This is a genomic window from Mycobacterium sp. (assembly GCF_029961025.1).
In the GTDB taxonomy this organism is placed as follows: Bacteria; Actinomycetota; Actinomycetes; order Mycobacteriales; family Mycobacteriaceae; genus Mycobacterium.
This window is the reverse complement of record NZ_JASBVP010000005.1, coordinates 57,672-172,164: the sequence shown is the minus strand read 5'-3', so window position 1 is coordinate 172,164 and position 114,493 is coordinate 57,672. Positions and strand designations below refer to the sequence as shown.

Genomic DNA, 114,493 nt, shown 5'->3' with positions numbered 1-114,493 from the left:
GCGGGCCACTGTCGTTCCTGCGGCTCTTCGACGCCGCCGCAACCGTGGTCCGCATGGGCGGCCGGCGCCGCAGCGCGTCGATGGCCGTGCTGGACGTGACCCACCCCGACATCTACGACTTCGTCACCGCCAAGGCCGACGCGCCCGAAGCCCTGACGCAGTTCAACCTGTCCGTCGGCGTCACCGACGCCTTCATGCGTGCCGTCGAACGCCACGACACCCACCCGCTGGTCAATCCCCGCACCGGCAGGACCGTCGGCCGGGTGAACGCCGCCGACCTGTTCACCGCGATCTGTGAGGCCGCCCACGCCTGCGGCGATCCCGGTCTGTTGTTCCTGGACACCATCAACCGGGCCAACCCGGTGCCCAACCTTGGCCGCATCGAAGCGACCAACCCGTGCGGGGAGGTTCCGCTCCTGCCCTACGAGTCCTGCAATCTCGGTTCGATCAACTTGGCGCGGATGACCACCGCCGGCAGGATTGACTGGGACCGCCTCGCCGAGGTCGCGGCGCTGGCGACGCGGTTTCTCGACGACGTGATCGACGTCAGCAGGTATCCCTTCCCCCAACTCGCCGAGGCCAGCAAAGCCACCCGCAAGGTCGGTCTCGGGGTGATGGGTTTGGCGGAGCTTCTGGCGAGCCTCGGCATCCCCTACGACAGCCCGCAAGCGGTGCGGCTGGCGGGCCGGATCGCGCGCCACATTCAGCAGGCTGCCCGCGCCACGTCCGCGGAGTTGGCCCGGTCCCGGGGATGCTTTCCGGCCTTCGCCGACAGCAAGCTGGCGCCGACCAGCCCGCGTCGCAACGCACAGCTCACCGCGGTGGCCCCGACCGGAACCATCTCGCTGATCGCCGGCACCACCTCGGGGATCGAGCCGATGTTTGCCGTCGCCTATGTCCGCGCCGTGCTTGGCAGCCACCTGCTGGAGGTCAACTCCTACTTCGAGCGCTTGGCACGCGACCAGGGCTTCTACAGCGATGAGCTCATCACCGAGATCGCCCGCACCGGCACGATCCGCGCCAACCCCCACATTCCCGAGAAGGTTCGCGCCTGCTTCCCCACGGCCCTGGAAGTCACCCCCGAATGGCATTTGCGCATGCAGGCGGCGGTGCAACGCCATGTAGACGCTGCCGTCTCCAAGACCATCAACCTTCCGGCCACCGCAACCCCCGACGATGTCCGGGCCATCTACCTCGGCGCGTGGAAAGCGAAGGTCAAAGGCATCACCGTGTACCGCTACGGCAGCCGTGAAGACCAGGTTCTCACGTTGGCGGCACCCGACTTTGCGCCGCCGCGCGTGGATGCCGCGTTCAGCGGGGGTTGCGCCGCCGGCAGCTGCGAATTTTAAGCCTATTTCAGGCTTTTAGGCTTTTAGGCTTAGGCCGGACGACGGCGCCGGGACGCGATCCCGCCCGGCACTACCGTGGACCGGAAAACTCAACCCGTCGCGCGGGTTTCATGATCAGGGCAGTGGACGCGCAATTCGGTTTCGCCCAAAGGCGTATCCAGCAGGGCGCAGTGATGTCGTCGGCGGGAATCGAGGTGCACATCAGGGCGAAAAAATCGGCAGGTCACGCACATTCGCGCGACGGTGATCACACCCCTGCGCTGCAGCGCGGCGATCAACTCCATCGCCAATCGCAGGGTGTGCTCCTTGTCGGCGGCCGAGAGTTCCGCCAGCGCGCCACGGGTGCGGTCGGCCCAGCCGGCGACCGCCGCGACACACGAGCGGCCCTCGGCGGTGAGCGCCACCGGGGATCTGCGGGTAGCGGTTTCCCGGGTCACAAATCCCTTGCGCTGCAACACCACCACGGCGTCGGAGACCGTCGGATGGGTGACATCGAGCTCGTCGGCCAACGTGCCGACGCGCCGGCGCTCCGGCGCGTCGGCACCGAGCCGCAGCAGCACTTGCAGCTGTGTGGGCGACAGGCCGTGGTGTTTGGCCGTGTCCCACAGCTGCACACGAAGCGCCTGGCCGATACGCTCGAGCGCCGCCAGCAGTTTGTCATCCACAGCGTCCGAATCGGGCATCGGGGCATCGTCATCGTCGGCGGGCGGGCGGGTGATCACCACGCGTCGGCGGCATAGGGCTGCGACCACAAGCACACGTGCAGCACGACGGCCTTGAACCAGGCGGCGTGCATGCCGTCGACGGTGGCCGCGTCGTGGCCCTTGCCGGCCAGGAACGGCCGCATGGTGGCGGTGATGGGAAACACGAACGCCACCAGGTAGCGCAGCGGGATGTGGTCGACCGAGTCGACGTGGTCGGTCTGATTCTTTTTCATCCGGGTGTGCCGCAACCCGATCTCATGCTGGTAGTTGCGCCAATCCCCGTCATAGGGCCGCGTGCACACGTCACGCACCCACTGCGCGAATCGCGCCCGCACCCGCTGCAGGTAGTCCTCGATCGGCCGGCCATCGCGGCCGGTGAAGTAGTGCAGCAGATGGCTGTGTGAGCCGACGAATCCATACCACGCCTCGATCACGTCGTCGACCTGATCGGCGAGGACTTCCCCGGCCATCCGCAGGTAGTTTTCGTCGGCCTCGCTCCAGAGCAGCGTCGCCTTCAAAAGGTCAACGTCCTGTGCGGTGACCGGTGACGGCGTCACGTCCGGCTGGCCGTAGGTGTATCCGGGGATGGTGTGTGCCGGCATCTTCACTCCTTACTCGTAGGACCCGGTCCAGTCGATTATCGTAGGAGTCCTACGATAGGTCCCAAGTCCGACCTGAATGGCGTTTTCGCCGATCATGTTGGCGCAGAACGAGTTCCGTCGACATTACCGATCTGGGCGAGAGCGGCCGCCACGGTGAGCTGCGGTGCCCGCCCGGCGCCCATCGGATGCTGCGGTGCCCGCCCGCCGCCCACGGTGAGCTGCGGTGCCCGCCCGGCGCCCATCGGATACCACCGGAGGGCGGCGCGCGGCCCGCGCGCCCGGGGATCAGGCATGCTTGACCCATGAACGTGGACTCCCTGCTGCAGTCGATCCCCCCGCTGACGGTGTATCTGCTGGTCGGCGTCGTGGTCGGGATCGAAAGCCTGGGTGTTCCGCTTCCGGGCGAGATCGTCCTTGTCAGCGCGGCGCTGCTGTCCTCCAATCACGAACTGGCCGTCCACCCGGTTGCCGTTGGCGCTGCCGGGGTGCTCGGAGCGGCGCTCGGTGACTCGATCGGCTACGGGGTAGGTCGCCGGCTCGGGATGCCGCTATTCGACTGGCTCGCCCGACGATTTCCGAAGCACTTCGGTCCCGGACACGTCGTGTTTGCCGAACGACTGTTCGATCGCTGGGGCGTGCGGGCGGTGTTCTTCGGGCGTTTCATCGCGTTGCTGCGAATATTCGCCGGACCGCTCGCCGGTGCCCTGAAAATGCGCTACCCGCGATTTTTGGCGGCTAATGTCTCGGGTGCCATCTGCTGGGCCGGCGGCACCACCGCCCTCGTCTACTACGCCGGGGTTGCCGCCGAGCGCTGGCTGGAGCGTTTCTCATGGATCGCGCTCATCGTCGCCGTCATCTTTGGTCTCGGCGCCGCTGCTTTGCTGCGGGAACGCACGTCACGCGTCATCGCCGACCTCGAAGCCGAGTACGCTCGCAAACCCGATTGGCCATAACCCGGATCCTGCCAGGCGCATCGCGCCGCACCGCGGGCCCGCATTCCGCCCGTGTGGCTTACCGAATTCTTAAGGCTTTCGGATAGACAGTTCGAGAGTCTTGTTATACAAATGATATATGCGAAGGTGATGTTCTGTCTTCCATCCACGGACAGGTGTCAATCTGTCATCAATGGGTTAGGACAGGCCTTCATCCTGTTTGCAGACGCTTAGGACACTTAGGACGGGCATCCATCGCGGCGCTTCGGCGCCAGTCGATTAGGAGTGCGCCATGGACCTCGCCACAGCAGAATTTTTTCCCGGCCACTTGATGCTAAGCACGCGTCTGACCTCAGAACTGGGCGATGCACACAGCACTCTGAGGGCAACCACGGAGCGTAACGGCTCAGCAGTGATGGTCCACGCCGGCGGTGAGATCGACGCCTGCAACGAGGGCACGTGGCGACGTCTGCTGGACGAAGCAGTCACCGCAGCGGTCCCACCCGGACCCTTTGTCATCGACACGAGCGGTGTGGATTTCATGGGTTGTTGCGCGTTCGCCGTGCTGGCCGACGTGGCGTACCGCTGCCGCCGTCGGGGAGTGGATCTCCGCATGGTGAGCCGCCAGCCGATCGTCGCCCGAGTCGTCAAAGCCTGTGGGCTCAGCGACCTGCTACCCGTGCATGCCACCGTGGATTCCGCCCTCTCGGCGGCCACCGTGCTGCCCCAGAGCTGAAAACAAACGCGTCGGGGTGGGCCGCGACGCTCAGCAGTCCGGCTAGCTCTTCGGTCTATGGGCAGATACGTTGGGCCAGAGCAGTTTTCCCGGGTCCAGAAAGTTGATTGAGAGCGTCTGGGCGCGCGGCCATGCCCATCAACAACGCTTCTCCCGGACCGCTCACCTTGGGGCCGCTGCCATGGGTCCAGTCAAGGTCGGTTGCTACCAGCCGCATGCCGCGGGCGCGTCTGGCGCCACGCACCGCAGGAGCCGTAAGCGCATAGTCCAGCACTACGCGCAGACGCTGCTGCGGAATCGTGCGCGGGATGCCGAGGGGCCGCCGGATGTCCTGCTGGTGGATCATGCCGTCGACCAGGGCGATCATGCCTCCGAAACCTGACGGCAGACCGCGCGGTGGGATACAGGCACGCATCAGCTCGGTGAGCTGCCCTGGGGATCGACCGGCGTACTCTGCGACACCAATCGCGTTGACACGGTTCGGAATAAACCCGCCCTGGGTGAATCGCCACACCAGCCCCAAGGGGCTGAGCTCGTCATAACTCAGCACATGAGCGACGACGTCGCGAACCCGCCAGCCCTCGCACAAGCTGGGCTGGTCCCACTGTTCGGCTGACAGCCCGGTAAGCAGCTCGGCGAAATCTTGTCGCTCCTCGCATGCCAGCTGCATGGTGCTCAACGTGTCGCCCTTGGGTCGGTGGTCCTTCGATCGCATCATAACCGTCACTTTCGGCGCGTGGGTTCGGCAGCACCCGACGACGATGCAGTGGCGAAGTCGACGAAGCGAACCAGCGTGCCCGTCCAGCCATCCTTGTGATCGAAGATCGCCCGCATCTGCTCAGTACTGTCTCCATAACGCTGTAGGTTGCGGTGGCGCAACCGCAGCCGGGTGCGATCGGCTCCGTCTTCGGTGAAGGTCACCTCAACCTCGGTTTCGAAGTCGGGATCGAAGCGCCAGTCAGCGCCAATCTGCCAGAGCAGCACGACTTCTCGTGGCGGGTCCCAGACGACGATCCGACCCTATTGGCATTCGCTACCGTCGACGCCGCGTTCGAACCAGCGCCCGCCGTTACCGGGTTCGAGCACCACTTCGGCGATCTCAGAGCTGCCGATCGAATATTCTTTGGGCCAAAACTCGGTCATGCGCGTGGTGAACAACTCGAAGGTCCTCGCCTGCGACAGCGGAACGTTCATCGATCGGACAACCTCCACGGCTGCCGCTGATTCGGTACCCATTGATGCTCCTCACTCGTCGGACCGCACGCGGTTCGGCTCAAGCGCTTGGATGTCAGCGTCCGCTTCGGCCGCCGCCAGGATGGCGAAGTTGTCCAAAGCCGTTTCCCAGAAACGGTCGAAGTAGTCGCGCACGACTTGTAGCCCCGATCGGTTGAGGCGATACAGCCGACGGGTTCCAGCGATCGATTCGACCACCAGCTCGGCGCCTTTGAGCACCCGCAAGTGCTGCGACACCGCCGGCCGCGAAACCGGCAATTGCTCGGCCAGCACCCCTACGGCCGTTGGCCCGGCTGCCAGCTTTTCCAGGATCGCACGTCGGGTGCGATCCCCAAGGGCATCCAGCACGACATCGACCGAGGCGGGCATATTGGTAAGTCTGCACGAACGGTTAGTCGCTGTCAACGGTTCGTTCCTACTTACGGATAGGGTCGCGAGCATCGGTTACCGGCCTGGGTGGGTAGCGGATGCCCGATGGGCCGGCGCCTCGCTTGCCAGAGTGGCTGGGGATCAATCTGTATCTGTGGATAGCCCGTGCGGATCCTCGTCATTTGACCGGTCGCGTTTCCTTGATGTCAGGCCGACACGCTAGCGTTCGAATATGGGTTCGAGTAGCCGCGAGGAGATCGCCGAGGCCTTCGACGCGCTGCATACGGCGGTGTCGCGGCTTGTCGGGCTCTCGTTCGGTGCGCTGACCACCCCGGAGCGGTTACGGCTGCTGGAACTGCTCGAACAGGAGACTCGCCGGCTGCCGGTCCCGGGACACGAACTGATCAACGAGATTAAAGCCCAGGCCACTCACGACGAATTGGGCGGCAAGCTCTGCCATGCGCTGGCCGACCGGTTGCGCATCACCCGCGGGGAGGCCGCACGGCGTATTCATGAGGCCGCGGACCTGGGTCCGCGGCGCGCGCTGAGCGGCGACCGACTGCAGCCGCTGTTGGCATGCACCGCCCTCGCGCAGCGGTCGGGGACCGTAGGGGCCGGCCACGTGGCTGTGATCCGCGGGTTCTGGCACCGGTTGCCCGCCTGGGTGGATTCCCGGGCCCGGGAGCAAGCCGAGGCCAAACTGGCCGGCTATTCCGCGCAGTTTCGGCCCGAGCAAGTGAGCAAGCTCGCGGATAAGCTCGCCGACTGCGTCAATCCCGATGGGGATTTCACCGATGAGGATCGGGCCCGTCGGCGGGGACTGACGTTGGGCAAGCAAGGCATTGACGGGATGTCACCGCTGCGGGGCTGGCTCACCCCGCAGGCGCGCGCGGGGCTCGAGGCGGTGCTGGCCAAGCTGGCGGCCCCGGGGATGGCCAACCCCGACGAGGAAGCCCCGACGGTGGACGGGTCCCCCGGTCAGGACGCTATTCAACGCGACAGCCGTTCGGCGGCCCAGCGCAACCACGATGGGCTCAATGCCGCCCTGCGTGCCCTGTTGTGCAGCGGAAAGCTGGGTCAGCACAACGGGTTGCCGGCTTCGATCATCGTGACCACCACGCTGAGCGAGCTGGAATCCGGCGCGGGGCGCGCGCTGACCGGCGGCGGGTCGCTGCTGCCGATGTCCGACGTGATCCGCCTGGCCGGCCACGCACATCATTACCTCGCCATCTTCGACAAGGGCCGCGCGATCGGGCTGTATCACAGCAAGCGTCTGGCTTCACCAGGTCAGCGCATTGTGCTCTACGCCAAGGACCGTGGGTGTAGCTTCCCCGGCTGCGACGTGCCTGGCTACCTGTCGGAGGTGCACCACGTCACCGAGTACGCGAAGTGCGGCACAACGAATGTCGACGGCCTGACCTTTGGCTGCGGACAACATCATCCCCTGGTCAAAGAGGGCGGCTGGCAAACCCGCAAACGTGCCGACGGTGAGACCGAATGGCTTCCCCCGGCACACCTCGACTATGGCCAACCGCGAACGAATGCCTACCACCACCCCGAAAAGCTCCTCCACGACGACGAAGACGACCCTTGAGCACGCACTCATGCCAGGACTGAATCACCTTCTGCCTCAACAACTGCTAAGCAGCGAGCACGATCAACTCAATTGTCAACGCAGTGGCGCTCACCGCAGCGACAACCGAAAGTGCCACCCAGTCGGCTAGTTTCGGCCGCGATGGTGCCACTGAGATCTGGCCGGTGCCGCCACGGGCGGTGATGGCATCGCCCATCTCGTCGGCGCGTCGCAGCGTTACGGTAAGGGCGGTGGCGATAAGGTCAATCCGGTCCAACGCCCACCGCTTGCGGCGGGCTCCACGGCTCCGCGGCACCTCTTTGGGTCGCAACCGGCGGGCGGCGTAGAGCACCCGGAATTCGTCGATCAGCATCGGAAAGGCGCGCAGTGCCAACGCTAAAGCCACCGCCCACTCATCGACCGGAATCCGCAATGCCCGCAGCGGACGACCCAAGACTGCTACGGCGGGCGCGATGTCGGCGACGTTGGTGGTCCACGACACCATCGCCCCCAACCCGAGCAGCACGATCGAGAGCGCCGTGACGCGTAGGAAGTTCAATAGCCCACCCAGTCCGACGGACACCGCGCCGAACTCGATCACCGGACTGCCGCCGGCCAGCGCGGCCGTGATTCCGCCGATGGCCAACAGGATCCACAGCCAACGCGGCACCGACGGCAGCGCACCGCGCGGAATACGCGCGATCCGGGCCGCAGCCAAAACCAGCGCCGACACCAGGCCGATCGTCACCCATCCCGGATAGAACGTCAGCAGCACCGAAATACCAAAGACGGCAAGTAGTTTAGTTCCCGCCCACAACTCGTGAACGGGTGACTTTCCAGGCACCGGCCGCAACAACACCACCGGGCGGGAGCTACGGCCCATCGGGTGGCCCGCCGGGGAGCTCGCGGTCATGGCACCCCCCGCGCCGCGGCCGAGGCCGCCTCGAGCGAGCCATCGCGCAAGTGCAAGGTTCGCGGGCACAGCTCCTCCAGCCCCGCGAAATCGTGGGAAATGACCACCAGGGTCAACCCCCGGTCGCGGCGCAGATCGTCAAGCAGCCGCAGCAAACCCCGCGCGGTGGCCGCGTCCAGCCCCGCCAGCGGCTCATCGAGGATCAGTGCCCGCGGCGACCGCGCCAGCAACCCGGCCAGCACGACGCGGCGCATCTGGCCGCCGCTCAGCTGGTCGATGCGCCGGTTCGCCAGCGCCGCATCCAGGCCCACGGCGGCCAGCGCCGCCACCACGCGGGCGTGGTCGTCGGGCGGGAAGCCGGCGGCGGAAGCCACTTCCAGGTCGACGCGGCTGCGGATCAGCTGCAGCCGGGCCGCCTGAAACGACAGCGCGACCGCGCCGACCTGTTCGTGGGTAGGGTGACCGTCGAGCAGACAGCTGCCCGCCGTGGGGATTGTCAGCCCGGCCATGATCCACGCCAGGGTGGACTTACCCGAACCGTTGCCGCCGTGAATCAGCAGACCGTCTCCCTGCTCCACCACGAAGCTGATGTCGCGCAGCGCGGTTTTCGCCCACGGGGTGCCGCTGCTGTATTCGTGGCCGACGCCGGTGAGTTCGAGCAGCGGGGCAGACCGGTGGTGAGTCACCGCCGGGCCGGCCGCCGGCGCGGCCTTTGCCTCGACCATCTCGGTGTTGTCCGCCGAGTTGCTGAGGTTGATCGCGCGGTCGGCCGAAGCGGCCTCGGCGTTGTAGTGCGTGATGTGAACCAGCGCCGTCCGGTGCCGTTTTTTCAGACCGCACAGGATGCCCAGTAAGGCATCCCGACCGGCCTGGTCGATCATGCTGGTGACCTCGTCGGCGATCAGCAGCGCCGGCTCCCGCGCCAGGGCCGCGGCCACCGCAAGCCGCTGCAGCTCGCCACCGGACAGGCTTCCGGTGTCGCGTTCGGCGAGACCATCGAGCCCAACCTCGGCGAGTAGCCGGTCGACGTCGATCCTCGTCTCGGGCGGCAGCCCCCAGACGACGTCGTCGGCGACCCGCGTACCCAAGACCTGACTTTCCGGGTGCTGCATCACGACCGCGGTGCCGCCCGGCCGGCCCAGTCCCACCGCTCCGGCACGCTCGACCCGGCCCGACGTCGGTTCCCGACCGGCCAAGATCAGCATCAATGTGGTCTTCCCGGAGCCGTTGGCCCCGGTGACCGCGACGTGTTCGCCGACCTGCACATCCAGGCTGATTGCGCGAAGCGCGTCCTGGTCGCTTCCCGGGTAACGAAAACCCACCCCGTGCAATCGAACCGGGACCGGCGCGATCGGCCCGCTCTCGGCCGGCGCATCCAGTTTGTGCACGTCGGGGATGCCGTGCATACGCTGCATGACCCGGGACAATGCCCACCAACCGATGACCGACATCACCATGATCGACGCCACGAAAAAACCGAGGATCAGCAGCGGCCAGTGATGCAGCGCAGTCGCGACCGCTCGCGTCAAATCGTCGGCGGCGACCTTCAGCCGGGCCCGGGTGAGCACCGCGGCGATGCCGTTCACGTTGGCGGTGACGGTGTCGAAGATCAGGTGCCGCAGCCGCGCCAGGACGGCCAACGCGCCGACCATCGCAGCGCCGAAAATCACGCCTGCCACCAGGGATACCGCGATCACGGTAGGCGTGCCGCGGCGCCGGCGTTTGACCGCCCCGGTTAGCCCGCCGATATAGGCGCTGTTGATGACCGTCATGAAGCCGCCCATGCCGGAGATCAGGAAAGCGATCACCCCAGCGGCTACCGTTGCCGCGATCAGGACGCGCAGCCGGTAGCGGTAGGCCAGCAACCCCATGGGCACGGTGCCCAGCAGCGCCAGTCCCGCCGCGAACGGCACCACCACCGCGATGATCGCGGTCGCCGCGCACAGCGCCGCCATGACCGATGCCTGCGCCAGCTCACCGGGCCGCAGCGGCCCACCCCGGCGAGGCGGGGACGCTGCGTCGGCGGCAATCATTCCACCGATTCTGCCAGTTATCGGCGCCGGTCTTGCCCGCCCACACGCGATCACAACGGGCAAGGGAGCCAATCTTGATCTACATAGCAAATCTATGAAATCATCGGGGCATGGGTTCGGCTTCCACCACAGAGGCTGCCGGGGGCGGTCACGTCGCGGGCATCGAACCGGGATCCGCTCTGGGGGTGGAGTTGCTGGCCGTGGTCGCCCGGCTCAATCGGTTGGCTAACCAGCGCATCCAACTGCCGTTGCCGGTGGCCCAGGCGCGGTTGCTGGCCACCATCGAGGCACAGGGGGAAGCGCGCATCTGCGAGCTGGCCGCGATCGATCATTGCTCGCAGCCGACGATGACGACGCAAGTGCGTCGGCTGGAGGAAGCCGGTCTGGTCAGCCGGACCCCCGACCCCGGCGATGCCCGGGCGGTCCGGATCCGCATCACCCCGCAGGGGGCGCACACACTCAACCGGGTACGGGTCGACCGTGCGGTCGCGATCGGTCCGCTGTTGGCCCGTCTGCGGCCCGCGGAGCGTCAGTTGCTGGCCGACGCCGTCACGGTGTTGCGACGTCTCGTCGAGGACGCCGCATCCGCGCCAGGACACAACATCACTCGATAAGAACAGACCGCGCGGCGCATACTCGGGATAGGCCGTTTGCCCAGTGGGAGATAAGCATCGATCGGCCCGGCGCGACGGGGTGACGAAAGGTGGCGGCGATGCGGACCGGGGCGTTTGCCTCGACGTTGACCGTGTGGGCAGGGCCCGTGAGGTACGTATTCCCCCCCGGTCGCGACGTTCTGGTGGGTCGGGACGGCCGATGCGACATCCGCCTCGATGAACTGGACAACAGCAAATGGACATCGCGCATCCACCTGGTATTGCGCTTCACCGGCAGCCGCTGGGTGGCCATCGACAGCAGCCTCAACGGCAGCTACCTCGACGGCATCCGAGTGTCCACGGTCGACATTCACGACGGTCTCACCGTCACCCTCGGTGACCCGCGGGACGGGCCGCGGCTGCTTTTCCGGCTCGGCGATCCGGCCGGCGCGCCGGCGCAACCCCCGGCGCGACCACCGGGCGGTGCGGGGCTCACCACCGCGCTACCCCCCGGTGGGGGCCCGGTTCAACCGGACCGGCCCGGGCTTGAGACGCAGGAGCCAACAACCGAGCCGCTTCGTTGGGCTACGCCGCTTCGATTCAGCCGCCCGAAAAACCTGGCGGCCGCGCCGCCGGCCCAGCGCCCGGCTCAGCCACCCCCGCCGGCGGCCCGGCCACGGCGGCCCGAGGAGCCAACCACCAGGCCGATGCGCCGACCCGGGCCGCCCACGACTGAGCCGTTACCACGCCCAGATGCCGTCGCCGACGAGACGGCGACGTCTCGGCCGTGCCCGGCGGTGACCGCCAGCGGCGCTCCCGAGCCGCCGGTCACGGCCGCACCCGGCCCGGCCGGGCTGAACGCGGATCGGCTGGGGCTCGTCGTCGACGGCCATCAGATGCTCGCCGACATTTCGCTCAGGGCCCGCCCGGGCACCCTGACCGCCGTCATTGGGCCGTCCCGCGCACGTAACACGGCCCTGATCAACCTCCTCGCCGGCGCGCAGCCGGCCACCTCCGGCGAGGTCACCCTGGACGGTCACAACGTGCGCGTTCCAAGCGTGCGCTCCCGCATCGGAATGGTGCCGCGCGGCGACCTGGTGCACCGTCAGCTCACCGTCGAACAAGCCCTGGCCTACGCCGCCGAGCTGCGGCTGCCGCCCGACACCTCCGCCGATGATCGCCGGCGCGCGGTGGACCACGTGCTGGGCGAGGTGGAGTTGGGCCCGCACCGGGCTAGCCGGGGGGGCAAGCTGTCCGCCGACCAACGCCGGCGCGCGTCGGTGGCGGTGGAATTACTGACCGCGCCGTCGCTGCTCGTCCTCGACGAGCCGATCACCGGCCCGGACCCCGAGCCGGGCCGAGGCATGATGGCGATGCTGCGGCGGCTCGCCGACACCGGCCGCGTGGTGGTGGCGGTGACGGCAACACCGAGTGACCCGACGCTGTGCGACCAGGTGGTGCTGCTCACCTCCGCCGGCACCCTCGCCTACGCTGGACCGCCCGCTGGGATCCCCGAGGCGATGGGCACGACCAACTGGGCGGACATCATGGCGCGGCTGCGCAGCGACCCCCACGGTACCCATCAAGCGTTCCTGTCCCGCCGGCCTGCGCCGATTCCCGGGGTGCCGTCTCCGGGCAGCCCCCTGCCGCCGCCACCCACGCACCCCGGCCCGGGGCGCCAGATCATCCTGGTGGCCCGTCGCCAGGCCCGTCTGCTTACCGCCGGCCACGTCCGCCTGCTGTTTTTGGCGCTCCTGCCGTTCGTGCTGGGGGCGCTGGCGTTCGCGCTGCCCGGCGGTACCGGCCTGAGCCAGGCGGATCCTTACGGGAGCAACCCCCACGAGGCCAGTGAGATCCTGGTTCTGCTCAACATCGCGGCGGTGATCATCGGCACCGCGCTGACGATCTACGACCCGGTCGGCGAACGCTGGATCTTTCGGCGCGAGGAAGCCGCAGGGCTATCGCCGTTCGCGTACCTGGCGGGCAAGGTCATCGTGTTCGTCGGGGCCGCGGCGGTCGAGGCCGCCGTCGTCACCGCCATCGTGGTCCTCGGCAAAGGCCCACCGAGGCACGGCGCCGTGGTGCTCGGCAACGCCGTCGTCGAGTTGTACGCCGCGGTCGCCGCGACGGCCATCGTGTCGGCGCTCATGGGGCTGGCCCTCTCGGCGCTGGCAGCCTCCACCCAGCACATCCCACCAATGCTCGTGCTGGTGATTCTGGCGTCCCTGGTGTTCGACGGGGGGCTGGTTCCGCTGGTGGGCCAGCCGGGGTTCGACCAGATCTCCTGGTTGGTTCCTGCCCGGTGGGGGTTTGCGGCCTCGGCCGCCACGGTTGATTTGCGCCGGGCCGATCCGCTGGTCCCGCACGACCAGCTGTGGACCCACTACTGGGGCTGGTGGCTGTTCGACATGGCGGTGTTGTTTGCCTGGGGTGTGGTGTGCCTCGGGTTCCTGCTGTGGCGGCTGTTGCCGCCCGATGACCGGCACACCCTCGCGACCGCTGCCCGGCCGGTGAGCGCCGGCGACCGGACGCTGCCACACCCGGAGCCGGCGCAGACCGACGCGACCGGCTGAGCCGCGGCCACCCGCCTTGCCGGGCTTTTAGCTTGGTCGTACCCCGGCTGCGCCGCCTGAGCTACCTGCCGGCGCTTTCCGCCAGCTGTGGACGCATCGGCGGCTCCTGCGATCCCAGCCGCGGGAAGGGCCTGCGCACATACACCGTCCAGGTCAACAGCGCGGCGGCCACATAGCACACCATGAAGATCCAGAACGCCACCGTCCCCGAGCCAGTGCCCAGGTAGGACTGCCGCAGCGCCAGGTTGATGGCGAAGCCGCCCAACGCGCCAAACGCCGCCACCAACCCCATGACCACCCCGGAGAGCGCTCGGGACCAGTCGCGCTCCTCGGCACCGCCGGCTCCCAGCTCGCGCCGGCACTCTTCGAAGACCGTCGGGATCATCTTGTACACCGAGGCATTGCCGATCCCGGACAAGACGAACAGGATGATGAAACTGACGATGTAGCCCGCCAGCAGCGCCCCGCCGGCCGGGCCCGGGGTGTGATCGTCAATGGTGCTGACGCCGACCAGCATTCCGGCGGCCAGAAACATGGCGGCGAAGACCATCAGGGTGACGCGCCCGCCGCCGAGTCGGTCGGCCAGCCGGCCGCCATAGACCCGCGACAGCGACGCGAGCAGCGGTCCGAGGAAGGCGATCTGCGCGGCGTGCAGCGCGGCCTGCCGGTGGCTTTGCCCGCCGGCGATGAAGTTGAGCTGCAACACCTCGCCGAAGGCGAACGCGAAACCGATGAACGAGCCGAACGTGCCGAGGTAAAGCAGCGCAAGCAGCCAGGTGTCGCGCTCCGAGAGGACAGCCGCCAGGATCGCCCGCAGCTGACCCACCTCGACACGGTGCTGCTCGAGGTTGTTCATGAACAGGGTCGCTCCGATGCCGGTGATCGCCAGCAGCACCAGGTAGAGTGCGCACACCCAATACGGCTGCCGGTTGCCGGCAATGGCGATGACCAGCAGCCCGACCAACTGGATCGTCGGCACCCCCAGATTGCCGGCCCCACCGGTGAGCCCCAGCACCGTGCCTTTGAGCCGCTGCGGGTAAAAAGCGTTGGCGACGGTGGTCGACGCCGCAAAATTGCCGCCCCCCAGTCCGGTCAGCGCCGCGCACACCAGATACGGCCACAACGGCAGCCCCGGGTGGGCCAACAGCACCATCGTGCCCAGGGTGGGGATCAGCAGCAGGAATGCCGAGAAGGCGCTCCAGGTGCGCCCGCCGAAGGTCGCCGTCGCCAACGAGTAGGGCAGCCGCAGAAAGGCCCCGACCAGGGTGGCGACGGCGCCCAGCAGGAACTTGTCCGCCACCGAAAACCCGTAGACGCTCTCGGGCATGAACAACACCATCACCGACCAAAGGGACCACACCGAATACCCCAGGTGCACGGTCATCACCGACCAGATCAGGTTGCGCCGGGCGATGATTTTGTTGCCGGCCTCCCAGGCCGGCACGTCCTCCGGATCCCAGTGCGCGATGAGATGCGAGCGCCCCATGCAATCCCTACCCTTCTCGAACGGCCCCCGGGGGCGGCGGCCCTGGCTGCCGGATCACCCCGAAGGGTAGCCGCCGGCGCTGCGCACCCTGCTCCGAGTGGGTGGATCGCCTCGGCGACGTCGTCGGCCCACGAATCCGGCGCCTCCCAGGGTGCCAGACCTTTGCCCTCAAAACGGGTATCCCGCGCCGTCGGGACGCCCGGCGCCGGACACCACGTCACCGCTGGCGCAGGTCGACCTCGCTGAATGAGCTAACCCACCGGTGCGGGGAACGGGGCGAGTTCGGCTCGCCCGGCCGGGCGACCCCCAGGACCGACCACCCCGCGGCCACCGCGGCGTCGAGTTCGTCGGGGTGATCGGACAGGAACAAGATTTTCTCGGCGGGCACACCGATGGCGTGCGCGATCTTTCGGTATGAAGCGCTGTCCCGCTTCCCCCCGGTGGTCAGGTCGAACCACCAGCCGATCAACGAGGCCAGTTCTCCCCCACGGGCAAAAGTGAACCAATCCTGTTGATTGCGAACAGAACCCGACGAGAACACGGACAAGGAGATACCGGCGTCGTGCCATCGGCGCAGTGCGGGCGCTACGTCGCCGAAGAACTCCCCGTGCAGGGCGCCGCTGCGAAAACCCTCCGCACAGATCAGGCCCTGCGCGGTTTTCAGCGGCTCGGCTTTGACATCGGAATCCAGCCAACCGCACAAGATGTCGGCCACCGCCGCCACATCGGCGTCGGGTCGCCCCGCCTGGGCGCGGGTTTGGCTGATCACCGCCGCGGCCGCACCGTCGCGGTTATCGACCAGCCACCGCCGAAGATGTCTCCGGGTATAGCCGTATAGGCTCTCACGCACCGAATCGGTCGGGCTGACCGTGCCCTCGATGTCGAGGACGATCGCGGCGATCATGCGACGAGCTGATCCAGCGTGGGGAACCGTTCGCCGATGGGGTCACCGGTGAAGTCGCCGACCCAGCCGCTTTGCTCCTCGAAGAACCGGATCGCCACGAAATCGGGGCGCTCACCCATGTCGAACCAGTGCCGGGTGCCGGCCGGCACCGACACCAGGTCGCCCCCGGTGCAGACCAGCGCCACCACTTCGGGCGCCAGGTGCAGGTAGAAACAGCCCCGGCCGGCGACGAAAAAGCGCACCTCGCCCTCGGCGTGCCGGTGTTCGGACCGGAACTGCTCGCGGGCGGCTTTGGCCCTGGCCGCCCACCCCGGGTCGCGGTCGTCGGGCTGCAGTCGGGCGACGTCGATGTGGCGGTAACGCCCGTCGGCATTGAGCGCGGCGATGCGGTCACCGTAGTAGGCCAGGATCTCGGGGGCCGGGGTCTTGGGGTTGACCCCGGGCATCGTCTCGGCCAGCGGTCGAAACCGATGCCCCGCCGGGCGAGTTCGCCGGTGATCACCGCGGCGTCCTCGCTGCGCAGCCGCACCTCGGCGGCGTCACTGTCGGCCATCACCACCAGCAGCGTCATCCCGGTTCCTTCCCGCGATGCGGTGAGGCGATCTCGCGACGGCCGGTGAGGGCCGCCAGCTGACACATCGCCTCCAGGCATTCCGCGCGATCGCAGGCCTGCGCGAGGTCGGCGCCCCAGGAGGTGATGCCGTGACCGGCGAGGAACACCACCGGCGCCGCGTCGGGGTGCTTTTGCAGATAGCGCTCGATGTCGGCGCCGATGCGCGCCACGTCGGAGTGGTTGGCGAACACCGGGATGTCGATGGCGTCCGCCGGTCAGTCCGGCCGCAGCCCCTTGATGAGCTCATAGCCGCTGAACCGCAACATCGGTGGCGCGCCGACGGACTGGGCAGTTGCGTACGGCGGGTGGACGTGCACGACGGCGCCGGCGCCGGTGGCCCGGTAGATGGCGGTGTGGATGGCGGTCTCCGCCGACGGGCGTCGGGTACCCGAAACTTGCCGTGAATCGGCGATCTCCACGGTCACCAGGTCCTGCGCGGTGAGCGCGCCCTTCGACAGCCCGCTGCCGGTGATCACCGCGGTCTCGGCGACACGCACCGAGATATTGCCCGCCGTACCCGCCATCCAGCCGCGCGCGTACAGTCTTCGGGCCACCTCGAGGATCTGGGTTCCCGCGGTCAGAGCGGGTGCGCGATCTACATCACGTTGCGCCCCAAGGCCGTTGGTGTCACCCACCACCCCGTTCTCGGTGACGACGGCGGTGATCAGCTCCGGCGGGGTGACATCGAAGGCGGGGTTGAAGACCTCGGTGCCGGGTGGTGCGGTGGTCACGCCACCGACCTGGGTGACCTCGGCCGGGTCTCGTTCCTCGACGAGGATCTGGCGGCCCGTCACGGTGGCCGGGTCGCGCGTCGACTCGGGTGCGACGACGATAAACGGGATGCCATGACGGTGCGCCGCCAGCGCCAGCGGGTAGGTGCCGATCTTGTTGGCGACCGAGCCGTCCGCGGCGATGCGGTCTGCGCCGACGATCACGCAGTCGACCTGCCCGGTGGCCATCGCCCACGGCGCAGCCGAATCGATCATCAGCCGGTGCGGGATGCCGGCCTCGGCCAGCTCCCACGTCGTCAGCCGGGCGCCCTGCAGCAGCGGGCGGGTCTCGCCGACCAGCACGTTTTCGATCTTGCCGCGAGCGTGCAGCACCCGCAGCGCGCCCATGGCGGTGCCGAACTCGGCGGTGGCCAGCCGCCCGGTGTTGCAGTGGGTCAGCATCCGCAACGGCCGATCCGGACACAGTCGCTGCACCAGGTCCGCGGCGTGGGTGGCGGCGGCCCGGTTGACGCGGGCGTCCTCGGCCAACATCTCCAGGGCCTCCTGCAGGACGGCCGGTGCGCCCAGCGGCAGCCGGGCCAGCGCCCGCTGCACCCCCCGGGCCAGATTGACCGCCGTTGGCCGCGCCGCGGCAACCCGCTCGGCCTCCAGCTTCACCTTCGTGCTCTCGTCGGGGTGCGCAAACGCCGCCAACGCCACCGCGAACGCCCCGGACACCCCGAGCGCGGGTGCTCCCCGAACGGCCAGCGTCTTGATCGCCTCGATAACCTCGTCGACACTCGTCAGCCGCAGCAGGCGCACGTCGTGGGGCAGCGCGCGCTGGTCGATGACGACCAACGCGTCCCCTGCCCAGGTGATCGAACTCTCACCCATTCGCCGAGCGCTTTGATTTGTGGAACACATGGGACACAGCCAGCACAATTATCGGGGCTCAACCCGGGGCCCGCCACGGGCCCGGTCGACCGATCGATCTGCCGCTACCGGCGGACTTCGCTCGCTTCCGCGGGAGGCTGGGCGCCCGCGACGGTGACCGCTCGCTCCCCCGGAAGGACTCGAACCTTCAACCCTTCGGTTAACAGCCGAACGCTCTGCCAGTTGAGCTACAGGGGACCGCCCTATCCGACCCGTCCGCACGGACAGGCACGCCGTTCGCGCGACGACTCTAGCGTACCGGCGCCCAGCTGGGGAGATCGGCCCGGTACCGCGTGGGTGCGCGACCGTAAGGCAGGATGGACCAAATCGCACCGTCGGTGAGAGGGGTTGCGTTGATCCGGTATGCGGTCGCGCTGGCGCTCGGCTACGTGCTGGGGGCGAAAGCCGGGCGCCGCCGCTATCAGCAGATCGTCGGCACCTATCGCGCCGTGGTCGGCAGCCCCGCGGCCAAGGCCGCGATCGAGGCGGCGCGGCGCGTCATCGCCAATCGCGTCTCGCCCGACACCCGGATGGTGACCCTGGCCGAGATCGACAGCCAGACCAGCGTCGTCGAACCGCAGAAACCGCGACGCGCCACCTGAGTGCCGCCGGGTTTCACGGGCTGAGATCATCGCCGGTGGCCTGCTCTAACAGGCCGCGGCGGTAGGCTTCCATCGCGACCAGGTCGCCGAACAGCGCGTGGTACTCGTCGGCCTGCTCCACCGGTGACATTCGTTGCAGCTTGGATTTCACCTCAGCGATCTGCCGGCCCACCCAGACCTCCTGCAGGCGAGCCAGCACGCCGGAGATATACCGCGGCAGCTTGTCCTCGTCGTCAACCCGGATCGCCTCCACTCCCAGCTCGCTGACCAGCACCGCGGTCGCGGCCGACGCCGCGTGCCGGCGCACCGCATCGATCCACTGCCCCCCCGCGACGCCGGCCGCGACGCCGCCCGCCGCGGCGATGGCCGCGCGCACGGCGGCATAGCCGGGATGGGTGAAACATTCGACGTCCAGCGAGTCGAATACCGGACCGGTCAGCGCGGGGTATTGCAGCGCCGACTTGAGCGCTTCGCGCTGCGGCCACAGCGTCAGGTCGCCGGGGTCCGGACGACGGGCGGCCGGTTCGGCCGGGCCGGGGCCGCCGGGTGCTGCCGCGTCCCGGCGGGCCCGGCCGCCGCGGCCGGGGCGGTTCGGGCTGCGCGCTTCGGCGCGCACCCGGTCGATCACCTGCGCGACGTCCGCCCAGCCGACCCAGCCGGCCAGCTGGCGGGCGTACTCGTCGCGCAGGGTGGGGTCTTTGATCCGGGCCACCATCGGCACACATCGGCGCAGCGCGACCACCCTGCCCTCCGCGCTGTCCAGATCCATGTCGGCGAGCGTGGTGCGAATCGCGAACTCGAACAACGGGGTTCGCCGTGCCACCAGATCGCGCAAGGCGCCGTCCCCGGACTCCTGCCGCAGATCGCAGGGGTCCCTGCCGCCGGGGACCACCGCGACGAAGGATTGGCCCGCAAGGTTCTGCTCGCCCTCGAACGCTTTGAGCGCGGCGGCCCGACCCGCCGCGTCGCCGTCGAACACGTAGATCAGCTCGCCGCGAAAAAAGTTATCGTCCATCATCAATCGCCGCAGCATCGCCAGGTGCTCACTGCCGAACGCCGTGCCGCAGGCCGCCACCGCGGTCGTGACACCGGCCAGGTGCATCGCCATCACGTCGGTGTAGCCCTCGACGACAACGGCCTGATGGCCCTTGGCGATATCCCGTTTGGCCAGATCGATGCCGAATAACGCCGACGACTTCTTGTACAGGGGCGTCTCGGGGGTGTTGACGTACTTGGCCTCGATGGGGTCGTCGTCGAACAGTCTCCGGGCCCCGAACCCGATCACCTCCCCCGCCGGGCTGCGGATCGGCCACAGCAACCGTCGGTGAAACCGATCCATGGGGCCGCGGCGACCCTCCCGAGACAGCCCCGCAGATTCCAGCTCCTTGAAGTCAAAACCTTTGCGCTGCAGGTGTTTTGTTAGCGAATCCCATCCTGACGGGGCGAACCCGCAGCCGAAATGCCGAGCCGCGTCGGCGTCGAAATTCCGCTGCGCCAGGTATCGGCGGGCCGGCTCCGCCTCTTCGGACTCCAGCGCCCGCATATAGAACTCCGCGGCGGCGGCGTTGGCGGCGACCAGCCTGCTGTGGCTGCCGCGGTCGCGCCGCACCCCGGTGGCCGAGCCGGTGTAGCTGATCCGGTAGCCGATCCGGTCGGCGAGCAGTTCGACCGCCTCGACGAAGCTGACGTGTTCGATCTTCTGAACGAACGCGTACACGTCACCCCCCTCCCCGCAGCCGAAGCAGTGGAAATGGCCGTGATTGGGGCGCACATGAAACGACGGCGATTTCTCGTTGTGGAACGGGCACAAACCCTTCAGCGAATCGGCGCCCGCGCGGCGCAGCTGGACGTAGTCGCCGACGACCTCGTCGATGCGGGCTCGTTCGCGGATGGCGGCGATATCACGATCTGGGATACGACCGGCCACCGGCTCAGTGTAGAGCCCACGGCTACCCGCAATTCGCCTCGATCCGCTCCAGCCGTCCTTCGGTATAGGAGGCGATCTGGTCGACGACGACTCGCAACCTGGCCCCGTCGTCGGCGGCGGTGGTGAACGCCGGGACGAAGATCGGGTCGAGGGTGCGTGGTGCCCCAGCGAGCAGCCAGTGAGCGACCCGGTGGATTCGTTCGCGCTGCGCGGCCTGCATCTCCAGATGACGCGGGTCGGACATGATGAATTGCAGCGCGAGGATCTTCAGCACGGCAACCTCGGCGCGGACCAGGTCGGGCACCTGTAGGTCGGCCTGGTAACGCGCCACCGGCAGCGAACCGGCAGCCGCGCGGGTGGCGGCGATCGCGGCCGAGACGAACCGGCCCACCAGCTCGCTGGTCAAACGTTTGAGGGCCACCGACGCCGCCAGGGTGGCGTCGTACTTGCCGACGGCGGCGACCACCGGCAGCCCGGCGAGCCGCTGCGCGGCCTCGATCAGCTCGTCCGCCCGCACCTGAGCGAATGCCGACTCCCCCAATTTGCCCAGCGCCGCGGCGGCGTCGTCGTCGGCGAGCACCCGCAGATCGATCCGCCCGGAGATGACGCCGTCCTCCACGTCGTGCACCGAATAGGCGACGTCGTCGGCCCAGTCCATCACCTGGGCCTCCAGGCACGCCCGATCCGCGGTCGCGCCCCGGCGAACCCAGCCGGCCGCCTCGGCGTCCTCAGGGTAAAAGCCGAACTTGTCACGCCCGCCGGAACGCGTCCACGGATATTTCGTGGCCGCGTCCAAAGCCGCCCGGGTCAGATTCAGCCCTACACTACGCCCCTGGGCATCAACGACTTTGGGTTCCAGCCTGGTGAGGATCCGAAAGTTCTGCGCGTTGCTCTCGAAGCCGCCGCAGGCGGCGGCGATCCCGTCGAGCGCCTGCTCGCCGTTATGCCCGTACGGCGGATGCCCGATGTCGTGGGCCAGGCCGGCCAGCTCGACCAGGTCGGGATCACAACCCAGCCCGATCGCCATTCCCCGCCCGATCTGGGCGACTTCCAGCGAGTGGGTGAGCCGGGTGCGCGGGGTCTCACTCGCGTGCGGCCCGACGACCTGCGTTTTGTCGGCCAGCCTGCGCAGCGCGGCGCTGTGCAGCACCCGCGCCCGGTCGCGGGCGAAGGCGGAGCGGTGCTGGCCTTCGGTTCCCGGTAGCCCCGCCGTCTTGGGTGCTTCCCGCACCCGCCGCTGACGGTCGAAATCGTCGTAGGGGTCCCGCTGAGTCATTGAGACACAGTCTGCCAGCCGGGAGCGCGATTGCCCGGAAGCGTTTCAGCGTGCCCGTGGCGGCTCGCCGCGGTACCCGGCGCTTCGTTCCCGGGCCGGTCGGGCCGCATCGCCGACGGGTTTAGATTGGCCGCATGCGGGTTGCTCGTCTGCTCGCCGTCCTAGCGGCGCTCGCCGCGACGGCGCTGCTTGTGGCGCCGGCCGCCACCGCACAACCGCCGTTGCGGCTGCCCGGCTACATCACCGACGACGCCAATGCGCTGACCGAGTCCGGCCGCGCCGCCGTGCGATCGGCCATCGACCGGCTCTACACCGACCGGCGGATCCGGCTCTGGGTGGTCTATGTCGACAACTTCTCCGGGCAAGGCGCGGTGAGCTGGGCACGAAGCACCCGCCGGGTGAGCGATCTGGGCGACTTCGACGCCCTGCTCGCGGTGGCCACACTCGACCGGTCGTATGCCTTCCTGGTGCCGTCGAGCGTGCCCGGCATCGGCTCCCGTCAGGTCGACGATCTGCGGCGCAACCGGATCGAACCGGCGCTGCGCCGGGGCGACTGGAGCGGCGCGGCGGTGGCCGCGGCCGACGGGCTCGACGCGCCGCCCGCGTCAGCGGGATGGATGCCGCTATTGGCCGCATTGGGTGTCGTCGCGATCGCGTTGCTGGTTGTGCTGCTAATCGTGCGCTACCGGCGCGGACGGCGTCGGGCGGCGGAGTTGGCGGCGGCCCGGCGAGTCGACCCGACCGACCCGGACGCGCTCGCCGCGCTGCCGTTGCACGCGCTCGACAGCCTGTCGCGAACAATGGTGGTCGCCGTCGACAACGCGTTACGCACCAGCGCCAACGAGCTGGCGCTGGCGATCGAGGAGTTCGGCGAAGACCGGACCGAACCGTTCACCCGCGCGGTCAACAACGCCAAAGCGGCCCTGGCCCAAGCGTTCACCGTGCGTCAACAACTCGACGACGCGCTACCCGAGACGCCGGAGCAGCGGCGCGAACTGCTGACCCGGGTGATCGTCTCGGCGGCGCGCGCCGATCGGGAACTGGAGTCGCAGACCGCGGCGTTCGAGCGGCTTCGGGACCTGGTGACCAACGCCCCCTCGCGGCTTGACGGGTTGACCCAGCAGTTCGTCGAGCTGACCGCCCGCATCGCTCCGGCGGCACAGCGACTCAGCGAGCTGCACCGCGAATTCGACGCTGCCGCCCTGACGTCGATAGCCGGCAACGTCGACGCCGCCAAGGAACGCCTGGCGTTCGCCGAGCAGAACATCGACCGCGCCCGTGAGCTTGCCGCGCGGCCGGTCAGCGGGCAGCAGGGCGGTTTGGTCGACGCCGTCCGTGCCGCCGAGTCGGCGCTGGGGCAAGCCCGTGCGCTTTTGGACGCCGTCGACAGCGCGTCCAGCGATATCCGCCACGCCGTCGCCGAGCTGCCGTCGCTGGTCGCCGACCTCCGGGCGGGCATCGAGCAAGCCGACGCCCGATTGCAGAACTTGCAGAACGCCCGGCCCGCGGCGACCCCGCACACCCGCGAGCTGGCCGCCGCTCGCGATTCGGCGGTTAAGGCCCTCGACACCGCGCACGCCCACGGCTCCGCCGACCCGCTGGCGACGTTTCACCAATTGACCACGGCGGCCGCGGAACTGCACCGGCTGCTGGCCATGGTCGCCGAGGAGCAGGCCACCACCGAGCGGCTCACCCGCACGCTCGAGCAAGCGCTGTTCACCGCCCAATCGCGGGTACGGGCGGTGTCCGATTACATCGACACCCGTCGCGGCAGCGTCGGGCCCGAGGCGCGCACCCGGCTCGCCGAGGCGAACCGGGCGCTGCAAGCCGCACAGGACCAGCGCTCGACCAGCCTGCCCGAAGCGATCGCCCAAGCCAACCAGGCGGCGGAGCTGGCCGCCCAGGCGCAGTCGCTGGCCACCGCCGACGTGGAGTCCGCGCAACGTGCGTATGCGGCGCGCTACCCCGGCTCTGGCGGCGAGATGGGCGCGATGCTCGGCGGGATCATCCTCGGCGACATCCTCGGCGGCGGACTGGGCTGGGGCGGTGGCTGGGGTGCTGGCTGGGGCGGTGGCTGGAGCCCCACCTCCTTCGGCGGATCCCCGGGACCCGGCGACGGCGGTCTCTTGGGCGGCGGTGGGCGGTTCTGAACCCCTCCCCGCGGAATCAGCAGCAGCCCTTGAGCCGCTTCGCCAGGTAGTCCGCGACGTTGTCGATGGCGACCCGATCCTGCATCATGCTGTCGCGCTCGCGCACGGTGACGGCGTGATCCTCGAGCGACTCGAAATCCACCGTCACGCAAAACGGCGTGCCGACCTCGTCCTGGCGGCGGTAGCGCCGCCCGATCGCGCCGGCGTCGTCGAACTCGACGTTCCAGCATCGGCGCAACTCCGCCGCCAGATCGCGGGCTTTCGGGCTCAGATCGGGGTGCCGCGACAGCGGCAGCACCGCCGCTTTGACCGGCGCCAGCCGCGGATCCAGCCGCAGCACGGTGCGCTTGTCCATCCCGCCCTTGGCGTTAGGAGCCTCATCCTGGGCATATGCGTCGATCAGAAACGCCATGAACGAGCGGGTCAGCCCCGCCGCCGGCTCGATCACATAGGGCAGGTAGCGGGTGTCGCTGGCCTGATCGTAGAACGACAGGTCGACCCCGGAATGCTTGGAGTGCGTGGACAAGTCGAAGTCAGTGCGGTTAGCGACACCTTCCAGCTCCCCCCACGGGTTGCCGGCGAAGCCGAACTTGTACTCGATGTCGACGGTGCGTGTCGAGTAGTGCGAGAGCTTGTCTTTGGGGTGCTCCCACAACCGCAGGTTGTCGGGCTTGATCCCCAGGTCGATATACCACTGCAGTCGATTGTCGATCCAATATTGGTGCCAGTCGGCGGCCGTCGACGGTTCGACGAAGAACTCCATCTCCATCTGCTCGAATTCACGCGTTCGGAAAATGAAGTTGCCGGGGGTGATCTCGTTGCGGAAGCTTTTACCCACCTGGGCGATGCCGAAAGGCGGTTTTTTGCGCGCGGTGGTCACCACGTTGGCGAAGTTGATGAAGATGCCCTGCGCGGTTTCCGGCCGCAAATAGTGCAACCCCTCCTCGGATTCGATCGGCCCGAGATAGGTCTTGAGCATCATGTTGAACTCTCGCGGCTCGGTCCACCGGCCGGGCTCCCCGGTGTCCGGGTCGCGAATATCGGCCAGCCCGTTGGGCGGCGGGTGGCCATGCTTGGCCTCATAGGCCTCGATGAGCTCGTCGGCGCGGTAACGCTTATGGGTGATCAGCGATTCCACCAGCGGGTCATGAAACACCTCGAGATGACCGGAGGCCACCCATACCTCGCGGGGCAAGATGATCGACGAGTCGATCCCGACGACATCCTCGCGGCTGGTGACCACCGAATGCCACCACTGCCGCTTGATGTTCTCCTTGAGCTCCACCCCCAGCGGACCGAAATCCCACGCGGATCTGGTGCCGCCGTAAATCTCCCCCGAGGGGTAGACCAGGCCGCGCCGTTTGGCCAAATTGACGACGGTGTCGATGACGGACGCCACGAGGTGGTGCACTCCTGTCTGGGACGCGGGACGGTGATCTCGGGCAGCTTCGCGCAGGAGCGACCGGCCGCTGGCCCCAAGACCACCAGTCATCGTAGCGAGCGGCACCAGGGATCTTTGACATGCATCATTACGCATGTGACAGTGGAGTCAACCGCCAGCGTTTCTCGGTCGCGTCGCATCGGCGTCGCTCGAAGGTGAGGGTCATGTCCCGGTCAACGACCACCGCAGCGGGCGGCGCGCTCGAATCCCGGCCGGGCGCCGGTGTGGCCGCGGATCACCGGGGGGGCACGTCGGCGTTGTCCAGGCTTCCCGCTCCACCGCCGCGGGAAATCCTCGACTCCGCCGGTGAGCTGCTACGCGCGCTGGCCGCGCCGGTGCGGATCGCCATCGTGTTGCAGCTTCGTGAATCCCAGCGTTGCGTGCACGAGCTGGTCGACGCGCTGGGGGTGCCGCAGCCGCTGGTCAGCCAGCACCTGAAGATCCTCAAGGCCGCGGGTGTGGTCACCGGCGAGCGTTCCGGCCGCGAGGTGCTCTACCGGCTGGCCGATCACCACCTTGCCCACATCGTCCTCGACGCGGTCGCTCACGCCGGTGAGGACACCCCGTGACCCGACCCAGCGTGCGCTCCACCCGCCAGCGGGCGGCGATCTCGACGCTGTTGGAGACGCTTGACGACTTCCGCTCGGCTCAGGAGCTGCACGACGAGTTGCGCCGGCGCGGCGAGAACATCGGGCTGACCACCGTGTATCGGACATTGCAGTCGATGGCGGCGGCGGGCCTGCTGGACACCCTGCGCACCGACACCGGCGAAGCGGTCTACCGGCGCTGCTCGGAACATCACCACCACCACCTGGTGTGCCGCAACTGCGGGTGCACCGTGGAGGTCGGTGACCGCGAGGTCGAAACGTGGGCCGCCGCGGTGGCGGCCGAACACGGATTTTCCGATGTCAGCCACACCATCGAGATCTTCGGTACTTGCGCGCAGTGCCAACGGCCGGCCTAACCCGGGGCTAGCCCGGCCCAGCCCGGCCCAGTCCGGCAACGATGCGGGCGGAACGGGCCGAGGAGGAGCCGGCCAACGACCTAACGTGTCAGCGCGCGGCGGATCTCGGCGCCGGTGTCGAGCACTATCAAGATCAGCGTGCGCAGCGCGTCGTCGGTCAGGCCGGCGCCGGGAAAGTTGTAGCGCAGCATCACGTCCGCGGTTTTGCCGCAGTGGCCCTTGGTGGTTGCCTGGCCGGCCTTTTCGACCAGGACCACCGCGCCGAACTGCGCAGTGCGCGCCTGCGCGGCGACACGGTCGCGAACCTTTTTGGTCAGCGGCAGATCCCAGGCCACCATCTGGGTGAGCGACACCAGTTCAAGGCCCTCGACAACGGTCACGACCCGCAACGACGCGAACGTGCCGTCGTGACGCAGTGTCAGCGCGCCATCGGGTTCCTTTGCGACGGGCAAGATTTCGTCCAGTATCAAGACCAGTCGCTCGCGCAGGGAGGACATTATGCGCGCCCAAATCGTCGGTGGCGTGCCGCGTATTCTTCACAGGCCGCCCACAGGTCGCGGCGGTCATAGTCGGGCCATAGTTTGTGCTGGAAGATGTACTCGGCATAGGCCGCCTGCCAGAGCATGAAATTGCTGGACCGCTGCTCCCCCGAGGTGCGCAGCAACAGGTCCACATCGGGTGTGTCGGGCCGGTACAAGTGGCGGGCGACGGTTGCCTCGGTGATCCGATCCGGGTCTAGCCTTCCGGCAGCGGCCTCACGCGCGATTTCCTTTGTCGCTTCGGTAATCTCGGTGCGACCACCATAGTTGACGCAGTAATTGATGGTGATGACGTCGTTATCCGCGGTCATCTTCTCGGCGATTTCGAGTTCTTTGATGACACTGCGCCACAAGCGTGGCCGTGAGCCCACCCACCGGATCCGCACACCGATCGCGTTGAGGTTCTCGCGGCGCCGGCGCACCACGTCACGGTTGAACCCCATCAGAAAACGCACCTCCTCGGCGGAGCGTTTCCAGTTCTCGGTGGAAAACGCATACAGGCTCAGCCACTTGATACCGAGTTCGATAGCACCGCAGGCGACGTCGATCACGACCGCCTCGCCCATCTTGTGTCCCTCGGTACGGGGCAGTCCGCGCTGAGTGGCCCAGCGGCCGTTGCCGTCCATCACGATGGCCACGTGGTTGGGCAGCTGGGCGGCCGGAATCCGTGGGGCCGCCGCCTTCGACGTGTGTTGGGGCGGCCGGCGAGGACCGCCGTGAGGGGCGGGCGGAAGCTCCGGGAACACCACGGGCCACGTCGACGTGTCGGGAAAGGTCGGGTAGTCGGGGGGTGCCGGGTCCAGCTGGGGGTAGCCGCTGGCCGGCCGGTGCTCAACCGCCCGCCGGGAGCTGCCGACCCGGTTCCTCACCATGGGCCACATCCTGCCCGACCAGCGATACCCGACGGCCGGTGAGGCTGCGATCGGCCCGATCTGTGCGCTCTACCAGGGGCAGTGTCCGCAGCTGGCGCTCCAGATGCCACTGCAGATGTGCGGCCACCAATCCGCTGGCCTGGCGCCGGTGGGACGCCGGCGCCCCTTGGGCGGTTTCCCAGTCGCCGTCGCGCAGCGCGGACATCAGTCCCAGCACACCCACCGGGGGCGTGATCGCACCGGCCGGCCGGCAGCGTGAGCAGACGCTGCCCCCGGCCGCGATGTGAAACGCCCGGTGCGGACCGGGAGTGGCGCAGCGGGCACATTCCGTGAGCGCCGGCGCCCATCCGGCGATGCTCATGGCACGTAGCAGATAGGCATCCAACACCAGTTCGCGGGGCCGGTGCCCGTCCGCCACCGCCCGCAACGCGGCCACGGTGAGCCGGTGCAAAGCCGGGACCGGGGCCCGCTCCTCGCCGGCGAGGCGTTCGGCGGTCTCGAGCATTGCGCACGCGCTGGTGTAGCGGCCGTAGTCACCGACGATGCCGGCGGCGAATGCGTCGATCGAGACGACCTGGGTGACGATGTCCAGATTACGGCCGGGATGCAACTGCACGTCGATGTGCGCGAACGGCTCTAAGCGGGCGCCAAACTTGCTGCGGGTGCGCCGCACCCCCTTGGCCACGGCGCGAACCAGCCCGTGATCGTGGGTCAGCAGGGTGACGATCCGGTCGGCTTCGCCGAGTTTATGCTGGCGCAGCACCACCGCGCGATCCCGGTACGGCCGCATCCTCTCAGTCTCGCATCGATGCTGAAATATCCCCGGAATGGTGTCGGCATTGCGCGCCCGAAGTTGGTGGCATCCCCATACGCTCGGTGGTGTGCACCCCGGTACGCTCGGTAACCCCTACGCTCGATAGCGATGACTCGCCCATGCAGTTCCGGCAATCCGCGGTTTCCCACCCTGACGGATCAGCTCTACCAGCTGGCCAACGGTGAGGTGACTTCCGAAGAGCTGGTCCGCCGTTCGCTGCAGGCCATCATCCGCAGCCAGTCCACGCTCAACGCCTTCCGGGTGGTGTTGACCGACTCGGCGCTGGCCGAAGCCGTCGAGGCGGACCGGCGGCGGGCCGCCGGCGACACCGCGCCGCTGCTGGGTGTGCCGATCGCGGTCAAAGACGACGTCGACATCGCCGGAGTGCCAACAGCCTTCGGCACCGTGGGATACGTAGCTCCGGCCACCGCCGACGCGGAGGTGGTGCGTCGGCTGAAGGCGGCGGGCGCGGTGATCGTCGGCAAGACCAACACCTGCGAGCTCGGCCAGTGGCCGTTTACCGGTGGACCCGGATTCGGGCACACCCGCAACCCCTGGTCGCGAATCCACACGCCGGGCGGATCGTCGGGCGGCAGCGCGGCGGCGGTGGCCGCGGGCCTGGTCACCGCCGCGATCGGCTCCGACGGGGCCGGCAGTGTTCGCATCCCCGCGGCATGGACGCACCTGGTGGGCATCAAGCCGCAACGCGGCCGCATCTCCACGTGGCCGTTGCCGGAGGCGTTCCACGGCGTCACCGTCCACGGCGTGCTGGCCCGCACGGTGGCCGATGCGGCGCTGGTGCTCGACGCCGCGTCCGGCAACGTCGAGGGCGACCGGCACAAACCGCCGCCACTGACCGTTTCCGACTACCTTGGCACCGCGCCGGGTCCGCTGAAGATCGCGATGTCGACGCAGTTCCCGTTCACCGGGTTTCGGGCCACACTGCACCCGGAGATCCGTGCCGCGCTGCACAACGTGGCCGGACAGCTGGAGCGGCTGGGCCACACCGTGGTGCCGGCCAACCCGGACTACGGGGTGCGGTTGTCCTGGGATTTCCTGTGCCGGGCCACCTCCGGCCTGCTGGACTGGGCGGAACGGCTGGGTCCGGACGTCACCTGGGATCCGCGCACGGTGGCCAACATCCGCCTGGGCCGGCTGCTCTCGGAGTCCGCGTTGCGCACCGCGCTGGCGCACGAGGCGGCCGACCGGAGCCGGGTGGGTTCGATCTTCCTGTACGTCGACGTCGTGCTGGCCCCGACAACCGCGCAACCACCGCCGCTGGTGCACGCCTTTGACGGGCTGGGCGGCTGGGCCACCGATCGGCTCATGATAAGCACCTGCCCGGTGACATGGCCGTGGAACCTGCTGGGCTGGCCGTCGATCAACATCCCGGCCGGATTCACCTCAACCGGGCTGCCGATCGGTGTCCAGCTGATGGGGCCGGCCAACAGCGAAGGCATGCTGGTGTCGCTGGCCGCCGAGCTAGAGGCTTTCTGCGGCTGGGCGACCAAACAACCGGAAGTGTGGTGGGACACCGACACCGACATGCCACCGGTCCCCAGCGGGCAGCAGCCGGCGCGATGACGGCGGGAGCGGTCAAAATCCCAGCCTGCCCAGCTGTTTGGGATCCCGCTGCCAGTTCTTGGCCACCTTCACGTGCAGGTCGAGATAGACCTTGCTGCCCAGCAGCCTTTCGATCTGGTCGCGCGCTACGGTGCCGATTTTCCGCAGCCGCTCGCCGCCCTTGCCGATAATGATGCCCTTCTGGCTGGGCCGCTCGACGTAGAGCAGGGCGTGCACATCGATCAGGTCATCCCGCCCCGGGCGCGGACTGACCTCGTCGATCACCACCGCCAACGAATGTGGCAGCTCGTCGTGCACGCCCTCTAAGGCGGCTTCGCGGATGAACTCGGCCATGAGAACCTCCTCGGGTTCGTCGGTGAGCTCACCTTCGGGGTAATAGGCCGGGCCGGGCGGCAACGCGGCGGCCAGCACGTCGATCAGCACATCGAGCTGCTCGCCGGTGACCGCCGACACCGGGACAATATCGGAGACCTGCTGACCGCCAACGGACCGCATCAGCTCGTCCACGGCGACCAGCTGCGCGGCGACCCGGTCTTTGGGAACCTTGTCGATCTTGGTGACGACGACAACGAGCGTCGTCCGGGGTGCTCCCGCGCGAAGCTGCTGAACGATCCACCGGTCCCCCCGGCCGATCGCCTCGTCGGCGGGAATGCACAGCCCGATCACGTCGACTTGCGTGTAGGTGTTCCGGACCAGGTCACCCAGCCGCTGGCCTAACAGGGTGCGCGGCCGATGCAGGCCCGGGGTGTCCACCAGGACGATCTGGAAGTTCTCCCGGTGCACGATGCCGCGGATGGTATGCCGAGTGGTCTGTGGCCGGGTCGACGTGATCGCCACCTTCGAGCCGACCAGCGCGTTCATCAGCGTGGACTTCCCGGTGTTGGGCCGCCCGACGAAGCACACGAAGCCCGAATGAAACTCACTCATAGCCGGCGCGCCGAGCGCATTATCGGCACGGTCATTGCAGCACAACGCCGTTGCGATCGGTGATGATGACCGCGGCCGCGGCCGACAGCTCCCGCACCGCGGCGATACCCGGGTCGTCGGCGGAGCCGCCCACCAGCGCTGCGGCCTCGAACCCGGTCGCCCCGCTGGACACCGCCGCCGCCACCGCCGCCTGCAACGCGGTCAGCTGCAGGCTCGACAGCCGCACCGGCACACCGGTGTAGGTGCGACCGTCGCGGTCGCGCACCGCCGCACCGCTGCCGGCCTCCGTACGGACCATGGCAGCCCGCGCCAACGTCACCAGCTTGGCGTCCTCGGCATCCCGCGGCTCAGTCATCACACCGGTCCTCCCGACCGTCCTGACCGTTGGAGTCAACCCGGCTCAACAACACCGTGCCGACCCGGACCCGTCCACGATGATCCGGGCCGCCCTCGGCGTGCAGTCGCAGGCCGTGGGACACCACCTCGGCTCCGGGCAGCGGCACCCGGCCCAGCTCCAGCGCCAACAAACCGCCCACGGTGTCAACGTCAAGATCATCGCCGAACTGCACGCCATAAAGTTCGCCGAGGTCTTCGATCGGCAGCCGCGCCGATACCCGGTAGCGGTTGTCGCCCAAATGCTCTATCGGTGCGACCTCGGCCTGATCGTATTCGTCGGCGATCTCACCGACGATTTCCTCCAGCACATCCTCGATGGTCACCAGCCCGGCGATTGCACCGTACTCATCGACCAGCAACGCCATATGGTTGCGATCCCGTTGCATTTCCCGCAACAGAGCGTCGAGGGGTTTACAGTCCGGAACGAACACCGCCGGGCGCATCACCTGGGCCACCGTTGGCTCCCCACCCCGGTCGGTCGCGTGATATGCGTGCTGCACAAGATCTTTCAGGTAGACCACCCCGAGGATGTCGTCAATGTTCTCCCCGATCACCGGAATACGTGAATGGCCGCTGCGGACCGCCAGGGATATCGCACTGCTTACCGGTTTGTCGCCTTCGATCCAGATCATCTCGGTGCGCGGCACCATCACTTCGCGCGCCGGTGTGTCCGCCAGCTCGAAAACCGACTGGATCATCCGGCGCTCGTCGGCGGCGACCACCCCGCGTTGCTGGGCCAGATCGACGACTTCACGCAGCTCGATCTCGGATGCGAACGGGCCGTTGTGAAATCCCCGTCCCGGGGTAAGGGTGTTGCCCAGCACCACCAACAGTCGGCTGATCGGCATCAACAGCCACGAAATCGCCTGCAGCGGAAGGGCGGCCATTAAAGCGATGGGATACGCGTGCTGGCGCCCGAGGGTGCGCGGACCGACACCGATGACGATGAAGCTGATCACCACCATGATCGCCGCGGCGGCGAACAACCCCCAATCCAGGCTGAGGTACACATAGAAAAACGCCACCAGCAATGCGGTTGCGGTGATCTCACAGATGATCCGCAGCAACACCACCAGGTTGATGTAGCTCGGCCGTTGTTCCATCACCTTGGCCAGCCGCACCGCACCGGGTCGCTCGTCGCGGACCAGCTCGTGCACCCGGGCCATCGACACCGTGCTGATCGCCGCGTCGATCGCCGCAAACAACCCGCCCAGACCGATCAACAGGATCGCTCCGAGCAGCGGGGCCCATCCGGTCAATTCTCGAAATACCTTGACTTGTCCAGCAACCGGCGATCCTTCTCGGCCTGGCGAGCTTGCTCGTAGGCCTCGACCTGGTCGGCGACCCACTCTTCCAGCAACCGATGCTGCAGGGCAAACATCTCTTCTTCTTCGTCCGGCTCGGCATGATCGTAGCCGAGCAGGTGAAGCACCCCATGGATAGTCAGCAGCGCCAGCTCCTGGCCGAGGCTGTGGCCTGCGGCGGCGGCCTGCTCGGCGGCGAATTCCGGGCAGAGCACCACGTCGCCCAGCATGGACGGCCCGGGTTCGGGGGCATCGGGGCGGCCCCCCGGCTCGAGCTCGTCCATGGGGAAGCTCATCACGTCGGTCGGCCCGGGCAGGTCCATCCAGCGCAGATGCAGATCGGCCATGGCCGCGGTGTCCAACAGCAGCAGCGACAGCTCGGCGGCCGGGTTGACGCCCATTCTGTCGAGGACGAAGCGGGCCACACTGATCAGCTCCGTTTCGGAGACGTCGTAGCCCGACTCGTTGGCAACCTCGATGCTCACGCGCTGACCTGCCTTCTGCGCTCCAACTGCGCCCTCACCGGCGATGTCGGACACCGGCCGCGCGCCGCGCGGCCCGATTCATCATCAGCCCGGGCGCTTCGTATTTGGCGTAGGCCTCGACGATCTCCGAAACCAGCCGATGGCGCACCACGTCAACGCTGGTCAGCTCCACGATGTGGATGTCGTCGACGTCCTCGAGGATGTCGACCGCGGCCCGCAGACCCGACGTGGCGCCGCCGGGCAGGTCGATCTGGGTGACGTCACCGGTGACCACGACCTTGGAGCCGAATCCCAGCCGGGTGAGAAACATCTTCATCTGCTCGGCGGTGGTGTTCTGCGCCTCGTCGAGGATGATGAATGCGTCATTGAGGGTCCGCCCCCGCATATACGCCAACGGCGCGACTTCGATCACCCCGGCGGCCATCAGCTTGGGGATCAGCTCCGGCTCCATCATGTCGTAGAGCGCGTCGTAGAGCGGCCGCAGATACGGGTCGATCTTTTCGCTCAACGTGCCAGGCAAAAAGCCAAGGCGCTCACCGGCTTCCACCGCAGGGCGGGTCAAGATAATGCGGGTGACCTGCTTGGTTTGCAGCGCGTTGACCGCCTTGGCCATCGCCAAATAGGTCTTGCCGGTGCCGGCCGGACCGATCCCGAAGACGATGGTGTTGGCGTCGATCGCGTCGACGTAGCGTTTCTGGTTGAGGGTCTTCGGCCGGATCGTCTTACCACGGCGCGACAAGATATCGAGGGTGAGCACCTCGGCCGGCGACTCGTTACCGGCGCCGACCAGCATGGCAACGCTGTGACGGACCACCTCGGGTGTCAGCGTCTGCCCGCCGGCCACGATCGCGACCAGTTCGGAGATCACCCGCTCGGCGAGCGCGACATCGGCGGGCTCACCGGACAGGCGGACCGAGTTGCCCCGCACATGCAGGTCGGCGGCCAGGGTACGTTCGAGCGCTCGCAGATTCTCGTCAGCGGAACCCAGCAGGCCCACGACGAGGTCGGACGGAACATCGATGCTGCTGCGCACCTGAGACGACGATGAAGAGGATGAAGAGTCAGCAGCGGTGTCGCGGGGCGTCACGTGGTTTCTGATGCCTGCTTTCCGTGGTTTCGGGTGGTTGCCGCCTCAGTCTACCGCCAGCGACCCGGCCCGGTCAGCGTCCAAAAGCGCCGACGACCCGGGGTCTTTGCCGGGGCAGTCCCAACGCGGAGTCAGCACACCCAGCGCCCCGAGCGCGACCGCGGCCGCGCTTGAGGTCCGCAGCACCATGGGCCCCAGCCGCACCGCGACGGCACCCGCGTCGGACAGCGCGGCCAGCTCGCGGGGGGTGATCCCGCCCTCCGGGCCGACCAGCAGCATCAACGAGTTGGCGGGCTTCAGAGCGAGATCGGCAAGCCTATCGGTCGCCGATTCGTGCAGGGCGAGCACCACGGTCCCCGAGGCGACCCGCTCGCGGATCCGCTGCGTCAACTCCGCCGTGGACAGCGGACCCTCGACCGGCGGAATGTGGGCCCGACGGGCCTGCCGGGCGGCCGAGCGGGCCACCGCGCGCCAGCGCCGCAAACCCTTGATGGCGCGGGCACCATCCCAGCGGGCCACGCACCGCGCCGCCTGCCAGGCCACGAACGCGTCGGCGCCGGCTTCGGTGGCCAATTCGATCGCCAATTCGGACCGCTCGGACTTGGGCAGCGCCTGCACCACCGTCACCGGCGGCTGCCCGGGCGTCACGCGCCAGCGGCCCAGCACCCGGGCGCACAGCTCACCGCGCCCGGCCCGCTCCACCACACAGCGCGCCAACACACCATCGCCGTCGCCGAGCAGGAGTTGCTCGCCCACCCGGATCCTTCGCACGTTGGCGGCATGAAAACCTTCCTCGCCGCCAACAACGGCCAGCGCACCGGCAGCGGGCAGCGCGTCGACGTAAAACAACGGCGCCCCCATCGTGGCGGGAGGGCTAGCGGCCGGTGAAGGTCTCGCGCAGCCGGCTGAACAGTCCGCCACCGCTGCCATGCACCGGCCGCACCTCGGCAACCTCGCGGTTGCGATGCATCTTCAACTCACGCAGCAACTCGGTTTCGCGATGGTCCAGCCGGGTGGGGATCACCACCTCGACGTGGACGTGCAGGTCGCCGCGCGCACTGGAACGCAGCAGCGGCATGCCGCGGCCGCGCAAGGTGATGGTCGAACCCGGCTGGGTCCCCGGGGGGATGGTGACCTCGGTGGCGCCGTCGAGAATGTCGTCGATCACGACGGTGGTGCCCAACGCGGCGTCGATCATCGGCAGCGAGATCGTGCAGTGCAGGTCGTCGCCCTCACGGACAAAGATGTCGTGCGGTTGTTCGTGAACCTCGACGTACAGATCTCCCGCCGGTCCCCCTCCAGGTCCGACTTCACCCTGGGCCGCCAGGCGGATCCGCATCCCATCGCCCACCCCGGGGGGAATCTTCACGCTGATCTCCCGGCGGGCACGCACCCGACCGTCGCCGCCGCACTGGTAGCACGGGTCGAGAATGACCTCACCGACACCGTGACAGGTGGGGCACTGCCGCGACGTCATCACCTGCCCCAGCAGCGAGCGCTGCACCGTTTGCAGCTGGCCGCTCCCGCCGCAGGTGTCGCAGCGCACCGGTGAGGAGTCGCCGTTGGTGCCCGTCCCATGGCAGCGGTCGCACAGCACCGCGGTGTCGACGGTCACCCGTTTGGTGGCACCGGCAGCACACTCTTCGAGGTCCAGCCGCAGCCGCAACAGCGAATCCGAGCCGGGACGCACCCGTCCGGTGGGGCCACGTGAAGCGGTAGCACCGCCGAAACCGCCGCCGAAGAACGCCTCGAACACGTCGCCGAGCCCGCCGAAGCCCGGGAACCCGTTAGCGGACGCGCCGGCGCTCTCCAGCGGATCCCCACCCATGTCGACGATGCGGCGTTTCTCCGGGTCGGACAGTACCTCGTAGGCGAGGCTGACCTCCTTGAACTTCGCCTGCGCTTCCTCATCGGGGTTGACATCGGGATGCAGCTCACGCGCCAGCCTGCGGTAAGCGCGTTTGATCTCCGCCTCACTCGCGTTCCTGCTGACCCCAAGCAGACCGTAGTAGTCGCGTGCCACGCCTGACCTTTCTTGTCCGCGTCTTGTCGCGTCTTGTCCGCGTTACGCCACTGTCCTGAAGCCCGGCGGCGGCTGCGTGCTCATCGAGCGCTCAGCACTTCGCCGATGTACATAGCAACTGCAGCGACACTAGCGATAGTTCCCGGATAGTCCATCCGGGTGGGCCCCAACACCCCCATGCCCCCGTACACGGTATCCGAGGTGCCGTAGGCGGTGGACACCATCGACGTGCTCGCCATCTCCTCGATTTGGGTCTCGTGACCGATCCGCACCGTCACTTTCCCGGCTTGTTGCTGAGCCGTCAGCAGCCGCAGCACCACGACCTGCTCCTCGAGGGCTTCCAGGATGGGTCGCAGTGAACCCCCGAAGTCGGCCGCATTGCGGGTCAGATTGGCGGTCCCGCCCAGCAGCAGCCGTTCCTCGTTATGCTCCACCAACGCCTCCAGCAGCACCGTTGCCGCGCGCCCGACGGCGTTACTCAGCCCGTCGCTGCGGTCGAAATGCCCGGCCAGCTCGGAGACCGCCCTCGACGCCACCGGGAGCTTCTTGCCTTCCAGCGCCTGGCCGAGCAGCTCACGCAGTCGAGAAAGCTGGTGATCGTCGATGACATCACCGAGTTCGACGATGCGCTGATCGACCCGGCCGCTGTCGGTGATGACCACCATCAGCAGCCGCGCCGGTGTCAGCGCGATCACTTCCACGTGGCGGATCGTCGAGGTTGACAACGTCGGGTATTGCACGATGGCCACCTGACGGGTGAGCTGGGCCAGCAGCCGAACCGCCCGGCGCAGCACGTCGTCGAGGTCCACGCCCGACTCCAGGAACTTGTGGATGGCCCGCCGCTCGGCGGCCGACAGCGGCTTGACGTCGTCGAGCCGGTCGACGAACTCGCGGTAGCCCTTCTCCGTCGGCACCCGCCCGGAGCTGGTGTGCGGCTGCGTGATGTAGCCCTCGGCTTCCAACACCGCCATGTCGTTGCGCACGGTCGCGCTGGACACCCCCAGGTTATGCCGCTCCACCAGCGCCTTCGAGCCGATCGGCTCCCTGGTGGCGACGAAGTCGGCGACGATGGCGCGCAGCACTTCAAAACGTCGCTCCTCGGCGCTTCCCATCGACGTCCACCTCCTTGGCGGTGTCCATTTTACGGGCCTCAGCAGCGGACTTGCCGTCGCCGGCAACGGAGCCGCCCGGGAGCGCATCACCGCCGCGCCGGCCCGCGGGGTGGTCACGTTCCGGTCGGGCCGGGTGTCGGGGTAGTAGAGACCACCTACCAGGAGGAGATACCAGGAGGAGATACAATGCCAAGGCTTACCGGAGTCTCTGACCGCGACGCCGGCCTGGGCGCGAGGGTCGCCTTCTTCTTCACCGGGCGGCGCTTGCGGCAGATGGCCGGAGTGCAAACCGCGAGCATGCTCGAACCGCTGCGGATGTATGCCCATATCCCTAAGTTGCTCAACGCCTATGGGCGGCTGGAGCTGGCGGAGTCGAAACTGGACATTCTGAGTCCGCGGCACCGGGCGCTCGCCGAACTCAAAGCGGCGGCGACGGTGCGCTGCGAGTACTGTCTGGATCTCGGTTCGCAGATCGCCCGCGGCTGGGGGGTAACCGACGAGGAATTGCTGGCCCTGTCCGATTACCCGAACGCCTCGTGCTTCTCCGATCTCGACAAGCTGATCCTGGCCTACGCGGCAGCCATCAGCCGCACCCCCGTCGAGGTGAGCGACGAGCTTTTCGGCCGCCTGCGAGCCCACTTCGACACGGCTCAGCTCGTCGGGCTCACCCACGTCATCACGCTGGCTAATCTGCGGGCCCGGTTCAACCTCGCTCTCGGCATCGGTTCGTCGGGCTTCTCCGACGGCAAGGTGTGCGCACTGCCCGACGGCTGCCGTCCGGCGGGCAGCAGGTGAGCGTAAATGCGGCGCTGACGGCGCGTTTCCAGGCGGCCCGGCCACAGCTGGGCGCCCTCGCCTACCGCATGCTGGGCTCGATCGACGACGCCGAGGACGCCGTGCAGGAAGCGTGGCTGCGGTTGAGCCGCATCGACGCCCCGGGAGCCGCGGCCATCGCGAATCTCGACGCCTGGCTGACCACCGTGGTGGCGCGGATCTGCCTGAACACGTTGCGGGCCCGACGTGCTCGACCCCGAGAGGAACTCGTCGCGCAGATGCCCGACCCGGTGGTGGATCCGGTCGGGGAGTTCGACCCCGAGCACCGGGCGATGCTGGCCGATGCGGTGGGGCTGGCGTTGTTCGTGGTGCTGGACACCCTGTCGCCCGCGGAGCGGCTGGCTTTCGTGCTGCACGACGTGTTCGCCGTCCCGTTCGACCAGATCGCGCCGATTCTGGATCGATCGCCGGAAGCGACACGCAAGCTGGCCAGCCGCGCCCGCCGACGGATCCACGACGCCAACGCCGTTCCCGACGTTGACGTCAGGGCCCAGCGTGAGGTCGTGGACGCCTTCTTCGCCGCTGGGCGGGCCGGTGACTTCGACCGGCTGGTGTCGCTGCTGCACCCGGATGTGTTGCTGCGCGGCGACTTCGGCCGCGGGCAGGTCCGCTCGGAGCAGGGCGCGTCCCGGGTGGCCAAGCTGGCCCGCGGTTACGCGGTGCCGGAGCGGCAGGTGCGGGCCGCCACCGTCAACGGTGCCGCAGGCGCGGTCATTTTCGTCGGCGACCGGGCAACCGCGATCATGGGATTCGTTGTGCGCGAAGGACGGATCGCCGCGATCGACGTGCTGGCCGATCCGGTGCGCCTCGCACGAATCGACTTGAGCGCGGTGGGCGGCCGGCCATTTCGATGACCGCTGCGGCCGGTCAGGCCGTGGCAGCCTGCAGCAGCGCCAACGCGGAATCGTGCCTCAGCATCCAGTTGCCGCCTTCGTTGACGAAGGTGAGGTTCTGCGTGATCGGCGCCGCGAGCTTGGGACCCGAGGTGGCCACTTCGGCGGTCACCGCATTCGGACCGGCCGGCTGGATATTGGTCACGGTGAATGACAGCGGGAACTTCCCGTCGCGGTACGCCTTTCTCAGCTCGTGGTCGGCCGCGTGGCCCTCCTCCGGACTGATGCCGCCTTGGACCAGATTGGTCTTGGTGGTGTACGAGACACCGGGATCGCTTACTTCGTTGCACAGACTGGACAACTGTTCCGGGCTCGGCAGGTTGGGCGCCGGCGGCGGGTCCAGTCGAAGCGAGGTGGCAAGCGCGAGGGGCCGCACCTGCGGTATGTCCGGATGAGCGTCGGCGACCCCGGCGGTTACGGCTCCGATCACACCCGCCGCTACTGCGGCAGCAAGCAATTTCACGGTCATGACGGCCTCTTCGATTCGGGTGATGCATCGCTGTCGCCTCAGCAGGTTACCTGTCGGGGCCGTTCACGGGGCCGCTTCGCGCGATCGCCGGGCGGTCGGCTGGGATCGCGCCCGCATCGACATCACCGAAAGCACCCGGATCTGGGTCGTGCTCTCGCCGCATAACCGCAGCCCCCACGCCACCCCCTGCACCCGTACCACCGGCTGACACGGCCGCTATCAAACTTTTTCAGGCCGAAGTGACTGGGGGGTGTGGTCCGGGTACTCGTAGATCTGGATCCGGTGGCGGCCGGAGTCTGCCACCAGCAGCTGACCCTCTGGTCCAATGACCATGCCGACGGGACGAAAGAAGCGCCGTTCCTCCTCGTAGCGGTTGGCTTCTTGGCGTCGCTGGTTGACCTGGGGGTACATCTCCAGCCACTGTTGCGCCCACCGCGAGAGCGAGGCGTCACCGACGAGCGTTCCCCGATGGCGGCCCTGCTCGTCGAACATCTGCACGCAGTCGTGCCCCCAGTCCGACACATACAGCCTTCCGGCAGCGTCCACGGCCACACCGGACGGCCGGCTCAGTAGATCATCCCCGTAGATTCCCCGCAGCTCGCCGTCAGGGCTGAAGCGCTGGACCCGGTCATTGCGCCAGTCCGCAACCCAGATGTCACCCTCGGGACCAATCGCCACACCCCAGGGCATGTTGAGCTGGCCCGGACCGGCACCAAAAGATCCGACGCAGCACAGGGGGATTCCGTCCGCGGTGAACCGCTGGAGGCGGGCGTTCACCGAGTCGCTGACCCACAGGCAGCCGTCAGCGTCCACGCGCAGCCCCGAGGGCCGGTCGAGCTGGCCGGAGCCAGACCCGTGGGTTCCCCAGCGTCTCAGGGAGGTTCCGTCGGGGTCAAACACCGAGATCTGGTGCAGGTCCTCGTCGGCCACGTAGATGCGACCGCCCGGGTCGGTAGCCAGGGCGGTCGGCGCCAGGAAGCACCCCGGCTCGGTGCCGAAGCCCCCGATCTCACTGAAGGCCCGCTCATCGAGCGAAGTCACAGTTATCCGGGGGTTTTTGTCCTTCCAGGCGCTGGATCTGCTCAAGACATACACCGTGTCGCCGTTTCCGAGCGCCACATCCACCGGGTGCGCGAAGCCCTGCCCGCTCATGCGGGCCACCCCGATGGCGCGGCAGCGCGCCCGGGTGACGCGCGCCTCGGCAAACCCGACGGCGCTCATGCCGACGCCTTCAGGGGAAGCCGATCAAAGCCGGCGCCGCTGCCCAGCACAGCTTTGGGGTCGACGTCAAGGAACTGCTCAAGAATCGAGGCATACATGCTGCGAAAGTCCGTGCTGGGCCGCACGTCCCCCTCGTCCTGGGCTTCTGGGGCCAGGTTGGGGTATTCACCGTAAAGCCCCCCGGCAACCAGGTCCCCGATGAGGAAGGCCACCCCACCGGCGCCGTGATCGGTGCCAATGTTGTTTTCGGCTATGCGTCTGCCGAACTCGGAGAAGACCAGCACCACCGTGTTGCGCCGCAGCCCGAGGTGTTCCAAATCGGTGAAAAACGCGTCCAAAGCCGCGGAGACCTTCTCCCACAAGCGCGCGTGCGATACCACCTCGTCGGTGTGGGTGTCGAAGCTGCCCACGCTCGTGTAGAAAATGCGGGTGCCGAGGTGACCCGCCATCACCGTGGCCACACCCTGTAGGTCCGTGGCGAGCTGGTTGAACTCCGGGTACTCAACCGTGGGGCGATACGCCGCGGCGGCGCTGTTCAGCATCTCGATCCCCTGCTGGGCACAGCGGGCGGTCCCGTACAAGCGAGCCGATCCCCACGCTGCGTTGGGCTCTGGCTCGCCAGAGTAAACGTCCTCGACCACCCGAAGCAGGCGGTTGCGGGTGACCCCCGGTCCGATCTCGGGGAACAGACCGTACTTATCGAGGCTGCCCACCGATGCAGCCGGAACACCCGGGAGGGACAACGCCCTGGGCAGACCCCTCCCGAAATTCACCGCGAGCACCGGGTTAGTGTGTGCCGGGTCGAGCAGCGCGGCAACCTTGGCCAGCCAGCCCTCCAGCTTGACCTCCTCAGGCTCGGCGGTATGCCAGATGTCCATGGACCGGAAATGAGAACGGCTGTGGTTGGGGTAGCCGATCCCCATGACGACCGCCACCTTTCCCTGCTCGTAAAGGCGAGCGATCGGCGCCATCGCCGACGTGAAGCCCACCCGCTCGTCGATCGGCAAGACCGCCTCGTCCCGAAGCGCGATATGAGGCCGGAAATCGTAGTAACGCCCGTCAGCGTAGGGCACCACCGTGTTCAGATAGTCGTTACCGCCGGTAAGCTGTACAACCACCAGCCGTATCGAATCATGGTAGACAGTAGCCGGATTCGTCATCTCCGTCCCTTTCACTAAGGGTTTATCCGTCTGGCAGTCAGCCTCAGCAGTACTGGTAGTCGGGGGTCGATACGATTGCCCTTAGCAGCTGCAGCGTGTAGTCCTGAGCTGCTTGAGTGTCGCCGTGGTCGTCGAGCAGTGGTGTGTCGGTGAAGCGTTCGGCTAAAACCTGTCGCGTTTTGGCCGACAGTCGCAGTGACCCCATGGCCTCCAGGCATGCGTCTACCCAGACGAGGGGTGTCAGGTCAGCACGGCCACCGACGCGCGCCACCACGCGCGCTAAGATACGAGCCACCCCTGGGGTGGAGGGCTGGGCGATTTCCGCACTGGCGCAATTGATCCGCTCAATCAAGCCGGCGCTGTCGATCCACTCCTCGCCTTCATGCCAACCCTCCACGGAGGGAGGGTTGAGCAGCGACTGACCCATAAAGTGCGCGTCGCGGGCAAGCTCGGCGACGTCGTTGACCGGAAGCTGCCAGCGGGCGGTGAGCCGAGCGGTGCCGACCATGAGCTCGACGGGGCTTTTGACCTTGCGGTAGCGCACTTGCTCCGAGCGAAAATGACCAGAGGTGAAGATGGTTCGCAGCAGGCCACGCAGATCCCCGGAATTGTCCATGAAAATTTTGCTGAGCCTGGCGATTTCCGCTCGACCCGAGTCATCGGGTTCATCGGCGACAAAAAAGCGATACAGCCGATCGCAGATGAAACGTGCGGTTGCCGGCTGCCGGACGATAATGGCAATCACGTCATCACCGTTGAAGGCGCCGGTGTGACCCAGAAACGTCTTCTCGGTGGCGTCGTGGTCAGTATCGTCATAGCAAAACCAGGCCGGGAAGGTGCCCAGGAAGAACTGCGGCATCATGGGACCCACCCCCCAGCCGGTGAACGCGCGCGCCGCGGCCTTGACGTCGGCCTCGGTGTAGTTGCCCACTCCCATCGTGAACAACTCCAGCAGCTCTCGCGCATAGTTCTCGTTGGGTGCATCCTTGTGATTAGCCTGGTTGTCCAGCCAGAACAGCATGGCGGGATCGCGTGATAGGCAGCGCAGCAGCTCTTCGAAACGGCCCATGCCGCGGCGGCGAAACATCTCAATCTGCGCGAGCTGCGCCGAGCACGGCAGCGGGTATTTGACTCCGGTAGCGAACAATCCGTGCCAAAACAGCGCCATCTTCTCCCGCAGCGGGCTGGTGGTGGTCAAAAGCCGCCACATCCATTGCGGCCACGCATATTCCGGGCTGCGCGGACCTACCGAAGCGGTGAAATACCGGTCCACCAAATCCTGGCCTTCATAGCAACCATAGGACGGTGTCTCCTCGGGCGGGTTCAACAAGGCTTCAACGGTTGCCTCGTAGCCAGCCGCCACATAGGAGTCAAGCTCATCGGCCGAAGCGCCGAAACCCGCCCTGCGCAACAGGTGAGCCATCTCTTCACGGTCACCGGTCGCGTTTGGTGCTGTTAGTGGCGGGTTCGCCAGCGCTGAGGGTGTCATCGGTCTTTGCCTCTCGTCGGTGATCGGCGGTTTCAATGCCGGCCAAAGCCTTTCCCGGTGCGATCAAGCGGATCGGGTGGCAGCCCTAGATAGGTTGCGCGCAGCTTGTCCCACAGCTCCAGCTGCCCCCACGCGGGCTGCTCCCGGATTTTCTGGTCATTGGTGAGAAACGGATTCGGGAGCATCAACGTCATCATTTGCTCATCACGGCCGTTAAACAACCGAATGCCCCATGAGGTAGGAGACCCGTCGGCGCCGAGCCGCCGATACATCTCAGCCCGCGCGCACCGCCGGATCTTGCCCAGCTCCGGGCCGCTCGCGTGGTGCTCGCCGATGCACAAATGGAAATGCCAGCGCCCGAAGTCGACCGTCACATAACCGTCGCGCAACGCGATGCGCTTGGGCGGGTTCGGCGCCGCCACTTCCCACGCCGCGCCCGGTACCATAACGCCAAACCAGATGTCGTCCCAGTATTCCCCGAAGCACAGGCGAATCAGGTTCAGCAAGCTCTCCTCGTCGGTGGGCAGCGCCCAGCGCTGTTCTCGGCCCCCGCCCTCGGTCTCGACGACGGCGGGCGCGGCATCAGGCATGGCTTTCCTTATCGGGCCTTATCGGGCTGCTTGGGCTTAAGGTTGAGCGAAGTTCGTGAACACACCCGTCCCGAATAGTCCGCTGACGGGCATACGGGTAGGGGAATCGACAGCGGGTGAGGCGATGGTCGATGCTCGCTTACCCGCAAAAAACTGCGCCGGAGAGCCTTTCGTTGGTGCGTGAGCTGCGCGCCAGACACCGTGTGTGGATGCCGAATCCGCCAGCACTGGTGACGTCATTGGCCATCGCCTCTTTCGGTGGGCGCGCATCGTGCGTACTTTCCCAACGATTGTGAGTGTAATTCGCGTCACATAAGCGATGCAAGTGGTTTGCAGGACGCTCAAGGCGAATGTGGCGCTATGCCCATCATGGGATTGCCGGGTGGCCGGTGTGGGCCGGTATGTGACGTCGCGGGGAGCGACTATCCGGGTGCGCTGGCAGCTGTATCCCTCCCCGTTTCCTCGACAGCGATGACCGAATTGCGGGAGAAGGCCAGTAACAGCCGTCCGGTGGCCGGGTGGGTCAACCGGTGGGCGTGCACGCCGAACACCTCGCGCACCAGTTCAGGGGTCAAAACCTCCTCCGGGGTGCCGCCGGCGATTATGCGGCCGCCAGCCAACACGTAGATCCGGTCGAAGTAGGCGGCGGCCAAGTTGAGGTCATGCAGCGCGCATAACGAGGAGATCGGCAAGCCTCGCACCAATTCCAACAGCTCTAGCGTTGCCCCCACGTCCAGATGGTTGATGGGCTCGTCCAGCAGCAGCAAAGGGGTGCGCTGGGCCAGGGCACGCGCCACGAGGGTGCGCTGCTTCTCGCCCCCGGACAGCGTGGCAAACTCCCTGGTGCGATGGCCGGCCATGCCCACCCGCTGCAGCGCTTCGGCGACGGCGTCGCGGTCGGTTTGCGACTCGCGGTCTAGCACACCGTGATGGGGGGCTCGGCCCAGAGCCACGAGATCTTCGACAGTGAACTCGAACTCGGTCGGTGATTCCTGGGCCACCACCGCGGCGCGGCGCGCCACCTCGCGCTGGCGCAGGTATGCCAGGTTGTCGCCGCCCAACACGATGGTGCCCGCCACCGGGCGAACCGCGCGATAGATCGCTTTGAGCAGCGTCGTCTTGCCGCTGCCGTTGGGCCCCACCAGAGCTACCTTCTCCCCGGCGGCGACCACGATGGCGCAGTCGCTGACGATCGGCGTGGAATCCACCGCCACGCTGACCCCATCCAACGACAGCTTCATTGGGTCATCCGCCCCGATTGCGCGCGTCGCAGCAACCACAGAAAATACGGGGCGCCCAGCATCGAGGTGGCAATCCCGATCGGCAACTCCGCGGGGCCGGCCACCACCCGACACAGGATGTCGACGACCACCAGATAAATCGCCCCCGCGAGCGCCGCCGTGGGCAGCACGCGCCGGTGATTGGGGCCCACCACCAACCGCACGATGTGCGGGATAATCAACCCCACAAACCCGATCCCGCCGGAGACCGCAACCATCACCCCGGTCAGCAGCGCGGTCACCACCAGCAGCCAAGCCCGCAGCCGACGCACGGCAACCCCCACCGACAGGGCCGTCTCCTCGCCGATTACCAGCGCATCCAGGGAGCGAGCCTGCATCAGCAAACACGTCACGCCCAGCGTCAGTGCGGCCGCGGGTATCTCCAGCGTGGACCACTGTGCGTTGCCCAGCGTGCCTAATGTCCAAAACAGCACGGCCGACGCCGCGTTGGGAACACTGCTGATGAAGATCAGAAAACTCGTGGCCCCCGAAAACAGGTAGGAAAACGTCACCCCGGCCAACACCACCTGGGTAGGAGCGAATCGACCCCCGCCCCGGGCCACACCAAGCACCAGCACCATGGCGAGCAGCGCACCGAGAAACCCCACCGCCGATGTCGACAACCCGGCCAGCTCCGCCGAGCCCAGCGTGATCGTGGCCGCGACCATAAAACCCGCTCCCGAGGACACCCCCAGCACATAGGGATCGGCCAGCGGGTTGCGCACCACGGCCTGCAGCGTGGCGCCTACCGCGGCCAACCCCGCACCCACGAGCGCCCCCAACAGCACCCGGGGCATTCTCAGCTGCCAGACGATCTGATCCGACACCGCGTCAAAATGCGCCGAAACCACCAATCCGGCCAGGTGATGGCCGACCACCCGCGCCGCGCCGAGCACCCCGACACCCCCGGGTCCTACCGAGGCGCCCACCACCATCGCCGCCGCCAACACCCCAAGCAGCACCGGCACCACCAGCGTCATCGGGGGCAGCGGCCGAACCCGCGGGGCAACGGTACCGTCCACACCCACCGGCCCGCGGTGGTGATCCGCGTGGCCGCGCCACCGCCGAGTCGCGGGCGTCGGCGCCGGGGCAGATCTCATCGCGGCCCGAACACCTCGGGGTGCAGCCACTTCGCCCTCGCGGCGATGCCGTCGATGATCCGGGGTGTGCCCGGACTGGTTGCCTCGGCCACGCCGAGAAAATAGATCCGCCCGTTTTGGGCCGCGCCGGTCGTCGGAAAAGCCCGCCTGAGCGCCGCGCCCTCTTTCACCGGATCAACCGGATTCCCCGGCTCGACCAGCTCGATCAAAGCCTGCGGATTGCGGGCGGTGATCGCCTCTTTGCTCGTGAGCTTCATACCGGTCGCATCGGGAAAAACACTCACACCACCTGACTTGTCCAGCGCATCTTCCGCGATTCCCACAGCGGTATTGAAAAACTGTCCGCCCCGCCTCTTATAGAATTCGAACACCGGTACTTTCGGCTGGCCGCCGACCCGGGCTTCAATATCGGCCAGTCGGGCCTGCAAACTACGCACCAGTCGCATCGCCCTATCCCGCCGGCCGAAAATCACGCCATAGTTATCGATGTCGGTGAAAACGTCCGCCACCTGTCCCCTTGTCCCATCACCACAGCCACTGACCGCGATATAGGTTTTGATCCTGGCCTGGTGGAGCTGTTGCGGCGACGCCCCCCCAAACTTCGGATTTAGCCACATCGATTCGTCACTGATCACCAGATCCGGCGCCACGCCCAGCAGCGCCGCGGTGCTGGTCATTCCGTGCGCGCTCAGCACCGGCACCCGATCCATCGCCGCCGCGTTCCGCGGCAGCGGCTTAGCCAGGCCCGCCGTCCCGCTCTGAGCGATGATCCGATCGCCCACACCCAGATCGAGCAAGATGTCGGCAATCGCCGGGTTCAAGATCACCACGCGGCGCGGTGGGGCGCTAAACGTCAGGATCTGATCGCAATCGGCGACCGCCAACCCCATCTGGGACGACCGGGCGGCCCCACGGTCATCACCGGAGGCCCCACCGGGAGAAGAACCCGTGCACCCGCCGAGCAGGGCGAGCACCATCATGATCGAAGCGAGCGCCCCTGACCTGCGAGGCCGGCCGGGCCGCCCCCCGGGCCCACTCCCCGCCGCGCCGCCGCGCCCGGTCACTTCACTAGTCAACCGGGTCGTCCTGCGAGGGGCCGGGCTTCCAGGTGCCGGGCACCATCGGCATCGTCGGGCCGCCGCCGAACTCATCACCGGCCAACGTCGCCAACCCCGCCACCGCACTGGCCGTGTCCTTGCGCGCGGTCCCGGTGAAACCGAAGGTTCCTGCACCGTGATCCGACGCGGCATCCTGATCGCCGGGCGAAGCGTCGGGGCCCGAATCCAGCTCCTGGTCCAGGTCCATGTACTCATAACCGCGACCCAGCATTTCCGCTTTGGCTCGTCGGCGCCGGCGCGCCCGCCCCTTTTCCTGGGCCGCCGCCGCAACGGCGGCCTCCGGCACTGCGGCCTTGTCGGAGACCGGCTTTCGAGCCTTGGCGCGGGCGCTTGACCGAACATCGGCGGGAACGCTTCCCACCAGGTAGGCGAAACTCTCCATGCCCGTGGCCGTCGGTGGCGGTAGGGTGCCCGCCGGTGGCGGCGAGGCGCCGGGCATGGGGGCCGCCGGTGCCGTGGCGGGCGCGGGTGCGGAGGCTGGGACGGGGGCTGGGGCTGGAGGCGGTGGTGGGCTCAAAGCGGGGCCCAGTGCGGCGAAGGGCGGTGCGACCGGCACCGCGGCCGGCGGAGCCAGGCCGGCCAGCTCTGCCAACCCCGCCAAGCCGCTCATCGCGGCCCCTACGGGCACGGCGGCCAAGGGAGCCAAGGAGGCGGTCAGCAGCGGGAGAACGACGGGGATCAGCGACGTGGCTGTTTCGAGCAGCCAGTGCAGCAACTGGATAACATTGGTGACCAGAAACGAAATGAATTCGATAGCGTTGAATATCAAAGCTAACGCCAAAATTGCGGGATTACCCGTCGTCGCCGCTATGCTAACCACCTCAGGTAAACCTGCCAGAGTGCCAGACACAAGGCTGGATACCAAGCCAATAAACGTCCCCGGATCTATGGGCACTCCAAATGCAAACGCTAGGTTCTCAGGGCTAAAGAAAAAAAATGGGTTGCCGATGAAGGCGTATTCGGCAAGGGGAATTCCGTAAAGTGAAAGATTGCCTAGTGGCCCTAGGAAGTTGTTGTAAAAATCGGTATATTGCTGACTGTTAAACAGCTGCGTCAGGAAATTGAAAATCGAGTCCACGGGGGACGTTGGCGGTGGGTCGGCGGACGCGGATGGCGGGTCGGACGTCGCATTGGATTTCACGATCTGCGGCGCAGGGGCGGTGTGCGGTGCCGCCACCACCGCTGAGCCGGCGGCGGCGTGATAGGTGCTCATCACGGTGGCGGCCTGAACCCACATCCGCATGTAGTCGGCCTCGTTCAGCGCAATCGGGATCGTGTTGATGCCAAAGAAATTCGTTGCCACCAGCACCGCGTGGGTGGCGTGGTTGGCAGCCAGCTCGGCCAGCGTCGGCATGGCGGCCAGCGCGGCGGTGTAGGCGGCAGCCGCGGTTTCCTGCTGGGCGGCTGTCGCGGCACTGTCGGCGGCGGCCCGGGTCAGCCACGCCACGTAGGGCACGTTCGCGGCCACATACGACTCGGCCGCCTGCCCCTCCCAGACCCCGGCTTGCACGTCCGCGACGAGCGCACTGAGTTCCTCGGCCACCGAGGCGTATTCCGTGGCCAACGCATTCCACGCCCCGGCAGCGGCCAGCAGCGGTCCGGGGCCCGGACCGCTGCTGAGCAAAGCCGAGTGTATTTCTGGGGGGAACGCCATCCAGATCGGCGCGGTCATCCCCAACTCCCCGCGACCCGATACGTCGGCACCGCGGCCGCGGCGACACGGCCGATGCCCAATGCATCCGCCACCGTCCCGTGAGGCAGATCTCCCCTCGCCTCAGCGTCCTTGATCACCCTCGACCATGCCGGTGCCGGGATCGGCAGCGCTGGCGGCATCATCGGCTTCGCCTTTTACCGGCGGAAGTGGGTCACGCGAAATTCCCGAACCGCATGGATCGACTGTAACCTGCGTCACACATCTGCTGCAAGTGACTTGCAGGACGCGCGTACCAGCCCACTGTTCGAGATTTGACACCCGCCGGAACTTTGGTCTACGGAAACCATTGCCTGCCGACGTCTCTGTGTTTCGATCTCTTGGTGGGCCTCGTTCATGGCGTGGGTCCCGTAAGGTCCCCTCGGGAGGAATCGGAGGCCGTGGAAGCTCGGCAACCCCGACCGGGGGTACCACGCCAAAATCAGGCCCCGTGCGGTGGCCGGTCTATCACCGACCGACCGCGAAAACCGTTGTGCATTCGCGACGTCCAACGAAGTTGGCCGGCCCAAATGCACATAGCACGGCGGAAATACGCGCCATCGGCGACACCCACGTAACCCGGCCTAAAAAGCTCTTCCTAGCCCACACCGTCTAGCCCAGCAGGGCGCGCACCACCGCGTCGGCGAGCAGCCGTCCCCGGTCGGTGAGCACCAGCCGGTCACCCTCGGGGGTCAGCAGACCGTCGGCGACCGCGGTCCCGGCACGCGCGCGTTCCTCGGCGCGGAGCAGGTCAAGCGGCAGGCCGCGGCGCAGCCGAATTCCCAGCAGCACGTCCTCGATGTGCAGCGTGTCGGCGCCGAGCTGCTCGTAGCCGGCGACCGGTAGCCTGGCACCGGCCAGTATCTTCGCATAAACGTTGGGGTGCTTGACATTCCACCACCGAGTGGCGCCAACGTAGCCATGCGCTCCCGGTCCGGCACCCCACCACTGCCCACCGCTCCAGTACCCCAGGTTGTGTCGGCACTCACCGCCGGGACGGCACCAATTGGATACCTCATACCAGCACAACCCGCTAGCCGAGAGCCGCGCGTCCACCAGCTCATAGCGGTGCGCCAGCACATCGTCGTCGGGAACGGCCAGCTCGCCGCGCCGGACCCGGCGGGCTAACGCGGTGCCGTTCTCCACCACCAGGGCATAGGCCGACACGTGGTCGGCACCGGCAGCGATGGCCGCGTCGACGGATCGCCGCAGGTCGTCGTCGCACTCCCCGGGAGTGCCGTAGATCAGGTCGAGGTTGACGTGCTCGAAGCCCGCGGCCCGCGCCTCCCGGGCGGCCGCCACCGCCCGGCCCGGCGAATGCACCCGATCCAACACCGCCAGCAGCCGCGGGACCACCGACTGCATGCCCAGCGACACCCGGGTGTAACCGGCCGCGCGGATCGCCGCGAAGAATTCCGGCCGGGTCGACTCCGGGTTGGCTTCGGTGGTGACCTCGGCGTCCGGGGCCAGCGCGAAGTGTTCTCGCACCATCTCAAGCACCGCGGTCAGGCGCTCGCTGCCCAGCAGCGACGGCGTCCCACCCCCGACGAACACGGTATTCACCGTTGGGTGGCCGAGCAGCGCCGCCGCCAGCCCCAGCTCTACCCGCAAGGCAGCCAGAAAGGCGTCGGGGTGCGCCCCGCGTAAGCCCGCCGCTGTCGGATCGTCGCCGGCAAGCTCTTCCGGTGTGTAGGTGTTGAAGTCGCAGTATCCGCAGCGGGTCGAACAGAACGGCACGTGCACATAGATCCCGAACGGCCTGCCCGGCGTCAGCCGCACCTCGGGCAGGCGGACCGGCGCCCGATGGGGTGTCATGCCACATCATCACACGACGAACCGACAGCCCCGTATCCTCGGGTGCGGTCCGGCCTGCGGTTACGCCGCTCCCTCCTCAACCGCGCGCGACGAGCCCGGGCATCCGCCCGTCTGGCTCCACATGAATGTCAGAAGATGCGTCAGAGAGCCCATCGGGGCTTCATCCTGGCTGCAGGACGCGCATCTCGGCCATGCTCCGGGTCCCTGCGTGGCCATGATCCGCTGCCCAACCAGGATCTGTTCTTGCGGGCTGGCTGACGACGGCAGCGGGGCCAACGCGCTGCCACCGTTGGCATCCCAAGTGGGCAAACTGATCTGCAGACCGCCGTAATCACCGTTGCCGGTGTCGGCGGCCCAGTTGCCGCCGGATTCGCACTGCGCGATGGCCTCCCAGTTGACGCTGTCCGCGCGGGCACTGCTGCCGTAGAGGATGGTTGACACTGCTGCGACTGACCCGGTAATCCCGGCGATCGCGGATGCCCTATGCCACACCCTCATAACAACTCCACCGTGCTGACGAGCCAGCGGCCGTTGACCTTCTGCATGGTCATCTTGATGCGGCTGCGATCGATTTGCGGCTCGGGGACAGCCAGGCTGCTCACCGATTGATCGACCATCAGCAGCACCTGAACCTTGCTGGGGGTAGCGGATTTGACCGCCGATTCGACGACCCTCCCATGCGTCACCACCTTGTTGTCGATGAGGGCCTGACGGTGCTGCCCGCTGGTGGTTTTGGCGTACTTGTCATTGAACTCCCCGGTCGAGCCGTTGAGGACATCGGAGACGTGTTCGTCAATGACGGTGCTGTCGACGCTGGTTAGCGTGACGATGAACTTCTCGGCAGCGGCCAGCGCCTGCTGACCGGCGACGTCGCGCTGGTGCCGCTCGAACAGCAGCCACCCGCCATAACCGCTGCCGGCCAGCACCGCAGCCATCGCGGCACCGGCCAACAGCCGAACCGACCTGCGCCGCCAAACGCTGTGCCCGCCGTCGCCGGATCCATGAGAGTGCAAGCCGATGACCGTGGTGATCGGCTCCGTCCCGTCCGCCTCATCGGAGCCGCCGGGAGACGACCGGCCGGGTGGCCCTCCGGCTGACTTCCGAGGGTCGGCCGATGCGCCGCCTGCCCAAGAGTCCAGTTCCATCACCCAACCTCTCCGCGGTCTGAACAGATTTTCTCGTGTCGGTGCCGTTGCTCCGGTGATCGACACGGCCTGACTTTTTCACCCCAGCTTCGAGTCGTCAGCACGCCCCGGGCTGGATCGGACTGGGCGCTCCGCCCGACCTGCCCACCTTGCTCACCTCGCTCACCTCGCCGCACCAGCGGCCGGGGAAGGTATCCTGTTGCCTCACGTCAAGATGCCCGCGAGGTTTGATTCGTTGCCTCATCCGAGGGTGCCCGCGTGGCGGGGGCTTTCATGGCTGGTCCGGCCTTGCTGGTGGTGATCGCGAGTAGCTCGGCGGTCAGGGCCTGGATCTGGCGCTGGATGGCTGCGGGGTTGAGGCCGTTGTGGGTGTCGGCCAGGATCGCCTTGTCCTGGGCAGAGACCTTCGGGTGGGCTTCGGCGCGGCGGTGCGGTGTGGTTGCTCGGTCGTATTTCTTCGACACTTTCGCACCGGTGCGCACCTTGGAGACGAGTTTTTGCTGCGGGTAGAAGTAGTTGGTCAACAGTGACTGCAATACCCAGATCTTGTTGAGCAGCAACAGTTCTGCCGGTGTATCGTAGCGGTGGTAGCCCACCACGGTGCGCACGATCGCCCAGTTCTTCTGCTCCACGTGGCAGCCGTCGTTTTTGTTGCCGGGCCGCGAGCGGGTGAAGGTGATCTGGCGCTGCTCGCACCACGCGAGCAGGTGGTAATTGATGAACTCCGATCCGCCGTCGCTGTCGACACCCAGGATCGGGAACGGCATGATCTTCGCGATATCGTCGAGGGCTTCCAGGACCCATTTGCGGGCCTTGTTGGGCACGCTGCGGTTCTCGGTCCAGCCGGTGGCGATGTCGGTGACGGTCAGCGTCCAAGCGTGCTCACCAGCGGCGTTGCCGCCGTCGTGGGCGACCAGGTCGATCTCGACGAACCCAGGCACCGCATCATCCCAGTCCGCCCAGGTGCGGATCGGAATCTGCGACTTGAGCAGTGACCCCGGCTTGGTGTGGCCGCGACCCTTCAGTTGGTGTTTTTTGCGCTCGCGGGCCAGGCGACGGTCGATGGTGGCCGCCGACATGCCCGCCAGCAGCGCCGCGGTGTCGTCATCGATGTCCAACTCGCCGAAACCGCGCAGGATCGCGACCAGCTCGCCCAGTATGGGAGCTAACCGCTTGCCGGCCGGCATGCCCAGCACCGCCCAACAGAAGATCAGCGCTGCAATGACTTTCGGCCCATACTTCGGTGGTCGCGGTGCCCGGCGACGAACCACACGTGGCCGCAGAGCACCCCGCAGCGCCTTGCGCGCATGATCACGATGCCACCCAGTGGTGGCGCACAACTCATCGAGGATCTTCGCTTTACCGGCCTTGTCCGCCCGCTTGTAGCGGGTCGCGATCGCCTTGGTCACGGCTTTGCGCTCTGCCATCGTCAATCCCATCCTCCGGCGGTAGCGCAACCCCGATCACACGTTCGAACGACACGCCGCACGCGGGCATCCTCAAATGAGGCAACGAAGGGGGCTACGCGGGCATTTCGGATGAGTCAACGCGGGTATTTGACAAGGCCGGCAATACCGTCGATACAATCGGGTCCATCGGTTGAGGACCGTTAAGCGCGGCTGACGACATCGGCGAGGGGGCGAGTGTGTGCGGGTATGGCGTTAGCCATCTTTGGGGAAAGGCCTTCTTCTCTTATCTACCTCCGGCAGGAGGAGCGTGTTCATAGGGCCGTCACAGGCAACTCTCAGGTATGGCGGATAGCCTCAAGACACTTGATGCTGAATTCAAATACTGTGCGGATTCAACCGAAGGAGATGAAGATCCCAATGAAAAAGCCTGGGAACCTTTACAAGTGGCCACTTGCCGCGGTTATGGCTCTCACACTGAGTGTGACTGGCATCGGCGCCGGGGTGGCCAGTGCTGATCCGGACGCCCCCGGCACCGCCAGCGGCGGTGCCGGCAGCACCACCGGCGGTAACGTCAACCTCGGCCCCCTCGGCGGCAGTGCCAGCGACAACACCAGCGGCGGCGGCAACCTCGGTCCGGGTGCCGCCAGCGGCGGTGCCGGCAGCACCACCGGCGGTAACGTCAACCTCGGCCCCCTCGGCGGCAGTGCCAGCGACAACACCAGCGGCAGTGTCAACTTCGGCCCGTTCGGTTGGTAATCAGCCGCTGACTCTCGTCTAACAACCGGCGCCGGTGCGGGCTGTTGGCAGCCCGCACCGCTTCCGGTTCGGGCTTGCGCCCCAGCAAATTACGGTTATCCGATGGCGCGCATGTAAATCCTGGTGATGCTACCGGTGTTTTTGTCGAACAGTTGCGGCTCGACGGCATCCCAGCCACCCAGCTCGGCGATAGTCCATAGCTTGACCGGTTCCGGAAACCGGGTCCCGACGCCGGCGGCGACCGCCGGATCAACCGGCCGGAAACCGGCGTCTGCCCATAGCTTCTGGGCCCCAGCGGTGTACTGGAAGTTTTTGAAGGCGGTCGCGACCTTCAGGTGCGCGCTGGTAATCACCACCGCCAGCGGATTTTCGATCCTGATCGTCTGTGGCGGATTGATGTGCTCAATCGCCTTGCCCCGGCGCTCAACGTCGATGGCCTCGCTCTCGGAGCTGATCAGGACGTCGCCACCGCCCCGGACAAAGACGTCGGTAGCCTGCTGCGCAGCACCGGGCCGCGGTTTGACGTGCTCGTTCACCATCCTGCTGATGAACTCAAGGCCCGCTTGGATGTCCCGGCCGCCATTGCTCTTGACCGCATACGGGGCGAGCAGGCTCCACTTGGCCGGGCTGGAATTCAGCGGACTGGACGTGACGACTTCCACGCCGGGGCGCAACAGGTCATCCCAGTCATGGATGTTCTTCGGGTTCCCCTTGCGCACCACCAACGTGACCACCGACCAGTAAGGCAGGCCCTCGGTGGCGTCTTTGTCCCAGTCTTTGGAAACCTTGCCGGCCTTGATCAAACGGCTGATGTCCGGTTCCGAAAGATTCACGACGTCGGCCGGCTTACCGTCGGCAACGGCGCGCGACTGGTCCGCGGAGGCTCCGTAGGAAGTGACAACCTGCACGTCCTTGCCCTCTTCGGACGCCTTGAATGCGGGGATCACCGTGCTCCACCCAGGTTCTGCAGCAGGGTAGGTCACCAGCGTGATGCTGACGGGTGCGGTACCCGGGCCGCCGTGGGCAACGTCGCCGGCGCCTGCCTGACACGCCCCGATCATGTTTGCAATCAGGGTCAGGGAGACGGCACGCCGCCAACGCGAGCCCGTGAACAGACGTCGAGCAACTTTGTTCCCGGCCATTTCGCGCGGTGGCACTCACTCCGGCGCGTCAGCGCGTTGCCAGCCAGGTGGCGATCACCAGCACCACCAGCACGACCAGCACCAACGTCACCCGCGAGCGCGGCATCCCGGGCATCAGTGCTCCTCGCCGGCACGGCGGGCCCGCCGCATCAGCCGGATGCCCTTACCCAGCAGGCCGTCCAGCAGGACCGCGGTGACATAGGCCAGCCCCAGCACCACGGGCATCACCACAATGGTCTGCAGCACAAAACCGAGCCCGGATAACCACAACTCGACGCTGTCCCACCAACTCAAAAACCCGTCCACCGGACTCCACCCTATTCTCCCCGGCGCGCGAAACCAACATGCGTCAAAAGCCGCGGATGGCCGCGGCGTGCGATAAGACGCCCTGTGTCGTTGCCGACGGTGGCCGAACGGTTGTCCGGCGGGCTGATCACCCCCGGCTCGACGACATCCTCCGAGGAGGCCAAACTGCTTGACGTGCCCCGCAACTCACCGACGGCCATGGCGCGCCTGGGCTATGAGGGTAGGAGGAATATCGAGGCATCGGGGTGCGGTACCATGCGCCGGTGCCTTTTCTGACACGCCGCTCCCGGCTTTGCAGAGTGGTTATTTTCGTGGCGATCGCAGGCCTGTGCGGGTGTGGTCACAGCGGTAACCCCGGTGCCACATCGGCGACAACGACCACGAAAACCGCGACCTGGTCGCGCCCGGCTTCCCCACCGGATCCGCAGGTGCTGCTGCGCGCCGGTGCCGCCGCGGTCAAGCAGGTTCCCGGCGGCACCCTGATCTCGATCAGATCCGAACAGAGCGGAGCCTGGAAGGTTCAGGTGGCCACCACGGACGGGACGGATGAGTCGATGGACGTCTCGTCTGACGGTGTCACCGTGATGGTCGGGCCCACCCCGAGGAAGGAAAGCGACACCGACAAAGCCAAAATCCGTGCCCGGGTGCAGGCCGCGCGTCTGGACTACCGTGCGGCGGTAGGCAAGATGCTGGCCGCGGTGCACGACGGCTCCATCACCGACTTGAAGCTCGGCCAAAACAACGGGGTCACCGTGTGGGAAGCCGATGTGTGGGACACCTACATCGTCGAGCACAAAGTCACGGTCAACGCGGTGACCGGCGAACTCATCGCCAACAAGCAGGTGTAGCCGATCACTTCTTGCTCGTTTTATCGGTGTCGGCGGACAGCGCGGCGACGAAGGCTTCCTGCGGCACGTCCACCCGACCGATGGTCTTCATGCGTTTCTTGCCTTCCCTCTGCTTTTCCAACAGCTTGCGTTTGCGGGTGATGTCGCCACCGTAACATTTTGACAGCACATCCTTGCGCAACGCCCGGATGTTCTCGCGGGCAATGATCTTCGAGCCGATCGCGGCCTGTACGGCCACCTCGAACTGCTGGCGCGGAATGAGTTCTTTGAGATTGCTGGTCATCTTGCTGCCGTAGGCTTGTGCGGCATCTTTATGCACGATCGCGCTGAACGCGTCGACGGGCTCGCCCTGCAACAAGATGTCCACCTTGACCAGCGCGGCTTCCTGCTCGCCGGCCTCCTCGTAGTCCAGGCTGGCATAACCGCGGGTGCGTGACTTCAGCACGTCGAAGAAGTCGAAGATGATCTCCCCCAACGGCATCGTGTAACGCAGCTCGACGCGTTCGGGGGACAGGTAGTCCATGCCGCTGAGTTCGCCGCGGCGGGACTGGCAAAGTTCCATGATGGTGCCGATGAACTCGCTGGGCGCGATGATGGTGGTCTTGACAATGGGCTCGTATACGGCGCGGATCTTTCTGCCCGACGGCCAGTCCGAGGGATTCGTCACGAGAGTCTCGGTCCCGTCGTCGAGCACCACCCGGTAGACCACGTTGGGTGCGGTGGAGATCAGATCGAGCCCGAATTCACGCTCCAGCCGCTCGCGGGTGATCTCCATGTGCAGCAATCCCAGAAAACCACAGCGAAAGCCGAATCCCAGTGCCACGGAGTTCTCTGGCTCATAGGTCAGTGCCGCGTCGTTGAGCCGCAGCCGGTCCAGCGCGTCGCGCAACGCCGGATAATCCGACCCATCGACCGGGTAAAGCCCCGAATACACCATCGGCTTCGGCTCGCGGTAACCGGTCAACGGCCGGGTGGCGCCATGGCGCGCGGTCGTCACCGTGTCGCCGACCTTGGATTGGCGGACGTCTTTCACCCCGGTGATCAGGTAGCCGACCTCCCCGACGCCCAGGCCGGCGGTGGGCTTCGGTTCCGGCGAGACGACGCCCACCTCCAGCAGCTCATGGGTGGCACCGGTGGACATCATGGCGATCCGCTCCCGGGGGGTGATCCTGCCGTCCACGACGCGCACGTAGGTCACCACCCCCCGATAGGTGTCGTAGACGGAGTCGAAGATCATCGCGCGTGTCGGGGCGTCCGGATCGCCTGTCGGCGCCGGCACCCGCTTGACGACCTCGTCGAGCAGTTCGGCCACGCCCACGCCGGTCTTGCCGGATACCCGCAGCACCTCGTCGGGTTGGCAGCCCATGATGTGGGCGATCTCCGCGGCATAGCGGTCGGGGTCGGCGGCGGGCAGATCGATCTTGTTCAGCACCGGGATGATCACCAGGTCGCGGTCCAGCGCCAGATACAGGTTGGCCAGCGTCTGCGCCTCGATACCCTGCGCCGCGTCCACCAGCAGCACCGCCCCCTCGCAGGCGGCCAGGGCGCGAGAAACCTCGTAGCTGAAGTCAACGTGGCCGGGGGTGTCGATCAGATGCAGCACATACTCTTTTCCGGCGTCGGGGCCGCCGGTCACCCGCCAGGGCAAGCGCACGTTCTGCGCCTTGATGGTGATTCCGCGTTCCCGCTCGATGTCCATCCGGTCCAGGTACTGCTCCCGCATCGACCGCTCGTCCACCACCCCGGTGAGCTGCAGGATCCGGTCCGCCAGGGTGGATTTGCCGTGATCGATGTGGGCGATGATGCAGAAGTTCCTGATCTGCGCCGGCGCGGTGAAGGTCTGGTCGGCGAAACTGTTGATGGGAATCTCCTGGTACGGTGCTCCAGCGACGACACGTCCAGCGTATCCAGGCCCGGTTGCGACGGCACAATCGCGACCGGGGCTGCCGCGAGCGTGCGGCACAACGCCGCGCAATCACGGCAGTCAAACCCGCCCCGGTGTCTAACCCTGGGTGATGTAGGACTGCAACTGGCGCTGCTCGGCCTCGAGCTCTTCCATCCGGGTCTTGACGACATCGCCGATGCTGACGATGCCGGCCAACCGCCCGTTTTCGATCACCGGCACGTGGCGCACCCGGTGTTCGGTCATCAGCACGCTGAGGTTGTCCACCGTGTCGGCCTTGGTGCAGGTGACCAGCACGGGGGTCATGATCTTGGCGACCGGCCGGGCGAGCACCGCGACACCGTCGGTGTGCAGCTTGCGCACCACGTCGCGCTCCGACACGATGCCGACGACGCCCTCGGATCCGACCACCACCATGGCGCCGATATTGTGCTCGGCGAGGCCGGCGAGCAGTTCCCTGACCGTGGCGTCGGGGTTGATCGTGACCACCGCCGCACCCTTGTTCCGCAACACGTCCGCGATCCGCATCGAGGCCTCCCGCCGGTAGTGATCCGCTCAAGACAGGCTACGCCAATTCGGGCAGCGTCCCAGCGGTTTTAGCTTATCCGGCCATCGGGTCGCCGGGATCAGCCTCGGGGCCACCGTTTGCAGCCGCGCTCATTAGCGGCCCGACCGCATCTCCGGACCGGCGCCCCTTCCAAATGTCCGTGCGACGCAGGGGCAATAATGCCCCGGCCACCAGCAACCACAGCAACGCCACAATCCGGGCGATCGGCAGGATCGGCCCCAGTCCCGGCCAGACCAGCACCAGCGTCGTCAATTCGGCGAGGGCGGCAGTCGCCAGCCCGACCCAGGCCAGCGGTCTGGGCAGTAACCCCAGGATCAGGCCGGGCACCGCCATCCCGGCCACCAGCAGACCGAGGGGCACGATGTGACCCGGGCCGCCAACCAGAAAGACCAGCAGGTAGACGGCGCCAACCAGCGCGGTGTCGGCGCTGACTTCGGGGCGCGAGAGCGTCCAGGCCACCAACCCTGCCAGACCCAACGCGCCGGCCGCCAGGGTGCCGCCGACCAGCGCAATCGTCGCCCCGGGCGCGGTCACCCCCAGCCGTCGCAACCGGGAGCTGGCCGTCGCTGCGTAGATCGCCAACGGCACCGACGCCGCAAACACCGCCACCGCGATCACGTGCACCGCCGCCGGCTGGGCGCGGACATAGCCCTGGACCGCGGAAACAGGTCCATAGGGCAAAGGCATCACGCCGCCCAGTCCGACCCCGATGCCCACGCCTCCGAAGAGCAGCGCCAGGCAGATCGCGGCGAGCAGCACCAGCGGCGGTCCTGTTTGCCTGCGGGCGCTTCCATTTCTATCAGTCAGTAAATCGTTCATAAAGTGAACGGTATACCTCGGATCGCGGCGCTTGCAAGAGATGATTCGATTCATAATAGGAATTATTTGTCAGGGCTATGATGTAGGGCGTGTCCTCAGCCCGGACTGCCGACCACAGCGATGGCGTGGCCTTTTTATTGGCTCAGCTCGGTCATCACGCCACGACGCTGTTCGCCGAGCAGATGGCCACGGTTGAGCTGACCCCGGCGCACGCGGGAATCCTGCGTGTCATTGCCGCCGAGCCCGGCAGCAGCCAACAGGCCCTCAGCATGCAGTTGGGCATGCTGCCCAGCCGGATGGTCGCCTATGTCGACGAGCTCGAGGAACGCGGCTACGTCGAGCGACGGCGCAACCCCGACGATCGCCGACTGCACGCCCTATACCTCACCGCGGCCGGGAAAAAGCTGCTGCGCAAGGTTTCCGAGCTTGCCCGCCACCATGAGCGCCGGCTCACCGCGGGACTCGACGCCGAGCAGCGCGACACACTGCGCGACCTGCTCGCCACGGTGGCGGCCCAGCAGGGTCTGAGGCCACATGTTCACCCTGGTTACCGCACTTTGGCCCGATTGCCCGCCTCTCCCTCACAAGCGGCGGCTAAGCCAGCCGAGTGATCTCCACGACCACGTCGAGGTCGCTCGATCCCTCCCCGGAATAGATCCCCTTCAGCGGGGGCACATCAGCGTAGTCTCGGCCGCTGCCCACACTGACGTATTGCTCGTTGATTTCGGCGTCATTGGTGGGGTCGTAGTCCCACCAGGCGCCGGTCCACACTCGGACCCACGCGTGGGTCTGCCCGTCGACGGTCTTCCCGATTGCCGCGTCGCGTTCCGGATGCAGGTACCCCGACACGTACCGCCCGGGAATTCCCATGCTGCGCAACACCATCAGTGACAGGTGGGCGAAGTCCTGGCAGACACCCTTGCCTTCACGCAGTGCATCCAGGCCCGATGAATGCACGCCGGTACAACCCGGATCGTACTCGAGTTCATCACGCACCCACTGCGCCGCGGCGGTGACGGCTTCGGCCGGCTCATGGGATCGGGCGAGGCGCCGGCCCACCGCGGCGATGCGTTTGTTGATCGGGGCGTAAGCCGTTGCGACGAGCACTTCGTAAAAGCGATCGAGTACCGCCTCGTCCTGCAGATCCGTCCAGGTCACCGTCGCCGCCGGCGGCTCCGGCCGGTCGGTCTCGACAACCGATGACGACGTCACCTCCAGTTGGGTGTGCGGGGCGTGCAAGTCGAAAGCGGTAACCGCGGTCCCCCAGTAATCGATGTAACGGTGGGTTCGGGTGGCCGGCAGCGTCTCGACACGGTTGAGAATGACGTTTTGGCGCGAATCCGACTGCGGCGTCAGCCGAGCCTCGTTAAAGGAAGCCGTCACCGCCGATTTGTAGGCATATCCGGTGGAATGCACCACCCGCATCCGCCACATCACGGCTTTTCCGGTTTGACGGCCGACGTGCCGTTGTGACCAGCGCCCGACCACGCCACCCACGGCGCAGCGTGAAAGTACTGTACCGCCAAGGCGTCTCCCACATCACGACAGGCTTTTTGCAAGCCGGCCAACCGGGTTTCCAGGGACTCGAGCAGCGCCCCGGGCTGCAGGAATTCCAGTTCGCTGCGCGCTCGGCCCAGCAGTCGCTGCGCTTCCGCGGTCGCGCCGACCCGGCTGTGCGGGTGATGTTGCAATTCGTCGAGGTTATGCTCGGCCACCTTCAGCGAGTAGAAGATCGAGCGCGGGAACAACCGGTCCAGCAGCATGAACTCCACCACCCGATTGGCGTCCAGCACCCCGCGGTAGGTACGCAGGTAGGTGTCATGCGCGCCGGCGGAACGCAACACCGTCACCCATGCCGGCGAGGACGCGCTGTCGCCGACCCTCGACAACAACAGCCGCACCGTCATATCGACACGCTCGATCGCGCGGCCCAGCACCATGAAACGGTAGCCGTCGTCACGCGATAGCGTCGAGTCCGCCAGGCCGGCGAACATCGCGGCCCGGCCCTCGATGAACGTCAAAAAGTCGTGCGGCCCGAAGCGTTTGGCGGCCCGCTCGCGTTCGGGGAGGGCGTTGTAGGTGGTGTTGAGGCACTCCCAGATCTCAGTAGAGGTCACTTCCCTTGCCGATCTTGCATTTTCACGTGCAGCCGAGATCGCGTCAACGATGGAGCAGCCACCCCGCGCCCCGCGGCTGAAGGCCACCAGCTCGGTCAGCGACCAGACATCCAGCTCGCGCTCGGGCGGCTCGATACCCAGCACGTGCAGCAGGACCCGGGAGGCGTGGTCGGGATCCACGCTGGAGTCTTCGAGCAACTGGTGCACGCCCACGTCGAGAATGCGGGCGGTGTCATCGGCGCGCTCCACGTAACGACCGATCCAATACAGCGCCTCCGCGTTGCGGGCCAACATCAGCGCAGAACCGCCTGTTGCTGCTGCTGTGGTTGCTGCGCGGAACCGTTCCCGGATTCGCCGGCCGGCACCGGTTTAGGCAGCGACCGCACGATCTCGGCGGCGCCCAGCTCCCGGTCGACCGCCGAAGCGCGTGACGCCAGCACCCAGGTGTCCTTGGAGCCGCCACCCTGACTGGAGTTGACGACTCGCGATCCTTCCGCCAGCGCCACCCGGGTCAGGCCGCCCGGCAGCACCCATACCTGCTCGCCGTCGTTGACCGCGAAGGGCCGCAAATCGACGTAGCGCGGCGCCAGGGTGTTTCCAACGCGGGTGGGCACGGTGGATAGCTGCATGATCGGTTGCGCGATCCACCGTCGCGGAGCGTCGCGGATGCGTTTGCTGACGGCGGCGAGTTCTTTTTCGGAGGCATCCGGTCCGAACACGATGCCGTACCCGCCGGATCCCTCAACCGGTTTGATCACCAGTTCGCCGATCCGGTCGAGCACTTCTGCACGTTCGTCGTCCAGCCAGCACCGCAGGGTCTCCACGTTGGCCAGCAGCGGCTTCTCGCCGAGGTAGTACTCGATGATGATCGGCACGTAGGTGTAGACGAGCTTGTCATCCCCGACGCCGTTGCCGACGGCATTGGAGATGACGACGTTTCCCGCGCGGGCGGCGTTGAGCAGGCCGGCCACCCCGAGCACCGACTCCGCACGAAACTGCAGCGGGTCCAGAAAAGCGTCGTCGATGCGCCGGTAGATGACATCGACCTGGCGTTCCCCCTCGGTGGTGCGCATGTACACCTGGTTGTCCCGGCAGAACAGATCACGGCCCTCGACCAACTCCACACCCATCTGGCGGGCCAGCAGCGAATGCTCGAAATACGCCGAATTGGCCACCCCCGGGGTGAGGACCACCACCGTCGGGTCGGCCTCGTTGGTGGCCGCGGAGTTGCGCAACGCCCGCAGCAGGTGCGCCGAGTAGTCGTCGACGGCACGCACCCGATGGGTGGCGAACAGGTTCGGAAAGACCCGGGCCATGGTGCGCCGGTTCTCCATCACATAAGACACCCCCGACGGGGACCGCAGGTTATCCTCCAGCACCCGGAAGTTGCCCCGCTCGTCGCGGATCAGGTCGATGCCGGCGACGTGGATGCGCACCCCGTTGGGTGGAACGATGCCCGCGGCCTGCCGGTAGAAATGTTCGCAGGAGGTCACCAACCGGCGTGGAATCACGCCGTCGCGCAGAATTTCCTGCTCGCCGTAGATGTCGCCGAGGAAGCACTCCAGGGCCCTGACACGCTGGGTGATGCCGCGCTCCAGCCGGCTCCACTCCGCGGCCGAGAGGACCCGGGGCACCAGGTCGAGCGGAAACGGCCGCTCCTGGCCGGAGAGCGAGAACGTGATGCCCTGGTCGATGAAGGCACGGCCCAGCGCCTCGGCCCGGGCCTCCAGTTCGGATACCTCCGACGGCGCAAGCTCGGCGTAAATGCCTTTATACGGGCCGCGGACGTTGCCCTGCGCGTCGAACATCTCATCGAAGGCGGCGGCGTACGGGCCCGGCCGGTGGTACCCGTCGAAGATGCGCTCGTAGCGCCCGGGCCCGGTGCGCGACCGCCCGCCAGTCTCGACGCACAGGGTTCCAGCGGCCACCGTCATATGCTGCCCCATGCGCCATTTCCGCAGGCCAGTACGGTGTGCTTTGAGAAAAAACGTAACGCACTGCTAACCTGGGCAGTCGCCGCTCGGTGTCGCACGCCGAGGGAACCGGCTGTGCACCCGTCGGGGACACCACCCAACCAACACCGGATCGACGAAGGAAACTAAACGCGTGGCCAACGTCAAGTCGCAGATCAAGCGCAACCGGACCAACGAGCGCCGGCGGCTGCGCAACAAGTCGGTGAAGTCGTCGGTTCGTACGGCCATCCGGAAGTTCCGCGAAGCCGCCGGCGCCGGCGAGAAGGAGAAGGCCGCGGAGTTGCTGGTGGCGGCCAGCCGCAAACTGGACAAGGCGGCCAGCAAGGGTGTGATCCACAAAAACCAAGCGGCCAACAAAAAGTCGGCGCTGGCGCGGGCGTTCAACAAGCTCTGAGACGCCATCGCCCGGTCGCGTGCCCCTTTCGCCCCTTCAGCGCCGGGGACCGGCCGCCAGCTCGGCGACCTTCCGGACCGCGGCTTCCAGCGCGTAGTCGGCGTCGACCGCCGCCCCCTTGACGTCGGCGTTGAGCGTCGCCACCACCCTCATCGCGGTCGCCACCGAGTCGCGCGACCAGCGCCGGGCCTGCCGCTGGACTTTCTGCACCCGCCAGGGCGGCATCCCGAGCTCGGCCGCCAGCCGGTGGGGATCGCCGGACAGCGGGCCCACCCGGCCGATGGCGTGCACCGCCTCGGCGAGCGCGTCGGCCAGGACGACGCGCGGTTCGCCGCGCATCATCGCCCACCGCAGCGCTTCCGTGGCTCCCTCGACGTCACCGACCACCGCCTTGTCGGCGATGTCGAACCCTTTGACCTCCGCCTTGCCGCTGTGATAGCGGCGCACCGCGGTCACGTCGACGTGGCCGGCGGTATCGGCGGCCAATTGGGAGCAGGCCGAGGCCAGTTCACGCACGTCGGAGCCGACGGCGTCCAGCAGCGCCGTCACGGTGTCCTCATCGACCCGCACCCCCAGCGACCGGAACTCCCCGCGGACGAATTCCGCGCGTTCACTGGCCTTGCCGATCCGCGCACACCGATGCACCCGGGCGCCGAGCGCGCGCAACTCGTCGACCAGCGCTTTGGCGCGCCCGCTTCCCGAGTGCAGCACCACCAGCACGGTGCCGGGCGGGATCTCCGCGGCCGCCGAGACGATCAACTTCGCCGCGTCCTTGCCCGCCTCCTCGGCTGCTTCCAGGACGACGACCCGCTCATCGGCAAACAATGACCCGCTCAACAGTTCGGCGAGCTCATAGGTGTCCACCTCGCCGGCCCGCACCCGGCTCACCGGCACGGCGTCGGTGCCGGCGTGTCGCCGCGCGGCCGCCAGCACGCCCGTCACGGCGCGCTCCACCAGCAATTCCTCCTCGCCGAGGACCACGTGCAGCGGCGAAACCTCGTGGCTCATCTCACGATGGTGTCACGGGCGATCGACCGATCGATTAAAAGGATCCGCTCGTCGGCGCCAGCAGCCCCGACAGCGACCAGGACACCACGCACGCCAGGCCCACCACCACGACCCAGCCCGTCACCGCCCGACACCATCGCCACCGCCACAACGCAACGATCAGCGCGGCGGCCGAGCCCACCCCAAAGACACCGGGCGGGCCCGAGGGAACGGGCACGCTGGCCGCGGGCACGCTTGCCGACCAGTGCGCGACGGCCGACACCCACCACAGTTCGGGACCGGTGAAACGGATCAGCAGATGCGCGCCCACGGGCCAGCATACGCACAGCGCCGCCGCTGCGCTGCCCAACACGGTGATCGGAGCGATCACCGTCGCCGCCGCCAGGTTGGCGGCGGCGGCCACCAGGCTGAGTCGTCCGGAGATCCCGGCGACCAGGGGCGCGGTCACCAGCTGCGCCGCCCACGCGATAGCCAGCGCATCGGCCAGTGGCTTGGGCCAGCCGTGTGCCACCAGCCGCCGAGACCAGATCGGAGCGATGACGACCAGCGCGGCCGTCGCCACCACCGAAAGCGCGAAGCCGACGTCGACGGCCAACTGGGGCGCCACCGCCAGCAGCCCCAACACCGTGGCGGACAGCGCCGGAACAGCCTGCCGGCGCCGCGACGACACCACCCCCAGCAGCGCGATGGCGCCCATCACGGCGGCCCGCAGAACGCTGGCCGTCGGCTGCACGACGACGACGAAAACCGTCAACGCCGCCGCGGCCAGCCCCACGGCCGCGCGCGGTCCGAGCCACCGGGCCGAAAACAGCGCCGCCCCGCACACGATCGTGACGTTGGCCCCCGATACCGCGGTCAAATGCGTAAGACCCGCGACCCGGAATTCGCGCCGGGTCACGGCGGTGACCGCCGAGGTGTCACCGAGGACCAGGGCGGGCAGCAGCGCGGCCCGGTCCGCCGGCAGCGCATCACGGGCGGCCGCGGCAAACCGGCCGCGGACCGCGTGCGCCGCCCGGGACACCGCTCCGGCGCGGCCGAAGGTCGGCTCACCCGTCGCGTTGAGCACCGCGATCGTCAGGTCATGGCGGGCCGGGGGGGTTATCCGGGCCCGGAATTCCGCGGGCCGGCCCGCCATGAGCTCACCGAAATCCAGTGCGCGCGCGAACACCACGACCCGCCCGGAGATCTGCTGCGCGCCGACACGCTGCAGCGTCGCCGGGAACACGACCCGCCCGCCGCCCACCGAGACGGCGTTTTCCCTCGGGGTGACTGTCACCCGGACGACGGTTCCGAACGCCGCGGTGACCGCGTGATCCCGCACCGCGTCGGTGCGCAGCGCGATCGCGACCCCAAAGCCCGCACCCACGGCCCCGATGCCCAGCAGGCCCGCGCCGACGGCCCGCATCCGCGGGCGCCGCCGGTCCGCGCGCCACAGCAGCACGCCGCAGGCGCCGGCCAGCAGCACACCCAGCACCGCGACCGCCCAGCCCACCGGCCACACGGTCCCGGCCGCGGTGACTGCCCAGCCGGTCAGCGCGGCAGGAACCAGCCGCACATCCAGGCGCGCGGGTACCGGAGTGCCGCCCACGGGGTCGGACACGGGTAACGTCCCCGGGGCCAGGTGATTCAGACACGCACGTGCGGACGCAGCTTTTCCAGGCGCCCCGGACCGATGCCGTCCACGTCGGCGAGCTGATCGACACTGGTGAACTTGCCGTGGGCGTCCCGCCACGCCACGATCGCGGCCGCGGTGATCGGACCGACGCCGGGCAGGGTGTCCAGCTGCTGCACCGTGGCCGTGTTGAGGTCGATCACCTCACCGGGCTTCGGTGCGGGCGATCCCGCCGCCCGTCCGGGCGCGGGCGGGGTCCCGGCGGTGGCCGACCCCCCGGTTACCGAGCTGCCCAGCACTTTCGGCTGCCCGGGGGCGGCGGCGAGCCCCACCACGATCTGCTCGCCGTCACCGAGCTGGCGGGCCATGTTCAGCCCGACGGTGTCGGCACCGTCGATGGTGCCGCCGGCTGCGGCGAGCGCGTCGGCGATCCGCGAACCGGGCGCCAACGTGACCAGCCCGGGTTTGCGCACCAGGCCGACCACGCTGACCACCACGGGCTGGTCGGGGCGGGCCGACGGGCTCGCGGCCGGACCGCGGGTCGCCGACGAGACCATGTCCACGGGAGGAAGCTTGGCCGAGGCGACCGGTGCGGGCCGCTGGCGCACCACCGTGAACACGGTGACCAGCACCGCGAGAGCGGCAACCCCCGCCAAGGCGATAACACCCGCGCGGCCGGGATCGGCGCGGACCTTGGCGAGCCAGCCCGGGCTCGAGTCTGCCTCGGGCAGCCACCGCGGCAGCAACGAGTCGGGGTCATCGTCCGCGGCGCTCTCCTGCGGCGGATCCGCAAGCGCACGCATCTCAGCATCCGGCTGGGCGCCGAGCCGTCGGTGTAGCCGCTCGACGGGCAGTTCTGGTCGCATGCGCCAACCGTATAAGCGCCAACCGCCGCACCGGCCAAAAAAGCAGCCCGTCAGCGCCGGGTTGTGGACCAACCCGGCGCTGTGCACAGATCGGCGGCACCCTAGGGTGCGAACTGTTGCGTGTTGAGTGCAGTTGAGTGTGCGTAAGTGTGTTTGGATTGGCGTTGTGAATCTGGCGGTGTGGGCCGAATCGGTTGGAGTGAACCGGCATACGGCTTATCGCTGGTTTTCGGGAGGGAACACTGCCGGTGCCCGCGGAGCGGGTGGGCCGGCTGATTCTGGTGCGCGCGACCCCGCCCGGCGAAAGCGCGCCGGGCGGCGTGGTGATCTATGCCCGGGTGTCCAGCCATGATCAGCGCGCCGATCTGGATCGCCAGGTGGCCCGGCTGACGGCGTGGGCGACCGAGCAGGATCTGACGGTACGGCAGGTCGTTGTCGAGGTCGGGTCGGGCCTGAACGGTAAACGCCCGAAGCTGCGCCGGATCTTATCTTGTCGGACCCGGATGCGAAGGTCATTGTTGTGGAGCATCCTGACCGGTTGGCCCGTTTCGGGGTGGAGCACCTGAAGGCGGTGTTGGCTGCGCAGGGCCGCCGGATCGTGGTGGCCGATCCCGGTGAGACGATCGATGATCTGGTGCGCGACATGATCGAAGTCCTCACGTCGATGTGCGCACGGCTGTATGGGCGGCGCGGGGCGCGAAACCGGGCGATGCGGGCGCTGGCTGCAGCTAAACGTGAACCAGGGAAGACCGCATGATCGTCGGGATGCGCACCAGGGCGCAGGCCGCGAGGGTGGCCGCGGCCACCGGTGGAGCGCATCTGGCGGGTAAGCCCAACCCCGATGGCACGCCGAGGTTGTCGCGGTATGTCGATGTGGGCGCCGATTTCGGGGCGCAGCGCAGCGCGGTGGAGTCGGTGTCGGTGCTGTTCGACCTTTATGACGGCGACGCCGCGGGCTACGCCCAGACGGGTTCACCCGGCGCGCCGTTGCACACCGGGTGGGCGGTGACGGCAGCGAAGTTCGAGGTCGAATGGCCCACAGAGCCGGAGCGGGCGGGGTTGGTGCGCTCGCATTTCGGGGCGCGACGCAAAGCGTTCAACTGGGGCTTGGCGAAAGTGAAAGCCGACCTGGACGCCAAAGCTGTTGATCCCGGCCACGCGTCGATCGGTTGGGATCTGGGTTCGCTGCGGTGGGCGTGGAACCGCGCTAAGGGTGAGGTGGCGCCGTGGTGGGCCGCCAATTCCAAAGAGGCCTACTCCTCGGGGCTGGCTGATCTGGCGCGGGCCCTGGATAACTGGTCGGCCAGCCGCAACGGCACCCGGCGGGGTCGCCGTGTGGGGTTTCCGCGGTTCACATCCGCGCGCCGCGACGCTGGCCGGGTGCGGTTCACCACCGGAGCGATGCGGGTGGAGGCCGATCGGCGCACCATCACCGTGCCCGTGATCGGGCCGCTGCGCTCCAAGGAGAACACCCGCCGGGTGCAGCGGCATGTCGCCTCGGGGCGGGCCCGCATCCTGAACATGACGCTCTCGCAGCGTTGGGGCCGGTTGTTCGTCTCGATCGGCTACGCGCTGCGCACACCGGCCACCGCGCGCACGGTCGCCGCGCCGACCGCGCGCGCCGGGGTTGATCTCGGGGTGCGCACGTTGGCCACCGTCGCCGTCCTCGACACCGCCACCGGTGAAGAGTCGATCGTCGAATACCCGAATCCGGCCCCGCTGAAAGCCACCCTGGCGGCGCGGCGGCGGGCCGGGCGTGAACTTTCCCGCCGCACCCCCGGCTCCCGCGGCCACCGGGCAGCGAAAGCCAAGCTGTCCCGGCTGGATCGCCGGTGCGTGCACCTGCGGCGGGACGCCGCCCACCAGCTCACCACCGAGCTGGCGGGCAGCTATGGCCACATCGTGATCGAAGACCTCGACGTGGCCGCCATGAAACGCAGCATAGGGCGGCGTGCCTACCGGCGCGCCGTCTCCGACGCGGCGATGGGTCCGATACGGCCGATGCTGGCCTACAAGACCGCCCGCTCTGGCGTGGTGCTCACCGTGGCGGATCGCTGGTTCCCGTCCAGCCAGATCCATCACGGCTGCACCACACCGGACGGCTCGCCGTGTCGGCTGATCGGCAAAGGGCGCATCGACAAATCGCTGGTGTGTCCGCGCACCGGCGAAGTCGTCGACCGTGATCGCAACGCCGCGCTTAATCTCCGTGACTGGCCGGAATACGCCAGTTGTGGTCCAGTCGGGACCACGGCCCCATCGGTACCCGGGCCAACCACACCGGTTGGTACAGGCCATGGCGCGGACACCGGAACATCCGGTGCCGGCGGAGCATCCATAAGACCCCGCCCGCGCGGGGCCGGAAGCGGAGAGGCCAAAACCCAAACCCCGCACGGGGACGCCGCATGAGCGTGTGCAACTCAAACACACTCAACGGCAACGGTGCGAACCAGGCGGCCCCCACCGCCCCTACCGCCCCCGCCGCCCAGCCAGGAGACCGGCATGCAACTCGCTCTGACAGCCGAGGAAGCCGCATTCCGCGACGAGCTTCGCGCCTTCTACACCACCAAGATCCCCGCGGACATCCGCGAACGAACCCGCCTGGGCCTGCCGCCGAGCCGCGAAGACATCATCACCAGTCAGAAGATCCTCAACGATCACGGGCTCGCGGTGCCGAATTGGCCCGTGGAGTGGGGCGGCAGGGACTGGACACCCACCCAGCACCAAATCTGGCTTGACGAGATGCAGCTGGCGTCCGTGCCCGAGCCGCTGAACTTCAACACCAAGATGGTCGGTCCGGTGATCGCCGAATTCGGTTCCCCGGAGCTCAAGCAGCGGTTCCTGCCACCGACTGCGAGCCTTGACATCTGGTGGTGCCAAGGGTTTTCCGAGCCCGATGCCGGCTCTGATCTGGCATCGCTGCGCACCACCGCCGTGCGCGACGGCGACAGCTACATCGTCAATGGCCAGAAGACGTGGACAACATTGGCCCAGTATGCGGATTGGATCTTCTGCCTGGTGCGCACCGATCCCGGGGCGCCCAAACGGCAAGCCGGCATTTCGTTTCTGCTGATCGACATGGCCTCGCCGGGCATCACGCTGCGGCCGATCACGTTGATCGACTGCGGCCACGAGGTCAACGAGGTGTTCTTCTCCGACGTCCGGGTGCCCGCGGACCAACGTGTCGGGGAGGAAAACCGCGGCTGGACCTACGCGAAGTTCCTGCTGGGCAACGAGCGCACCGGCATCGCCGGGGTGGGGCGCACCCAGGTGCGCCTCGCGGCGGTGAAACAGCACGCGGCCGAAACCGGCATGCTCGACGATCCGCTGTTTGCGGCCCGGATCGCAGAAGTCGAAAACGAGTTGCTGGCACTGCAACTCACGCAGATGCGGGTAGCATCGAGCTCCGCGCACGGTAAACCCAATCCGGCTTCGTCGGTGCTCAAGCTGCGCGGCAGCCAATTGCAGCAGGCGGCCACCGAACTGCTCGTCGAGCTTGCCGGCCCGGACGCATTGCCGGTCGACGCCGGCGAGGACATCGCGTCGCCGCTATGGGCGCAGCGCAGCGGACCGCAATACCTGAACTACCGCAAGACCTCGATCTACGGCGGCAGCAACGAAGTGCAGCGCGCCATCATCGCGTCCACAATTCTGGGATTGTGAAGGTATGCCATGGACTTTCAGTTGAGCGACGAGCAAATTTTGCTGCAGGACACCACCCGAGATTTGCTGTCGCGCAGCTATAGCCCCGAAACCCGCACCGCGATCGTCGACACCGATCCCGGTTTTAGCCGCGAGGTGTGGCAGCGGCTCGCCGAGGCCGGAATCCTCGGGCTGGGCTTCGAGCCCGGCGAGGCCGGCCAGATCGAGATCATGGTGGTGCTCATCGAGATCGGGCGGCGACTGGCGCCCGAACCCGTCGTGCACGCCGCGCTGGGTCCCGGCGCGCTCATCGCCGAGCGCGGGACCGCCGCCCAGCGGCGGTTACTCGACGACGTCGCCACGGGCCGGCGGCTGCTGGCTTTCGCCCATCTCGAGCCCGGGATGCGGTCCGCGTCCGCTCCGGTCACGACCAGCGCGGTTGTACGGGCGGGTTCTTGGCTTTTGAGCGGGCGAAAAAACCCGGTGCTCGCCGGCGGCTCGGCTGACACCCTGGTGGTCAGCGCCGCTTTGCCCGACGGCGGGACCGGGTTATTTCTGGTCAGCGCCGAGGCCGTTTCCCGGCGCGGATACCGGACGTTCGACGGGCAGCGCGCCGCCCAGATCGACCTCGACCAGACTCCCGCCGAGCCGCTGGGCGCCGGCGACGACGCGTCCGGCGCCATCCGCGACGCGACCATCCGCTTCCACTCCGCCCTATGCGCCGAAGCCGTCGGCGCGATGACGGAAGCGCTGCGGCTCACCACCGATTACCTGAAGACCCGCAAGCAGTTCGGGGTCACGCTGAACAAGTTCCAGACATTGACCCAGCGGGCCGCCGACATGTATGTCTCGCTGGAATTGGCCCGCAGCATGAACCTTTACGCCGCGATGTCGATCGCCGAGGGCAACCTGGATCCGGTGATCGCCGCCCGGGCCAACCTGCAGATCGGCCGGTCCGGACGGCACATCGCCCAGGAAGCGATCCAGTTGCACGGCGGGATCGGCATGACCGCGGAGTATCCGGTCGGCCATTACGCGGCCCGGCTCACCGCGATCGAACGCACCCTCGGGGCCCCCAATGACCAGTTGCGGGTCCTGGCCGACCACGTCGGCGACTACGACGTTGTCAGGCTCTAGCGCCGCCCGGTCCCCTCGGCCCACCGCCATGAACGCTGCCGTTCCGTATGATCTACGATACTTAGTCGCACAAAGGTTCCCTCGGACGTGACAGGCGGCGCAGGAGGGGTTCCCTCGGACGTGAGAGGCGGCGCAGGAGCGCGTTTCCGACAGCATTCGGGCCGGTCCCGCGGAACCCTCGGGCGGGCGTCCTGCGCAGGCGGCTCAATCCAGGGCTTGGCACCCGAATGGCGACCACGTATCGGAAGGCGGTTACGTGAGAGCGATTTCACTGACCACGATGGTCAAACGGGCATGGATACCGCTGGTCCTGGCGGTGGTATTGGCGTTTTCAGGGTTGGTCGTTGAGCGGCTGCACAGGATCTTCGGCTCGCAGGACCTCAACGCCGCCGCCGGCGCCGGCATCGAGATCGTGCAGTTCAACCCGAAAATTGTGACCTACGAGGTGTTCGGCTCCCCGGGAAGCACCGCGAACATCAACTACTGGGACGCCGAGGCCAACACCAACCAAGTCAACGCGGCGGCCCTGCCGTGGTCCTACACGATATCGACGACCCTGCCCGCGGTGGCCGCCAACATCATGGCGCAGGGCACCGGTGATCATATCGGCTGCCGCATCACCGTGGACGGCGTCCTGCGGGAGGAAAAGCACGCCGAGGGCCTTAACGCCCAAACCTTCTGCCTGGTGAAGTCCGCATGACAACCCGCAGCGGCGCGCCCGCCAAGCGGCCCGTCATCGCGCACACGATCCGGCTGTTGGCGGTGCCCGTCATCGTGTTCTGGGTCCTTTTGACCGTCGTCGTGAACACCGTCGTGCCGACGTTGGAGGTCGTGGGCGAGGCGCATTCGGCGCCGATGGCCCCCATGGAGGCGCCGTCCATGCAGGCGATGATGCGCCTCGGCCACAATTTCAAGGAGTTCGACTCCAACAGCACGATCATGATCGTCGTGGAGGGTCAGCAGCCCCTCGGCGACGCCGCCCACCGCTACTACGACGAGATCATTCGCCGACTGCGTCAAGACCCCCAACACATCCAGCACATTCAGGACTTCTGGAGCGACCGGCTGACGGCGGCCGGAGTGCAGAGCCCCGACGGCAAGGGCGCCTACGTGATGCTGAATCTCGCCGGTAACCAAGGCACCACGTTGGCCAACGAATCCGTGGAAGCGGTCCGCAAGGTGGTGGAGCACACCCCCGCGCCGCCGGGAGTGAGGGCCTACGTCACCGGCCCGGCGGCGCTGTCCGATGACATGCACGTGATCGGCAACGCCAGCCTGGCGAAGATCACGCTGTTTACCCTCGCGGCGATCGCGATCATGTTGTTCCTGGTGTACCGCTCGATCATCACCACCGTGGTGCAGCTTTTCATGACCGGGATCGCGTTGGCCTCCTCCCGGGGTGTCGTCGCGGTGCTGGCCTACCACGACGTGTTCGGGCTCACCACGTTTGCGGCCAACATTTTGACGATGCTGGCGATCGCCGCCGGCACCGATTACGGGATATTCCTCATCGGCCGCTACCAGGAGGCGCGGGGGGCCGGGGAAAATCCGGAGGAGGCCTACTACACGACTTTCCGCGGGGTCGCCCCGGTGGTGCTGGGCTCTGGTTTGACCATCGCCGGGGCGACGTACTGCCTCAGCTTTGCCCGGCTGCCCTGGTTCCACACCATGGGAGCCCCGGCGGGGATCGGGATGCTGGTGGTGGTGGCGGCCGGACTCACCCTCGGGCCGGCCGTGGTGGCCGTGGGCGGCCGTCTCGGTCTTTTCGAGTCCAAGCGCGCCGCGCGGCGCCGGCTGTGGCGCCGGGTCGGCACCGCGGTGGTGCGGTGGCCCGCGCCGGTCCTGGCCGTCAGCGCCGCGGTCGTGCTGATCGGCATGCTCGGCCTTCCCGGATACACGACGAGCTACAACGACCGCTACTACCTGCCCGCCAGGGCGCCGGCGAATGTCGGGTACGCGGCCGCGGACCGGCATTTCTCCCAGGCCAGGATGAACCCCGACATGCTGATGGTCGAGGCCGACCACGATATGCGTAATCCGGCCGACATGCTCGTCTTGGACCGGGTGGCCAAAAACCTCATCCGGGTCGTGGGTATCGCTATGGTGCAAGACATTACCCGGCCGCTGGGAATTCCGATCCAGCATAGTTCGATACCGTTCCAGAACAGCATGCAAGGCCAGACGACCATGCAGAATATGGCGTTTCTGAAAGACCGCATGGCCGATATCTTGAAGATGGCGGATGCGCAGCAAGTCACGATCAATTACCTCGAGCGGCTGTATGACGTTACCCGACAGCTGGCCGACAACACCCACGACATGGCCCGTATCACCGAAGAAATGACGGCTATCAACGACGCGTTACGCGACCACATCGCAGATTTCGACGACGTCTGGCGGCCGCTTCGCAGCTACTTCTATTGGGAGAAGCACTGTTTCGACATTCCGCTGTGCTGGTCGTTCAGATCCATCTTCGACGCCCTCGACGGCATCGACCAGCTGGCCGAAAAGCTGCACGCCCTCTCCAAAGACACCAAGATCATGGACGTGCTCACCCACGAGATGGCCTCGCTGCTGCCGCCCCAGATCGAATCGATGAAAACCACCCGGGCGTTGACGCTGACCATGCACAGCACCTTCCAGGCGATGATCAACCAGATGGAGGCCATGAACAACACCGCGATCGTCATGGGGCAAAGTTTCGACACCTCCAAAAACGACGACTTCTTCTACCTGCCGCCGGAGGCCTTCGATAACCACGACTTTCAGATCGGCCTGAAAATGTTCTTGTCGCCCGACGGCAAGTCGGCGCGCTTTTTCATCACCCATCAGGGTGATCCCATGACCCCGGAGGGAATTTCGCGCGTCGACGCGGAGCGAACGGCGGCCCAGGAGGGCCTGAAGCAATCCTCGCTGTCCAATGCCCGGGTCTATCTCGGGGGGACCGCCGCGACGTTCAAGGACATGCACGACGGCGCCAAATACGACCTGATGATCGCGGTGGTGTCCTCGCTGACGCTGATCTTCATGATCATGCTGCTGCTCACCCGCAGCCTGGTCGCCGCGCTGGTGATCGTCGGCACCGCGGCCAGCTCGATCGCGGCCTCCTTCGGGCTGTCCGTGCTCATCTGGCAAGACCTGTTCGGCATCCACGTGCACTGGGTGGTGGCGGCGCTGTCGGTGATCATCCTGCTGGCCGTGGGATCCGACTACAACCTGCTGCTGGTGTCCCGGTTCAAAGAGGAGATCCACGCCGGGCTGAAAACCGGGACCATCCGGTCGATGGCCGGCACCGGCGGGGTGGTGACGGCGGCGGGCTTGGTCTTCGCCTTCACCATGGCGGCCATGCTCGGCAGCGATCTGCGGGTTATCGGTCAGTTCGGCTCCACGGTCTGCATCGGCCTGCTGCTGGACACGCTGGTGGTGCGCACCCTGCTGATGCCCTCCATCGCCACGCTGCTGGGACGCTGGTTCTGGTGGCCGCAAGTGGTCCACCCACGCGGGATCGACAACGTGCGGCGCCGGGAGCGTCTCACCGAAGACACCGCGCCGCTGGCTGTTTCGGCATCGCGATAGCGGCCGAGGGCGGCCACGCACCGCCGGTGGACAGCCCCGCGCGGCGCGGCGGTGCGAGCGTGAGCTACCGCGGCAGCTGCAGGCACACCCCGAGGGCTCCCGCGCCGACGTGCAGCGCGAGCACCGGCCCCAGGTCGGTCAAAATCGCCGGCGCGCATGCCGGTAACCGCTCGGCCAGCGCCGCCGCCAGCGCCGCCGCCCCGCCCGGGTTGGCGACGTGGTGCACCGCGAGGGCGGCGGCGCTGTCGCCGACCAGCTCACACACCCTGTCGGCCATCGCCGCCACCGCCTTACCGGCGGTGCGGATGCGTTGCGCCAGAACAAGTTTGCCATCGTCGATGCACAGCAGCGGTTTGAGCGCCAACGCGGTGCCGAGCCAGGCCGCCGCGCCGCCGATCCGCCCGCTGCGGCGCAGGTTGTCCAGGTGCTGCACGACCAGGTAGGCGTGAGTGCGCCGCACCGCCGCGCCCGCCTCGGCCGCAACGGTGTCCAGGTCCGCCCCCTCGGCGGCCGCGCGGGCGGCGGCCAGCGCGACGAAACCGGTGCCCATCGCCGCCGACTTCGAGTCGATCACCCGCACCCCCGGGCCGATGCCCGCCGCAATCTGCTCGGCGGCACCGACGGTCCCCGACAACGCGCCCGAAATATGCACTGCCACTACCCCGTCGCCGCCGCTGTCGGCCAGCGCCTGCCGGTAGGCCGCGCCCAGCTCGGCCGGGGTGGCCGCGGCGGTGGTGGCCCGGGCGTGCGAAAAAATGCCGGCGGGAATCTGATCCAGGCCGTCACGCAAGTCCTCGCCGTCGACCAGGATGTGCAGCGGGACCTCACGAATTCCCCATCGTCGGCACATCTCGGCCGGTATCCGCGATGCCGAGTCGGTGACCACCGCGACGGACATGATCAGCCGCGGCGCTGCTCTGTCGCGACGCCGGCCCGCGCCAGCGCCTCGAGCATGAGTTCCGCGACGGCCCGGTGCGCCTCGAAGTTCCAGTGGATTCCGTCGGGGTTGCCCCGCCCGCTCAAGACGTGTTCGCCGACCGCGGCCGCCAAGTCCACCAGCGGGATATCGTGGCGCTGCGCCCAGTCGGTGATGGCGGCCGCGGTCGCGGCGCGGCCGTGATGCGCCCGGCCGTAGCTGGCCGCGATGTGCACGGGCGGCAGCGTCGCCACGATCGGGATCCCGGGACGGTTGAAATCGATCGCGCCGCGGGTCTGTTCAAGGTATGCGGCGGTCAGGCGCGGCGGCAGCGCCGACCGGGCCACCGAAGACAGGTGCCGCTGAATGACGCCGTAGCCGTTACGGACCCGGCGCCGCAGCCAGGGCGGCCGGAGGTAGCGGATCAGCTCGCGCAGCGCGGTCGGCAGCGGCGACGGCAGCGAATCCATCCCGCCGGTCGCGAAGATCACCGCGCCCGCCCGGGGCAGCGCCGCCCAGGCCCGCGGGTCCTCGGTGGCCGCCCACCACAGGTCTCGACACGTCCAGCCGATCCGTCCGATCAGCTCCAGATCCCAATCGAGATGGGACGCAACGATGTTGGGCCAGATACGGGGATCGTCGGCGGGCAGCCCGCCGGTGGGCCCGTAGTAGGCCAGCGAGTCGGCGAAGACCAGCAACACCGGACGGGAGGCTAACCCGCCGGGCATCGTGCCACCTGTACCGAGGCGTTCCACACCTCCAGGCGCCAGCGGATGCGGTCCGGCTCGGCGTCGTCGCCGTCGTCGGCGCTGTGCCCGCTCAGCTGGGTCCAGCTGGCGTTGCCCATGCGGGCCAGTGCCGGCCAGTGCGCCACCGGCAGCCGCAGCAGCGCGGCCGACAAACCGGCGATCAGACCGCCGTGGGCGACCAGCACCACCGGCCTGTCCGGGTCCTCTGGCGCCCCCCACGCCGGCTCGCCGGACACCAGTTCCGCGATCACCGGCAGGCTGCGGGCGGCCACGTCGACCCGGCTCTCCCCGCCGGGCGGCGCCCAGGCGGCGTCGGCGCGCCACGCCCGCCGCGCCCCGGGGGCGACGGCGTCGACCTGGGCGTGCGTCAGGCCCTGCCAGGACCCCAGGTGGGTTTCCCGAAGCCGCCGGTCGACGCGGACCGGCAGGCCGGTGCGCTCCCCCAGCATCACCGCCGTGTCGTAGGCGCGACGCAGATCCGAGGACACGATCAGCAGCGGGCGGCGCTCGCCCAGCACCTCGGCCGCGACGGCGGCTTGGGCGCGGCCCAGCGCACTCAGCTCGGTGTCCAGCTGGCCCTGCATCCGGGTGTCGGCGTTGAACACGGTTTGGCCGTGCCGCAGCAGCACCAGCCGCCGCGTCCTCACGGCGCGTTCTCCAAATCGACCGCCACCGTCGGGCAGTCACGCCACAGCCGGTCCAGGGCGTAGTAGTTGCGCTCGTCGCGATGCTGGATGTGCACCACGATGTCGATGTAGTCCAGCAGGGTCCAGCGGCCCTCGCGGGCGCCCTCGCGCCGCGCCGGGCGGTAACCGGCCCGGCGCATCTTCTCCTCGACCTCGTCGACGATGGCGTTGACCTGCCGCTCGTTAGACGCCGAGGCGATGACGAAGCAGTCCGTGATGACCAGCTGCGCGGACACGTCGATGACGACGACGTCCTCGGCGAGCTTCGCGGCAGCCGCCCCGGCGGCCACCCGCGCCATGTCGATGGCCTCTTTGGTGGCCGTCACCTGTCGTCCCCGGCGACCCGGCGGCGGGCCGGTCGGCGCGGCGGTTCTCCGCCGTCGGGTTTGCGGTAAAGCCCGCGCTTGGCGATGTACTGCACCACGCCGTCGGGCAGCAGGTACCACAGCGGCCGGGACCGCTCGGCGCGCCGGCGGCAGTCGGTCGAGGAGATCGCCAGCGCCGGGATCTCGACGAGGGTCAGCGCGTCCTCGGGCAGCTTAGCGAGCGCGTCGGAGAGATGCTCGCGCGCCAGCTCGTAACCGGGGCGGCTAACGCCCACGAAACGCGCCATCGCGAACAGCTCCTCCCAGTTGTGCCACGACAAGATCGAGGCCAGCGCGTCGGCGCCGGTGATGAAGTACAGCTCGGAGTCCGGGTGCAGCCTGCGCAGATCCCCCAACGTGTCCCTAGTGTAGGTGAGCCCGCCGCGGTCGATGTCCACCCGGCTCACCGAGAACCGGGGGTTGGACGCGGTCGCGATCACCGTCATCAGGTAGCGGTCCTCGGCATCGCTCACCCGGCGGTCTTTCTGCCAGGGCTGCCCGGTGGGCACGAACACCACTTCGTCGAGGTCGAACAGGTCGGCCACTTCGCTGGCGGCGAACAGGTGACCGTTGTGGATGGGGTCGAACGTGCCGCCCATCACGCCCAGTCGACACCGCTTATGCACGACTGGCGAGCTTACTGGAACGCCGTGGCACGGCTGAGCCGACGGCAAACGAGCGGCGACTCAGACCGGCAGCAGCCGATCGATCACCGCGGCTAATTGGCCTGCGGAGCGGCACTCGTGCATGGCGATGACCTCGCGGTAGCGTGGCACCGCCGAATCGCCGCTTCCCCACAGGTGTTTGGGCTCCGGGTTGAGCCAGTGCGCGTGCCGGCCGGCGGCGACCATCCGGGCCAACACGGCGACGCCGGGGTCGCGGTAGTTGGTGCGCCCGTCGCCGAGCACCAGCAGCGAGCTGCGCGGCGACAACACGTTCGGGTAGTTCTCGGTGAACGAGCGGAACGCGTTGCCGTAGTCGGAATGCCCGTCACGGGTGTAGACACCGGCCTCCCGGGTGATCCGCCCGATCGCCACCGCCAGGTCGGCGTCGGGCCCGAACAGCTGAGTCACCTCGTCGGCGGTGTCCACGAAGGCAAAAACCCGGACACGCGAAAACTGTTGGCGCAGCGCGTGCACCAGCAGCAGGGTGAAGTGGCTGAACCCGGCGACCGAGCCGGAGACATCGCAGAGCACCACCAGCTCGGGTCGGGCCGGGCGGGGCTTGCGCGCCACCACGTCGATCGGCGCGCCGCCGGTGGACATCGACTTTCGCAGGGTCTTGCGCAGGTCGATGGCTCCCGCGCGGGCCCGGCGCCGCCGCGCCGCCAGCCGGGTGGCCAGGGTGCGCGCCAGCGGCGCCACCACTCGGCGCATCTGGCGCAGCTGCTCGGCCGAGGCGCGCAGGAATTCGATGTTCTCGGACAGTTGCGGGATGCCGTACATCTGCACGTGTTCCCGGCCGAGCTGCTCGGCGGTGCGTCGCCTGGTTTCCGCCTCGACCATCGTGCGCAGCAGTGTGATCTTCTGTGCGGCAAGTGCTTTGGCAATCTGCTCTTGGGTGGGCGTGGGCTGCTCGCCGTAGGGTGCCAGCAGTCCGGCTAGAAGCCGGCCCTCGAGCTCGTCCAGCGCCATCGCCTTGAGCGCCTGATACGACGAGTATGCGGGGCCGCGGCTGGACGGGTATGTGCCGTGCGCCTCCACGATGCGGGCGATCAACGCCACCAGCCGCTCGTGGATCTCGGCCGGGTCGTGGCTGGCGGTCAGCAGCTCCACCAGCAGCCGCCGCAGGGCCTGCAGGTCATCGGGCCGCGGGACTCCCGGTCCGTCGTCGGCGTCGTCCAACACCGCCGCCCGCGCCCCCAGGGCTGCGGGAAACCACAGGTCGAACAGGGCGTCGTAGGTGTCGCGGTGATCGGGCCGGCGCAGCACCGCGCACGCGATGCCCTCGCGCAGCACCTCCCGCTCGCACAGCCCGAGGGCGACCAGCACCCGTCCGGCGTCCACGGTCTCCGACGGTCCTACGGAAATCCCCTGCCCGCGAAGGGCTTCCACGAAGCCGACCAAGTGGCCGGGTATTCCGTGCGGTGCCGGCGGGGCGGCGGCACCACCGCGGCGAACGGCCATCGGCACCCCCTTAATTCAATCGGAGTTCGCCCGCGGCGCGTTGCTGGTCGGATTGATGCTTGAGCACCACGCCCAGGGTGGCGGCGACAACCGCGTCGTCGATGGTGTCCAGGCCCAGCGCCAGCAGGGTGCGGCCCCAGTCGATGGTCTCGGCGATCGACGGCACCTTTTTCAGCTGCATCCCGCGCAGCACACCGACGATGCGCACCAGCTCCTGCGCGAGCTGCTCGGGCAGCTCGGGCACCCGGGACAGCAGGATGCGCCGTTCCCGTTCGGGGCCGGGAAAGTCGATGTGCAAGAACAGGCAGCGACGTTTCAGCGCCTCGGACAGCTCGCGGGTGGCGTTGGAGGTCAGCACCACGAACGGCGCCCGGACCGCCGTGATGGTGCCCAGTTCGGGCACGGTGACCGCAAAGTCGGAGAGCACCTCCAGCAGCAGGCCCTCCATCTCGATATCGGCTTTGTCGGTCTCGTCGATGAGCAGCACCGTCGGCTCGGTGCGCCGGATGGCCGTCAAAAGCGGCCGCGGCAGCAGGAACTCCTCGCTGAACACGTCGGACTTGGTCGCCTCCCAGTCGCCGGAGCCGGCCTGGATGCGCAGGATCTGCTTGGCGTGGTTCCACTCGTAGAGGGCCCGGGCCTCGTCGACACCCTCGTAGCACTGCAGGCGCACCAGGCCCGATCCGGTGGCCTGGGCGACCGCGCGGGCCAGCTCGGTTTTGCCGACCCCGGCGGGGCCCTCCACCAGCAGCGGCTTGCCGAGCCGATCGGCGAGGAAAACCGCTGTCGCGGTGGCGGTGTCGGGAAGATAGCCGGTCTCGGTGAGCCGGCGGGTGACATCGTCGACGTCGGCGAACAGCGGGACCGAACGGGCGGGCACGCTCATCGTGGGGTCTTCGTCGCCGGCGCTCAGGCGGGACGGGTGTGGCCGTCTCCCCAGACGATCCACTTGGTCGAGGTCAATTCCGGCAGTCCCATCGGGCCGCGGGCGTGCAGCTTTTGGGTGGAGATGCCGATCTCGGCGCCGAACCCGAACTGCTCCCCGTCGGTGAACGCGGTGGACGCGTTGACCATCACGGCGGCCGCGTCGACCCCTGCGGTGAACCGTTGGGCCGCCGCCAGATTCGTGGTCACGATGGCCTCGGTGTGCCCGGTGCCGTACTCGTTGATGTGCGCGATGGCGGCATCGACGCCGTCGACCACGGCCACCGCGATGTCCATCGACAGGTATTCGCGGCGCAGCTCGGCCTCGTCCGGGTCGAGGTGCACGGTCACCCCGGCGTCCTGCAGCGCCGCCACCAGCCGCGGCATCGCCTGCCCGGCGATCGCGGCGTCCACCAACAGTGTCTCGGCGGCATTGCACACACTGGGCCGGCGGGTCTTGGAGTTCAGCAGAACCCGTTCGGCGACATCCAAATCGGCCGCCTCGTGCACATACACATGGCAGTTGCCCACCCCGGTTTCGATGGTGGGCACCTGCGCGTCGCGCACCACCGCGTCGATCAGCCCCGCCCCCCCGCGGGGGATCACCACGTCGACCAGGCCGCGGGCCTGGATCAGATGGGTGACGGTGGCGCGATCCGAGCTGTCCAGCAGCTGCACCGCGTCCGCGGGCAGCTCGTCGCCGACCAGCGCGGCCCGCAACACGCCCACCAGCGCCGCGTTGGACCGCGCCGCCGACGAGCTGCCGCGCAGCAGCGCGGCGTTGCCGGATTTCAGCGCCAGCCCGAACGCGTCGACGGTGACGTTGGGACGGCCCTCGTAGACCATGCCGACCACGCCGAGCGGAACGCGTTGCTGGCGCAGCCGCAGCCCGTTGGGCAGGGTGTAGCCGCGCAGCACCTCGCCCACCGGGTCGGGAAGGGCGGCGACCTGCCGCAAGCCGGCGGCCATGGCTTCGACGCGCTGCGGGTTGAGCGCCAGCCGGTCGAGCATCGCCGCCGGGGTGCCGGCATCGCGCGCGGCATCCAGGTCTTCGGCGTTGGCGGCCAGGATCTTCCCGGCGTGGGCCGACAGCGCCTCGGCCGCGGCGTGCAGCGCGCCGTTTTTGACCGCGGTGGGCAGTGAGGCCAAAACCCGGGAGGCGATCCGGGCGCGACGCGCGGCGTCGTGCACCTCTTGGCGGAGGTCGCGCGTTGAGTCCTTGCCCGCCGAGCGCGAGGGTGCGTGCAGAGTCATCACCTCAGGGTACCGGGGGTTCGAAGCGCCCTCGCCCGGCCCTCGCCCGGTGGGTTGACCAGCCTGACTACACCATTCGGGCCCATTCCGGGCTCATAGCCATCGTCGATATCGGCCTGGCGCACCCAGGACCGTACCGATCCCACCCCGTAGCCCAGTTGACGAGCGACCCGGGCCACGGTGCCGTGCTCGGTGCCAACTCGGCTCGCAGCGTGCGCACCATCCGCACCGCGGCCGCGTTCTCCTCCGGGCTGTAGCGACGAACACCCAGGCTTGCCGGCGACTGTTTGTTCGACATGACTCCATCCTCGCTTCCAAGGTCTGGAGCCTCCATCCAACCCAGGGCGATTCAACATCCCCCGTCGAAAGCCCTTGTGTGCCTTTGCGTCCAGCGCGATCCCTAGCAACCCAATTACCCAGGGTGCCCGCATGGATCCCGAGGTCTCGAGCAACTTGGGCAATCGGCTTACCAGTATCCCAGACAATCCGCACCGTCCCCTCGCGAAACTCCCTGGTCGAACTTCCTGCGTGTCTCTGACATGACTACTCCTCATAGTGCATGCCTCACACTTTTGGGGGATTTCCAGAGCCCTAGCCGGCGGAGGCTGCGGCAGGAAACCAATTCAGGGCTCAGCAACCCCCGCAGGAGCTCCATCGTGCCGAACGTGGCTCATACGCTGCTACAGGCTGCAGCGGCAGGCGACGTCGGTGCGTTTGCGGTGGGATCGTTGGGCAACCTACAGATAACGTTTGATGGCGCGGGGTCCCGGTCCGTGAGTTAGCCGTCACGGCGATTGCGACGGGGAAGCGGTTGGTGGATGGGCGGGCAGGCGGCAGCAAGGGCCAGGGCTTGCAGGTCGACGGTGCTGACTTCAACGAGCTCGCCGAAGGTTCGTCGGGTCTCCAGCGGGGCCCGGTTCGGGGGTGTGAAGCCCGGCCATGCGCCGTCGCCTCAATTCCTTGCTATCCGTTCTAGCAGATTCAGCGAGGCCCGCCAGGGGCTGGCGCAGGCGGAGCCACGAACAACGCTGGATCAGCTATGACGACACTGGGCGGTACATCGCCCACCCGTGTCGCAGAAATCGGGGTCTGCCACACGTCTCCTTGATCGCCGCATTCATTTGTTAGAGCAGTGACGGTGAGAACGCCTCGGAGCGTGCCGTCAGGCTGTGGGTCCAATGACGAACTAATCGTATCGGTCTCGGCGACGTTTCCATTTGTTGCTCCGGCACATTGGTGCGGTGGCTGGAGATAGGGCGTGTCTTGCCAGTGACCGTCGGCGAAACGGAGCACCTTTGCTGCACCTGTAGCCTCTTGGTGGTTTTCGTCGGCCAGTGCGGCACCGGCGGCAACGCATCCAGCCGATGTGCACAAGGAACGAAAGGCCCACCAATGGGTTTCGTGGGTTCCGCCACTCACGGGATCGCCGTTTTCCGTCTGCTTCGCAAAGTCGACGTCCAGGCGATAGGTGCCATCAAGCCCCGGCCCCCCAACAACCGGGGCTGCGGTGCTAGTCGTCGAGGGAGCGGTGACCGTCGCCGGATCGGCCACGGTGACACTCGGCGGCACGTCGCCCATCCGCGTCGCCACCAGCGGTACCTGACGCACCAATCCTTGACCGCCGCATTCATTCGTCAGAAAGGTGTCGGTCACAACGCCGCGGAGCGCGCCGTCAGGCTGTGGCTTCAACGACCACGTAACCATTTCGGTGTAGGCGCCCGCGACGATGCTTTTCCCGTCTGCTCCCAGGCATCGCGGAGACTGCACTGGGATCTGATAAGGCACCACCTGCCAGTGACCATCAACAAAATGGGACTCGACTGTGTCACTGGGGTTGGCCGCCACGTCATGGTTGTTGACGTCAAGCTCGGTCCCGGTGGCAACGCAACCGGTAGGTCTGCACGCTGACCGGAATGCCCACCAAGCGGTGTTGCCGGTGTTGGGTGCAGGGGCGGGCGCGCCGTTGAACGTCTGCTTTGCAAGGTCGAACTCCATGCGATAAGTGCCGTCGAGTACGGCAGCAGGTGGGGCTGGGGTTCTGATGGGCGGCGTGGTGGTTGCGTGATTCTCCCGCTCGACCACGTAGAGGGTCGCACCAATGGCGGCCAACACTGCCACCGCTATCGCCGCCCCGACAAGAATTGGCCGCCGCCTCCGCTGCTTTTTCGCCGCCGCCGGCTCGGGTCCCGATGGCAGGCTGTCCTCAGAGCGCGGCGGGGACTTCGTGGTCGTCGACTGTGGTTTCGCGCTGTATCGTTCCGCCTGCACGGATCCCACTGCGCGGGCGGAGACGGTGATGCCAGCCTGGGTGGGGCGATCACTTTCCGCGTCGCCGGCGGTCCGCTCACTGAGCCGCATGGCGAACTCGCGGCACCGGCCGAACCGGTCGGTGGGGTCCTTGGCCAACGCTCTTGACAACACCTGATCGAGGTGCGCCAACTCCGGGCGCCGATCACTTAGCTTTGGCAGTGCTGCGTTGAGGTGTTGGCTGATGACAGCCACCGGGTTGGAATGCTGATACGGCGGGGCGCCCGTGAGCAGGTGAAACGCGGTGGCCGCCAGCGCGTACTGGTCGGCGCGCCCATCCAGCTGCAGCCCCATCAACTGCTCAGGTGCGCAGTAAGCCACCGTGCCCACCGTCATATTGGTCGCCGTCAGGCCGCTGACGTCGGCCAGTTGGCGGGCTACTCCGAAGTCGGCCAACAGGATCCGTCGTTCACCGTCTTCTGGCTCGGTGAGCAAGATGTTGGCCGGCTTGACGTCGCGATGTAACAATCCCCGCTGGTGGGCGTAATCGAGCGCCCTGGCCACCGCGGTGACGATGACGGAGACGTCATGTGGTGGCATTCCGGCCGGGTACTGGGCTTTCATTAGCTGCCCAGCGTCGGTGCCCTCGACGTAGTCCATCGCGATCCACAGTTGACCATCGAATTCGCCGCGATCATGCATCCCGACAATGTTTGGGTGCCACAGTTCGGCGACGAGGTCGGCTTCGCGGTGGAACCTCTCGCGGAATTCACGATCTGCGGTGAGCGCCTCAGGAAGAATCTTCAACGCGTCGCGCCGGCGTAATCGGGGGTGCTGAGCGAGGTAGACCTCGCCCATCCCCCCAGAACCCAGCAGCCGGAGGATGGTGTACCCAGCAAAAACCGTGCCGATCGCCAATGGCATGCGCGGATATTACCGCCGCCATCGCCCCCGCCGTGCGCTTCCCCGACACATAATCCCGGATGGTTTTGCGGTCCCGGCCGGTGTGGCGGGCGATCGCCGAGATCCTCTAACCACATTTACGCAGAGCATGTACTTCCACCTCGTCCCCCCATGTGAGCACGAGAAAGCGGGCCTCCTTCGACTGCAGTTGTTGGCGTTAGACACCAGCAGCATCAAGTGAGGCCCGCCCTTCTCGGCGAAGCCACACGGGTGAGGAATTTCGATGAGCGTCAGTGGGGAATTTCAGTGAGCGCGGTCATGGTCAGATGCGCGGTAATTAGCGCGGGCAGGTCTGTTGCGTTATAGGGCGGGGATCCGGTCAGCCACTCGAAGAGGACGCAGGCAGCATAGATGTCGGCGCGGTGAGTAATCTCGGTATTATTGAGCCGCTCGAGGCCAAATAGGCGAATGTCCCAATGGTGGTGCCGTAACTGGTCAGCTTTGCGTCGGATGTCGCCTGCCAGGGTGATGCGACGGGCGCATGATGAAGATGCTCAACGTGATCGATGAGTTCACCCGTGAAGCCTTGGCGATCCATGGTGATCGGGCCATCGACGCCGACGGCGTCGTCGATGTCCTCGACCGCCTGGCCCTGCAGCACGGGGGCACCGCACTACGTGCGCTTCGACAACGGGCCCGAGTTCGTGGCTCACGCGGTCAACGACTGGTGCCGGTTTTAACGGCGTCGGCTCGCTGGTCATCGACCCCGGATCCCCGTGGCAGAACGCCTGGATCGAGTCCCTCAACGGCCACCTGCGCGACGAGTTGCTCAACTCCTGGCGGTTCGACTCACTTCTGCAGCCTTTTATGCCCAACATTTTAAGTGAATCCCGCGTAGAATTGCAGGCAAATCAATTGTGCTATTAAGCACCATCGATAAACTTAAGGAAATGATGTGACCGCTACGATTTTTGGTACTAGCCACCAGGCCGACGTCCTGGTCAACATGACAGCCGATGGCGTTGACCTGAATCATATGTGGGACGAATTTCGCGATGCGCTGGACGTATGGAACACCGATCGGCGATCCGTGACCGATCTGCTGTGCTTCCATACCCCACTGCGACCGGCGAAGGCGAAGCGGTTCCCCAAAACTCCGAAGTGCCGTCGTTTGAGCAAGCTACCGAATACCGCGTGCCCAAAGGCGCGCTGCCACCCGGCACCGGCTTGCTTATGGGCTACCCCTTCTACGACTACGATCTTGCTGGAAGATTCAGTTGGAAGTTCCTTCGCGATGCGGATTCCCGCCAGGTCCGTTCTGTGATGGATTCGATTATGTCTGCCGACAACAAGTCGGTGACGGGTTCGATTTTGCGTCGGTTGTTCACCAACACGCGCAGCCGCAACGAATTCACCACGCCCGTCTATGACCTCTACCACGGGCTTGACCCCCTCCCGCCCGCGCGGAACTCACCCTAGCATCGATGCGGAGAGGTGATCTGGAAGATGTCGGGAAATAGAGACCTGGCCGTCCTGGTCGGCAACGGCCTGAGCATCGCTTTCAGCGACGACCTGCTGCTGGGCAGCATTAGCAACGAGATGATCGCAAGATTCACTGCGGAGTATCCAGGTAGCGATGCCGTAGCTCAAGCGATGCAGAATGTCGCCAAGCATGACTTGACCGGCGATCCGGCTGCGGACTTTGAGATTTTAATCGGTGCTTTTGGCGGGCAGAGTGACATTCTTGACGACTTGAGCGTGTTCGCTGACCTAATACGAAATTCCGATCCAGACACGGTCAACGCATTTCAGAAGGTTCGAGAGTTCGTCGCAGAAGTCCAGCGGCGTGGGATTGGACATACCTTGGAAATAATTGCCGAGCGATCCTACGCTGACGAAGCACGGCGTCAACCAGTCGACGACTTCGTAGCCAAGGTATTGAGTAAGTTCACTAAAAAGGTGACTATTGCAAACCTAAACTACGACGCGGTACTCCTTTCCTCCCTATTAAGCAACAAACACGACGATGTTTTGTGCGACATGGCTGATGGGCGCTGGCCCGGGACAGTCACGGTTGACGGCATCGAATACGATACCAAACGGCTTCGACAGACCGAAGATGATTTTATGAGCTTCGACCAGCGCCGGGTTCGTTTGCTTCACTTGCATGGCTCGATCACATATTGGGAGTTCGGCAGATACCAAATTAAATTGCCAACTAACGCTATACGTAGCACGATCTGGAAAAAATATCGGAACGAAGAAACGTTCAGTGGTCGCCCCCTAGTGGTATTGGCAAATCAGAATAGCAAAGCACGACACGTCTTAAGGCAGCCGTTCGCTCTAGCGTATGAACTTTCGGAGTCTAGTTTCAGGGATGCGGACTACTGGTTGATAGTCGGATACTCATTCCGCGACGTATGCGTCAATGACCTCTTGCGCCGATGCTGGGAGGTCCGACGTGATAAGCCAATGATATTGGTCAGCACAATGGGCGATGGGCTCACGAATGCAACCATCGAGACTGCTTTGGGTTGGGAGCTTGGAACCGGCGCGACGAATCGACTGCAAGTAGATCGCGGCGGAGCATTCGCCCTCTGTGATTCAGAAGCCTGGAAATCCTTCATATCCAGCTAGACGATCCGCTGGACGATATGGCAAATCGCGCCCGTCATTCGAATCGAAGATCATAGGGGCTCTTCGACTTTAACCGGGCAATCGGTGTGAAGTCTGGGTTGCGGCCCGCTGTTTGCGGGTGCAGTGAAATCGTATCCGGAGGGTAGAGTTGTGCCGATTGCGGAACCCGCAGCCAACGCGTTTGACCTGCCTGAGTAGCCGGTTGTAGCCCTCGGTGCGGACGTTGGTGATCCCAGTGGTCAGGAAGGCGTTGATCTCGGACCACAGGAATCGACGGTGCTCGCTAGGGGGTGAGCAGTTCGGGGATCTGCGAGTCGATGCACCAGGCCAGAAAGCGGTGCAGGCGGTGACGGGCCAGGTGGGGGTCCCCGCCGACGCGCACGGTCAACAGCAGGGTGCGCAGTTCCTCTCCTCTTTGGCGATCCAGGCCGACAGGATCTGCGCGCTGGGATCCTCGGCGCTAATGCGATTCCACATCTTGGCAAAGCTTTCATCCGACAAGCGTTCCCTGGCGGTCAGCAGGCGACGCCGTTTGGCCCACTGCGGGTCGATCTTGCGGCCCGATCATGCAGCTGCCAGGTCACTCGGTGGCGCACCTTGGTCAGGGCGTCGTTGGCCAGCTTGGTCAGGTGGAAGTGGTCGACCACCAGCTGCGCGTTAGCCAGCAGCCCAGGGGTGCGGATCGCCGACGCGTAGGGCGCGGCGGGATCGATGGCCACGTATTTGATTCTTTCCCGGAACCGCGGTGTGCGCGTTAAGCCATCCGATCACATCGGCGCCGCTGCGGCCTTCATGCTGCCCCAATAGGCCCTGATCACCAGCCAGGTCCACAAACCCGGTGTCCCACGGATCGACCCGCAACCACCGGCCGGTCTGGGCGCAACGTTCCCATCTGGGCTTTCCCCGGCGGGTTTCATCGATGCCCAGCACCGGGGTAGGCGCCGGCTCGGTCACCACCGTCGTGGCGTGGGTGGCAAACGCTCGATGCGCGGTCGGCCACGACACGCCATGGGCCTGGGCGACCTCGGCTACCGAGCGCGCCGCGTCCCCGACTGCTTGGCCATCTGCACACGCAGCCGAAGCGTGCTGCGGACGCGGGCCGGCACCTCGGTGATCGCCCCGGTGAACGATCCCCGTTGACAGGAGTCTTCTCGGCATCGCCAGCGAATTTTATGCCAGCGCACCACAATAGGGCCTTCACCATAAGGGATATCCTTCGGCGAGGTGACCACGCAGCCCTTCACCGACGTCGAGACCACCCCACACGACGGGCATGCCGCCGCCGTCGGATCGTCGGTGACCACATCCACTACTCGGGTGCCGTCGGCGCGGCGCTCGACACGCTCAACCCGCACTCCTGGCAGCCCGAACAACACTGTCGTAGCGTCAAACACAGCCCTTGGCTCCTTCCTGGCCTGAATGCGGGGCCACACTCAGACTTCAGAAGGCCAAGGGCCTTCAGTTGTTAGACACGCCGACCAAGATCAACGGGCTACCTGCCCGGCCAAAGTTGAAGAGCCTCCATGGGGGTCAAAGCATTTTCATTTGCTGACGCGCCGGGGATAATCGCCCGAAATTAGCAAACTGTCCGCAGAGAGAGACACGACCCGCTGCGCCGCAGCGCCGCGCTCACACCCAGCGCTGTTTGCCGGCGGATCGGTTCTCGGGGTTGTCGGAGTAGCCCGCGCCCGGCGTGTTCCATTGGCACACGCCGCCGTGGCCCGAGCAGGTGCCACTCCGGTGCTTGGAGTGGGACTCTGAGCCATCGCAACAGATGGCTGTTGCGCTGTTCGTGTTCTGATCAGGCCTTTCGACGCAATCACCATCGGCGTCCCGGTAGGTGCCTGATGGGCATTGGTGGAACTCACTAGGTGGTGTCGGGACTCCACCTTTCCGTGACGCCGCCACTGATCCCATGTCCGCGTCAGCCGTAGCCGGCAAGCCGATTACGGCTGCTGCGACTGCCGCCTCGATGAGTGCTGAGCGAAACATCCGTCCCCCAAAATATACTGCCGTTCCAAACGGACGGTAGTTTATGCACAGCTAGACCGACTGTGTGTGGCATTTCGGAAATTTTTCTGCTAGGGGCTCCTGCGCCCACCACTGCGGGACGGTACAAGACTTTGCCGACGCCCTATCCGTGCGCCTGCTCACACCACGGCGGCGTCTGCCAATGGTGCGCAGCGGCGGGCAGCCCAGGATACTCGGCCAACCCCGGCAACAGCACGGCCGACAACAGCGCCGACTCCCGATTCTTGTCATCGTTGACGGACCCAGACCAGGGTGGCCCCATGGTGATATGGAACTTTCCGCCGTGAAGGCGCAGGGATTAGAGACATATCAGCTGGAAACCAACGGGATCCCGGGCTACAAAGTCGCAGACAAACTCGCCTGCAGCGATGTCCTCTACTGCCCTTGGAACCTGCCCCCTGACGCCCGATAGCTGGCCGGCGGCCAATATTAAGCTGAGGAATCATTGCGGCGCCGTCACCTACGGCCGGAGGTGGCGGAGGGATGCAGTCTTGTTACACGATCCCGCCGGTGTTCGCGTGTGACTGTTGGCGGGACAAACCTACGTGCCAATCGGCGAAATCGCGGTTTTGGGCGAATTGCTTTAGTGTGTCGCAGGATTCGTCTTTCCCGCTCGTGCTCTACATGCGCCCACCGTTGAGGAGGACTCCAGCTCATATTAGCCTTCCTAATGGTTTCGGCCGTCCTAACCGGGATATTCGGAACGTGGGTGCGCGCCGAACAAGAGTTGCGCGCAGTGAGGAAGGAGAAGGAACGAGTGCGCAAGGCCTTTCGCGCCCAGGGCTGGATGGTCCCCGAGGTGAGCCCTTCGTAGTGGTCCAGTCGTTGTGCGACTCTGATGCCCGGTTTCGGGCAGGAAGAATCGGAAACGACATGGCGGTGAACAAGCGTCGGCGGCATACGCCGGATCAGATCATTCGCAAGCTCGCCGAGGGCAACAAGCCCCTCGGGGCCGGACAGGAACTCAGCGAGGTGTGCCGGCACCTGCAGATCGCTGAGTCGACGCGGCATCGCTGGGTCGCCCAGTACGGTGGGATGAAGGCCAGCGACGCCAAACGCCTCAAAGAGCTGAAAGCCGAGAACGCCCGGCTGACGAAGCTGGTCGCCAACCAGGCTCTGGACATCGATATGCTCAAGGAGATCTCGGCGGGAAACTTCTAACCCCGAACCGCAAGCGCAGCGCCGTTGAGATGCTGCGCGAGCGGTTCTGGGTCTGGCAACGTCGAGCGTGCACGGTGGTCGGCATCCACCGCTTCACGATGCGCCTATAAACACCGCCGACCAGCCAGGAGGAAGCCCGGCTGCGGGCCTGGCTACGCGCGTTCTCCACCGACCGATCGCGCTAGGGGGTGGCGGCGAGCTGCGATCGCGGCCCGCAAAGCCGGTTGGCAGGTCAACAACAAACGCATCCGTCGCCTATGGCGCGAAGAAGGCCTTCGGGTTCCGCAGCGCCGCAAGAAAAAGCGGCTGACCGGCATCGGTGTGCCTGTTGGCGCGATGTCACCGATCCGACCGAACGTGATCTGGGCGATGGACTTCGCATTCGACACCACCGCCGACGGGCGCATGGTGAAGATGCTCAACGTGATCGATGAGTTCACCCGTGAAGCCTTGGCGATCCATGGTGATCGGGCCATCGACGCCGACGGCGTCGTCGATGTCCTCGACCGCCTGGCCCTGCAGCACGGGGGCACCGCACTACGTGCGCTTCGACAACGGGCCCGAGTTCGTGGCTCACGCGGTCAACGACTGGTGCCGGTTTTAACGGCGTCGGCTCGCTGGTCATCGACCCCGGATCCCCGTGGCAGAACGCCTGGATCGAGTCCCTCAACGGCCACCTGCGCGACGAGTTGCTCAACTCCTGGCGGTTCGACTCACTTCTGCAGCCTCAAGTGATCATCGAAGACTGGGGGTGCGACTACAACGCCAACAGACCCCACTCCGCGCACCGCGGGCTCACCCCAACCGAGTTCGCTCTACAGTAGACCACGACCCACCAAACCCAAGCCGCATAGCGACTGGACCACCAAACGGGTCCCCCTCGCCATCACTCCGACGCGTCCTTTCGTGTCGGAAGCAGCGGCTCGACGCGTATCGCGCCCATGCCCAGCGACGACTTGATTCCACAGCCAGAGAACTCCCCGAACCGCAGCAGGGCCGTGACATAGCTGACGAAGCAGTCCGCGCCCTTCACCGTGAACATGGCCGATCCGGTGAAGCCGGGGACACCAGCCGTTCCGATCGCAAACCGCTGCGACGCCACCCGAAAGGACGTGAGACGAATGGCCCGGCCGAACTCATCGACAAGTCCTTCGTCGGGTTCCTCGTCGTCGACGATCGCGCTGTACTTCATCGAAAGTCTCTGAAACACCAGCCGCGGATCGGGCCAGAACACGTACTCACCGGCCTGTTTGAACGCCGTCGGTGTCAGAAAACAGACCCGGAACCGATACGCCTCGGGTGGAGCGTAGAACGTCCGCCACAGCTCGCTCAGCTGCAAATGTTCCAGCGTCCGGCCGGTGACCGTGGCCGAAAGCCCGGTGGCTCGGATGCGAAACCCCGAGAAGCTGTCTTGTGTCAACGGCTGCACGATGTGGGTGTTGGCCTCGTCGGTCAGGGTGCTGACTTGCCACTCCAGCAATGTACCGGCCCGGCCCAGGGCCCATTGGCTATATGGGTTTACCCGGGAGCTGTGAAGCGTCTGCGCATAATCGCTGGCGATCGACTCCATCAAAACACCCTGTAGATGCGGCCCGAGCCTTCCGGCTTGCACACGGTCGACAGGCATGTCGAGCTGCAACGCCAGCGTCAGGCGCGACAACTGTTGAGTCACGAGCTACTCCTCGAACAATGCAAAGCCGAACAGACTAACGGTTCCTGCGGATGCGAGTCAAGAGGAGATTTTGGGCGGTCGCCGGGTTGCCCGGAGAGTCGCCGTTCCTAGCACGCGCGTAATCCGACCCGTATCCCAGATACCGGTGTTTCGCGACTTGTGGCCGCTTTAGGCGGCGTGAGCGTCCGGCGTGCGGACATGCTCGGGGCGAAAGCCCCGCCCGATGACAATCGGCGGAATGAACTGCAGCGGGCCCCGGCCGACGATCGCCGGGATCCGGAACGGGGACAGGTCACCGCTCAAATTCGGCTTGATCGCGGCGTTTTGGATAAACACCTGGCCGGCCTGGATGATCCGGGTGGGCAGCTCCCGCCGGCGCTGCACCTTGGCGAGGTGGGCAGCGCGCAGCCGGCCGTCGCGTAGCGGGGCGTACAGCAGGTTGGCTGCGGCCACCGCGTCGGCGACAGCGAGGTTGATGCCGACCCCGCCCACCGGCGACATGGCATGCGCGGCATCGCCGATGCACAGCAGGCCCGGGCGCCACCACCTCTTGAGCCGGTCCACCCGCACGTCGAGCCGGCTGACGTCGTTCCAGGAGCGCAGATCCTCGACCCGCTCACGAAACTGCGGCCGCACCGACACCAGGCGCTGCTTGAACGCCTCCAGCGAGCCGTCTTGAGGGTTCGCCCCTTTCGGGACCAGATAACCGACCTGCCAGTAGTCACCCCGATAGATCATGGCCATGACAAAGCCCTTTCGGATCACCCCGAACAGCTCCCGGGGATCACCCGGGCACCACCTCAGCCGAAACCACAAGACATCCATCGGTGAATACGCCCGCACGACCTCCAGGCCCGCAGCGGCCCGCACCGCCGACGTGCGCCCGTCCGCGGCGATCACCAACTCGGCATGCACCTCCAGCTCGGGCGTGCGCACTCCGGCCACCCGTTCCCCGTCGACGATCAAGCCTGTCACCTCGGCGTTACGGAACAGGGTGAATTCCGGGTAGGCGGAGGCTTTTTCGGCGAGAAAGTCGAGGAAGTCCCACTGCGGCATCAACGCGACATAGGGCTGTTTGAAGCCAAGCCATTTAAGCGCACTGAAGTTGCCGAAGGTGCGCAGTGTGCCGTCGGTGTCAAAGGCAACGCGGCCGATCTTGGTGTGCGGTAGCCGTAAGAACTCGTCGATCAGCCCCAGCTCGTCCATGATTCGCAGCGTCGTCGGATGTACGGTGTCGCCGCGGAAATCACGCAGGAAGTCGTTGTGCTTTTCCAAGACAACAACCGAAATCCCGGCACGAGCCAGCAGCAACGCGTGCACCAGGCCGGCGGGACCGCCACCGGCAACACAGACCTGGGCCTGAACAACTCGGGTCATGGCCTGACCCTACTCGCGGGCAGCACCCCACCTCGCTCAGCCGGTCCCGTGTAAGGTTCGGACACGTTTTCACGTGTTGTCGTGCGACACGTCAGGCAGCACCGCGGTTTTTGCCGTCGCGTGGTTGACAATGCCGGACATGGCGCGATCACGGGTGCGCGGCGTTGGCGCGTGAGCTCTCCCGACGGGCGTTTCTGCGGGGTGCCGCCGGAGCGTTAGCCGCCGGCGTGATTTTCGGGGCACCCCGGGCGACCGCCGCTCCGAACGCCCCCGGCTGGGAGGATCTTTCCACCGCCCTCGGCGGGAAAGTGCTGCTTCCGGCCGACGGTGGCCAATTCGCCGCGGCCAAGCAAGTTTTCAACACCAACTACAACGGCTCCGTGCCGGCCGCGGTGGTCACGCCGACATCGGTAGCCGAGGTGCAAAAGGCGATGGCATTCGCCGCCGCCCACAACCTCAAGGTTGCCCCGCGCGGTGGTGGGCATTCCTACGTGGGAGCGTCCACGGCACCCGGCACCATGGTGCTCGACCTGCGCCAACTGCCCGGCGGAATCCAATACGACGCCGCCACCGGGCAGGTTACCGTGACACCGGCCACCGGTTTGTATGCGATGCACGAGGCGCTGGCCGGGGTGGGGCGGGGTGTCCCCACGGGGACCTGTCCCACGGTCGGCGCGGCGGGACACGCCCTGGGCGGGGGACTGGGCGCCGATTCCCGGCACGCGGGCCTGCTCTGTGACCGGTTGACCTCGGCGTCGGTGGTGCTGCCCGGGGGCCGGGCGGTCACTGCGTCGGCCACCAGCAACCCCGACCTGTACTGGGGATTACGCGGAGGTGGCGGCGGAAACTTCGGGGTGACCACCTCGCTGACTTTTGCGACGTTTCCCACCGGGGACGTCGACGTCGTCAATCTGCATTTCCCGCCGCAGGCGTTCGCCCAGGTTCTGCTCGGTTGGCAAAATTGGCTGCGCAGCGCGGACCAACGCAACTGGGCGCTGGCGGACGCCACCGTTGATTCCCTGGGTACGCAGTGCCGGATCCTTGCGACCTGCCCGGTCGGGTCGGGCGACCGGGTGCAGCGGGCCCTCGTGTCGGATGTCGGCATGCCGCCGACCGGGACCGAGAGCCATACGTTCAACCGGCTGGACCTGGTGAGGTACCTGGCCGTCGGCAACCTCAACCCGTCACCGCTGGGGTATGTCGGCGGATCCGATGTTCTGCCGGCGATCAACCCCGGAGCCGCCCAACAGATCGCCGCGGCGGTCGACACCTTCCCGCGGGCGGCGGGACGTCTGCTGGTGATCATGCACGCGCTCGACGGCGCCCTGGCCGCCGTGGCACCGTCGGCCACCGCCTTTCCGTGGCGCCGGCAGTCGGCCCTGATTCAGTGGTATGTCGAAACATCCGGAGACCCGGCGGTGGCGACCAACTGGCTGGCCACGGCACACCAGCTGGTGCGCCCGTATTCGGTGGGCGGCTACGTGAACTATCTCGAGGCGGCCCAGCCGCCGGCGCGCTACTTCGGCCCGAACCTCTCCCGGCTCGCCGCCGTGCGCCAAAAGTATGATCCCGGCCGAATCATGTTCTCCGGGTTGAGCTACTAACCGCCAGTCACAGGCCGTATTCTCGGCCGAGCGGCCATCGGGCTGCGCCGGACCCCAGGCATCGGCGGCGCGGACTGAGGCGGGCTCGTTGTGGGGAGCGGACGGAAGGCGGGCGGCGCAATGCCGAAGAAGCCCCGGGTGTGCGTGGTGGGCAGCGTGAACATGGACACGGTTCTTCGCGTCGGGTCCCTGCCGCGCCCCGGTGAGACGGTGCTGGCGACCTCGGCGCGGTCGGCACCGGGCGGCAAAGGCGCCAATCAAGCGGTGGCGGCGGCCCGCGCCGGGGCACAGGTCGACTTCGTCGGCGCGGTGGGTGACGACCCGGCGGCCGCGCGGCTGCGGGCGCATCTGCGCGCGAACGGGGTCGGCACCGAGGGGCTGATCACCGTGCCCGGCCCCAGCGGTCAGGCGATCGTGATGGTCGATACCGCCGGCGAGAACGCGATCGTCGTCGCCCCGGGCGCCAACGCTCACCTGGCGCTGGACTCGGGGCACTGGCGTGCTGTGCTCGCCGATTGCGATGTGCTGTTGCTGCAGTTGGAGATTCCGATCACCTCGGCGATCGCCGCCGCGCACTCGGGACGGTCGGCCGGGGCGACCGTCATCGTCAACGCCTCACCGGCCGGGGGCGACCCGGATCGGCTGGCCGAGCTGGCCCGCCTGGCCGACGTCGTCGTCGTCAACGAGGCCGAAGCCGGTCACTGGGCGTGGCCCGTCAAGCATCTGGTGATCACCCGCGGGGCCGCCGGCGCCACCTACCGCAGCGACGGCGAGGACCTGGCCGTCCCCGCGCCGCGGGTGCCGGTGGTGGACACCTCCGGCGCCGGGGACGTGTTCGCCGGCGTGCTGGCCGCCGGCTGGACCGCGGGCCACGTCCGGGCGGTGCGCCGCGCCTGCGTGGCGGGCGCGCTGGCGACACTGGTGCCCGGAGCCGGCGACTGCGCCCCGTCGAGCCGGGCGATCGACGATGCGGTTGCCGGTTTCACAGCATCCTCCACCGAACCATCGTGACGCCGGCCGCTCCCCGCGGCTACCCCCCGGCCGCTCCCCGCGGCCTACGCCTCCGGGATTTCGCGTTCGATCTCCTCGAGCCAGGTTCGGGCCGACATGTCCGACGGGGCGCGCCAATCCCCGCGGGGTGAGAGTGCTCCGCCGTGAGACACTTTGGGGCCGTTGGGCAGCGCCGAGCGTTTGAATTGGCTAAACGAGTAGAACCGCTGCACGAAGACCCGAAGCCAATACCGAATCTCCTTGAGCGAGTATGCTGATCGCTTGTCTTCGGGAAAGCCCGGCGGCCAATTTCCGCGGCCCGGGTCACTCCATGCGTGCCAGGCCAAAAACGCGATCTTCGAGGGCCGAAACCCGTAGCGCAGCACCTGAAACAGCGAGAAGTCCTGCAGGGCGAACGGCCCGACTTTCGCCTCGCTGCTCTGCAGTTCCTGCTGCTCACCGGCCGGGACCAACTCCGGGGTGATCTCGGTGTCCAGCACCGACTGCAGCACCTCGCACACCTGGGTGTCGAACTGCCCGGAGGAGATGACCCAGCGGATCAGGTGCTGGATCAGCGTCTTGGGCACGCCGGCGTTGACGTTGTAGTGCGACATCTGGTCGCCCACACCGTAGGTCGACCAGCCCAGCGCGATCTCCGACAGGTCGCCGGTGCCCAGCACGATGCCGCCACGCTGGTTGGCGATGCGAAACAGGTAATCGGTGCGCAGGCCGGCCTGGACGTTCTCGAAGGTGACGTCGTAGACCTGCTCGCCGCGTGAAAACGGGTGACCGATCGTCGACAGCATCAGCTCGGCGGTCTCGCGGATATCGATTTCCTCGAAGCTGACGCCCAGCGCCTGCGCCAGCCTGACCGCATTGGCTTTGGTGTGTCCGCCGGTGGCGAACCCCGGCAAAGTGAATGCCAGAATGTCACTGCGGGGCCGGTTTTCGCGATCCATCGCGCGGGCGGCGACGATCAGCGCGTGCGTTGAGTCCAGCCCCCCGGAGATGCCGATGACGACCTTGGGGTAGTTCAGCGCGCGCAGCCGCTGCTTGAGCCCGGCGACCTGGATATTGTAGGCCTCATAGCAGTCCTGTTGCAGGCGCGCGGGGTCAGGCGGTACGAACGGAAACCGCTCGACGACCCGGCGCAGCCCGATGTCGCCCAGCGGCGGGTCCAGCCGAAACTCGATGCGCCGGAACGACTCTGCCCAGTCCCGGTGGTGTTGCCGGTTGTCGTCGAAGGTGCCCATCCGCAGTCGTTCCGCGCGCAGCAGCTCGGTGTCGATGTCGGCGACCGAACGGCGCTCCCCTTTGGGGAAGCGTTCGGATTGCGCGAGCAGCACCCCGTTTTCCCAGACCATGGTCTGCCCGTCCCAGGCCAGATCCGTCGTCGATTCCCCCGCCCCCGCGGCGGCGTAGACGTAGCCGGCCAGACAGCGTGCCGACGCCGAGCGGGCCAGCAGCGCGCGGTCCCCGGCGCGGCCGATGGTGATCGGGCTGCCCGACAGGTTGGCCAGCACCGTCGCCCCGGCCAGCGCGGCCCCGGCGCTGGGCGGCACCGGAACGAACATGTCCTCACAGATTTCGACGTGCAGCACGAAACCGGGCAGATCCGACGCGGCGAACAGCAGGTCGGGGCCGAACGGGGCGGGGGCGCCGCCGATTCGGATTGTGCCGTGCTCGTCGTCGCCGGCCGCGAGCTGGCGGCGCTCGTAAAACTCCCGGTAAGTAGGCAGATACGACTTGGGTACTACGCCGAGCACGACGCCGCGATGGATGACCGCCGCGGTGTTGTAGATGCGGTGCCGATAGCGCAGCGGTGCGCCCACCACCAGCACCGGCAGCAGATCGGCGGTGCCCGCGACAATGTCGAGCAGGGCGCCTTCGACGGCGTCGAGCAGCGCGTCCTGCAGCAGGATGTCCTCGATGGAGTAGCCCGACAGCGTCAGCTCGGGGAACACCGCCAGCGCGACGCCCTCGTCGTGGCACTCCCGGGCGATACGCAATACCGACTCGGCATTGGCCGCCGGGTCACCGATCGTGGTGTGGTGCGTGCACGCCGCGACACGCACGAACCCGTGGCTGTAGGCGCTAAAGAAATTCATCGTGTGCCATTGTCCACCGCCCCCCGCCACACCCGGGTGAAAGGGCGGTGTCGAGCCGAGCCGGCCGCCGTCTGCGCCTACGATCGGACACGTGTGGGCCGCCGAACTGATCGCGCTGCTGGCCGGTCGGCGGATCGCGGCGCTGACCGGCGCCGGGATCTCCACCGACTCGGGCATTCCGGACTATCGGGGTCCCGATTCGCCGCCGAGCAACCCGATGACGATCGGCCAGTTCATCTCCGATCCGGCGTTCCGGCAACGCTATTGGGCACGCAACCACGTCGGCTGGCGGCACATGGACGACGCCCGGCCCAATGCCGGGCACTTGGCGTTGGCGGCGCTGGAGCGGGCCGGGGCGGTGACCGGGGTGATCACCCAGAACGTCGACCTGTTACACACCAAGGCGGGCAGCACAACCGTGGTGAATCTGCACGGGAGCTACGCGCGGGTGGTGTGCCTGGCGTGTGGACACACGATGAGCCGCGCCGCGCTGGCCGAGAAGCTGCAGGAACTCAACCCGGGATTTCTGGAGCGGGCCGGGGCGGTCGACGGCCTGGCGGTGGCTCCCGACGCCGACGCCGTGGTCGCCGACACCACCTCGTTCCGTTACCTCGATTGCCCGTGTTGCGGCGGGATTCTCAAACCCGACATCGTTTACTTCGGCGAGAGTGTTCCGAAAGACCGTGTGGCACAGTCTTATTCACTGATCGACCGGTCGGATGCGCTGCTGGTTGCGGGCACATCGCTGGCGGTGTTCTCCGGCTACCGGTTCGTGCGGCACGCGGTGGCGCTGGGTATCCCGATCGCCATCGTCAACCGCGGCCGCACCCGTGGTGACCACCTCGCGACCGTCAAAATCGACGCCGGCTGCTCGCAGACGCTGTCGCTGCTGGCCCGCGGGCTCGTCGGCGATCTCGGCGCACCGGGGCCGGCGCCCGCGCGTCGGGACAGCTCCGGGTGAGGTCCACCGGGAGCCGCCGGCGGCGACCACCGCCACGGCGACGGTGCTACGAGCGCGGGTCGGTATTGCCAACCTGGTCTGTGGTGCGGTGGCGAGGGGTGATCATCGGGTGTGACGCGAGAGTGCCGGTGGCGACGGTGTCTCTCGGGAAACGTGTCGCTGGCTGCACTTTCGCGCCTACACATACACGTGATGCGCCTACACATACATCGGGCTTTGGGCGTGGGCTTGGGTTAGTGAATCACGACGCTGGCGACCGGTGGCAGCGTTTTCGCGCATATTTGACCACTAACACAACCGGTCATCCCATCCGGCGTGTTAGCAAGCCAGGTCCAAACATTTCCAGGTCCGTCGCCACACCCGCGCGACACCTGACCTGTTACCGACCCACGCTCCTTAGATCACCACCAGGTCGTCGGCGTGCACGGCGGGCCGGCGCAGCTCGGCGGGCAATTCGGGCGTCGAGCGGCCCATCATGGTGGCTAATTCGGTGGCGTCGTAGGCGACCACGCCGCGAGCGACCAGGGCCGCGTCCGGTCCGCGTAATTCGACGACGTCACCGCCGTAAAACCGGCCGGATACCGCGGTGATCCCGGCGGGCAGCAACGAGCGACGGTGCCGCGCCACCGCGCGCACCGCGCCTTCGTCGAGGGTCAGCGAGCCGGTGCACTCCGCGGCGTAGCGCACCCAGAAACGGCGCGCCGACATCCGGGCGGGCCGGGCCGCGAAGACCGTGCCCACCGAGGCGTCCGCCAGCGCGATCGCCGCATCGTCGGCGGCGGCCAACAGGACCGGGACCCCGGCGTCGGCGGCCAGTTGCGCGGACGACACTTTCGAGGCCATGCCGCCGGTGCCCAGGTGGCTGCCGCGGCCGGCGATCACCTCGTCAAGGTCGTGGGGGCCGGTCACTTCCGGGATGAAACGGGCGTCGGCCGCTTTGCGCGGATCCCGGGTGTAGAGCCCGTCGATGTCCGACAGCAACACCAGCGCATCGGCACCGATGAGGTGCGCCACCAGCGCCGACAGCCGATCATTGTCCCCGAAGCGGATCTCATTGGTGGCCACGGTGTCGTTCTCGTTGACGATCGCCACCGCGTGCAGCGCCCGCAGCCGGTCCAGGGTGCGCTGGGCATTGGTGTGTGACACCCGCATCGAAATGTCGTGAGCGCTCAGCAGCACCTGCCCCACGGTGCGCCCGTAGCGGGCGAACGCCGCGCTCCACGAGTTCACCAGCGCGACCTGTCCGACGCTCGCGGCGGCCTGTTTGGTCGCCAGATCGGTTGGGCGGCGCGACAACCCGAGCGGTTCGAGACCGGCCGCGATGGCACCGGAGGACACCACCACCACATCGGAGCCGGCCTTCATCCGCGCCTCGATGGCATCGGCAAGCCGGGCCAACCGGGCGGCGTCGAACACCCCGGAGGGTGTGGTCAGCGCGGTGGTGCCGACCTTGACGACAACCCGCCGCGCCGACCGGATGGCGTCCCGGGCCGGGCTAGTCATCGGCCTCATCGGGCAGGCGGCGCCGCCGGCGGGCCGCTTTGCGTTCCGCGGCGCTGACCCGGTTACTGCGGGCCAGGCGCGGGTCGGTGCCCCGGCCCGACATCGCTACCTCGACGCCGGCGGGCGTCTGCGGCTCCCAGTCGAAGGTCACATCGGCGATGCTGACCGCGCAGCCCGGTTGCGCGCCCAGCCGGCGCAGTTCGTCCTCCACCCCCAGGCGCGCCAGCCGGTCGGCAAGGTAGCCGACGGCCTCGTCGTTGCCGAAGTCGGTCTGGGCAATCCAGCGTTCCGGCCGCGCGCCGCGCACCGTGAAACCACCCGGGTGCCGCGGGTCGGGTTCCACGGTGAAGCCCGCGTCGTCGACGGGCACCGGCCGGATCACCGGCCGTCGCCGCACCGGCGGCGCCTGGGCCGCACGGTACGCAGAGACCATGTCGGCAAGCGCAAATATCAACGGCTGCAACCCTTCCCGGGTAATGGTCGACACGCAGAAGACCGGCCAGCCCCGCCCGGCGATACCGTCGCGCACGAACTCGGCGAGCTCGCGGGCCGGCGGCACGTCGATCTTGTTGAGCACCACCGCCCGCGGCCGCTCGGCAAGGTCACCCAGGGCGGCGTCGCCGCGCAGGGTGGGCTGGTACGCCGCGAGCTCAGCTTCCAGTGCGTCGATGTCGGAGACCGGGTCGCGGCCCGGCTCTGCGGTGGCGCAGTCGACGACGTGCACCAGCACCGCGCACCGTTCGACGTGGCGCAGGAAATCTAAGCCCAGGCCCCGGCCCTGCGACGCGCCCGGAATCAGGCCGGGCACGTCGGCGATGGTGAACGTGTCGCCCCCCGCGGACACCACGCCGAGATTGGGGACCAGCGTGGTGAACGGGTAGTCGGCGATCTTCGGCTTGGCCGCCGACACCGCGGACACCAGGGAGGACTTGCCGGCCGAGGGAAACCCGATCAGCCCGACGTCGGCGACGGTCTTGAGCTCCAGCACCAGCTCGCGCTCCTGGCCTTTCTCGCCCAGCAGCGCAAACCCGGGCGCCTTTCGGGCCCGCGACGCCAGCGCGGCGTTGCCCAGCCCGCCGCGGCCGCCGGCGGCGACCTGAAAGCGGGTGCCCGCGCCGACCAGGTCGGCCAGCAACCGGCCGTTCTCGTCGAGGACGACGGTGCCGTCGGGCACCTTGACCACCAGATCCTCGCCGGCGGCGCCATCACGGTTGCCGCCCATACCGTGCTTGCCCGAGGGCGCGACGAGATGCGGGCGAAAGTGAAAGTCCAGCAGCGTGTGCACCCGGGGATCCACGACGAAAACCACGCTGCCACCGCGTCCGCCGTTGCCGCCGTCCGGGCCGCCGAGCGGCTTGAATTTCTCGCGGCGAACCGAGACGCAGCCGTTACCGCCGGCGCCCGCGCGCACGTGCACGACGACGCGGTCGACAAACCGGGACATCGGGCATCTCCTCACTCGATCGGCGGCCTGGGCGCCGACGCCGACGGTGTGCGCAAAACGTGGGTGCGCATCGGCACAACGGCGATTTCGCGGGCCGGCCGCGTGAGAAGGCTAGGCCCCGGCCGGCCCCGCGGGCACGACACTGACGGTCTTGCGACCCCGCTTGACACCGAATTGAACCGCGCCGGCGGCCTTGGCGAACAACGTGTCATCACCGCCGCGTCCAACGTTGACGCCGGGGTGAAAGTGGGTGCCCCGCTGACGGACCAGGATCTCACCCGCTTTGACGATCTGCCCGCCGAACCGCTTGACGCCCAGGCGCTGCGCGGCGGAATCACGGCCGTTGCGCGAGCTGGACGCGCCCTTCTTGTGTGCCATCTCTCGTCGCCTCCCGCTACTTGATACCGGTGACCTTCAAAACCGTCAACCGCTGGCGGTGGCCCTGACGTTTGTGGTAGCCGGTCTTGTTCTTAAACTTGTGAATTCGGATCTTCGGTCCTTTGATGTGCTCGAGCACCTCACCGGTCACCGCGACATTGGCCAGTGCGTGGGCATCGGTGGTCACCGTGGCGCCGTCGACGACCAGCGCCACCGGCAGCGATACCTGCGCGCCCGGCTCGGAGTCGAGCTTCTCCACCTTGATGACATCCCCGACCGCGACCTTGTACTGCTTGCCGCCGGTCTTGACAATTGCGTAGGTCGCCATCGGTGTGTACCTCTTTTTCCCGTTTTCCTGTATTTCGGTCTTTTCCGTCTTTTCGTCTTTTTCGTCTTTTCCCGCGCGCCGCGCGCATGCTGACACGCTACGCGGGGGTGGATCCGAAGCGCCGCCCGTGATCCCTACGGCCGGCTCCTCCTCGGACCACCTTGTGGCCCGCATCGTCACCAGCCCAACACAGCCTGCTCACAGCCTGGCGGCAACTGCTCCAGGCTACGTGACCAGCGGCTATGGGGTCAAACCGGTGCCGGCGGGCTAGTCTCGGTGAACCGGCGGGCCCGCCGGCCGGACGGCCGCCCGGCGGCGGCGCGAACGCCCGGGAGCCGACGCGGTAACCGTCGAGAGCTGCGTTTCACGCCGGTAGCCCTCGTCCCCCCGGGTGTCGGTGGCGGGCTCAACAGAGACGTCTTCCTCATCCGAACCGTGGTCCGAACCGTGGTCGTCATCCGAATCGTCGAGATCCAGATCGTCGTCGAGGTCGAGATCATCGCCGAGGTCATCGTCGAGTTCGACCTCGTCCTCCTCGTCGGCCTCATCGAACACGTCGTCGTCGGCCGCGTCCAGAGCCTCCTCGGCGGTCCCGGCTTCCAGCGCGTGCCTGGTGTCGCCGTCGGTGTCCTCACCGATCGCCTCGGGCGCCAGTTCCGCGGCCCCTTCGGCAAGCTCCTCGTCGGCCCCAGCGGGTTGGCCGTCGCGGCGACTCACGGCCGCGGCCATCGCCTTAAACAGCGGATGCTCACCGGGGGTGTGCTCGGGAACCTTCGCCACCACCGGTTCGTCGGGACGGATCCTCCGTGATCGCCGGCCCCGTCGGCCACCGGACTCGGACTTGCGCCCGGTGGCCTGGGCGGAGTCGACCGGGTCCGTGTGGAGGATGATTCCGCGGCCCCCGCAGTTCGGGCACGGCGTGGAGAACGCCTCGATCAGGCCTGTCCCCAGCCGTTTACGGGTCAGCTGCACCAGGCCCAGCGAAGTCACCTCGGACACCTGATGGCGGGTGCGGTCGCGGGCCAGTGCCTCGGTCAGCCGGCGCAGCACCAAGTCGCGGTTGGACTCCAGCACCATGTCGATGAAGTCGATCACCACGATGCCGCCGATGTCGCGCAGCCGTAGCTGACGCACGATCTCCTCCGCGGCCTCGAGGTTGTTCTTGGTGACGGTCTGCTCGAGGTTCCCCCCCGATCCGGTGAACTTGCCGGTGTTAACGTCGATCACCGTCATGGCCTCGGTCCGGTCGATCACCAGCGTTCCGCCCGAAGGCAGCCAGACTTTGCGATCCATCGCCTTGGCCAGTTGCTCGTCGATGCGCAGCACCGCGAACACGTCCGGTCCGTCACCACCCGGCGGCTCATATTTGGTCAGCTTCGAAGTCAGTTCGGGCGCAACCGAATTCACATATTGGTTGATGGTGTTCCAAGCATCCTCGCCGGAAACGATCAGCTCGGAAAAATCCTCGTTGAACAAGTCACGAATGACCTTGGTCAGCACGTCGGGCTCTTCGTAGAGGGCTATGGCGGCACCGGCGGCCTTCGCCTTCTCCTCGGCGGCGCGCTCCTGGATCTGGTTCCAGCGCTCCTGCAGGCGGGTGATGTCGGCGCGGATCTCCTCCTCTTTGACGCCCTCCGAGGCGGTGCGGATGATCACCCCGGCGTCCGGCGGCACGACCGCGCGCAGGATTTCCTTGAGCCGCTGACGTTCGGTGTCGGGCAGCTTGCGGCTGATCCCGGTCGACGATGCGCCCGGCACATACACCAGATAGCGCCCGGCGAGTGAAACCTGGGTGGTCAGCCGCGCACCCTTGTGCCCGACCGGATCCTTGCTGACTTGCACCACGACGTAATCGCCGGGTTTGAGGGCTTGTTCGATCCTGCGGTTGTCGCCGCCCAACCCGGCGGCGTCCCAATTCACTTCGCCGGCGTAGAGCACACCGTTGCGGCCGCGGCCGATGTCGACGAACGCCGCCTCCATGGAGGGGAGCACGTTCTGCACAATCCCGAGGTAGATATTGCCGACCAAGGAAGCCGAGGCCGCCGACGTCACAAAGTGCTCCACGAGCATGCCGTCCTCAAGCACCGCGATCTGGGTGTAGCGCTCACCCTGGTGCGGCGGTTCGGTGCGGAACTTGTCGCGCACCACCATGACCCGTTCGACCGCCTCACGGCGGGCCAGAAATTCGGCTTCGCTCAGCACCGGTGGCCGACGCCGTCCGGCGTCGCGTCCGTCGCGGCGCCGCTGCCGCTTGGCCTCCAGTCGGGTCGAGCCGTTGATGCCCTGGATTTCGGTGCTCGCCGGGCCGTTGTCAGTGGTGTCGGACCTGTCGATGGTGCGGGGCACCCGTTCGTGCACCACGGTATTGGGGGGATCGTCGGGCAACGGGCCCTCGAGAGAGCCGTTCTCGTCGTCCCCGGAAACCGACTTGCGGCGCCGACGGCGCCGGCGGCGACGGCTGGTGGTCTCCGGCGCACCGTTGTTGTCCTCGTCGGCGCCGGCCTCTTCGAAGTCCCCGTCCTCAGATTCGGACAAATCGCCACCGCTGGCGTCCAGCGGTTCGTCATCGCCGTCGGTGTCGGTTTCGGCGTCATCGCCCAGTTGACCCCGGTTTTCCGGCGCGCCCTGATCACCGCGCCCGCGGCCACGACCACGACGACCACGACGGCGTCGCCGGCCGGCGACCCGCTGCTCGTCCCAGGTGTCATCGAGGTCGTCCGAATCGTCGGTGTCGTCGGGCTCATCCGACGCGATTGGGCGCGGCGCAACGAACAGCGGCATGTAGTCGGCGGGCGCCACCGTGCTTTCGGCTATCGGCCGGGATTCGGGTTCATCGGCCGCACCGGCGTCGCCGGGCCCGGCGCGATCCCCGGACTCAGAAGCTGCGGCACCGCCGACCAACAGCTCGCGCACCCGCACCGCATCCACCCGATCCACGCTGGAATGCGCGCTGCGGATCCGTCCGTCGAGCTGGGTCAGCGCGGCCAGCACCCGTTGGCTGGTCGTTCCCAGCGCGCGCGCCAGCGAATGGACTCTTAACCGCTCGGGCAGATCCTCCCGCTGTGTCAGCTCGTTTGATAGGTCTGAAGATGAAACACCGTCTCCCACGTAATCTCCTCAAGCCCCCGGGCGCGTCATATCGACACGGCCGCGCGAGGGCTTCGCTATGTGCCCGGGTCGCTTCTCCCGGGCTTGTGATGGTCTCGCTCCGAGCGGCCCGCGTGGAACTCACTCGCAGCCGGGTCGAATGATGGCCGGACAGTCCGCGCCGCATCGCCAGTTGCGACCGTCGCGCTTGTCTAAGTCTTCATTCGGGTGTCAGACACCGATCCGGCGACGTTCACCCACGACCAGTATCCCATACCGATACCCGCTGCGACCACGTGCGCCACGGTGCGGGCCGCGTCATCGCCGCTCCCCTGCGGGATCCCTTTCGGTCCGCGACGCAGCCGGGCCGTCGGGAAACCAGAGCGCGATTTCACGCCGGGCCGAATCAGCGGAATCGGAGCCGTGCACCAGGTTGAACTGTATTTCCAGCCCGAAATCGCCCCGAATCGTGCCGGGGGCGGCCTGCTCCACCGGATCGGTGCCGCCGCAGAGTTGGCGAACGGCCGCCACCGCGCTCGGCCCCTCCACGACCGCCGCCACCACCGGCCCTGACGTGATGAACTCCAGCAAGGATCCGAAGAAGGGCTTGCCCTGGTGCTCGGCGTAATGCCGGCGCGCCAGCTCCTCGTCGACCCGTCTGAGCTCCAGCGCGGCGATCGTCAGCCCTTTCCGCTCGATGCGGCCGATGATCTCACCGATCAGACACCGCTGGACGGCGTCGGGCTTGATCACCAGCAGGGTCCGCTCCGTCACGGCGCACAGCGTACCGAACCAAGCACCTCACGCCGGCCGGTCACCGCGGCGGCGACCGCCGATCCGCGAGCGGTTCGTGCTGGCGCGACCGGACTTCGGCCGCAAAATAGGCGATCAGCGCCCACACCGCGGTGAACAGCACCCCGATGAAGCCCACGCCCGGATACACCACGAACCCGGCGATCAGCAGCGCCTGCACCGCCAGATCCACCCGGATCGCCCAGCGGCGACCCTGCAGCCCGATAAGGACCAGCAGCACCCCGGCCACCCCGAGCAGAAACCCCGCCGACCCCGCCGTCAGACCACCACCGACCGCACCGACCACCGGAAGCGCCAGCAGCACCACGATCGCCTCCAGGATCAGCGTGGCGACCAGCACCAGGCGGAAACTCCGCCACGGATCGACCGGCGGGGGCGGCCGGTCCCTCCGGTGTTCGGGACGCTCCGGGCGGTCGATCATTCCGGATCACGACCGAACAGGGCGCGTGCGGCCCCGGCGGTGACCACCGACCCGGTGATGACGATGCCCGTTCCGGAGAATGCGTCCGTCTCGGGAGCTGCGTCATCGAGCACCGCGGTCGCGGTGTCGACGGCGTCGCGCAAGTTCGCCGCGGTCAGCACCCGGTCAACCCCGAATCGCCGCCGCGCCGCCCGCGCCAACGACTCAACATCCAATGCCCGCGGCGACCCGTTGTGGGTGACCACAACCCGGTCCAACACCGGCTCCAGCGCCGCCAGGATGCCGTCGACATCCTTGTCCGCCGGCACGCTGAGCACCCCCACCAGGAAGCGGAAATTAAACTCGTCGGTCAGGGCCCGCGCCAGCGCACCCGCACCCGCCGGGTTGTGCGCGGCATCGATGAACACCGTCGGCTCGCTGCGCATGCGCTCTAACCGGCCCGGGCTGGTGACCGCGCCGAATCCGGCCCGAACAGCCTCGGGGTCGAGTTGTCGTTGCGGCCCGGCGCCGAAAAAAGCCTCGACCGCCGCAAGCGCCACCGCCGCGTTATGCGCCTGGTGTTCGCCGTGCAGCGGCAGGTAGACATCGGAATACACCCCGCCGAGACCCCGCAGTGTCAGCAGCTGGCCCCCCACGGCAACCCGCCGGCCAAGCACCGCGAACTCGGAGTCCTCCCGGGCGATGGTGGCGTCGGCACGCGCGGCCCGCGCCAGCAGCGCCGGCATCGCCGCCGGCATCTGGCGGGCGATGACCACGACGGTGTCGACGTCGTCGGCGTCGCTGATGATGCCGGCTTTTTCACCGGCTATCCCCGCGATGTCGGAACCCAGGTAGTCGACGTGGTCGACGCTGATCGGGGTGATCACCGCAACCGGCGCGTCGATGACGTTGGTGGCGTCCCAGCGCCCGCCCAGACCTACCTCGACCACGGCCACATCGATCGGCGCGTCGGCGAACGCGGCGAAAGCCATCGCGGTGACGACCTCGAACTTGCTCATCGCCGGGCCTCCGGCGGAGCGCGACTGCTCGTCCACCAGCTGCACGTAGGGCTCGATCTCGCGGTAGGTCGCCACATACCGTGCCGGGCTGATGGGGGTGCCGTCGATCGCGATCCGCTCGACCGCCGATTGCAGGTGCGGGCTGGTGGTGCGGCCGGTGCGCATGTGCAGCGCGGTGAGCAACGCGTCGACCATCCGTGCCACCGAGGTTTTGCCGTTGGTACCCGCGATGTGGATCGACGGATACGCCCGTTGCGGTGAGCCGAGCAGATCCATCAGCGCGTGCATGCGGGTGAGGCTGGGCTCGATCCGGGTTTCCGGCCACCGCTGGTCCAGCAGGTGCTCGACCTGAAAAAGCGCCGCCATCTCATCGGGCGTGGGAGCGGTGCCGGTGTCGGGTGGCTCCGACGTGGAAGTCATTGCAAGCTGGCCAGCCTCGCCGTTATCCGGTCGGTTTCTTCCCGGGCCCACCGCTGGCGGTCGCGGATCTTCTCCACCACCGCCCTCGGTGCCTTATCGAGAAAGTCCGCGTTAGCCAATTTGGCTGTCGTGGAGGCCAGTTCCTTTTGCGCACTGGCCAGATCCTTCTCAAGGCGGCGGCGTTCGGCGGCAACGTCGATGGTGCCGGAGGTGTCGAGTTCGACCACCACGGTGCCGCCACTTAACCGGACCTCCACCGACGCCGACGCGCGGAATTCCGGAGTCGGCGCGGAAAGCCACGCCAGTGACGTCACGGCTGCCACCTGTGAGCCGAGATCGGCGTTGTCCGCACCGGCCAGTCGGGCCGGCACCTTCTGCCGATCCGCCAAGCCCTGGTCGCTGCGAAAGCGGCGCACCTCGGTAACCAGCTTTTGCATATCGGTGATCCGTTGCGCAGAAACCGGGTCCAGGCTGATACCCGATGTTTCGGGCCACCGGGCGATCACCAGCGACTCGCCCCCGGTGAGCGCCTGCCATAACGTCTCGGTCACGAACGGGATCACCGGGTGCAACAACCGCAGCAGGGTATCGAGCACCTCGGCCAGCACGGTGGCGGTGTGCGTCCCGCCGGCGGCGAGCTGCACCTTCGCCAGTTCTACGTACCAGTCACAGAATTCGTCCCACGTGAAATGGTAGAGCGCCTCGCAGGCTCGACTGAATTCGTAGCTGTCGAAGGCCGCGTCGACTTCGGCGCGAACCTCTTCCAGGCGTCCCAAGATCCACCGATCGGCATCGCTCAGCTCGGCAAGGCGGGGCAACGGCGCCGGGTGGGCGCCGTTGAGCAGTGCAAACCGGGTGGCATTGAACAGCTTGGTGACGAAGTTTCGCGACGCCCGCACGTGGTCCTCGCCGATGGTCAAATCACCGCCTGGGCTCGCGCCCCGGGCGAGCGCGAACCTCAGCGCATCCGCGCCGAAAAGCTCCAGCCAGTCCAGCGGGTCGACGACGTTACCCTTGGACTTGCTCATTTTGCGGCCGAACTCGTCACGGATCAGCCCGTGCAGAAACACATCGGTGAACGGCACCTGCGGTTTCCGCCGGCCGTCGAGGGTGATGGCGGGGTCATCTGCGACGAAGGTCCCGAACATCATCATCCGGGCCACCCAGAAGAACAAGATGTCGTATCCGGTGACCAAAACACTTGTCGGATAAAACTTCTCCAACTCCGGAGTGTGTGCCGGCCAGCCCATGGTCGAGAACGGCCACAGCGCGGAGGAAAACCAGGTGTCCAGGACGTCAGGGTCCTGCACCCACCCCTCGGGCGGGGTTTCGTCCGGACCCAGGCACACCTGCTCACCATTGGGCCCGTACCAGATCGGGATGCGGTGACCCCACCAGAGTTGACGTGAAATGCACCAGTCGTGCATGTCGTCGACCCAGGAGAACCAGCGCTGCTCCATGCTGGCGGGATGAATCACGGTGTCCCCATTACGAACCACGTCACCAGCAGCTTTCGCCAGCGACTCCACCTTGACCCACCACTGCATCGACAACCTCGGCTCGATGACTTCGCCGCTGCGCTCGGAATGCCCGACGCTGTGCAGGTAGGGCCGTTTCTCCTCGACAATACGGCCCTGCGCGGCGAGCGCGTCGCGCACCGCGACGCGGGCTTCGAAGCGGTCCATCCCATCGAATTGGGTTCCGGTGCCGGCGATCCTGCCCTTCGTATCCATAATCGAGGGCATCGGCAACCGGTGTCTCAGCCCGATCTCAAAGTCGTTGGGGTCATGTGCGGGCGTGACCTTAACTGCGCCCGTGCCGAATTCCGGATCGACGTGCTCATCGGCGACGATGATCAGCTCCCGGTCGATAAATGGGTGCGGCAAGCTGGTACCGACCAGATGACGGTAGCGTTCGTCGTCGGGATGCACCGCTATCGCGGTGTCCCCGAGCATCGTCTCCACCCGCGTGGTGGCCACCACGATGTGCGGCTGAGAGTCGTCAAGCGAGCCGTACCGAAACGACACCAACTCGCCCTCGACCTCTTCGTAGTTGACCTCGAGATCCGAAACCGCAGTCTCTAGCACCGGCGACCAGTTCACCAGCCGCTCGGCCCGATAGATCAGCCCGGCATCATAGAGCCTTTTAAACATCGTGCGTACCGCTCGTGAAAATCCCTCGTCCAGGGTGAAGCGATCGCGGCTCCAATCCACGCCGTCACCGAGCCGACGCATCTGAGCGCCGATGACCCCGCCGGAGTCCCGCTTCCATTGCCACACCATCTCGACGAAACGCTCGCGGCCGAGGTCTTCTTTGGTCTTGCCCTGCGCGGCGAGTTGGTTTTCCACCACGCTCTGGGTGGCGATACCCGCGTGATCCGTTCCCGGCAGCCAGAGCACCTCATAGCCCTGCATCCGTTTGCGGCGGGTCAGGGCATCCATCAGGGTGTGCTCCAGCGCATGACCCATATGCAGGCTACCGGTCACGTTGGGCGGCGGTAGCACGATCGAATAGCCGGGTTTGGTGCTCGCCGGGTCCGCGGTGAAGTAGCCGGCCTGAAGCCAACCCTGGTAGATCGCGCTCTCGACCGCGCCGGGATCCCACGATTTGGGCAGCATGCCGGCGGAACTTTTCGGGCTGGCGGTCACCGCTCGATTCTAAAAAGCGCGCTTAGCATCCGCGAATGCGCCCGAGTTCGCGGGTGATCGGGGCGACTATCACGCCTGCCCGTGACCCTTACTTCTTGCCGCCCAGCAGTCCGCCGAGGATCTCCCCCAGTGCACCGCCCGCTTTGCCGCCCAGCGCGTCGCCCAGGATGCTGCCCAACGATGCGTTGCGGCGGCCGGAAGCCCCACCGAGAATGCTGCCCAGCACGTCGTTGAGCGCGCCGCCGGACGCCCGTTCCGGCACGGGCGTGCTTTTCTGGGTCAGCTGCTTGCCGATGTAGGCAAGCACGATCGGAGCCAGGATCGGCAGCAGCTTCTGGAACAGGTCGCTATTGCCGCCCGCGGCGCTCGAGAGCGCCGCGGCGACCTGCCCGGTGTCGTTGCCGCCGAAGATTTTCGCGACTGCCAGCCGGCCGTCGGCCTGGTCGACCCGATCCAGGCTGACCCCGGTGTCCAGCAGGCCGGTGGCCGCGTGACTGCTGACCTCCGATGCGATCGCCCAGGCGTGGTCGGGATCCTGTGCGTTGTGGTGCAGGCCCCCGACGAGCGCGGGCACCAGTGTCTGAATTGCGCTGCCTACTTCGCTTTCGTCGACGCCGAGCCGGCGTGCGATGTCCCCCACGGGGATTTGGGCGAAAAGATCATCCAGGCCGGCCATTGTTGATCACCTTCGTCGCTGGGATGTGTGTTGTGGTGGTGCATCGATGACACTAGTGCAAGTGGCCACGATTGACAGTGGTTCGAGCGGAGCAACCGGTCACCGGTCGGTCGCGGCCGGCATCGGCCCAAGCCGAATCGTCTCCAGCGACACGCCCGCGGCCGGGAGCCGCGCCAGCAGCGCGTCGCCCATCGCAGCAGCCGGTGTGAGCACGCCACGCAGGTCCGACAGCTTGTCGCGGTCCATCGCGAGCGCCAGGCCGCTCTCGCCCAGCAGTACCGACGTCGCCTTATAACCGGGGTCGCCGTGCTGGGTGATCTTCGTCAGGTATCGGGTTCCGGTGGTCGTGGTGGTGTAGGTCTCGGTCTGGTAGTAGCCGCGTTCGCGGGTGGCGGCACTGGGGCCGGTGCCCGATCTGGGGGCGATCCGT

105 protein-coding genes, 1 tRNA gene and 7 pseudogenes (2 of these 113 only partly in view) are annotated in these 114,493 nt (G+C 67.2%); 31 read left to right on the top strand and 82 right to left on the bottom strand.

What is annotated here, in order from left to right; translation table 11 throughout:
- On the top strand, positions 1 to 1,349 hold the 3' portion of the coding sequence (locus QJR12_RS07290; protein ID WP_300580206.1) for an adenosylcobalamin-dependent ribonucleoside-diphosphate reductase. 757 nt of this gene lie to the left of the window's left edge; 1,349 of the gene's 2,106 nt are visible here — the last part of the coding sequence; its start codon lies off the left edge, out of view; its stop codon occupies positions 1,347 to 1,349.
- Positions 1,350 to 1,438: 89 nt separating this feature from the next.
- Here QJR12_RS07290 and QJR12_RS07285 read toward each other — a convergent pair whose 3' ends face one another.
- The 3 genes from QJR12_RS07285 to QJR12_RS07275 form a co-directional block, all read right to left on the bottom strand.
- A complete protein-coding gene (locus QJR12_RS07285; protein WP_300580204.1) occupies positions 1,439 to 2,032 on the bottom strand; it encodes a MarR family winged helix-turn-helix transcriptional regulator in 594 nt (197 codons plus the stop codon).
- Positions 2,033 to 2,067: 35 nt separating this feature from the next.
- A complete protein-coding gene (locus QJR12_RS07280; RefSeq protein WP_300580203.1) occupies positions 2,068 to 2,655 on the bottom strand; it encodes a protoglobin domain-containing protein in 588 nt (195 codons plus the stop codon).
- 92 nt (positions 2,656 to 2,747) lie between these two features.
- Complete coding sequence (locus tag QJR12_RS07275) at positions 2,748 to 2,948, bottom strand: hypothetical protein (RefSeq protein WP_300580202.1); 201 nt, start codon at positions 2,946 to 2,948, stop codon at positions 2,748 to 2,750.
- 9 nt (positions 2,949 to 2,957) lie between these two features.
- Between QJR12_RS07275 and QJR12_RS07270 the strand changes: the two genes are divergently transcribed.
- The gene (locus QJR12_RS07270; RefSeq protein ID WP_300580200.1) at positions 2,958 to 3,608 is read left to right on the top strand and encodes a DedA family protein; all 651 of its coding nucleotides are present in this window, start codon (positions 2,958 to 2,960) and stop codon (positions 3,606 to 3,608) included.
- 271 nt (positions 3,609 to 3,879) lie between these two features.
- A complete protein-coding gene (locus QJR12_RS07265; protein WP_300580198.1) occupies positions 3,880 to 4,323 on the top strand; it encodes an anti-sigma factor antagonist in 444 nt (147 codons plus the stop codon).
- Between the two features lie 55 nt (positions 4,324 to 4,378).
- Here the strand turns inward: QJR12_RS07265 and QJR12_RS07260 are convergent, their stop codons facing one another.
- The 4 genes from QJR12_RS07260 to QJR12_RS07245 are packed head-to-tail and all read right to left on the bottom strand — an operon-like array spanning position 4,379 to position 5,925.
- A complete protein-coding gene (locus tag QJR12_RS07260; protein ID WP_300580486.1) occupies positions 4,379 to 4,993 on the bottom strand; it encodes a maleylpyruvate isomerase family mycothiol-dependent enzyme in 615 nt (204 codons plus the stop codon).
- 53 nt (positions 4,994 to 5,046) lie between these two features.
- Positions 5,047 to 5,337 carry an SRPBCC domain-containing protein gene (locus QJR12_RS07255; protein ID WP_300580483.1) on the bottom strand — a complete coding sequence of 97 codons (291 nt, stop codon included), beginning with the start codon at positions 5,335 to 5,337 and terminating at the stop codon, positions 5,047 to 5,049.
- A gap of 6 nt (positions 5,338 to 5,343) precedes the next feature.
- Complete coding sequence (locus QJR12_RS07250) at positions 5,344 to 5,559, bottom strand: hypothetical protein (RefSeq protein WP_300580196.1); 216 nt, start codon at positions 5,557 to 5,559, stop codon at positions 5,344 to 5,346.
- 9 nt (positions 5,560 to 5,568) lie between these two features.
- Positions 5,569 to 5,925: a metalloregulator ArsR/SmtB family transcription factor gene (locus QJR12_RS07245; protein ID WP_300580195.1), complete on the bottom strand. Its 357-nt coding sequence runs from the start codon at positions 5,923 to 5,925 to the stop codon at positions 5,569 to 5,571.
- 232 nt (positions 5,926 to 6,157) lie between these two features.
- Between QJR12_RS07245 and QJR12_RS07240 the strand changes: the two genes are divergently transcribed.
- Positions 6,158 to 7,519 (top strand): HNH endonuclease signature motif containing protein, encoded by a 1,362-nt coding sequence (locus tag QJR12_RS07240; RefSeq protein ID WP_300580193.1) that lies wholly within the window; start codon positions 6,158 to 6,160, stop codon positions 7,517 to 7,519.
- A gap of 46 nt (positions 7,520 to 7,565) precedes the next feature.
- Here QJR12_RS07240 and QJR12_RS07235 read toward each other — a convergent pair whose 3' ends face one another.
- Positions 7,566 to 8,411 (bottom strand): energy-coupling factor transporter transmembrane protein EcfT, encoded by an 846-nt coding sequence (locus QJR12_RS07235; protein WP_300580192.1) that lies wholly within the window; start codon positions 8,409 to 8,411, stop codon positions 7,566 to 7,568.
- The gene (locus QJR12_RS07230) at positions 8,408 to 10,444 is read right to left on the bottom strand and encodes an ATP-binding cassette domain-containing protein (RefSeq protein ID WP_300580190.1); all 2,037 of its coding nucleotides are present in this window, start codon (positions 10,442 to 10,444) and stop codon (positions 8,408 to 8,410) included. Before QJR12_RS07230 ends, QJR12_RS07235 begins: the two co-directional genes overlap by 4 nt.
- 110 nt (positions 10,445 to 10,554) lie before the next feature.
- On the opposite strand from QJR12_RS07230, the gene QJR12_RS07225 reads away from it, so the two are divergent.
- Together QJR12_RS07225 and QJR12_RS07220 are read left to right on the top strand one after the other, a co-directional pair.
- Positions 10,555 to 11,058: a MarR family transcriptional regulator gene (locus QJR12_RS07225; protein ID WP_300580188.1), complete on the top strand. Its 504-nt coding sequence runs from the start codon at positions 10,555 to 10,557 to the stop codon at positions 11,056 to 11,058.
- A 146-nt stretch (positions 11,059 to 11,204) separates the two neighbouring features.
- Positions 11,205 to 13,610 (top strand): ATP-binding cassette domain-containing protein, encoded by a 2,406-nt coding sequence (locus tag QJR12_RS07220; RefSeq protein WP_300580187.1) that lies wholly within the window; start codon positions 11,205 to 11,207, stop codon positions 13,608 to 13,610.
- 61 nt (positions 13,611 to 13,671) lie between these two features.
- Here QJR12_RS07220 and QJR12_RS07215 read toward each other — a convergent pair whose 3' ends face one another.
- The 5 genes and pseudogenes from QJR12_RS07215 to QJR12_RS07195 form a co-directional block, all read right to left on the bottom strand.
- Entirely contained in the window at positions 13,672 to 15,096 is a 1,425-nt protein-coding gene (locus QJR12_RS07215; RefSeq protein WP_300580185.1) for a nitrate/nitrite transporter, read from the bottom strand.
- Between the two features lie 217 nt (positions 15,097 to 15,313).
- Positions 15,314 to 16,000, bottom strand: coding sequence for an acireductone synthase (gene mtnC / locus QJR12_RS07210; protein WP_300580184.1), 687 nt, complete (start codon positions 15,998 to 16,000; stop codon positions 15,314 to 15,316).
- A complete protein-coding gene (locus tag QJR12_RS07205; protein ID WP_300580183.1) occupies positions 15,997 to 16,446 on the bottom strand; it encodes a cupin in 450 nt (149 codons plus the stop codon). Before QJR12_RS07205 ends, mtnC begins: the two co-directional genes overlap by 4 nt.
- A gap of 121 nt (positions 16,447 to 16,567) precedes the next feature.
- A pseudogene (gene mtnA, locus QJR12_RS07200) lies at positions 16,568 to 18,217 on the bottom strand (S-methyl-5-thioribose-1-phosphate isomerase).
- A gap of 164 nt (positions 18,218 to 18,381) precedes the next feature.
- Positions 18,382 to 18,454 (bottom strand) — tRNA-Asn (locus tag QJR12_RS07195).
- 119 nt (positions 18,455 to 18,573) lie between these two features.
- Here QJR12_RS07195 and QJR12_RS07190 point away from each other — a divergent pair.
- The gene (locus QJR12_RS07190) at positions 18,574 to 18,858 is read left to right on the top strand and encodes a hypothetical protein (protein ID WP_300580181.1); all 285 of its coding nucleotides are present in this window, start codon (positions 18,574 to 18,576) and stop codon (positions 18,856 to 18,858) included.
- 13 nt (positions 18,859 to 18,871) lie between these two features.
- Here QJR12_RS07190 and dnaG read toward each other — a convergent pair whose 3' ends face one another.
- Entirely contained in the window at positions 18,872 to 20,785 is a 1,914-nt protein-coding gene (gene dnaG, locus QJR12_RS07185) for a DNA primase (RefSeq protein WP_300580180.1), read from the bottom strand.
- Between the two features lie 22 nt (positions 20,786 to 20,807).
- Positions 20,808 to 22,061, bottom strand: a complete 1,254-nt coding sequence (locus QJR12_RS07180; RefSeq protein WP_300580178.1) for a deoxyguanosinetriphosphate triphosphohydrolase — start codon at positions 22,059 to 22,061, stop codon at positions 20,808 to 20,810.
- Between the two features lie 134 nt (positions 22,062 to 22,195).
- On the opposite strand from QJR12_RS07180, the gene QJR12_RS07175 reads away from it, so the two are divergent.
- Complete coding sequence (locus QJR12_RS07175; protein ID WP_300580176.1) at positions 22,196 to 24,211, top strand: TPM domain-containing protein; 2,016 nt, start codon at positions 22,196 to 22,198, stop codon at positions 24,209 to 24,211.
- Between the two features lie 16 nt (positions 24,212 to 24,227).
- Here QJR12_RS07175 and QJR12_RS07170 read toward each other — a convergent pair whose 3' ends face one another.
- A complete protein-coding gene (locus tag QJR12_RS07170) occupies positions 24,228 to 25,622 on the bottom strand; it encodes a glycine--tRNA ligase (RefSeq protein WP_300580174.1) in 1,395 nt (464 codons plus the stop codon).
- A 194-nt stretch (positions 25,623 to 25,816) separates the two neighbouring features.
- Between QJR12_RS07170 and QJR12_RS07165 the strand changes: the two genes are divergently transcribed.
- Entirely contained in the window at positions 25,817 to 26,221 is a 405-nt protein-coding gene (locus QJR12_RS07165; protein WP_300580173.1) for a metalloregulator ArsR/SmtB family transcription factor, read from the top strand.
- Entirely contained in the window at positions 26,218 to 26,616 is a 399-nt protein-coding gene (locus QJR12_RS07160) for a Fur family transcriptional regulator (protein WP_300580171.1), read from the top strand. The genes QJR12_RS07165 and QJR12_RS07160 overlap by 4 nt, the downstream gene beginning before the upstream one ends.
- A gap of 80 nt (positions 26,617 to 26,696) precedes the next feature.
- Here QJR12_RS07160 and QJR12_RS07155 read toward each other — a convergent pair whose 3' ends face one another.
- From QJR12_RS07155 to recO, 3 genes are read right to left on the bottom strand one after another with little or no spacing between them, the layout of a single operon-like run.
- Positions 26,697 to 27,113 (bottom strand): hypothetical protein, encoded by a 417-nt coding sequence (locus QJR12_RS07155; protein WP_300580169.1) that lies wholly within the window; start codon positions 27,111 to 27,113, stop codon positions 26,697 to 26,699.
- Entirely contained in the window at positions 27,113 to 28,027 is a 915-nt protein-coding gene (locus QJR12_RS07150) for a decaprenyl diphosphate synthase (protein ID WP_300580168.1), read from the bottom strand. The genes QJR12_RS07155 and QJR12_RS07150 overlap by 1 nt, the downstream gene beginning before the upstream one ends.
- Positions 27,987 to 28,817 carry a DNA repair protein RecO gene (gene recO, locus QJR12_RS07145; protein ID WP_300580166.1) on the bottom strand — a complete coding sequence of 277 codons (831 nt, stop codon included), beginning with the start codon at positions 28,815 to 28,817 and terminating at the stop codon, positions 27,987 to 27,989. Before recO ends, QJR12_RS07150 begins: the two co-directional genes overlap by 41 nt.
- A 132-nt stretch (positions 28,818 to 28,949) precedes the next feature.
- On the opposite strand from recO, the gene QJR12_RS07140 reads away from it, so the two are divergent.
- Positions 28,950 to 30,425, top strand: coding sequence for an amidase (locus QJR12_RS07140; RefSeq protein WP_300580164.1), 1,476 nt, complete (start codon positions 28,950 to 28,952; stop codon positions 30,423 to 30,425).
- A 12-nt stretch (positions 30,426 to 30,437) separates the two neighbouring features.
- Here QJR12_RS07140 and era read toward each other — a convergent pair whose 3' ends face one another.
- The 8 genes from era to hrcA all read right to left on the bottom strand — a co-directional run bounded on the left by era (position 30,438) and on the right by hrcA (position 37,759).
- A complete protein-coding gene (gene era, locus QJR12_RS07135; RefSeq protein WP_300580162.1) occupies positions 30,438 to 31,352 on the bottom strand; it encodes a GTPase Era in 915 nt (304 codons plus the stop codon).
- A gap of 31 nt (positions 31,353 to 31,383) precedes the next feature.
- Positions 31,384 to 31,707, bottom strand: coding sequence for a cytidine deaminase (locus tag QJR12_RS07130; protein ID WP_300580161.1), 324 nt, complete (start codon positions 31,705 to 31,707; stop codon positions 31,384 to 31,386).
- Positions 31,700 to 33,007 (bottom strand): hemolysin family protein, encoded by a 1,308-nt coding sequence (locus QJR12_RS07125; RefSeq protein ID WP_300580159.1) that lies wholly within the window; start codon positions 33,005 to 33,007, stop codon positions 31,700 to 31,702. The genes QJR12_RS07130 and QJR12_RS07125 overlap by 8 nt, the downstream gene beginning before the upstream one ends.
- Entirely contained in the window at positions 33,004 to 33,537 is a 534-nt protein-coding gene (gene ybeY / locus QJR12_RS07120) for an rRNA maturation RNase YbeY (RefSeq protein ID WP_300580481.1), read from the bottom strand. Before ybeY ends, QJR12_RS07125 begins: the two co-directional genes overlap by 4 nt.
- A 34-nt stretch (positions 33,538 to 33,571) precedes the next feature.
- Positions 33,572 to 34,624 carry a PhoH family protein gene (locus QJR12_RS07115; protein ID WP_300580157.1) on the bottom strand — a complete coding sequence of 351 codons (1,053 nt, stop codon included), beginning with the start codon at positions 34,622 to 34,624 and terminating at the stop codon, positions 33,572 to 33,574.
- 45 nt (positions 34,625 to 34,669) lie between these two features.
- Positions 34,670 to 35,485 (bottom strand): 16S rRNA (uracil(1498)-N(3))-methyltransferase, encoded by an 816-nt coding sequence (locus QJR12_RS07110; protein ID WP_300580156.1) that lies wholly within the window; start codon positions 35,483 to 35,485, stop codon positions 34,670 to 34,672.
- A 13-nt stretch (positions 35,486 to 35,498) separates the two neighbouring features.
- Positions 35,499 to 36,647: a molecular chaperone DnaJ gene (gene dnaJ, locus QJR12_RS07105; protein ID WP_300580155.1), complete on the bottom strand. Its 1,149-nt coding sequence runs from the start codon at positions 36,645 to 36,647 to the stop codon at positions 35,499 to 35,501.
- 80 nt (positions 36,648 to 36,727) lie between these two features.
- Positions 36,728 to 37,759, bottom strand: coding sequence for a heat-inducible transcriptional repressor HrcA (hrcA, locus tag QJR12_RS07100; RefSeq protein ID WP_300580153.1), 1,032 nt, complete (start codon positions 37,757 to 37,759; stop codon positions 36,728 to 36,730).
- 186 nt (positions 37,760 to 37,945) lie between these two features.
- On the opposite strand from hrcA, the gene QJR12_RS07095 reads away from it, so the two are divergent.
- Both QJR12_RS07095 and QJR12_RS07090 read left to right on the top strand, forming a co-directional pair.
- Positions 37,946 to 38,554, top strand: a complete 609-nt coding sequence (locus QJR12_RS07095; protein WP_300580152.1) for a carboxymuconolactone decarboxylase family protein — start codon at positions 37,946 to 37,948, stop codon at positions 38,552 to 38,554.
- The gene (locus QJR12_RS07090; RefSeq protein WP_300580150.1) at positions 38,551 to 39,447 is read left to right on the top strand and encodes a sigma-70 family RNA polymerase sigma factor; all 897 of its coding nucleotides are present in this window, start codon (positions 38,551 to 38,553) and stop codon (positions 39,445 to 39,447) included. The genes QJR12_RS07095 and QJR12_RS07090 overlap by 4 nt, the downstream gene beginning before the upstream one ends.
- Before the next feature lie 13 nt (positions 39,448 to 39,460).
- Here QJR12_RS07090 and QJR12_RS07085 read toward each other — a convergent pair whose 3' ends face one another.
- The 14 genes and pseudogenes from QJR12_RS07085 to QJR12_RS07020 all read right to left on the bottom strand — a co-directional run bounded on the left by QJR12_RS07085 (position 39,461) and on the right by QJR12_RS07020 (position 54,002).
- A complete protein-coding gene (locus QJR12_RS07085; protein ID WP_300580149.1) occupies positions 39,461 to 39,955 on the bottom strand; it encodes a hypothetical protein in 495 nt (164 codons plus the stop codon).
- A gap of 219 nt (positions 39,956 to 40,174) precedes the next feature.
- Entirely contained in the window at positions 40,175 to 41,176 is a 1,002-nt protein-coding gene (locus QJR12_RS07080; RefSeq protein ID WP_300580148.1) for an NHL repeat-containing protein, read from the bottom strand.
- A complete protein-coding gene (locus QJR12_RS07075) occupies positions 41,173 to 42,336 on the bottom strand; it encodes a DUF1501 domain-containing protein (protein WP_300580147.1) in 1,164 nt (387 codons plus the stop codon). The genes QJR12_RS07080 and QJR12_RS07075 overlap by 4 nt, the downstream gene beginning before the upstream one ends.
- 43 nt (positions 42,337 to 42,379) lie before the next feature.
- Positions 42,380 to 43,759, bottom strand: a complete 1,380-nt coding sequence (locus QJR12_RS07070) for a DUF1800 domain-containing protein (RefSeq protein ID WP_300580145.1) — start codon at positions 43,757 to 43,759, stop codon at positions 42,380 to 42,382.
- Between the two features lie 98 nt (positions 43,760 to 43,857).
- Entirely contained in the window at positions 43,858 to 44,415 is a 558-nt protein-coding gene (locus QJR12_RS07065; RefSeq protein WP_300580144.1) for a hypothetical protein, read from the bottom strand.
- 422 nt (positions 44,416 to 44,837) lie between these two features.
- Positions 44,838 to 45,656, bottom strand: coding sequence for an ABC transporter ATP-binding protein (locus tag QJR12_RS07060; protein ID WP_300580143.1), 819 nt, complete (start codon positions 45,654 to 45,656; stop codon positions 44,838 to 44,840).
- Positions 45,653 to 46,723: an iron ABC transporter permease gene (locus QJR12_RS07055; protein WP_300580142.1), complete on the bottom strand. Its 1,071-nt coding sequence runs from the start codon at positions 46,721 to 46,723 to the stop codon at positions 45,653 to 45,655. Before QJR12_RS07055 ends, QJR12_RS07060 begins: the two co-directional genes overlap by 4 nt.
- Before the next feature lie 68 nt (positions 46,724 to 46,791).
- Positions 46,792 to 47,685 carry an ABC transporter substrate-binding protein gene (locus QJR12_RS07050; RefSeq protein WP_300580479.1) on the bottom strand — a complete coding sequence of 298 codons (894 nt, stop codon included), beginning with the start codon at positions 47,683 to 47,685 and terminating at the stop codon, positions 46,792 to 46,794.
- A gap of 178 nt (positions 47,686 to 47,863) precedes the next feature.
- Positions 47,864 to 49,585, bottom strand: a complete 1,722-nt coding sequence (locus tag QJR12_RS07045; RefSeq protein WP_300580141.1) for a PPE family protein — start codon at positions 49,583 to 49,585, stop codon at positions 47,864 to 47,866.
- Positions 49,582 to 49,749, bottom strand: coding sequence for a hypothetical protein (locus tag QJR12_RS07040; protein ID WP_300580139.1), 168 nt, complete (start codon positions 49,747 to 49,749; stop codon positions 49,582 to 49,584). The genes QJR12_RS07045 and QJR12_RS07040 overlap by 4 nt, the downstream gene beginning before the upstream one ends.
- A gap of 466 nt (positions 49,750 to 50,215) precedes the next feature.
- Positions 50,216 to 51,418: a radical SAM family heme chaperone HemW gene (hemW, locus tag QJR12_RS07035; protein ID WP_300580137.1), complete on the bottom strand. Its 1,203-nt coding sequence runs from the start codon at positions 51,416 to 51,418 to the stop codon at positions 50,216 to 50,218.
- A gap of 60 nt (positions 51,419 to 51,478) precedes the next feature.
- Entirely contained in the window at positions 51,479 to 51,910 is a 432-nt protein-coding gene (locus QJR12_RS07030; RefSeq protein WP_300580476.1) for a transglycosylase family protein, read from the bottom strand.
- A gap of 2 nt (positions 51,911 to 51,912) precedes the next feature.
- A pseudogene (locus QJR12_RS07025) lies at positions 51,913 to 52,353 on the bottom strand (Mce protein); the annotation flags it as partial.
- A 419-nt stretch (positions 52,354 to 52,772) separates the two neighbouring features.
- Positions 52,773 to 54,002, bottom strand: a complete 1,230-nt coding sequence (locus QJR12_RS07020; RefSeq protein WP_300580134.1) for a transposase family protein — start codon at positions 54,000 to 54,002, stop codon at positions 52,773 to 52,775.
- Positions 54,003 to 54,452: 450 nt separating this feature from the next.
- Between QJR12_RS07020 and QJR12_RS07015 the strand changes: the two genes are divergently transcribed.
- The gene (locus QJR12_RS07015) at positions 54,453 to 54,728 is read left to right on the top strand and encodes a hypothetical protein (protein ID WP_300580132.1); all 276 of its coding nucleotides are present in this window, start codon (positions 54,453 to 54,455) and stop codon (positions 54,726 to 54,728) included.
- Positions 54,729 to 54,823: 95 nt separating this feature from the next.
- On the opposite strand, the gene QJR12_RS07010 is transcribed toward QJR12_RS07015, so the two are convergent.
- Together QJR12_RS07010 and QJR12_RS07005 are read right to left on the bottom strand one after the other, a co-directional pair.
- Positions 54,824 to 55,789, bottom strand: a complete 966-nt coding sequence (locus QJR12_RS07010) for an extracellular solute-binding protein (RefSeq protein WP_300580131.1) — start codon at positions 55,787 to 55,789, stop codon at positions 54,824 to 54,826.
- A gap of 195 nt (positions 55,790 to 55,984) precedes the next feature.
- The gene (locus QJR12_RS07005) at positions 55,985 to 56,176 is read right to left on the bottom strand and encodes a hypothetical protein (RefSeq protein WP_300580129.1); all 192 of its coding nucleotides are present in this window, start codon (positions 56,174 to 56,176) and stop codon (positions 55,985 to 55,987) included.
- 84 nt (positions 56,177 to 56,260) lie between these two features.
- On the opposite strand from QJR12_RS07005, the gene QJR12_RS07000 reads away from it, so the two are divergent.
- Positions 56,261 to 56,452 carry a hypothetical protein gene (locus QJR12_RS07000; RefSeq protein WP_300580128.1) on the top strand — a complete coding sequence of 64 codons (192 nt, stop codon included), beginning with the start codon at positions 56,261 to 56,263 and terminating at the stop codon, positions 56,450 to 56,452.
- The gene (locus QJR12_RS06995; RefSeq protein ID WP_300580127.1) at positions 56,440 to 57,024 is read left to right on the top strand and encodes a metallopeptidase; all 585 of its coding nucleotides are present in this window, start codon (positions 56,440 to 56,442) and stop codon (positions 57,022 to 57,024) included. Before QJR12_RS07000 ends, QJR12_RS06995 begins: the two co-directional genes overlap by 13 nt.
- A 4-nt stretch (positions 57,025 to 57,028) precedes the next feature.
- Here QJR12_RS06995 and lepA read toward each other — a convergent pair whose 3' ends face one another.
- The 3 genes from lepA to QJR12_RS06980 form a co-directional block, all read right to left on the bottom strand.
- On the bottom strand, positions 57,029 to 58,891 hold the full coding sequence (gene lepA, locus QJR12_RS06990) for a translation elongation factor 4 (RefSeq protein WP_300580473.1): 1,863 nt from the start codon (positions 58,889 to 58,891) through the stop codon (positions 57,029 to 57,031).
- A gap of 135 nt (positions 58,892 to 59,026) precedes the next feature.
- Positions 59,027 to 59,455 carry a CBS domain-containing protein gene (locus tag QJR12_RS06985; RefSeq protein ID WP_300580126.1) on the bottom strand — a complete coding sequence of 143 codons (429 nt, stop codon included), beginning with the start codon at positions 59,453 to 59,455 and terminating at the stop codon, positions 59,027 to 59,029.
- A gap of 73 nt (positions 59,456 to 59,528) precedes the next feature.
- A complete protein-coding gene (locus QJR12_RS06980) occupies positions 59,529 to 60,314 on the bottom strand; it encodes a hypothetical protein (protein ID WP_300580125.1) in 786 nt (261 codons plus the stop codon).
- Positions 60,315 to 60,403: 89 nt separating this feature from the next.
- Between QJR12_RS06980 and QJR12_RS06975 the strand changes: the two genes are divergently transcribed.
- A complete protein-coding gene (locus QJR12_RS06975; RefSeq protein ID WP_300580123.1) occupies positions 60,404 to 60,925 on the top strand; it encodes a MarR family winged helix-turn-helix transcriptional regulator in 522 nt (173 codons plus the stop codon).
- Here QJR12_RS06975 and QJR12_RS06970 read toward each other — a convergent pair.
- From QJR12_RS06970 to QJR12_RS06960, 3 genes are read right to left on the bottom strand one after another with little or no spacing between them, the layout of a single operon-like run.
- Positions 60,909 to 61,748: a transglutaminase family protein gene (locus QJR12_RS06970; protein WP_300580471.1), complete on the bottom strand. Its 840-nt coding sequence runs from the start codon at positions 61,746 to 61,748 to the stop codon at positions 60,909 to 60,911. The genes QJR12_RS06975 and QJR12_RS06970 overlap by 17 nt on opposite strands.
- A complete protein-coding gene (locus QJR12_RS06965; protein ID WP_300580122.1) occupies positions 61,748 to 62,725 on the bottom strand; it encodes an alpha-E domain-containing protein in 978 nt (325 codons plus the stop codon). The genes QJR12_RS06970 and QJR12_RS06965 overlap by 1 nt, the downstream gene beginning before the upstream one ends.
- A complete protein-coding gene (locus QJR12_RS06960) occupies positions 62,725 to 64,359 on the bottom strand; it encodes a circularly permuted type 2 ATP-grasp protein (RefSeq protein ID WP_300580120.1) in 1,635 nt (544 codons plus the stop codon). Before QJR12_RS06960 ends, QJR12_RS06965 begins: the two co-directional genes overlap by 1 nt.
- Positions 64,360 to 64,537: 178 nt before the next feature.
- On the opposite strand from QJR12_RS06960, the gene rpsT reads away from it, so the two are divergent.
- Positions 64,538 to 64,798 (top strand): 30S ribosomal protein S20, encoded by a 261-nt coding sequence (gene rpsT / locus QJR12_RS06955; protein WP_300580119.1) that lies wholly within the window; start codon positions 64,538 to 64,540, stop codon positions 64,796 to 64,798.
- A 36-nt stretch (positions 64,799 to 64,834) separates the two neighbouring features.
- On the opposite strand, the gene holA is transcribed toward rpsT, so the two are convergent.
- The 3 genes from holA to QJR12_RS06940 form a co-directional block, all read right to left on the bottom strand.
- Entirely contained in the window at positions 64,835 to 65,806 is a 972-nt protein-coding gene (gene holA / locus QJR12_RS06950; RefSeq protein WP_300580117.1) for a DNA polymerase III subunit delta, read from the bottom strand.
- Between the two features lie 34 nt (positions 65,807 to 65,840).
- Positions 65,841 to 67,361: a ComEC/Rec2 family competence protein gene (locus QJR12_RS06945; protein WP_300580468.1), complete on the bottom strand. Its 1,521-nt coding sequence runs from the start codon at positions 67,359 to 67,361 to the stop codon at positions 65,841 to 65,843.
- Between the two features lie 71 nt (positions 67,362 to 67,432).
- A complete protein-coding gene (locus tag QJR12_RS06940; protein WP_300580116.1) occupies positions 67,433 to 68,284 on the bottom strand; it encodes a ComEA family DNA-binding protein in 852 nt (283 codons plus the stop codon).
- Positions 68,285 to 68,450: 166 nt separating this feature from the next.
- Between QJR12_RS06940 and QJR12_RS06935 the strand changes: the two are divergent.
- The 6 genes and pseudogenes from QJR12_RS06935 to QJR12_RS06910 all read left to right on the top strand — a co-directional run bounded on the left by QJR12_RS06935 (position 68,451) and on the right by QJR12_RS06910 (position 76,636).
- Positions 68,451 to 69,041: pseudogene (locus tag QJR12_RS06935) on the top strand (IS607 family transposase).
- Positions 69,038 to 70,690: an IS607 family element RNA-guided endonuclease TnpB gene (tnpB, locus tag QJR12_RS06930; RefSeq protein ID WP_300580115.1), complete on the top strand. Its 1,653-nt coding sequence runs from the start codon at positions 69,038 to 69,040 to the stop codon at positions 70,688 to 70,690. The pseudogene QJR12_RS06935 and the gene tnpB overlap by 4 nt, the downstream one beginning before the upstream one ends.
- 93 nt (positions 70,691 to 70,783) lie before the next feature.
- On the top strand, positions 70,784 to 71,944 hold the full coding sequence (locus QJR12_RS06925; RefSeq protein WP_300580114.1) for an acyl-CoA dehydrogenase family protein: 1,161 nt from the start codon (positions 70,784 to 70,786) through the stop codon (positions 71,942 to 71,944).
- A 9-nt stretch (positions 71,945 to 71,953) separates the two neighbouring features.
- The gene (locus tag QJR12_RS06920) at positions 71,954 to 73,060 is read left to right on the top strand and encodes an acyl-CoA dehydrogenase family protein (RefSeq protein WP_300580113.1); all 1,107 of its coding nucleotides are present in this window, start codon (positions 71,954 to 71,956) and stop codon (positions 73,058 to 73,060) included.
- A gap of 280 nt (positions 73,061 to 73,340) precedes the next feature.
- On the top strand, positions 73,341 to 73,760 hold the full coding sequence (locus QJR12_RS06915; RefSeq protein WP_300580466.1) for an MmpS family transport accessory protein: 420 nt from the start codon (positions 73,341 to 73,343) through the stop codon (positions 73,758 to 73,760).
- Positions 73,757 to 76,636 (top strand): MMPL family transporter, encoded by a 2,880-nt coding sequence (locus QJR12_RS06910; protein WP_300580111.1) that lies wholly within the window; start codon positions 73,757 to 73,759, stop codon positions 76,634 to 76,636. Before QJR12_RS06915 ends, QJR12_RS06910 begins: the two co-directional genes overlap by 4 nt.
- A 64-nt stretch (positions 76,637 to 76,700) precedes the next feature.
- On the opposite strand, the gene QJR12_RS06905 is transcribed toward QJR12_RS06910, so the two are convergent.
- The 11 genes and pseudogenes from QJR12_RS06905 to QJR12_RS06860 form a co-directional block, all read right to left on the bottom strand.
- Entirely contained in the window at positions 76,701 to 77,534 is an 834-nt protein-coding gene (locus QJR12_RS06905; RefSeq protein WP_300580110.1) for a DegV family protein, read from the bottom strand.
- 2 nt (positions 77,535 to 77,536) lie between these two features.
- The gene (octT, locus tag QJR12_RS06900) at positions 77,537 to 78,280 is read right to left on the bottom strand and encodes a diglucosylglycerate octanoyltransferase (RefSeq protein WP_300580108.1); all 744 of its coding nucleotides are present in this window, start codon (positions 78,278 to 78,280) and stop codon (positions 77,537 to 77,539) included.
- The gene (gene gpgP, locus QJR12_RS06895; RefSeq protein WP_300580107.1) at positions 78,265 to 78,948 is read right to left on the bottom strand and encodes a glucosyl-3-phosphoglycerate phosphatase; all 684 of its coding nucleotides are present in this window, start codon (positions 78,946 to 78,948) and stop codon (positions 78,265 to 78,267) included. The genes octT and gpgP overlap by 16 nt, the downstream gene beginning before the upstream one ends.
- Positions 78,945 to 79,313, bottom strand: coding sequence for a ribosome silencing factor (gene rsfS, locus QJR12_RS06890; RefSeq protein ID WP_300580105.1), 369 nt, complete (start codon positions 79,311 to 79,313; stop codon positions 78,945 to 78,947). Before rsfS ends, gpgP begins: the two co-directional genes overlap by 4 nt.
- Positions 79,310 to 79,978 (bottom strand): nicotinate-nucleotide adenylyltransferase, encoded by a 669-nt coding sequence (gene nadD, locus QJR12_RS06885; protein WP_300580103.1) that lies wholly within the window; start codon positions 79,976 to 79,978, stop codon positions 79,310 to 79,312. The genes rsfS and nadD overlap by 4 nt, the downstream gene beginning before the upstream one ends.
- A gap of 60 nt (positions 79,979 to 80,038) precedes the next feature.
- Positions 80,039 to 81,478 (bottom strand): VWA domain-containing protein, encoded by a 1,440-nt coding sequence (locus tag QJR12_RS06880; protein WP_300580101.1) that lies wholly within the window; start codon positions 81,476 to 81,478, stop codon positions 80,039 to 80,041.
- 10 nt (positions 81,479 to 81,488) lie between these two features.
- On the bottom strand, positions 81,489 to 82,364 hold the full coding sequence (locus QJR12_RS06875) for a MoxR family ATPase (RefSeq protein ID WP_300580100.1): 876 nt from the start codon (positions 82,362 to 82,364) through the stop codon (positions 81,489 to 81,491).
- Between the two features lie 23 nt (positions 82,365 to 82,387).
- Complete coding sequence (locus QJR12_RS06870; protein ID WP_300580098.1) at positions 82,388 to 83,656, bottom strand: glutamate-5-semialdehyde dehydrogenase; 1,269 nt, start codon at positions 83,654 to 83,656, stop codon at positions 82,388 to 82,390.
- 95 nt (positions 83,657 to 83,751) lie between these two features.
- Positions 83,752 to 83,954, bottom strand: a pseudogene (locus QJR12_RS06865) (IS3 family transposase); the annotation flags it as partial.
- A gap of 86 nt (positions 83,955 to 84,040) precedes the next feature.
- A pseudogene (locus tag QJR12_RS17730) lies at positions 84,041 to 84,160 on the bottom strand (transposase); the annotation flags it as partial.
- A gap of 477 nt (positions 84,161 to 84,637) precedes the next feature.
- On the bottom strand, positions 84,638 to 86,827 hold the full coding sequence (locus QJR12_RS06860) for a serine/threonine-protein kinase (RefSeq protein WP_300580096.1): 2,190 nt from the start codon (positions 86,825 to 86,827) through the stop codon (positions 84,638 to 84,640).
- A gap of 511 nt (positions 86,828 to 87,338) precedes the next feature.
- Between QJR12_RS06860 and QJR12_RS06855 the strand changes: the two are divergent.
- The 3 genes and pseudogenes from QJR12_RS06855 to QJR12_RS06845 form a co-directional block, all read left to right on the top strand.
- Positions 87,339 to 87,721: pseudogene (locus QJR12_RS06855) on the top strand (DDE-type integrase/transposase/recombinase); the annotation flags it as partial.
- 153 nt (positions 87,722 to 87,874) lie between these two features.
- The gene (locus QJR12_RS06850) at positions 87,875 to 88,285 is read left to right on the top strand and encodes a hypothetical protein (protein ID WP_300580094.1); all 411 of its coding nucleotides are present in this window, start codon (positions 87,875 to 87,877) and stop codon (positions 88,283 to 88,285) included.
- 15 nt (positions 88,286 to 88,300) lie between these two features.
- The gene (locus QJR12_RS06845) at positions 88,301 to 89,443 is read left to right on the top strand and encodes an SIR2 family protein (protein WP_300580093.1); all 1,143 of its coding nucleotides are present in this window, start codon (positions 88,301 to 88,303) and stop codon (positions 89,441 to 89,443) included.
- A gap of 69 nt (positions 89,444 to 89,512) precedes the next feature.
- Here the strand turns inward: QJR12_RS06845 and QJR12_RS17725 are convergent, their stop codons facing one another.
- The 4 genes from QJR12_RS17725 to QJR12_RS06830 all read right to left on the bottom strand — a co-directional run bounded on the left by QJR12_RS17725 (position 89,513) and on the right by QJR12_RS06830 (position 91,360).
- Positions 89,513 to 89,674 (bottom strand): hypothetical protein, encoded by a 162-nt coding sequence (locus QJR12_RS17725; RefSeq protein ID WP_366526297.1) that lies wholly within the window; start codon positions 89,672 to 89,674, stop codon positions 89,513 to 89,515.
- A gap of 284 nt (positions 89,675 to 89,958) precedes the next feature.
- The gene (locus QJR12_RS06840; RefSeq protein ID WP_300580091.1) at positions 89,959 to 90,162 is read right to left on the bottom strand and encodes a transposase; all 204 of its coding nucleotides are present in this window, start codon (positions 90,160 to 90,162) and stop codon (positions 89,959 to 89,961) included.
- Positions 90,163 to 90,471: 309 nt separating this feature from the next.
- Complete coding sequence (locus tag QJR12_RS06835; RefSeq protein WP_300580089.1) at positions 90,472 to 90,837, bottom strand: transposase family protein; 366 nt, start codon at positions 90,835 to 90,837, stop codon at positions 90,472 to 90,474.
- 235 nt (positions 90,838 to 91,072) lie between these two features.
- Positions 91,073 to 91,360, bottom strand: coding sequence for a DUF3761 domain-containing protein (locus QJR12_RS06830; protein WP_300580463.1), 288 nt, complete (start codon positions 91,358 to 91,360; stop codon positions 91,073 to 91,075).
- 987 nt (positions 91,361 to 92,347) lie between these two features.
- On the opposite strand from QJR12_RS06830, the pseudogene QJR12_RS06825 reads away from it, so the two are divergent.
- Positions 92,348 to 93,459, top strand: a pseudogene (locus QJR12_RS06825) (IS3 family transposase).
- Positions 93,460 to 93,521: 62 nt separating this feature from the next.
- Here the strand turns inward: QJR12_RS06825 and cas6 are convergent.
- Positions 93,522 to 94,307 carry a CRISPR-associated endoribonuclease Cas6 gene (gene cas6 / locus QJR12_RS06820; RefSeq protein WP_300580088.1) on the bottom strand — a complete coding sequence of 262 codons (786 nt, stop codon included), beginning with the start codon at positions 94,305 to 94,307 and terminating at the stop codon, positions 93,522 to 93,524.
- Between the two features lie 168 nt (positions 94,308 to 94,475).
- Positions 94,476 to 95,684, bottom strand: a complete 1,209-nt coding sequence (locus QJR12_RS06815) for an FAD-dependent oxidoreductase (protein WP_300580086.1) — start codon at positions 95,682 to 95,684, stop codon at positions 94,476 to 94,478.
- A 164-nt stretch (positions 95,685 to 95,848) separates the two neighbouring features.
- Here QJR12_RS06815 and QJR12_RS06810 point away from each other — a divergent pair, with 164 nt between their 5' ends.
- Positions 95,849 to 97,288 carry an FAD-binding oxidoreductase gene (locus tag QJR12_RS06810; protein ID WP_300580084.1) on the top strand — a complete coding sequence of 480 codons (1,440 nt, stop codon included), beginning with the start codon at positions 95,849 to 95,851 and terminating at the stop codon, positions 97,286 to 97,288.
- Between the two features lie 120 nt (positions 97,289 to 97,408).
- Entirely contained in the window at positions 97,409 to 98,299 is an 891-nt protein-coding gene (locus tag QJR12_RS06805) for a ribokinase (RefSeq protein WP_300580083.1), read from the top strand.
- Positions 98,300 to 98,343: 44 nt separating this feature from the next.
- Here the strand turns inward: QJR12_RS06805 and QJR12_RS06800 are convergent, their stop codons facing one another.
- Positions 98,344 to 100,386 carry an NAD(+) synthase gene (locus tag QJR12_RS06800; RefSeq protein ID WP_300580082.1) on the bottom strand — a complete coding sequence of 681 codons (2,043 nt, stop codon included), beginning with the start codon at positions 100,384 to 100,386 and terminating at the stop codon, positions 98,344 to 98,346.
- A gap of 91 nt (positions 100,387 to 100,477) precedes the next feature.
- Between QJR12_RS06800 and QJR12_RS06795 the strand changes: the two genes are divergently transcribed.
- Positions 100,478 to 101,347, top strand: a complete 870-nt coding sequence (locus QJR12_RS06795; protein ID WP_300580080.1) for an NAD-dependent protein deacetylase — start codon at positions 100,478 to 100,480, stop codon at positions 101,345 to 101,347.
- A 396-nt stretch (positions 101,348 to 101,743) separates the two neighbouring features.
- Here the strand turns inward: QJR12_RS06795 and proB are convergent, their stop codons facing one another.
- The 11 genes from proB to QJR12_RS06740 form a co-directional block, all read right to left on the bottom strand.
- Positions 101,744 to 102,850: a glutamate 5-kinase gene (gene proB / locus QJR12_RS06790; protein ID WP_300580079.1), complete on the bottom strand. Its 1,107-nt coding sequence runs from the start codon at positions 102,848 to 102,850 to the stop codon at positions 101,744 to 101,746.
- Positions 102,843 to 104,294: a GTPase ObgE gene (gene obgE, locus QJR12_RS06785; protein WP_300580078.1), complete on the bottom strand. Its 1,452-nt coding sequence runs from the start codon at positions 104,292 to 104,294 to the stop codon at positions 102,843 to 102,845. Before obgE ends, proB begins: the two co-directional genes overlap by 8 nt.
- 111 nt (positions 104,295 to 104,405) lie before the next feature.
- Positions 104,406 to 104,672 carry a 50S ribosomal protein L27 gene (rpmA, locus tag QJR12_RS06780; protein ID WP_300580076.1) on the bottom strand — a complete coding sequence of 89 codons (267 nt, stop codon included), beginning with the start codon at positions 104,670 to 104,672 and terminating at the stop codon, positions 104,406 to 104,408.
- 16 nt (positions 104,673 to 104,688) lie between these two features.
- On the bottom strand, positions 104,689 to 105,000 hold the full coding sequence (rplU, locus tag QJR12_RS06775; protein WP_300580075.1) for a 50S ribosomal protein L21: 312 nt from the start codon (positions 104,998 to 105,000) through the stop codon (positions 104,689 to 104,691).
- Between the two features lie 267 nt (positions 105,001 to 105,267).
- A complete protein-coding gene (locus tag QJR12_RS06770) occupies positions 105,268 to 108,108 on the bottom strand; it encodes an Rne/Rng family ribonuclease (protein WP_300580074.1) in 2,841 nt (946 codons plus the stop codon).
- Positions 108,109 to 108,405: 297 nt separating this feature from the next.
- Complete coding sequence (gene ndk, locus QJR12_RS06765) at positions 108,406 to 108,861, bottom strand: nucleoside-diphosphate kinase (protein ID WP_300580072.1); 456 nt, start codon at positions 108,859 to 108,861, stop codon at positions 108,406 to 108,408.
- A 40-nt stretch (positions 108,862 to 108,901) separates the two neighbouring features.
- Positions 108,902 to 109,321 (bottom strand): DUF4233 domain-containing protein, encoded by a 420-nt coding sequence (locus tag QJR12_RS06760; protein WP_300580070.1) that lies wholly within the window; start codon positions 109,319 to 109,321, stop codon positions 108,902 to 108,904.
- On the bottom strand, positions 109,318 to 110,739 hold the full coding sequence (locus tag QJR12_RS06755; RefSeq protein ID WP_300580068.1) for a folylpolyglutamate synthase/dihydrofolate synthase family protein: 1,422 nt from the start codon (positions 110,737 to 110,739) through the stop codon (positions 109,318 to 109,320). The genes QJR12_RS06760 and QJR12_RS06755 overlap by 4 nt, the downstream gene beginning before the upstream one ends.
- On the bottom strand, positions 110,736 to 113,387 hold the full coding sequence (locus tag QJR12_RS06750; RefSeq protein WP_300580066.1) for a valine--tRNA ligase: 2,652 nt from the start codon (positions 113,385 to 113,387) through the stop codon (positions 110,736 to 110,738). The genes QJR12_RS06755 and QJR12_RS06750 overlap by 4 nt, the downstream gene beginning before the upstream one ends.
- A gap of 88 nt (positions 113,388 to 113,475) precedes the next feature.
- Entirely contained in the window at positions 113,476 to 114,063 is a 588-nt protein-coding gene (locus tag QJR12_RS06745; protein WP_300580064.1) for a DUF937 domain-containing protein, read from the bottom strand.
- 99 nt (positions 114,064 to 114,162) lie between these two features.
- On the bottom strand, positions 114,163 to 114,493 hold the final stretch of the coding sequence (locus tag QJR12_RS06740) for a saccharopine dehydrogenase NADP-binding domain-containing protein (RefSeq protein ID WP_300580062.1). 953 nt of this gene lie beyond the right edge of the window; 331 of the gene's 1,284 nt are visible here — the last part of the coding sequence; the start codon falls outside the window, past its right edge; its stop codon occupies positions 114,163 to 114,165.

Bases quoted from the DNA above. Each gene is read 5' to 3' on its own strand.
- QJR12_RS07205 (WP_300580183.1), bottom strand. From the start codon at position 16,446: ATGCCCGGGGTCAACCCCAAGACCCCGGCCCCCGAGATCCTGGCCTAC.
- recO (WP_300580166.1), bottom strand. From the start codon at position 28,817: ATGCGGCCGTACCGGGATCGCGCGGTGGTGCTGCGCCAGCATAAACTC.
- rplU (WP_300580075.1), bottom strand. From the start codon at position 105,000: ATGGCGACCTACGCAATTGTCAAGACCGGCGGCAAGCAGTACAAGGTC.
- QJR12_RS06815 (WP_300580086.1), bottom strand. From the start codon at position 95,684: ATGACCCGAGTTGTTCAGGCCCAGGTCTGTGTTGCCGGTGGCGGTCCC.
- QJR12_RS07050 (WP_300580479.1), bottom strand. From the start codon at position 47,685: ATGGGGTTGGCGGTCGCCGATTGCGATCAGATCCTGACGTTTAGCGCC.
- QJR12_RS07165 (WP_300580173.1), top strand. From the start codon at position 25,817: ATGTCCCGGTCAACGACCACCGCAGCGGGCGGCGCGCTCGAATCCCGG.
- QJR12_RS06875 (WP_300580100.1), bottom strand. From the start codon at position 82,364: ATGAGCGTGCCCGCCCGTTCGGTCCCGCTGTTCGCCGACGTCGACGAT.
- rpmA (WP_300580076.1), bottom strand. From the start codon at position 104,672: ATGGCACACAAGAAGGGCGCGTCCAGCTCGCGCAACGGCCGTGATTCC.
- QJR12_RS07155 (WP_300580169.1), bottom strand. From the start codon at position 27,113: ATGTCCTCCCTGCGCGAGCGACTGGTCTTGATACTGGACGAAATCTTG.
- QJR12_RS07215 (WP_300580185.1), bottom strand. From the start codon at position 15,096: ATGGGGCGCTCGCATCTCATCGCGCACTGGGATCCGGAGGACGTGCCG.
- QJR12_RS07085 (WP_300580149.1), bottom strand. From the start codon at position 39,955: ATGACCGTGAAATTGCTTGCTGCCGCAGTAGCGGCGGGTGTGATCGGA.
- QJR12_RS07285 (WP_300580204.1), bottom strand. From the start codon at position 2,032: ATGCCCGATTCGGACGCTGTGGATGACAAACTGCTGGCGGCGCTCGAG.
- QJR12_RS07045 (WP_300580141.1), bottom strand. From the start codon at position 49,585: ATGACCGCGCCGATCTGGATGGCGTTCCCCCCAGAAATACACTCGGCT.
- QJR12_RS06965 (WP_300580122.1), bottom strand. From the start codon at position 62,725: ATGTTGGCCCGCAACGCGGAGGCGCTGTATTGGATCGGTCGTTACGTG.
- QJR12_RS07245 (WP_300580195.1), bottom strand. From the start codon at position 5,925: ATGCCCGCCTCGGTCGATGTCGTGCTGGATGCCCTTGGGGATCGCACC.
- QJR12_RS07075 (WP_300580147.1), bottom strand. From the start codon at position 42,336: ATGACGAATCCGGCTACTGTCTACCATGATTCGATACGGCTGGTGGTT.
- mtnC (WP_300580184.1), bottom strand. From the start codon at position 16,000: ATGATCGCCGCGATCGTCCTCGACATCGAGGGCACGGTCAGCCCGACC.
- QJR12_RS07275 (WP_300580202.1), bottom strand. From the start codon at position 2,948: ATGCCTGATCCCCGGGCGCGCGGGCCGCGCGCCGCCCTCCGGTGGTAT.
- hrcA (WP_300580153.1), bottom strand. From the start codon at position 37,759: ATGGGAAGCGCCGAGGAGCGACGTTTTGAAGTGCTGCGCGCCATCGTC.
- QJR12_RS07130 (WP_300580161.1), bottom strand. From the start codon at position 31,707: ATGACTGAGCCGCGGGATGCCGAGGACGCCAAGCTGGTGACGTTGGCG.
- QJR12_RS07235 (WP_300580192.1), bottom strand. From the start codon at position 8,411: ATGACCGCGAGCTCCCCGGCGGGCCACCCGATGGGCCGTAGCTCCCGC.
- QJR12_RS06920 (WP_300580113.1), top strand. From the start codon at position 71,954: ATGGACTTTCAGTTGAGCGACGAGCAAATTTTGCTGCAGGACACCACC.
- QJR12_RS07260 (WP_300580486.1), bottom strand. From the start codon at position 4,993: ATGCAGCTGGCATGCGAGGAGCGACAAGATTTCGCCGAGCTGCTTACC.
- QJR12_RS06915 (WP_300580466.1), top strand. From the start codon at position 73,341: ATGGTCAAACGGGCATGGATACCGCTGGTCCTGGCGGTGGTATTGGCG.
- obgE (WP_300580078.1), bottom strand. From the start codon at position 104,294: ATGTCCCGGTTTGTCGACCGCGTCGTCGTGCACGTGCGCGCGGGCGCC.
- QJR12_RS07010 (WP_300580131.1), bottom strand. From the start codon at position 55,789: ATGATCGGGGCGTGTCAGGCAGGCGCCGGCGACGTTGCCCACGGCGGC.
- QJR12_RS06760 (WP_300580070.1), bottom strand. From the start codon at position 109,321: ATGATCGACCGCCCGGAGCGTCCCGAACACCGGAGGGACCGGCCGCCC.
- QJR12_RS06850 (WP_300580094.1), top strand. From the start codon at position 87,875: ATGGAACACCGATCGGCGATCCGTGACCGATCTGCTGTGCTTCCATAC.
- QJR12_RS06755 (WP_300580068.1), bottom strand. From the start codon at position 110,739: ATGACTTCCACGTCGGAGCCACCCGACACCGGCACCGCTCCCACGCCC.
- QJR12_RS06980 (WP_300580125.1), bottom strand. From the start codon at position 60,314: ATGAACGATTTACTGACTGATAGAAATGGAAGCGCCCGCAGGCAAACA.
- QJR12_RS07175 (WP_300580176.1), top strand. From the start codon at position 22,196: ATGCGGGTTGCTCGTCTGCTCGCCGTCCTAGCGGCGCTCGCCGCGACG.
- QJR12_RS07150 (WP_300580168.1), bottom strand. From the start codon at position 28,027: ATGGTGAGGAACCGGGTCGGCAGCTCCCGGCGGGCGGTTGAGCACCGG.
- octT (WP_300580108.1), bottom strand. From the start codon at position 78,280: ATGCCCGGCGGGTTAGCCTCCCGTCCGGTGTTGCTGGTCTTCGCCGAC.
- QJR12_RS06830 (WP_300580463.1), bottom strand. From the start codon at position 91,360: ATGGGATCAGTGGCGGCGTCACGGAAAGGTGGAGTCCCGACACCACCT.
- QJR12_RS07265 (WP_300580198.1), top strand. From the start codon at position 3,880: ATGGACCTCGCCACAGCAGAATTTTTTCCCGGCCACTTGATGCTAAGC.
- proB (WP_300580079.1), bottom strand. From the start codon at position 102,850: ATGACTAGCCCGGCCCGGGACGCCATCCGGTCGGCGCGGCGGGTTGTC.
- QJR12_RS07060 (WP_300580143.1), bottom strand. From the start codon at position 45,656: ATGAAGCTGTCGTTGGATGGGGTCAGCGTGGCGGTGGATTCCACGCCG.
- QJR12_RS07065 (WP_300580144.1), bottom strand. From the start codon at position 44,415: ATGCCTGATGCCGCGCCCGCCGTCGTCGAGACCGAGGGCGGGGGCCGA.
- QJR12_RS06985 (WP_300580126.1), bottom strand. From the start codon at position 59,455: ATGCGGATCGCGGACGTGTTGCGGAACAAGGGTGCGGCGGTGGTCACG.
- QJR12_RS07180 (WP_300580178.1), bottom strand. From the start codon at position 22,061: ATGACTCAGCGGGACCCCTACGACGATTTCGACCGTCAGCGGCGGGTG.
- QJR12_RS06805 (WP_300580083.1), top strand. From the start codon at position 97,409: ATGCCGAAGAAGCCCCGGGTGTGCGTGGTGGGCAGCGTGAACATGGAC.
- QJR12_RS07250 (WP_300580196.1), bottom strand. From the start codon at position 5,559: ATGGGTACCGAATCAGCGGCAGCCGTGGAGGTTGTCCGATCGATGAAC.
- QJR12_RS07280 (WP_300580203.1), bottom strand. From the start codon at position 2,655: ATGCCGGCACACACCATCCCCGGATACACCTACGGCCAGCCGGACGTG.
- QJR12_RS07240 (WP_300580193.1), top strand. From the start codon at position 6,158: ATGGGTTCGAGTAGCCGCGAGGAGATCGCCGAGGCCTTCGACGCGCTG.
- holA (WP_300580117.1), bottom strand. From the start codon at position 65,806: ATGAGCCACGAGGTTTCGCCGCTGCACGTGGTCCTCGGCGAGGAGGAA.
- era (WP_300580162.1), bottom strand. From the start codon at position 31,352: ATGAGTGAGTTTCATTCGGGCTTCGTGTGCTTCGTCGGGCGGCCCAAC.
- QJR12_RS06970 (WP_300580471.1), bottom strand. From the start codon at position 61,748: ATGTGGCGGATGCGGGTGGTGCATTCCACCGGATATGCCTACAAATCG.
- QJR12_RS06910 (WP_300580111.1), top strand. From the start codon at position 73,757: ATGACAACCCGCAGCGGCGCGCCCGCCAAGCGGCCCGTCATCGCGCAC.
- QJR12_RS07080 (WP_300580148.1), bottom strand. From the start codon at position 41,176: ATGAGCGCCGTCGGGTTTGCCGAGGCGCGCGTCACCCGGGCGCGCTGC.
- QJR12_RS06745 (WP_300580064.1), bottom strand. From the start codon at position 114,063: ATGGCCGGCCTGGATGATCTTTTCGCCCAAATCCCCGTGGGGGACATC.
- QJR12_RS07230 (WP_300580190.1), bottom strand. From the start codon at position 10,444: ATGATTGCCGCCGACGCAGCGTCCCCGCCTCGCCGGGGTGGGCCGCTG.
- QJR12_RS07270 (WP_300580200.1), top strand. From the start codon at position 2,958: ATGAACGTGGACTCCCTGCTGCAGTCGATCCCCCCGCTGACGGTGTAT.
- QJR12_RS07095 (WP_300580152.1), top strand. From the start codon at position 37,946: ATGCCAAGGCTTACCGGAGTCTCTGACCGCGACGCCGGCCTGGGCGCG.
- QJR12_RS07190 (WP_300580181.1), top strand. From the start codon at position 18,574: ATGGACCAAATCGCACCGTCGGTGAGAGGGGTTGCGTTGATCCGGTAT.
- QJR12_RS07070 (WP_300580145.1), bottom strand. From the start codon at position 43,759: ATGGCTCACCTGTTGCGCAGGGCGGGTTTCGGCGCTTCGGCCGATGAG.
- QJR12_RS06870 (WP_300580098.1), bottom strand. From the start codon at position 83,656: ATGACTCTGCACGCACCCTCGCGCTCGGCGGGCAAGGACTCAACGCGC.
- QJR12_RS07140 (WP_300580164.1), top strand. From the start codon at position 28,950: ATGACTCGCCCATGCAGTTCCGGCAATCCGCGGTTTCCCACCCTGACG.
- tnpB (WP_300580115.1), top strand. From the start codon at position 69,038: ATGATCGTCGGGATGCGCACCAGGGCGCAGGCCGCGAGGGTGGCCGCG.
- QJR12_RS07020 (WP_300580134.1), bottom strand. From the start codon at position 54,002: ATGGGATTGACGATGGCAGAGCGCAAAGCCGTGACCAAGGCGATCGCG.
- QJR12_RS07040 (WP_300580139.1), bottom strand. From the start codon at position 49,749: ATGATGCCGCCAGCGCTGCCGATCCCGGCACCGGCATGGTCGAGGGTG.
- QJR12_RS06940 (WP_300580116.1), bottom strand. From the start codon at position 68,284: ATGCGACCAGAACTGCCCGTCGAGCGGCTACACCGACGGCTCGGCGCC.
- hemW (WP_300580137.1), bottom strand. From the start codon at position 51,418: ATGACACCCCATCGGGCGCCGGTCCGCCTGCCCGAGGTGCGGCTGACG.
- QJR12_RS07110 (WP_300580156.1), bottom strand. From the start codon at position 35,485: ATGGGGGCGCCGTTGTTTTACGTCGACGCGCTGCCCGCTGCCGGTGCG.
- QJR12_RS06905 (WP_300580110.1), bottom strand. From the start codon at position 77,534: ATGTCCGTCGCGGTGGTCACCGACTCGGCATCGCGGATACCGGCCGAG.
- QJR12_RS06860 (WP_300580096.1), bottom strand. From the start codon at position 86,827: ATGCCATTGGCGATCGGCACGGTTTTTGCTGGGTACACCATCCTCCGG.
- QJR12_RS07225 (WP_300580188.1), top strand. From the start codon at position 10,555: ATGGGTTCGGCTTCCACCACAGAGGCTGCCGGGGGCGGTCACGTCGCG.
- QJR12_RS06800 (WP_300580082.1), bottom strand. From the start codon at position 100,386: ATGAATTTCTTTAGCGCCTACAGCCACGGGTTCGTGCGTGTCGCGGCG.
- QJR12_RS06880 (WP_300580101.1), bottom strand. From the start codon at position 81,478: ATGGCCGTTCGCCGCGGTGGTGCCGCCGCCCCGCCGGCACCGCACGGA.
- QJR12_RS06925 (WP_300580114.1), top strand. From the start codon at position 70,784: ATGCAACTCGCTCTGACAGCCGAGGAAGCCGCATTCCGCGACGAGCTT.